This is a genomic window from Xenorhabdus beddingii (genome assembly GCF_002127545.1).
Classification (GTDB): Bacteria; Pseudomonadota; Gammaproteobacteria; order Enterobacterales; family Enterobacteriaceae; genus Xenorhabdus; species Xenorhabdus beddingii.
In genome coordinates this window covers 1-115,343 of sequence record NZ_MUBK01000010.1, presented here as the reverse complement: position 1 = coordinate 115,343, position 115,343 = coordinate 1, and the positions used below count along the sequence as shown (strand labels likewise).

At 46.6% G+C, this 115,343-nt stretch carries 100 protein-coding genes, 1 tRNA gene and 1 pseudogene (1 of these 102 running past the window's edge); 55 read left to right on the top strand and 47 right to left on the bottom strand.

The genetic code is table 11. The annotated features are described in order from the left end of the window. Window positions 1–1,123: the 5' portion of a phosphoethanolamine transferase gene (locus Xbed_RS07965; protein WP_244182438.1), read on the bottom strand. Its footprint begins 383 nt before the window's first position; the window shows 1,123 of its 1,506 coding nt (coding positions 1–1,123); it begins with the start codon at window positions 1,121–1,123; its stop codon lies beyond the left edge, outside the window. Window positions 1,124–1,512: 389 nt separating this feature from the next. Here Xbed_RS07965 and Xbed_RS20145 point away from each other — a divergent pair. From Xbed_RS20145 to Xbed_RS07950, 3 genes and pseudogenes are all read left to right on the top strand, one after another. Then, window positions 1,513–1,664, top strand: a pseudogene (locus tag Xbed_RS20145) (Arm DNA-binding domain-containing protein); the annotation flags it as partial. 535 nt (window positions 1,665–2,199) lie between these two features. Beyond that, complete coding sequence (locus Xbed_RS07955) at window positions 2,200–2,400, top strand: hypothetical protein (RefSeq protein ID WP_086112387.1); 201 nt, start codon at window positions 2,200–2,202, stop codon at window positions 2,398–2,400. Between the two features lie 138 nt (window positions 2,401–2,538). Next, window positions 2,539–3,045, top strand: coding sequence for a DUF2867 domain-containing protein (locus Xbed_RS07950; protein ID WP_086112386.1), 507 nt, complete (start codon window positions 2,539–2,541; stop codon window positions 3,043–3,045). An 87-nt stretch (window positions 3,046–3,132) separates the two neighbouring features. Here Xbed_RS07950 and Xbed_RS07945 read toward each other — a convergent pair whose 3' ends face one another. Then, entirely contained in the window at window positions 3,133–4,317 is a 1,185-nt protein-coding gene (locus Xbed_RS07945) for a benzoate/H(+) symporter BenE family transporter (protein ID WP_086112385.1), read from the bottom strand. Window positions 4,318–4,416: 99 nt separating this feature from the next. Here Xbed_RS07945 and Xbed_RS07940 point away from each other — a divergent pair, with 99 nt between their 5' ends. The 12 genes from Xbed_RS07940 (at window position 4,417) to Xbed_RS07885 (ending at window position 21,767) form a co-directional block, all read left to right on the top strand. Next, complete coding sequence (locus tag Xbed_RS07940) at window positions 4,417–4,980, top strand: helix-turn-helix domain-containing protein (RefSeq protein WP_086112384.1); 564 nt, start codon at window positions 4,417–4,419, stop codon at window positions 4,978–4,980. 21 nt (window positions 4,981–5,001) lie between these two features. Continuing rightward, entirely contained in the window at window positions 5,002–6,450 is a 1,449-nt protein-coding gene (locus tag Xbed_RS07935) for a VWA domain-containing protein (RefSeq protein ID WP_086112383.1), read from the top strand. A 236-nt stretch (window positions 6,451–6,686) separates the two neighbouring features. Beyond that, on the top strand, window positions 6,687–8,195 hold the full coding sequence (locus Xbed_RS07930; RefSeq protein WP_244182437.1) for an SrfA family protein: 1,509 nt from the start codon (window positions 6,687–6,689) through the stop codon (window positions 8,193–8,195). 4 nt (window positions 8,196–8,199) lie between these two features. Further along, a complete protein-coding gene (locus Xbed_RS07925; RefSeq protein WP_086112382.1) occupies window positions 8,200–11,223 on the top strand; it encodes a virulence factor SrfB in 3,024 nt (1,007 codons plus the stop codon). Further along, entirely contained in the window at window positions 11,223–13,928 is a 2,706-nt protein-coding gene (locus tag Xbed_RS07920; protein ID WP_086112381.1) for a putative virulence factor, read from the top strand. The genes Xbed_RS07925 and Xbed_RS07920 overlap by 1 nt, the downstream gene beginning before the upstream one ends. 6 nt (window positions 13,929–13,934) lie before the next feature. Continuing rightward, entirely contained in the window at window positions 13,935–14,978 is a 1,044-nt protein-coding gene (locus Xbed_RS07915; protein WP_086112380.1) for a hypothetical protein, read from the top strand. Window positions 14,979–15,017: 39 nt separating this feature from the next. Further along, entirely contained in the window at window positions 15,018–17,051 is a 2,034-nt protein-coding gene (locus Xbed_RS07910; protein WP_139837469.1) for a vWA domain-containing protein, read from the top strand. Continuing rightward, window positions 17,048–17,746 (top strand): ABC transporter ATP-binding protein, encoded by a 699-nt coding sequence (locus tag Xbed_RS07905; RefSeq protein ID WP_244182435.1) that lies wholly within the window; start codon window positions 17,048–17,050, stop codon window positions 17,744–17,746. Before Xbed_RS07910 ends, Xbed_RS07905 begins: the two co-directional genes overlap by 4 nt. Next, entirely contained in the window at window positions 17,727–18,968 is a 1,242-nt protein-coding gene (locus Xbed_RS07900; protein WP_244182434.1) for an ABC transporter permease, read from the top strand. The genes Xbed_RS07905 and Xbed_RS07900 overlap by 20 nt, the downstream gene beginning before the upstream one ends. Then, window positions 18,958–20,508 (top strand): SUMF1/EgtB/PvdO family nonheme iron enzyme, encoded by a 1,551-nt coding sequence (locus tag Xbed_RS07895; protein ID WP_244182433.1) that lies wholly within the window; start codon window positions 18,958–18,960, stop codon window positions 20,506–20,508. The genes Xbed_RS07900 and Xbed_RS07895 overlap by 11 nt, the downstream gene beginning before the upstream one ends. Before the next feature lie 44 nt (window positions 20,509–20,552). Next, on the top strand, window positions 20,553–21,257 hold the full coding sequence (locus Xbed_RS07890) for a hypothetical protein (protein WP_086112378.1): 705 nt from the start codon (window positions 20,553–20,555) through the stop codon (window positions 21,255–21,257). Between the two features lie 12 nt (window positions 21,258–21,269). Beyond that, a complete protein-coding gene (locus tag Xbed_RS07885) occupies window positions 21,270–21,767 on the top strand; it encodes a hypothetical protein (RefSeq protein WP_244182432.1) in 498 nt (165 codons plus the stop codon). 140 nt (window positions 21,768–21,907) lie between these two features. Here the strand turns inward: Xbed_RS07885 and Xbed_RS07880 are convergent, their stop codons facing one another. After that, the gene (locus Xbed_RS07880) at window positions 21,908–22,945 is read right to left on the bottom strand and encodes a lectin MOA-related protein (RefSeq protein WP_086112377.1); all 1,038 of its coding nucleotides are present in this window, start codon (window positions 22,943–22,945) and stop codon (window positions 21,908–21,910) included. A 499-nt stretch (window positions 22,946–23,444) separates the two neighbouring features. After that, window positions 23,445–24,095 carry a GIN domain-containing protein gene (locus tag Xbed_RS07875; protein WP_086112376.1) on the bottom strand — a complete coding sequence of 217 codons (651 nt, stop codon included), beginning with the start codon at window positions 24,093–24,095 and terminating at the stop codon, window positions 23,445–23,447. A gap of 348 nt (window positions 24,096–24,443) precedes the next feature. On the opposite strand from Xbed_RS07875, the gene Xbed_RS07870 reads away from it, so the two are divergent. Further along, the gene (locus Xbed_RS07870) at window positions 24,444–24,857 is read left to right on the top strand and encodes a DoxX family protein (protein ID WP_086112398.1); all 414 of its coding nucleotides are present in this window, start codon (window positions 24,444–24,446) and stop codon (window positions 24,855–24,857) included. A gap of 58 nt (window positions 24,858–24,915) precedes the next feature. Here Xbed_RS07870 and Xbed_RS07865 read toward each other — a convergent pair whose 3' ends face one another. The 5 genes from Xbed_RS07865 to Xbed_RS07845 form a co-directional block, all read right to left on the bottom strand. Next, the gene (locus Xbed_RS07865; protein ID WP_086112375.1) at window positions 24,916–25,296 is read right to left on the bottom strand and encodes a RidA family protein; all 381 of its coding nucleotides are present in this window, start codon (window positions 25,294–25,296) and stop codon (window positions 24,916–24,918) included. A 50-nt stretch (window positions 25,297–25,346) separates the two neighbouring features. Continuing rightward, a complete protein-coding gene (locus tag Xbed_RS07860; RefSeq protein WP_086112374.1) occupies window positions 25,347–25,637 on the bottom strand; it encodes a putative quinol monooxygenase in 291 nt (96 codons plus the stop codon). A 301-nt stretch (window positions 25,638–25,938) separates the two neighbouring features. Then, the gene (locus tag Xbed_RS07855; protein WP_139837468.1) at window positions 25,939–26,340 is read right to left on the bottom strand and encodes a DUF1240 domain-containing protein; all 402 of its coding nucleotides are present in this window, start codon (window positions 26,338–26,340) and stop codon (window positions 25,939–25,941) included. After that, entirely contained in the window at window positions 26,333–27,223 is an 891-nt protein-coding gene (locus Xbed_RS07850; protein WP_086112372.1) for a hypothetical protein, read from the bottom strand. The genes Xbed_RS07855 and Xbed_RS07850 overlap by 8 nt, the downstream gene beginning before the upstream one ends. 29 nt (window positions 27,224–27,252) lie before the next feature. Continuing rightward, on the bottom strand, window positions 27,253–27,453 hold the full coding sequence (locus Xbed_RS07845) for a hypothetical protein (protein ID WP_244182431.1): 201 nt from the start codon (window positions 27,451–27,453) through the stop codon (window positions 27,253–27,255). 589 nt (window positions 27,454–28,042) lie between these two features. Between Xbed_RS07845 and Xbed_RS07840 the strand changes: the two genes are divergently transcribed. Further along, window positions 28,043–28,522, top strand: a complete 480-nt coding sequence (locus tag Xbed_RS07840; RefSeq protein ID WP_086112371.1) for an Hcp family type VI secretion system effector — start codon at window positions 28,043–28,045, stop codon at window positions 28,520–28,522. Between the two features lie 115 nt (window positions 28,523–28,637). On the opposite strand, the gene Xbed_RS07835 is transcribed toward Xbed_RS07840, so the two are convergent. The 3 genes from Xbed_RS07835 to gloB form a co-directional block, all read right to left on the bottom strand. Continuing rightward, a complete protein-coding gene (locus Xbed_RS07835) occupies window positions 28,638–29,177 on the bottom strand; it encodes a MepB family protein (protein ID WP_086112370.1) in 540 nt (179 codons plus the stop codon). Window positions 29,178–29,305: 128 nt separating this feature from the next. After that, window positions 29,306–30,637: a murein transglycosylase D gene (mltD, locus tag Xbed_RS07830; RefSeq protein ID WP_086112369.1), complete on the bottom strand. Its 1,332-nt coding sequence runs from the start codon at window positions 30,635–30,637 to the stop codon at window positions 29,306–29,308. A gap of 72 nt (window positions 30,638–30,709) precedes the next feature. Further along, on the bottom strand, window positions 30,710–31,465 hold the full coding sequence (gene gloB, locus Xbed_RS07825; RefSeq protein ID WP_086112368.1) for a hydroxyacylglutathione hydrolase: 756 nt from the start codon (window positions 31,463–31,465) through the stop codon (window positions 30,710–30,712). Window positions 31,466–31,516: 51 nt separating this feature from the next. Between gloB and Xbed_RS07820 the strand changes: the two genes are divergently transcribed. Further along, complete coding sequence (locus tag Xbed_RS07820) at window positions 31,517–32,233, top strand: class I SAM-dependent methyltransferase (RefSeq protein ID WP_086112367.1); 717 nt, start codon at window positions 31,517–31,519, stop codon at window positions 32,231–32,233. Between the two features lie 56 nt (window positions 32,234–32,289). On the opposite strand, the gene rnhA is transcribed toward Xbed_RS07820, so the two are convergent. Then, window positions 32,290–32,757 carry a ribonuclease HI gene (rnhA, locus tag Xbed_RS07815; RefSeq protein ID WP_086112366.1) on the bottom strand — a complete coding sequence of 156 codons (468 nt, stop codon included), beginning with the start codon at window positions 32,755–32,757 and terminating at the stop codon, window positions 32,290–32,292. A gap of 63 nt (window positions 32,758–32,820) precedes the next feature. On the opposite strand from rnhA, the gene dnaQ reads away from it, so the two are divergent. Beyond that, the gene (dnaQ, locus tag Xbed_RS07810; RefSeq protein ID WP_086112365.1) at window positions 32,821–33,570 is read left to right on the top strand and encodes a DNA polymerase III subunit epsilon; all 750 of its coding nucleotides are present in this window, start codon (window positions 32,821–32,823) and stop codon (window positions 33,568–33,570) included. 138 nt (window positions 33,571–33,708) lie between these two features. Further along, a tRNA-Asp gene (locus Xbed_RS07805) sits at window positions 33,709–33,785 on the top strand. A 55-nt stretch (window positions 33,786–33,840) separates the two neighbouring features. Here the strand turns inward: Xbed_RS07805 and Xbed_RS07800 are convergent. Further along, on the bottom strand, window positions 33,841–34,386 hold the full coding sequence (locus tag Xbed_RS07800; RefSeq protein ID WP_086112364.1) for a GNAT family N-acetyltransferase: 546 nt from the start codon (window positions 34,384–34,386) through the stop codon (window positions 33,841–33,843). 370 nt (window positions 34,387–34,756) lie between these two features. Between Xbed_RS07800 and tkt the strand changes: the two genes are divergently transcribed. From tkt to fbaA, 4 genes are all read left to right on the top strand, one after another. After that, window positions 34,757–36,751, top strand: coding sequence for a transketolase (tkt, locus tag Xbed_RS07795; protein WP_086112363.1), 1,995 nt, complete (start codon window positions 34,757–34,759; stop codon window positions 36,749–36,751). Window positions 36,752–37,084: 333 nt separating this feature from the next. Next, window positions 37,085–38,104, top strand: a complete 1,020-nt coding sequence (gene epd / locus Xbed_RS07790; RefSeq protein WP_086112362.1) for an erythrose-4-phosphate dehydrogenase — start codon at window positions 37,085–37,087, stop codon at window positions 38,102–38,104. Between the two features lie 73 nt (window positions 38,105–38,177). Next, window positions 38,178–39,344, top strand: a complete 1,167-nt coding sequence (gene pgk / locus Xbed_RS07785; protein ID WP_086112361.1) for a phosphoglycerate kinase — start codon at window positions 38,178–38,180, stop codon at window positions 39,342–39,344. A gap of 57 nt (window positions 39,345–39,401) precedes the next feature. Further along, entirely contained in the window at window positions 39,402–40,478 is a 1,077-nt protein-coding gene (gene fbaA / locus Xbed_RS07780) for a class II fructose-bisphosphate aldolase (protein ID WP_086112360.1), read from the top strand. A gap of 89 nt (window positions 40,479–40,567) precedes the next feature. Here the strand turns inward: fbaA and dtpB are convergent, their stop codons facing one another. From dtpB to Xbed_RS07700, 16 genes are all read right to left on the bottom strand, one after another. After that, window positions 40,568–42,034 carry a dipeptide/tripeptide permease DtpB gene (gene dtpB / locus Xbed_RS07775; protein ID WP_086112359.1) on the bottom strand — a complete coding sequence of 489 codons (1,467 nt, stop codon included), beginning with the start codon at window positions 42,032–42,034 and terminating at the stop codon, window positions 40,568–40,570. 545 nt (window positions 42,035–42,579) lie between these two features. Next, a complete protein-coding gene (gene hpaC / locus Xbed_RS07770) occupies window positions 42,580–43,098 on the bottom strand; it encodes a 4-hydroxyphenylacetate 3-monooxygenase, reductase component (RefSeq protein ID WP_086112358.1) in 519 nt (172 codons plus the stop codon). Window positions 43,099–43,119: 21 nt separating this feature from the next. Continuing rightward, complete coding sequence (gene hpaB, locus Xbed_RS07765; RefSeq protein ID WP_086112357.1) at window positions 43,120–44,682, bottom strand: 4-hydroxyphenylacetate 3-monooxygenase, oxygenase component; 1,563 nt, start codon at window positions 44,680–44,682, stop codon at window positions 43,120–43,122. Window positions 44,683–44,922: 240 nt separating this feature from the next. Then, window positions 44,923–45,540, bottom strand: coding sequence for a hypothetical protein (locus tag Xbed_RS07760; protein WP_086112356.1), 618 nt, complete (start codon window positions 45,538–45,540; stop codon window positions 44,923–44,925). A gap of 65 nt (window positions 45,541–45,605) precedes the next feature. Continuing rightward, window positions 45,606–46,166 (bottom strand): hypothetical protein, encoded by a 561-nt coding sequence (locus tag Xbed_RS07755; protein WP_139837467.1) that lies wholly within the window; start codon window positions 46,164–46,166, stop codon window positions 45,606–45,608. A gap of 73 nt (window positions 46,167–46,239) precedes the next feature. Next, on the bottom strand, window positions 46,240–46,806 hold the full coding sequence (locus Xbed_RS07750; protein WP_086112354.1) for a hypothetical protein: 567 nt from the start codon (window positions 46,804–46,806) through the stop codon (window positions 46,240–46,242). 61 nt (window positions 46,807–46,867) lie between these two features. After that, window positions 46,868–47,788, bottom strand: a complete 921-nt coding sequence (gene hpaA / locus Xbed_RS07745) for a 4-hydroxyphenylacetate catabolism regulatory protein HpaA (RefSeq protein ID WP_086112353.1) — start codon at window positions 47,786–47,788, stop codon at window positions 46,868–46,870. Between the two features lie 56 nt (window positions 47,789–47,844). Next, window positions 47,845–49,212 (bottom strand): 4-hydroxyphenylacetate permease, encoded by a 1,368-nt coding sequence (hpaX, locus tag Xbed_RS07740; protein WP_086112352.1) that lies wholly within the window; start codon window positions 49,210–49,212, stop codon window positions 47,845–47,847. 175 nt (window positions 49,213–49,387) lie between these two features. Next, window positions 49,388–50,194, bottom strand: a complete 807-nt coding sequence (gene hpaI, locus Xbed_RS07735) for a 4-hydroxy-2-oxoheptanedioate aldolase (RefSeq protein ID WP_086112351.1) — start codon at window positions 50,192–50,194, stop codon at window positions 49,388–49,390. A gap of 19 nt (window positions 50,195–50,213) precedes the next feature. After that, window positions 50,214–51,017, bottom strand: coding sequence for a 2-oxo-hept-4-ene-1,7-dioate hydratase (gene hpaH, locus Xbed_RS07730; protein ID WP_086112350.1), 804 nt, complete (start codon window positions 51,015–51,017; stop codon window positions 50,214–50,216). Between the two features lie 19 nt (window positions 51,018–51,036). After that, on the bottom strand, window positions 51,037–52,494 hold the full coding sequence (locus tag Xbed_RS07725; RefSeq protein ID WP_086112349.1) for an NAD-dependent succinate-semialdehyde dehydrogenase: 1,458 nt from the start codon (window positions 52,492–52,494) through the stop codon (window positions 51,037–51,039). Window positions 52,495–52,568: 74 nt separating this feature from the next. Next, a complete protein-coding gene (locus tag Xbed_RS07720; protein WP_086112348.1) occupies window positions 52,569–52,961 on the bottom strand; it encodes a 5-carboxymethyl-2-hydroxymuconate Delta-isomerase in 393 nt (130 codons plus the stop codon). A gap of 62 nt (window positions 52,962–53,023) precedes the next feature. Further along, window positions 53,024–53,890 (bottom strand): 3,4-dihydroxyphenylacetate 2,3-dioxygenase, encoded by an 867-nt coding sequence (hpaD, locus tag Xbed_RS07715; RefSeq protein ID WP_086112347.1) that lies wholly within the window; start codon window positions 53,888–53,890, stop codon window positions 53,024–53,026. Between the two features lie 71 nt (window positions 53,891–53,961). Beyond that, on the bottom strand, window positions 53,962–55,428 hold the full coding sequence (gene hpaE / locus Xbed_RS07710) for a 5-carboxymethyl-2-hydroxymuconate semialdehyde dehydrogenase (RefSeq protein WP_086112346.1): 1,467 nt from the start codon (window positions 55,426–55,428) through the stop codon (window positions 53,962–53,964). Then, window positions 55,425–56,189: a fumarylacetoacetate hydrolase family protein gene (locus Xbed_RS07705; RefSeq protein ID WP_086112345.1), complete on the bottom strand. Its 765-nt coding sequence runs from the start codon at window positions 56,187–56,189 to the stop codon at window positions 55,425–55,427. Before Xbed_RS07705 ends, hpaE begins: the two co-directional genes overlap by 4 nt. After that, entirely contained in the window at window positions 56,186–56,818 is a 633-nt protein-coding gene (locus tag Xbed_RS07700; protein WP_086112344.1) for a fumarylacetoacetate hydrolase family protein, read from the bottom strand. Before Xbed_RS07700 ends, Xbed_RS07705 begins: the two co-directional genes overlap by 4 nt. Window positions 56,819–57,202: 384 nt before the next feature. Here Xbed_RS07700 and hpaR point away from each other — a divergent pair, with 384 nt between their 5' ends. Together hpaR and Xbed_RS07690 are read left to right on the top strand one after the other, a co-directional pair. Further along, on the top strand, window positions 57,203–57,652 hold the full coding sequence (gene hpaR / locus Xbed_RS07695) for a homoprotocatechuate degradation operon regulator HpaR (protein ID WP_086112343.1): 450 nt from the start codon (window positions 57,203–57,205) through the stop codon (window positions 57,650–57,652). Between the two features lie 422 nt (window positions 57,653–58,074). After that, the gene (locus Xbed_RS07690; RefSeq protein WP_086112342.1) at window positions 58,075–58,851 is read left to right on the top strand and encodes an SDR family oxidoreductase; all 777 of its coding nucleotides are present in this window, start codon (window positions 58,075–58,077) and stop codon (window positions 58,849–58,851) included. A gap of 103 nt (window positions 58,852–58,954) precedes the next feature. On the opposite strand, the gene Xbed_RS07685 is transcribed toward Xbed_RS07690, so the two are convergent. The 7 genes from Xbed_RS07685 to Xbed_RS07655 form a co-directional block, all read right to left on the bottom strand. Beyond that, on the bottom strand, window positions 58,955–60,505 hold the full coding sequence (locus tag Xbed_RS07685; RefSeq protein WP_086112341.1) for a tryptophan halogenase family protein: 1,551 nt from the start codon (window positions 60,503–60,505) through the stop codon (window positions 58,955–58,957). Between the two features lie 658 nt (window positions 60,506–61,163). Then, window positions 61,164–72,689 carry a non-ribosomal peptide synthetase gene (locus tag Xbed_RS07680; protein ID WP_167371882.1) on the bottom strand — a complete coding sequence of 3,842 codons (11,526 nt, stop codon included), beginning with the start codon at window positions 72,687–72,689 and terminating at the stop codon, window positions 61,164–61,166. A gap of 490 nt (window positions 72,690–73,179) precedes the next feature. Further along, a complete protein-coding gene (locus Xbed_RS07675; RefSeq protein ID WP_086112339.1) occupies window positions 73,180–74,460 on the bottom strand; it encodes a cytosine permease in 1,281 nt (426 codons plus the stop codon). Between the two features lie 26 nt (window positions 74,461–74,486). Beyond that, entirely contained in the window at window positions 74,487–75,176 is a 690-nt protein-coding gene (locus tag Xbed_RS07670) for a helix-turn-helix transcriptional regulator (protein ID WP_086112338.1), read from the bottom strand. Window positions 75,177–75,191: 15 nt separating this feature from the next. Beyond that, entirely contained in the window at window positions 75,192–75,611 is a 420-nt protein-coding gene (locus Xbed_RS07665) for a GNAT family N-acetyltransferase (protein ID WP_086112337.1), read from the bottom strand. A 998-nt stretch (window positions 75,612–76,609) separates the two neighbouring features. After that, window positions 76,610–77,476 carry an AraC family transcriptional regulator gene (locus Xbed_RS07660; protein WP_086112336.1) on the bottom strand — a complete coding sequence of 289 codons (867 nt, stop codon included), beginning with the start codon at window positions 77,474–77,476 and terminating at the stop codon, window positions 76,610–76,612. 106 nt (window positions 77,477–77,582) lie between these two features. Next, window positions 77,583–78,119, bottom strand: coding sequence for a TetR/AcrR family transcriptional regulator (locus tag Xbed_RS07655; RefSeq protein WP_086112335.1), 537 nt, complete (start codon window positions 78,117–78,119; stop codon window positions 77,583–77,585). 168 nt (window positions 78,120–78,287) lie between these two features. Here Xbed_RS07655 and Xbed_RS07650 point away from each other — a divergent pair, with 168 nt between their 5' ends. Continuing rightward, window positions 78,288–78,812 (top strand): HPP family protein, encoded by a 525-nt coding sequence (locus Xbed_RS07650; RefSeq protein ID WP_086112334.1) that lies wholly within the window; start codon window positions 78,288–78,290, stop codon window positions 78,810–78,812. A gap of 72 nt (window positions 78,813–78,884) precedes the next feature. Here Xbed_RS07650 and Xbed_RS07645 read toward each other — a convergent pair whose 3' ends face one another. The 5 genes from Xbed_RS07645 to cobA all read right to left on the bottom strand — a co-directional run bounded on the left by Xbed_RS07645 (window position 78,885) and on the right by cobA (window position 83,770). Continuing rightward, on the bottom strand, window positions 78,885–79,952 hold the full coding sequence (locus Xbed_RS07645; RefSeq protein ID WP_086112333.1) for a PfkB family carbohydrate kinase: 1,068 nt from the start codon (window positions 79,950–79,952) through the stop codon (window positions 78,885–78,887). 389 nt (window positions 79,953–80,341) lie between these two features. Next, window positions 80,342–80,743 carry a VOC family protein gene (locus tag Xbed_RS07640; protein ID WP_086112332.1) on the bottom strand — a complete coding sequence of 134 codons (402 nt, stop codon included), beginning with the start codon at window positions 80,741–80,743 and terminating at the stop codon, window positions 80,342–80,344. Window positions 80,744–81,067: 324 nt separating this feature from the next. Continuing rightward, on the bottom strand, window positions 81,068–81,928 hold the full coding sequence (locus Xbed_RS07635) for a GHMP family kinase ATP-binding protein (RefSeq protein ID WP_086112331.1): 861 nt from the start codon (window positions 81,926–81,928) through the stop codon (window positions 81,068–81,070). Continuing rightward, window positions 81,921–82,994, bottom strand: a complete 1,074-nt coding sequence (gene cobD / locus Xbed_RS07630; RefSeq protein WP_086112330.1) for a threonine-phosphate decarboxylase CobD — start codon at window positions 82,992–82,994, stop codon at window positions 81,921–81,923. Before cobD ends, Xbed_RS07635 begins: the two co-directional genes overlap by 8 nt. Continuing rightward, entirely contained in the window at window positions 82,991–83,770 is a 780-nt protein-coding gene (gene cobA / locus Xbed_RS07625) for a uroporphyrinogen-III C-methyltransferase (RefSeq protein WP_086112329.1), read from the bottom strand. The genes cobD and cobA overlap by 4 nt, the downstream gene beginning before the upstream one ends. A 592-nt stretch (window positions 83,771–84,362) precedes the next feature. On the opposite strand from cobA, the gene Xbed_RS07620 reads away from it, so the two are divergent. From Xbed_RS07620 to cobT, 20 genes are read left to right on the top strand one after another with little or no spacing between them, the layout of a single operon-like run. Next, entirely contained in the window at window positions 84,363–85,769 is a 1,407-nt protein-coding gene (locus Xbed_RS07620; RefSeq protein ID WP_086112328.1) for a cobyrinic acid a,c-diamide synthase CobB, read from the top strand. After that, on the top strand, window positions 85,766–86,725 hold the full coding sequence (gene cbiB / locus Xbed_RS07615) for an adenosylcobinamide-phosphate synthase CbiB (RefSeq protein ID WP_086112327.1): 960 nt from the start codon (window positions 85,766–85,768) through the stop codon (window positions 86,723–86,725). Before Xbed_RS07620 ends, cbiB begins: the two co-directional genes overlap by 4 nt. Window positions 86,726–86,737: 12 nt before the next feature. Next, complete coding sequence (locus tag Xbed_RS07610; protein WP_086112326.1) at window positions 86,738–87,424, top strand: cobalt-precorrin-8 methylmutase; 687 nt, start codon at window positions 86,738–86,740, stop codon at window positions 87,422–87,424. After that, complete coding sequence (gene cbiD / locus Xbed_RS07605) at window positions 87,417–88,595, top strand: cobalt-precorrin-5B (C(1))-methyltransferase CbiD (protein WP_086112325.1); 1,179 nt, start codon at window positions 87,417–87,419, stop codon at window positions 88,593–88,595. The genes Xbed_RS07610 and cbiD overlap by 8 nt, the downstream gene beginning before the upstream one ends. Then, window positions 88,592–89,221 carry a cobalt-precorrin-7 (C(5))-methyltransferase gene (locus tag Xbed_RS07600; protein ID WP_086112324.1) on the top strand — a complete coding sequence of 210 codons (630 nt, stop codon included), beginning with the start codon at window positions 88,592–88,594 and terminating at the stop codon, window positions 89,219–89,221. Before cbiD ends, Xbed_RS07600 begins: the two co-directional genes overlap by 4 nt. Further along, on the top strand, window positions 89,211–89,825 hold the full coding sequence (locus Xbed_RS07595) for a decarboxylating cobalt-precorrin-6B (C(15))-methyltransferase (RefSeq protein ID WP_086112323.1): 615 nt from the start codon (window positions 89,211–89,213) through the stop codon (window positions 89,823–89,825). Before Xbed_RS07600 ends, Xbed_RS07595 begins: the two co-directional genes overlap by 11 nt. Continuing rightward, a complete protein-coding gene (locus Xbed_RS07590) occupies window positions 89,818–90,606 on the top strand; it encodes a cobalt-precorrin-4 methyltransferase (protein ID WP_086112322.1) in 789 nt (262 codons plus the stop codon). The genes Xbed_RS07595 and Xbed_RS07590 overlap by 8 nt, the downstream gene beginning before the upstream one ends. After that, window positions 90,587–91,762 carry a cobalt-precorrin 5A hydrolase gene (gene cbiG / locus Xbed_RS07585; RefSeq protein WP_086112321.1) on the top strand — a complete coding sequence of 392 codons (1,176 nt, stop codon included), beginning with the start codon at window positions 90,587–90,589 and terminating at the stop codon, window positions 91,760–91,762. Before Xbed_RS07590 ends, cbiG begins: the two co-directional genes overlap by 20 nt. Beyond that, a complete protein-coding gene (locus Xbed_RS07580) occupies window positions 91,756–92,481 on the top strand; it encodes a precorrin-3B C(17)-methyltransferase (RefSeq protein ID WP_086112320.1) in 726 nt (241 codons plus the stop codon). Before cbiG ends, Xbed_RS07580 begins: the two co-directional genes overlap by 7 nt. Continuing rightward, on the top strand, window positions 92,478–93,287 hold the full coding sequence (locus Xbed_RS07575) for a cobalt-precorrin-6A reductase (RefSeq protein ID WP_086112319.1): 810 nt from the start codon (window positions 92,478–92,480) through the stop codon (window positions 93,285–93,287). Before Xbed_RS07580 ends, Xbed_RS07575 begins: the two co-directional genes overlap by 4 nt. Window positions 93,288–93,305: 18 nt before the next feature. Beyond that, window positions 93,306–94,097: a sirohydrochlorin cobaltochelatase gene (gene cbiK, locus Xbed_RS07570; protein ID WP_086112318.1), complete on the top strand. Its 792-nt coding sequence runs from the start codon at window positions 93,306–93,308 to the stop codon at window positions 94,095–94,097. After that, a complete protein-coding gene (locus Xbed_RS07565; RefSeq protein ID WP_086112317.1) occupies window positions 94,094–94,882 on the top strand; it encodes a cobalt-factor II C(20)-methyltransferase in 789 nt (262 codons plus the stop codon). The genes cbiK and Xbed_RS07565 overlap by 4 nt, the downstream gene beginning before the upstream one ends. Before the next feature lie 3 nt (window positions 94,883–94,885). Then, window positions 94,886–95,629: an energy-coupling factor ABC transporter permease gene (locus Xbed_RS07560; protein ID WP_086112316.1), complete on the top strand. Its 744-nt coding sequence runs from the start codon at window positions 94,886–94,888 to the stop codon at window positions 95,627–95,629. A 12-nt stretch (window positions 95,630–95,641) separates the two neighbouring features. Next, on the top strand, window positions 95,642–95,914 hold the full coding sequence (locus Xbed_RS07555; protein ID WP_086112315.1) for an energy-coupling factor ABC transporter substrate-binding protein: 273 nt from the start codon (window positions 95,642–95,644) through the stop codon (window positions 95,912–95,914). A 44-nt stretch (window positions 95,915–95,958) separates the two neighbouring features. Further along, window positions 95,959–96,636, top strand: a complete 678-nt coding sequence (locus Xbed_RS07550; protein WP_086112314.1) for an energy-coupling factor ABC transporter transmembrane protein — start codon at window positions 95,959–95,961, stop codon at window positions 96,634–96,636. 43 nt (window positions 96,637–96,679) lie between these two features. After that, window positions 96,680–97,537 carry an ATP-binding cassette domain-containing protein gene (locus Xbed_RS07545; protein ID WP_086112313.1) on the top strand — a complete coding sequence of 286 codons (858 nt, stop codon included), beginning with the start codon at window positions 96,680–96,682 and terminating at the stop codon, window positions 97,535–97,537. Beyond that, window positions 97,500–99,074, top strand: a complete 1,575-nt coding sequence (locus Xbed_RS07540; protein WP_086112312.1) for a cobyric acid synthase — start codon at window positions 97,500–97,502, stop codon at window positions 99,072–99,074. Before Xbed_RS07545 ends, Xbed_RS07540 begins: the two co-directional genes overlap by 38 nt. Beyond that, window positions 99,071–99,616: a bifunctional adenosylcobinamide kinase/adenosylcobinamide-phosphate guanylyltransferase gene (gene cobU, locus Xbed_RS07535; RefSeq protein WP_086112311.1), complete on the top strand. Its 546-nt coding sequence runs from the start codon at window positions 99,071–99,073 to the stop codon at window positions 99,614–99,616. The genes Xbed_RS07540 and cobU overlap by 4 nt, the downstream gene beginning before the upstream one ends. Further along, complete coding sequence (cobS, locus tag Xbed_RS07530; RefSeq protein ID WP_086112310.1) at window positions 99,613–100,371, top strand: adenosylcobinamide-GDP ribazoletransferase; 759 nt, start codon at window positions 99,613–99,615, stop codon at window positions 100,369–100,371. The genes cobU and cobS overlap by 4 nt, the downstream gene beginning before the upstream one ends. A 42-nt stretch (window positions 100,372–100,413) precedes the next feature. Further along, entirely contained in the window at window positions 100,414–101,499 is a 1,086-nt protein-coding gene (gene cobT / locus Xbed_RS07525; protein WP_086112309.1) for a nicotinate-nucleotide--dimethylbenzimidazole phosphoribosyltransferase, read from the top strand. 764 nt (window positions 101,500–102,263) lie between these two features. Here cobT and Xbed_RS07520 read toward each other — a convergent pair. After that, window positions 102,264–103,460 carry an MFS transporter gene (locus Xbed_RS07520; protein ID WP_086112308.1) on the bottom strand — a complete coding sequence of 399 codons (1,197 nt, stop codon included), beginning with the start codon at window positions 103,458–103,460 and terminating at the stop codon, window positions 102,264–102,266. A 132-nt stretch (window positions 103,461–103,592) separates the two neighbouring features. On the opposite strand from Xbed_RS07520, the gene Xbed_RS07515 reads away from it, so the two are divergent. Beyond that, window positions 103,593–104,180 carry a TetR/AcrR family transcriptional regulator gene (locus tag Xbed_RS07515; RefSeq protein WP_086112307.1) on the top strand — a complete coding sequence of 196 codons (588 nt, stop codon included), beginning with the start codon at window positions 103,593–103,595 and terminating at the stop codon, window positions 104,178–104,180. 213 nt (window positions 104,181–104,393) lie between these two features. Here the strand turns inward: Xbed_RS07515 and Xbed_RS07510 are convergent, their stop codons facing one another. Together Xbed_RS07510 and Xbed_RS07505 are read right to left on the bottom strand one after the other, a co-directional pair. Then, the gene (locus tag Xbed_RS07510) at window positions 104,394–104,867 is read right to left on the bottom strand and encodes a hypothetical protein (RefSeq protein ID WP_244182430.1); all 474 of its coding nucleotides are present in this window, start codon (window positions 104,865–104,867) and stop codon (window positions 104,394–104,396) included. A 111-nt stretch (window positions 104,868–104,978) separates the two neighbouring features. Further along, complete coding sequence (locus Xbed_RS07505) at window positions 104,979–105,533, bottom strand: isochorismatase family protein (protein ID WP_086112306.1); 555 nt, start codon at window positions 105,531–105,533, stop codon at window positions 104,979–104,981. Between the two features lie 777 nt (window positions 105,534–106,310). Between Xbed_RS07505 and Xbed_RS07500 the strand changes: the two genes are divergently transcribed. The 5 genes from Xbed_RS07500 to Xbed_RS07480 all read left to right on the top strand — a co-directional run bounded on the left by Xbed_RS07500 (window position 106,311) and on the right by Xbed_RS07480 (window position 111,933). Further along, window positions 106,311–107,741, top strand: coding sequence for a gamma-aminobutyraldehyde dehydrogenase (locus Xbed_RS07500; protein WP_086112305.1), 1,431 nt, complete (start codon window positions 106,311–106,313; stop codon window positions 107,739–107,741). Window positions 107,742–107,756: 15 nt separating this feature from the next. Then, the gene (locus Xbed_RS07495) at window positions 107,757–108,530 is read left to right on the top strand and encodes a nuclear transport factor 2 family protein (protein ID WP_086112304.1); all 774 of its coding nucleotides are present in this window, start codon (window positions 107,757–107,759) and stop codon (window positions 108,528–108,530) included. A gap of 107 nt (window positions 108,531–108,637) precedes the next feature. Further along, on the top strand, window positions 108,638–109,924 hold the full coding sequence (locus tag Xbed_RS07490) for a 4-aminobutyrate--2-oxoglutarate transaminase (RefSeq protein ID WP_086112303.1): 1,287 nt from the start codon (window positions 108,638–108,640) through the stop codon (window positions 109,922–109,924). A 42-nt stretch (window positions 109,925–109,966) separates the two neighbouring features. Next, window positions 109,967–110,365, top strand: coding sequence for a DUF805 domain-containing protein (locus Xbed_RS07485; RefSeq protein WP_086112302.1), 399 nt, complete (start codon window positions 109,967–109,969; stop codon window positions 110,363–110,365). 26 nt (window positions 110,366–110,391) lie between these two features. Then, a complete protein-coding gene (locus tag Xbed_RS07480; protein WP_086112301.1) occupies window positions 110,392–111,933 on the top strand; it encodes an NAD(P)/FAD-dependent oxidoreductase in 1,542 nt (513 codons plus the stop codon). 402 nt (window positions 111,934–112,335) lie between these two features. Here Xbed_RS07480 and Xbed_RS07470 read toward each other — a convergent pair whose 3' ends face one another. Then, window positions 112,336–112,950, bottom strand: a complete 615-nt coding sequence (locus Xbed_RS07470; protein WP_086112299.1) for an MFS transporter — start codon at window positions 112,948–112,950, stop codon at window positions 112,336–112,338. After that, on the bottom strand, window positions 112,943–113,122 hold the full coding sequence (locus tag Xbed_RS07465; RefSeq protein WP_086112298.1) for a hypothetical protein: 180 nt from the start codon (window positions 113,120–113,122) through the stop codon (window positions 112,943–112,945). Before Xbed_RS07465 ends, Xbed_RS07470 begins: the two co-directional genes overlap by 8 nt. Window positions 113,123–113,207: 85 nt before the next feature. Here Xbed_RS07465 and Xbed_RS07460 point away from each other — a divergent pair, with 85 nt between their 5' ends. Together Xbed_RS07460 and Xbed_RS07455 are read left to right on the top strand one after the other, a co-directional pair. After that, the gene (locus tag Xbed_RS07460) at window positions 113,208–113,795 is read left to right on the top strand and encodes a TetR/AcrR family transcriptional regulator (RefSeq protein ID WP_086112297.1); all 588 of its coding nucleotides are present in this window, start codon (window positions 113,208–113,210) and stop codon (window positions 113,793–113,795) included. Window positions 113,796–114,232: 437 nt separating this feature from the next. Then, window positions 114,233–115,288: a type VI secretion system baseplate subunit TssF gene (locus Xbed_RS07455; RefSeq protein WP_086112296.1), complete on the top strand. Its 1,056-nt coding sequence runs from the start codon at window positions 114,233–114,235 to the stop codon at window positions 115,286–115,288. Window positions 115,289–115,343 lie beyond the last annotated feature (55 nt).

Here is a 115,343-nt window from a genome sequence, read left to right as displayed (position 1 = left end):
CATTAGGTAGTGCCATCTTATCGGAATTGTCGTAATTCTTATAAGGCATATGACTGCCATGTAAGTGAATTACAATAAATTTATTTTCTTCATTATCTAAAAGAACTTCATTCAAGAAATGACTTAAGTTGTCATCTTTAAAGTTTGTGAGTTTTATTACATCAGATTTTTTTGCAATAAACCCATATTTAGATGAGTGGAGCCCATCTAGATCTTGTGAGCCTAACCAATACGTCTTATAGCCATTTGATTTAGCCATTTCTATTATTGATTTGTTTTTAAATAAATTTAATTCGCTTTCTGGGGTATGAAAAGCAAGGGACATAGAAACAGAGTTTCTTGTTATTGGCGCACTAGAATGTGCGTTATTTATTATACATCCTCCGTTAGAAGAAAATATACGATTCATGTTTGGTGTTGTATTTAATTCGTATCCATATGCACTATAATGAGTTGATAGTGATGATTCACCCATTATTAAAATAATAGTATTGATATTTGGTTTTTTATTTCCTATTATTGATTCGTTAAATTCACTTATTTCGCTGATGTTTGCATATTTATCATTTGAATAACTAGAAACATACAAATAAGCAAAATCCCCAATAATAGCGGGATATCTATCCCTTATAAATAAACCGATTGTTTTACTATCTTCTTTGATGTCTGATAATAGTTGTTTGTCGACAGCGGAAGCACTAAGATAAAATGTGACAAGGAAAATAAATACGGGCAAAACTTTTAGAGTTATGTGAAATTTGATATTTTTTGTTTTTCTCCTTATTAGATAAAATAAAGCTAATGTTACCACTAATGATGGCAATAACATTATGAAAAATAAATGACCTGCCATAGACAGAGATTCTTTTTCATTCGTCTCAATAAATGAGTCAAGAACTGACACTGATACTCTTTCTCCAAAAACAAAAGAATAATTTATCTGGATAACAAGAAAGAAAAGTAGTGTAGTACCAGTACTAATCAGAATTTTATTCTTTTCCTTAATTAACAGAAAAATAGACAAGAGTAGCGCAAAGGTTGACAAGTGAGGTATGCTAGAATCTTTTTGAAAGATAAAGAGATTCAGTGGATAAGATAAACCCAATGCTCCAACAATAGTCAAAATGTACTTGTATGATATTTTATTTATTAAATTCATAAGTTATAGTATTCAAGAGTGATATGAAAATCGCATTATTATACATATGTTAATGTATTAAACAAAGAAAAGGCTTTTACTTCTTTGATTAGAAAGTGAAAACGGAGAACCGCCATTTAGTCTTCTGGTTTACACTTTTGACCGCTATATTACATATTTCTATAATCCCTCTTCGGTTTTGGGCAGTAGATCCCCGATACCCATCATTATAGCCAGTAAACAGAAAAGAGCGTAGTGCCTCCCAACACCCCATCCCCGTAATCAGCAAACTGCTGCATCACAGTGACAGCAGCTTACTTTCTCACTGCTCTATGATTTCACGTTTTTCTTTTGAGTGGTTGTAGCGATGTGCTGGTGGATTATATCTATTGGTTAACCCTAATGGCTCTCGCTATTGGCGGTTAAAATATCGGCTCGCAAGTAAAAGAAAATTACTCGCATTGGGGGAGTATATCCTGATATCTCCCTCGCAGAAGCAAGTGCCAAGAGAAATGAAGCACGGCGGACACCATTGGGTGACATGACGACAACCGTTTTAATGTCTCCCTTGAAATTGATTATTGCGGTATGAAATGTATCATCACGCTTGATGATGGCTCTGTTCTTAATGGTGAATTTAACCAACAAAATAAAGTCATGTTCTCATCAATAACAGGGCATAACTGTATGAAACTTAAATTTTAAACTTTTGGAAAAGAAAATTTTTCACAAAGTTTAACAGAAGTTTTATTAAGTCAGATTATGGGGTGAGATCATAGAAGCCTCAGCAAGAGATAATCCCCAATTCACAACAGCAAACAAGAAGCCCCATCTGTATTGTTGTTCTGGTGTTAGTGGGTAGCGCGGCAGGAGCAATTGTTGGTTTGGTGGTCGCTGATACTTTAGATGAAGAAATAGAGGAATTTACCTGTTGGGCAATCAATAAACCGAGGTAGTGATTGTACCGAACGAGACTCAAAAAATTAAAAAAGCTGACAGTAGTCTGAGTATAAAGTAGACTAAAACTTCAATAAGATTAATTAACAAAAGGAGTTTTGGTTATGGGAATGGTAATACTGCCTGTGGGGGTTTTATTATTAGTGTCGGTATTAGCTTGTCTGATTGCCTTTATTGCTACCTGTTGGATTTATTTGCAAAAAGGGCAGGCGGTCAATAGTTTTTTTATTATTGTTTCAGGGGGAGGATTAGCCTTGTCATCTTACGGGCTTTATAAACTGCTTTCTATAATAGGTATGATATAAAAATTTGAACACTAGACAAAGCACTATCCTCGTTGTACTTCATTTTTCCACTGGCTCTCTGCTTGGTTGGGTAAAGAGCTACGGCTGGATTAATACTGGGTGGGCTTATTTTTATACAAAATAATATTATGGTGAAATATGTACTATCGTGATGAATCAGGTTTGTTATTATTAGATGAAAAAGATAAGTTGGATTATTATAGTCAGCAAAAAACTGTTGTTGAAAATAAAAGAACCGCGCTTGATGTTTATAATGAAATGACAAAAGAAATACCATTGTGGTTACGTATCTCTTTTACGATAAGAGATAAAATTTCGAGTCTGGCGGGTGTAAAAGGAATTCATGGTTTCTCTGGCAAAAATTTAAAAGAAACACTCCATGATGGAGATTATGTTGATTTTTTTGAGATTGTACATATCAGTGATGATGAAATGTGTCTATTATCGAAAGATATACATTTGACCGTTTTATTATCTCTGAATATTTCCTCTAATGAGGATCATGGCATCGGTTATATAGTGACTGTGACGGCATCTGTTATCACGCATAATTTTTTTGGGAAAATGTATATGATACCCGTATCTCTTGCCCACGGAAGTATTGTGAAAAGTATGCTATCTAAATTGGGTCATAATATTAAATAGTCGGTGAGCTTTCACTCACCTTATTTTTCTGGTCACACTATTAATGTGTGACTTTATCACTGTACGTTTTTACTATAAGTTTTTTAACTATAATTTTTTAAACTGCACTTTTTTAAATATACAGTGAGTCATGACCCCACCGAGCAGTCCCCAAAATGCTGAACTGACTCCCAGTAAATTTGCTCCCGATGCCGTGATCAGGAAGCAAATAATCGCGGCGTCTCTTGTATATTCATCTTTGATCGCTTGATTTAGGCTATTTGTAAAAGTACCAAGGAGTGCTAATCCGGCCAGAATTTTTATTAATGGCACTGGAAATGCGCTAAACAAATAGAAAATTGCCCCACCAAAAATACCTGCCAGCAAGTAGAAAAAACCAGCAGTGACTGCGGCGATATACCGCTTATTCGGGTCTGGATGGACATCGCTTCCCATGCAAATGGCCGCCGTAATTGCGGCAATGCAAATACTGAACCCACCGAAAGGTGCCAGAATCATGGTCATCAATGATGTCCAAATCAGTAATTTGGATGTGCGGGGAGGGTAGCCCGCCGCTTGTAGGGTCGCGATCCCCGGTGCATTTTGTGACGCCATCGTGACGATAAAAAATGGAATACCCACACCAATGAGGGTGCTGGCGCTAAATTGTGGCATGATAAATTCAGGCATGGAAAACATGATGTTTCCACTTGTCAAATTTAAATCGCCACTGAAAATACTCATCATCAGCCCGGCTGCAAGCGTTGAAATGATGGCATATAACGGAAAATAGCGGCGGGCAATTAAGTAAACCAGCAGCATGGCACCACAAAGCCAAAAGTTGACTTGGAGCATTTGAAACGCATCCAAACCGAAGCGGAGTAATATTCCGGCAAGCATCGCCGCCGCCAAGGTATGAGGGATGTAATTCATCAATCTGGCAAATAGTCCGGTGATACCACATATCAACATGAGTGCCGAAGCGAAGATAAACATGCCGATAGCTTCGTTAACGGAAGTCCCCGGAAAACTGGTCGCCAATAATGCCATTCCCGGTGTTGACCAGGCGGTTAAAATGGGGGTGCGATAATAGCGTGATAACGCAATTGTCGTGACTCCCATTCCCACACCCAGCATACTTAACCAGGCACCTATTTGTGAGGGTTCGACACCGATTGCCGTCGCTGCCTGAAGAATTATCGCAACTGAACTGGCGTAACCCACTAATACCGCAACAAACCCTGTGGCAAGTGTTGCTGGTGAGAAATCCCTAAAAAATGATAGCTTAGGCATATGACATGACCTGTCGGATGTTATAACGGACGATGGTGAGAATATCATCGTCCGTTATAACGTTCAATTATGTATTCATTTTCTTTTGAGAAAGCACGAATGAGTGATATCACATCGAAACTTGCTGAAAAATTTAAATTATTAAGAGCTTCTAGAGGCTTAAGCCTCAGTCAGGCGGCTAAATTGACAGGGGTCAGTAAGGCGATGCTTGGGCAAATTGAACGCGGTCAATCAAGCCCGACGATTTCGACACTGTGGAAAATCGCGACCGGCTTTAACATCGCTTTTTCAACCTTTCTGGAGGGAGCCGATCCCCAACCTCAGCCGGTCTTACATCGATTTAATGAATTACCGGTCTTTGAACAAAACAATTCGGGTATGCGTGTCACGCCACTCATCCCCTTTGATGATGAGCTTTTCATCGATTTATTGAAAATAGAGCTGGTGCCGGGAGCCTCAAGTGAATCTTCTCCGCATGAATCTGGGGTGATAGAGCATGTTATTGTTATCAGTGGGGAGTTAGATCTGCGTCTTGATGATACTTGGCACAAAATTTCAGCAGGTGAATCCATGCGTTTCCATGCCAATTGCCATCATGCTTATGCTAACTCAGGCGATGATATAACGGTGATCCACAATCTCATTCATTACCCTCGTAACTAGCAATACAAACCGGTAACAAACATGATAAGAATAACGCGCAGCTTAGAAAATAAAGGTGAGCTGTACGAATATGCACTACACCATAATGAGTTGCTACAAGCTGTATTGGCTCAATACTTACCCATAAATTTTTCTTCATTATTTGCCAGACCCGTCAAAAGCAGTGATGGTGCTGTTGAATGGTATAGTGATTTACAAGGTCAGCCGCGACCTTTTGCCCAGCTATCAGGCACTGAACGCGAGAAGATTCGTGCGCAGATCACCCGTCAACTTGCGGCTATTACCCGCCTGCATGGGCAATTGAGTGAGAAAGAGGCCGTCAATACAGACGTTCTTGCACTATTGGCAAAAATCAGCCATTTTCCTGCGGAAGAACAGATTTGGAGTATAGATAATCAACCGGTTATCCTCTGGGGACAGGCTATTCCACCCGCATCACAACCGCTCGCACAACAATTGATCGCACAACAATCGCTCGCAAAACAATCGCTCGCAGCGGGTAACACAAATTCCCCTGATCCTGCCTTACCCGCACAGAGGCGAAAATTTCGCTGGATGTGGTGGCTGTTGTTATTACTGCTTGCGCTGTTATTGCTATGGTTATTGCGAGGTTGTTTGTCACCGACATTTTCTCCGGTCAAGCCGGTCAATCTTCCCGAAGAGATACGGCAACCTGTTGCGGAAACGGCGGTCGTTGAGCCGGTTGATGAAGCCATCGGAAACGCAGTTTTGGAAGAATCTGTTGTAGAGCCAGAGGTGGAGCCGGAGAAGGTAGCGCCAAAGATGCCGCCGAACGTGGCAGTAAAATCGCCTCCCGTCGATGTGAAAAAGCTGTGTCCTGCCCAGCGCAGTCAAAATCAGGCGCCGGAGGTTGTGCTGGTTTTTGATGCTTCAGAATCCATGTTCCTCGGTATCGATGTTACACCACGAGAATTGCAGCGTTGGTTGCAAGGGCTATCGTTCGAAAATGTGGAGAGAGAGCCAAGGCGCATCACGGTGGCAAAACAATCTGCCAAGAAAATCATCGATAAATTGCCTTCTGATATGTCCATTAGTCTTGTGGCGGCATCTGATTGTCAGCGTGTTTTGACTTCCTCCTCATTTACATTCGGGCAGCGACGGGCGTTAAAACGGACGATTGATCGCATTGAACCCGAAGGAAAAACACCGCTGGCACTGGCATTGGAAAAAGCGGGGGCTTTGGTGGATGGGGTGGATCGTGACGCAATGATTTTGTTAATTTCCGATGGAGATGAAACTTGTGGCGGCGACCCTTGTGCCGTGGCTAATGCGCTTAAAAGAAAGAAACCTCGTTTACAGGTTAATGTTGTGGACATCATGAATACGGGAGCGGGAAATTGCATCGCAGAACAGACGGGGGGAAAAGTATTTGCCGCTAATAATGCCAGCCAGTTTACTCAAGTAATAAATCAGGCGATACAGGAATATATCCCTGAGAATTGTAATTAGTAAAAATAAAACATAATAAATTTAATATTGTTTTATATTAACCCCTGTTTTTAGTCGATGTGGTAGTGTAATAAGATCACAGGGGTTTTACTGCTTATTCCGTAGTAGTTACAATAACCTCTCAGGGATCATGATCCGTTTTATCCGTAGCGTGGATTATTCCGTCACATTATGTTTGGGAAGGACCTGTTTTTCTTTCTTCTCCCTGTTAAGTGAAATATACCCAATGGATTTCAATGTGTCGCAGTCAACACAGCGGCAACGTGAAAGACGAAGGGTATAAATACATCAGTGTTGTATTTTCTGATAGCAAGGAACGGTCTATCGTGAAAGAAACTTTTTTACGTGGCGATAAACTCGAAAGTTATCTGCCCATGGGAGAGAATGGCCAGGCTGTTCATCTTTCCGCTCTACAGTTACGAGAAACTTTACGCCTGCGCCAGCTTTCTGAGGTTGCCAATTCATTGGCTATTCCGCAGGTCAATGAGCAGGGCGATCATATCGACTGGTATGCGGGATTTCCCGGTAATGTCGTTCCTTGGTCGGCGGCAACGGATGATGAACGTCAAGCCGCATTGCGGCAACTGGAGGCAAACCAGGCGGCCATTGAACAACTCAGCACACAAATGGTTAACCAAAAGGCCCATGAAATGCGCCTGTTTGGGGCTTTGCTGAGTAAAACCGTTCAGTTTCCTGATCAAGATCATCTCTATTTGGTTGATGGTAAGCCGGTCGTCACCTTTTGGGGATTCGTGAATGCAAAGCAGCAGGCACGCCCGAATCCGCTTGATTGTTTACGTTCATCGCGCCCTGTTGCACCCTCTGTTGTTTCCGATAGGGTTTCAGATCGGGTTTCAGATACGGCTTTAAACGCGCCATCAAAGCCAGTGGTTGAACCCGCCGTTTCAGCCGAACCCAAATCTTCTCCAGCACCTGAGCCAGGGCCACAACGCCGGCGGCTACCCGGCTGGCTATGGCTGTTATTGCCTCTGTTATTGATTTTGCTTGCATTGTTGTTATTGCGTGGCTGTGTACCTGAAATCCCGATTTGGGGAATAACATCCTCCACTGACTCTACGCCTTTACATCGGAATGAAGTGACTTTGAAAGAGGAAGAGGGAACTTCATCACGATTAGCCAGTGATAAACCCGTCAGTGATAATCGGGTCAATGATAAACATTCTCTGCATCCGGTGAATGGCGTGGTTGCACTTAATGGAGCCATAAATCGTGATGGCGTGATAAATCGTGACAACCCGCAACCGTTGAATGCACCTATTGAGCTGGAAACACAGGAACCTCCGACTCCCATGCCTTCCCAGCCCGAGATTAATCTACCTCCGGTATCGGTTGACCCCTCTTCTTCTGCGGATCTGAGCATCCCTGCCACGGCCCTGCAACAGAACCGGGTTGATTTTCTCAATGGTCGCTGGCACGCCGGTGCCGGAATTCAGGATAGTCGTACCGGCAAGCCACTGAGCCTGACTTATCAGATCCATGACGGCAAAGGAGAGATTGAAATGCGGCGTGGTGATGGCATTCGCTGTCAGGCACCGATCAGGGCCGTCATGAATTCTGAGAAGCTACAACTGGATAGCCGTGGCGAGGCAAAATGCACCGATGGTTCCACTTACACCATGCCTGATGTGATTTGCCAACCCGGTAAACAGGGGGTAGCGGAGTGTAAAGGGCGTTATGACGAAAAAACGTTATTTCCTATGTCGATAAAGCGAGAGGCAAATTAACCGCATGCTGGCAACTATTACTGACTTCAAAGAAAAAGTCACCCTGATCCGTGACAGTGGCATTCAGTTTCTGGATTTTGCTTTCGCGTTACCCAAGCACAAAGTGTACGGTGAGTTTCTATTGGCCGGAGAAGATAATCCGGTGATCCGCCTGATCTATAACGAGCGGGACAACAATTTTCTGGTGCCTTCTGCGCCGGGGAATCCGGCCTTTGCAGCAGAATCAGATTACTCATTGTCACTGGTGAAGTCCCTCGAACTTTATCACGATATTTGGCTGCCCCTGCCCTTTTTCCGTTTTAATTCCCCCCGGAGTTTTGCATCAGGGCCGAACAACTGGTCGCGTGTGAAGTTTCATGCACTGGATACGCCGGATGAGCAGGGAAATACCTGGCGAGTGACACTGGCTTTTGATACCAAAGTCTTGCCTGACAGACAGAACACCCAATATTTGGCACCCGATGATGACGATGTGCGCTCTGGCGTAGGTTTTGCGCTGGCAGAGAACCACCACGAAATGGGGGATTTTCTGTTGTTGAAATGGGTGGATGACTGGTTGCGGGAAACCTACACCGAACGCGCCACCGGATTATGGCGCCATTACCCGGAAGATATTGACCTGAGTCTGAGCCAAAAAGAGTATCAGGCACATTATCTCAATTTGGTTAATGCCCTGAACGTCTTATTGAACGTGCCTGAAATCCAGCTTAATGATGTCAGGTTGAAGGATAACCCGATTATTGGCGTTGATCTGGTATTGGACGTGGGCAACTCGCGCAGTTGCGGGATTTTGATTGAAGAACATAACGACGATAACCAAGGCTTATCCCATCATTATCAGTTACAGCTCCGCGATCTGAGTGAACCCCAGTATGTTTACACCGAGCCTTTTGACAGTCGGTTGGAGTTTGCTCAGGCTGAATTTGGCCGGCAGGATTTTTCTGCAAAAAGCGGGCGCAGTGATGCCTTCACCTGGCCAACCATCGGCCGCTTGGGAGAAGAAGCCTTGCGCATGGCGTCACAACGTTTGGGAACCGAAGGGTCAACCGGGCTTTCCAGCCCGAAACGCTATTTGTGGGATGAAGCCCCTTATTCCCCCGGCTGGCGCTTCAGCCGTGCCTTTGTGAAATCGGATCGTGAGCCACAGGCGACAGCGGCACCGATGGCCTACATGATCAACGATAAAGGGGAAGCGCTGTATTCTCTCAAGCCTTCTGAGCGTATGCCGGTCTTCACGCCGAATTATAGCCGCAGCGCCTTAATGACCATGATGTTGTCAGAAGTTCTGGCTCAGGCGCTCATGCAGATTAATAGTCCGGCGCAACGCTTGAAGATGACACATGCCAGCACCCCTCGTCAGTTGAAAAATATCATTCTTACTGTGCCGCCCGCGATGCCAAAACCTGAACGTGTGATTTTTCAGCAGTCAATGATGCAAGCCATCAGGCTGGTGTGGAAAGCCTTGGGCTGGGAAGACCGGGATCAAGGTATTGATGAAAGTGGCCGGGAAGATAAAAACCTTGATCGCAAACGGGCGTTGCCGGAAGTGCATGTTAAATGGGATGAAGCCACTTGTGGTCAGTTGGTTTACCTCTATAACGAAACACAGAATTATTTTGGCGGTCGCAGCGAAGAATTCTTTGCTGCCACGGTGCGCCCTGATAACAAGCTGGCAACGGGCGATGAACGCACATTGAAAATCGCGTCTATCGATATTGGCGGCGGCACCACGGATCTGGTGATTACCCGTTATACCTTGGATGAAGGGAGTGGCAGTAATGTGCGTATTGTACCGACACAGCTATTCCGCGAAGGCTTTAAAGTTGCCGGTGATGATATTTTGTTGGATGTGATCCAGCTTTATTTACAGCCGGCATTCAAGGCGGCGTTACTGAATATTGGTTATCAAGATTCAGATGCAGAAGCGGTCATGTCACGGTTATTTGGCAGTGAAGCGCTGGAAGCCGGTAAACAAGTCCTGCGCCAGCAACTGACGCTACAAATATTTGCGCCGGCGGCACTTGCTATCTTGCACCACTATGAAAACTTCACGCCAGAAGCGGGTGAGCAGGTCATCAGTGCGACGTTCAGTGATCTGCTTCCCCATCCACCGACGGATAAAGTGCGTGAATATGTGGATGATGAAATCAGGCGCAGTTTGCCAACAGGAATGGAAAACACATTCTCTATTCTCAATGTGCCGCTGAACATTAGCTTAATGAAGCTGCATAAGGAGTTTATTGATGCGCGCAATAATCGCATTAATATTTGCCAAAGTCTGCGCTCCTTGAGTGAAGTGCTTTGGCATTATCACTGCGATATGCTGCTGTTAACCGGGCGTCCTTCCCGCTTGCCGGGAATTCAGGCATTGCTTCGCCAGTTACAGCCAGTACCGCCCGCCCGTATTCTGCCGCTGCATGGTTATGAAACGGGAGGTTGGTATCCATTCAATAAGAAAGGATTGATTGAAGATCCGAAATCTACCGCAGCGGTCGGTGCGATGCTGTGCCTGCTGGCGGAAAAATCACGTTTGAGTAATTTCTACTTCCGTACCGCCAATTTCAGGCCCTATTCGACGATCCGTTATTTCGGCATGCTCGACAGTAATAATCTGCTGAAAGACAGTAACGTCTTTTATCGGGATATCGATCTGGATAAATCAGGGTTCCAACTGGATGGTGAACACTATTTCGAAGCGCGTGGGGAAATGCGTCTTGGTTTCCGCCAGCTTGATAATGAGCGCTGGCCGGCAACGCCATTGTATACCCTGAAAATTCCGGGAAGCCGGCTGGCGGCAGCGTTAGCGGGTGATGCGGTCTTGCGCCTGAAATTGGAAGTGGAAGAAGGGCGGGGACGCGAAGCAGAATCGAAGGGCAGTCCGGAAAAATTCCGCATTAGCGAGATGGAGATTGTCGAATCTGAGCAAAACCCGCGTCCTAATGACGTTAGCTTCAAACTGAATACCCTGGTTGGCAGCGGTCTGGGTGAAACACACTATTGGCTCGACAGTGGGAGCATCAAAATCTAATGAATAATCATACTCCCGAACAATTAAAACAAGCATGGCTTGGTGTGGCAGAAGGTGCGGGTCAGGCGATTGAGTGGATTGACGATGCGCGGGGTAACGCACCTCGCCTGAATACGGAAGCCGACCGATTAAAGCTGAAACTGCGCCGTAGCCGGAATACCGCCCAACGGTTGGCGATCGCGGCTACCCGCCCCATGACCATCGGTTTCTTTGGTTTATCTCAAGCCGGAAAATCCTACCTTATTTCTTCGCTGGCTGCGGGTGAAAATGGGCGTTTGGAAACCCAAATGGGCCATCATAAACTCGATTTTATCGAGCACATTAACCCGCCCGGCGGGGGAAAAGAAGCCACCGGGCTTGTGACGCGTTTTAGTCGTCATGCCCGTCAATCCCATCCCGATTGGCCGATTGAATTACAACTGTTCAATGAAGTGGAAATAGCCAAAATTATTGCCAATGCGTTTATTCACGATTTCAATCAGGAGAAAATCGATTGGAATTATGATGAAAAACGCATCAATACTTTGCTGACCACGCTGAATGGCCGCCGTCAGTCACACAAAGTGGCGGGGGTGACGGAAGATGATGTTGTGGCCTTATGGGATTATTTGGTTCGCCATGCGGAAAAAAGCCAAAGCAAAATGGCCCGGCAATACTGGCCAACGGCGGTAGAACTGGCACCTTGGTTATCGATTGATGATCGTGCCCAGTTATTCAGCGAACTGTGGGGGAATATCCGCGAATTCAGCGACGTCTATCGACGCTTGGCTGATACATTACAGCGTTTGGGCGGAGCCAGTGTCGTGAGGGCGCCTCTCAGTGTTCTGGTCACGGAGCAGAATGGTCGTCTGGTGCAGGCCAACAGCATCATGAACGTGGATATGCTGGAGCGCCTGAACAAGCATAACGACTTGCAGGTTGAGGTTTGTCCTGAACTGGTCAACGGGTTGTCAGCCCCGGTCTCCCTTTCTTTGGCGGAACTGACGGCATTGACCGTTGAGCTGCATGTTCCGTTACTCGCTTCTACGCTGGCTTCTGCGCAAACTTCTACGCGAGAAAGTTTGTTGGAAGAGGTCGATTTGCTGGATTTCCCCGGCTATCGGGGGCGTCTTGGCGTGGAATCATTGGATTATTTCCAGAATGCGGCCGAAAGTGAAGACAATAACCCTCTGGCACAGTTAATCCTGCGGGGCAAAGTCGCCTATTTGTTTGAACGTTACACGCTCAATCAAGAGATGAACGTGCTGGTGGTTTGCACCCCTTCGAACGAACAATCCAACGTGAAAGATGTGGGTGGTGTGCTGGATGAATGGATCCGTTATACCCAGGGTGCCGATGCCACCAGTCGGGCCCGTCGCCCATCAGGATTGGTCTGGGCGATCACCAAGTTGGATTTGCGTATCACACAGGAGTTGAACAAATCAGAGGACATGCTGCGCGAAGTCTGGGGACAGGGAGGCATGATCAAAATCACCATGACGGAGCGTTTCGGGCATTTCCCGTGGATGCAGGAATGGCAACCGGGCCGGGCTTTCGATAATACCTTTCTGGTGCGTAAACCCCGTCAGGCCACACCGTTTATCATGATGCAGGCGGACAGTGAGTCAGAATTCAATCAACAAACCGCGCCTAAACTGGCCCTGATGAAAAAAACCTTTCTTGAAGATACGGGTATTCAGCGCCATATCGCCTCGCCCGAAGCGGCATGGGAGGCCATGCTGCAACTCAATGATGGGGGGATGCGTCGGTTGGCAGATTATTTGGGGATCGTCTCACAACGTGAAATTAAACTTGCCCGTATCGCCGAACAGTTAGATGAAACGCGACACGAACTGGTAGCGGGAAATCTGCACGCGTGGTATCAGCCAGAGGGTGCGGAAGAGGTCGCGAAAAAAGAGCGGATCGCGGCGGATATTCTTAAAGCCCTGCAAACCCGTGCCGGAATGCACGGTGAACTGTTGGTGAGTCTCATTCCCCAGCGCAAGGCACTGCAAGAACTGTATATGCAGGAAGCGGAAGCAGAGTTACCTGCGCAAGAGAATAAGGCCGATGAACCGGTCGATTTCTTTGGTATCGGCAGTGACTTTGATCTGTTCAGTGATACTCCGGATGAAGCCGTCTCTGCGCACAGCCACGAGCAAGAGTTTGCCCATCGCGCGATCAAGCTGTGGATCAATGAGCTGCGAACCGTCCCCGAACAGCCGGGAATGGCGAATTTTATCGAACTTCCCCGCCCCATTGTTGAAATGTTGGTCGATGAATTAATCACGGCTATCCAGCGAATGAACGTCGAAAAGGATGTGCTGAAAGTGCTGGAAAACACCGAACAGGCGGGTGTTCGACGGGAAAAAATGATGGAACGTCAGGTTTCCCGTGTCATGCATGTTATGAATGATTTCATCACTTGGCTGGGCTACCAGAACATACCGGATGAGACACGCCCTGAGAGCCGTTTTACCAAAGGGCAGCCTATTTTTGCCCGCCCGGATAAAAAAGATCCCGCCTTGTGGACAGCGGATGAACGGCTGTATCGCCTGACCAACGAAATGCTGAACTATAGCGCCCGGTTTTTCTTTGATTGGCTGGTCGGTCTGGGAGAAGTGATTAAAGAAAATGCCGGCCATTCTGCTGGGCGTGAAATTACAGCCGTCCAGAACGAACGGCTGGGCCGCATTATTCATCGTATTCAAATGTTGTCGGAGTAACGAGTTGTGATTAAACCAGAGCTGAAACCTTATGAGCCGGTAGAACCGGGGTATGCCGTGCTGCGTATTGAAGATTGGCAGGGGGCGACGGAAGGCATCAGTATCTCCATCCAGCGCAATCAGGATCGCTGCTTTTTAGATGAGCAAGGGCAATGGTTCAGCAATGAAGTATGGCTAATGCTCCCTGATTTACAGGCCGTGGAGGGAGCCGTCGAAGCGCGAATTGGTCCGGCATTGGTCGATGCTTTATTGGCGGAGCGTCAGGTGGCATATCGTGTCACCGCGAAAGACGACGATGATCAGCGCAATATGGGCGTGCTGAAAATTGCCGATGGGGTGCTGAGTTCCCTGGCAAAAGGAGATTATGCGCCGAGGGAAAAACAACGCGAACTGCGTGACACGATCCCTCCCACTCAGGTTCCTCCAACCCAGGTTCCTCCAGCCCAAGAACCCGTCGTGCAGCCGGAAGAGTTACCGACGGTTGAAACACCGCCGCTTTCCGCCCCGACATTGCCAGTGGATGAACCGGTTAACGAGCCGATTAATGCGCAAATGAGTGCTCCATCATCAGGGTCGGCAAAAAAATCCAACTCAGGGATGCTGATCACGGCGGCAGGGCTTTTGATTGTGGTCGTTACTGGTGTGCTTTGGTGGTATTGGCAACCCTTGGCCAAACCGGAGCCGGTGATCGTCAGTGCATCGGAAACTGCACCTTGCGCCCGTGAAAATATGGCTAAAAACAGCGGACTGGATTTTGTGAAAAGCTGTTTGCGCAGTCAGCCTTCCGGTCAACAGATATTGGCGGTCATTAATCAGGCCAAAGAAGCCAAACAGTGTGACATCGCCCAGCGTCTTTATGCTTATAAGGCACAGGCGGGTGATACACAAATCGCTTTACGCTATGCCCAAGAATACGATCCCAAAACAGCGACCCGGCAAGGATGTTTTGTTGCGGATGCGCAAACGGCCACTTATTGGTACGAAATCCTGCTCAATCAGGACCCACAAAACAAAGAGGCTAAAGCCCGTTTAGCAGAACTGAAAAAATAGGGTCTGAAAAAATAGGGTCTGAAAAATAGGAATCGCATGATGAAATATCTGAACGGGTTGAAGGCGGGTTTTCCCGCCTTGGTGTTGATGGTATCGGCTGAGGCGGCAGCACAAAAACCGTTGTTGCAGGAAGGGAAACAAACGCTCTATCAGCGCGTACTGACTTATCCGGGCTGTGAATTATCGCCCAACGTGGGTGAACAAGGTCAGGAACAACCTGCCTTTAGTCGTTTTTATGTGTATCAGCGCCAGAAGCAAGGCAACGAAGAATGGTTGCAGGTAGGCCCGGATAGCTACGGACATCCCCGTGGCTGGATGAAATCCAACTGTACGGTAGATTGGAAAATGCAACTGACGCTGGCCTTTACCAACCCTTCCGGGCGCAACCCGATGCTGTTTTTCCGTGACAAAACGGATGTGGAACGCCTCTTGAACAGTCCCAAGCCTGCGACACAATTGCAGCCATTATTGCATGAACTGAAAGCAGGGAAATCGGTTCCTTCGGTGCTGGCGCGTGAACCGGATTACATGATCGATCAGCATAAGCATTTTTATCTGCTGCCGGTATTGGATTCCGATGATATTTTTACCGACACAGGTTATCAGGTTCGGGTACTCAATGTTGCCTCCGTCAGTGAAGCCGGCAAAGGGGGTAAATCGGGACAAAATAAAGGAACGGGTTCTTCTCCCGATAAAGAACATCAAGAAAATAAAGGACATCAAGGAAATAAAGAAAAAAACATGATGAGAGGCTTCTCTGCATCGGTGGTCTTCGTGATTGATTCCACCATTTCAATGGGGCCTTATATTGATCGCACCAAACAAGCCATTGAGAAAGTCTACCAGCAGATTGAAAAAGAAAACCTACTCGGTCAGGTAAAATTTGGTCTGGTGGCTTATCGTTCAAACGTGACGGCGGTTCCCGGTTTGGAATATGACAGCAAAATGTATGTCGATCCCAATACGGTGAAAGATGGAAAAGATTTTCTGGCAAAAGTCCGTGACCTCAAGCCGGCCAAAGTTTCCAGCAGCAAAGTGAATGAAGATGCGTATGCGGGCGTCATGACCGCACTGGATAAAGTGGATTGGACAAAATTTGGTGCCCGTTATGTGATCCTCGTGACGGATGCGGGGGCGCTAGCAGGGGATGACAAATTATCTACCACCCGGTTGGACGCCACACAGGTCCGTTTGGAAGCAACCTATCGCGGTGTGGCACTCTATACACTCCATCTGAAAACACCGGCCGGGCGTAAAAATCACGCTTTTGCTGAGGATCAGTATCGTGAATTAACCCTCAACCCTTTCCTGCACAAGCCACTGTATTACCCGATTAATTCGGGGGATGTGAACAGCTTCGGGACGATGGTTGACAGCCTTGCCAACGCCATCACCGGACAGATTAAAGCGGCATGGAGTGGCAAAGAAACGGTAGGCAGTGCGCTGGGTGCGGACGAATCTTATTCTTCCCATACGGGGAAACAAGCTCCGTTACCGCAGGAGACTTTATTGCGTGATGCTGCCTTATTGGGTCACGCCATGCAGTTGGCCTATCTTGGTGACAAACAGGGAACTCAGGCGCCGCCGGTGTTTAAATCTTGGATCAGTGACCGTGATCTGGTTCAGCAAAACATCCCTGCGACCGAAGTCAAAGTCTTGCTGACCAAGAGCGAATTAAGCAATCTGAGTGAAGTCATGAAGAAGATCGTGAATGCAGCCAATGAAGGGTTAATTTCGCCGGATGATATGTTTGCCAGCCTGCGTTCGCTGGCCGCGACGATGGGCAATGATCCGAAACAGGCAAAGAACAAACAAGCCACCAAACTGGGTGAAATGGGGCTGCTGGGTGAATATATCGACGGATTGCCTTATTTGAGTGAAGTGTTGAGTCTGGATGAAGAGACGTGGAAAAGTTGGGATGGGTTGGAGCAGGAACGCTTTATCCGTCGTTTGAATACCAAACTCCATTATTACCAGCGTTATAACGAAGATGTGGATCGCTGGATTTCACTGGCACCGGATAGCGACCCGCGTGATAACGTCTATCCCGTTCCACTGGAAAACCTGCCATGATGTTGCACATTGAGTCGATGCAGATACAGCGCGGGCAGGCGGAGCAGGGGTTTACTGTCAGCCTGCCGTCGCTGTCGCTTGCAGCGGGGGAAGTAGCGGCCTTAACGGGGCCGAGTGGTTGCGGTAAAAGTACCTTGCTGGAGATGATCGGGGGAATATTACAACCGGATCATCTGTCACGCTATCAATTGGGGACGCCGCCCTGTGATATTGCCACGCCAATTCTGGCAGGAGAAGAACGCCGGCTTGCGGAAATACGGGCGAAAGATCTTGGCTTTGTTTTGCAGCATGGCGGATTGCTCCCTTGGCTCTCCGTGGAACAAAATATTCAATTGCCTCGCAAGATAGCCGGATTGGTGACCCAATCCGATTGGCTGGATACGGCCATTTCGCGCCTGAACATTGAGGGGCTGATGAAGAAAATGCCTTCTCAGCTTTCGATTGGAGAGCGGCAGCGGGTTGCTTTCGCCCGCGCCATTGCCCATCAACCGCAACTGTTATTGGCGGACGAACCCACCGCAGCCCTGGACCCTCACAATGCCGAGAGGCTTTTTAGCCTGATCGTTGAGATGGTCAGCTCACTCAGTTTAGTGGCTGTTATTGTGAGTCACGATTGGCAGCGGGTCACAGATTTTGGTCTTAAACGTTATGCGGCAAAAGTGGATGGAAAAAACAGTGTCTTCACCATCGGTTAAGGGGATCACGGCAAGGCCGCCCCGCTGGCTTTTGCCTCGAATGGCGTTGGCGGATTTGGTTCACGATCGCAAGGTTGCATTCTGCATCATCTTTTCGTTGATTGCCGTTATCACCCCGCTGTTACTGCTGTTTGGCCTGAAAAATGGCATCGTTAACCAGCTTCGCCATACGTTGCTGGAGGATCCACGCACACGCGAAGTCCGTATGCTGGGTAACGGTAACTATGACCGTACTTGGCTGATGCAGCTTGCGGCGCGATCGGATGTCAGTTTTGTCATGCCATTGACGCGCTCCTTGAATACTCAGGCCGATTTGGTCAAGGATCGCCAGCATTTTGTCAGTAACGCTGAAGTTATTCCCACCGCCCAACATGATCCCTTATTGATGAATGCCCGGATACCGCAGAATGCGCAGCAGGTCGTACTGAGTGCCAGTGCGGCGGAACGTTTACAGGTAAAAACAGGGGATAGCGTGCGCTTAGTGATTGCCCGTAAACGGGAGGGGGTGAGTGAACGGACACAGCATACATTCACTGTCATTGATGTGATGGAGGGAGCAAAGTTTTCCCGCCCCGCCGCTTTCGTCACCTTGCCGCTTTTAGTCGCCATGGAAGATTACCGTGATGGTTATCAGGTCGCGTTATTAAATGTCCATGATGGAATGCCTGCCCGTGAACGCAGCACTTTTGCCAAAGCTCGGTTATATGCCAGCAGCATGGATGCGGTAGACGAATTAGCCGACTGGTTACAGCAGCAGAATATTGAAACGGTGACCCAGCAAGCACAGATTGAATCTGTGCGCGCCATTGATCAGGTACTTGGCCTGATTTTTAGTGTTATCGCCTGGATATCGGCTTCAGGTTGTATCGCCTCGCTGGTGGGGGCATTTATGGCAAATATCGATCGCAAAAGAAAAGATATGGCCGTGCTGCGATTGTTGGGTTTTCGTCGTCAGGCGGTCGTGCTGTTTATCTTGATTCAGGCTCTGCTTTTAACTGGCAGCGCCTGGGGCGTGGGTTTACTGCTCTATTTTTGCGCCAGCCAGTTATTTAACCGTGCGCTGGGCGCTTCATTACCTGAAACGGCATTTGTATGCCATTTGGAACCCTGGCATTTATTGATGGCATTATTGGCCGTTTTAGCCGTCGCATTGGGAGTGGCAGCGGTGGGCGCATTACGTGCGTTGAAAATTGAACCTGCGGAGAGTTTACGTGAGATTTAATCATTGTGTGAGTCTGGCATTGTCAGCACTCTTGTTTGGAATGCTTTCACTTTCTGCACATGCGAATTGGGAAGAGAAATACTATAACCCCAAGCCATTGGCGGATGATGTGATATTGCCCATGCCTTGTGGCGGTGCCATGGCCTTTCGCAAAGTCTCCATTCCCCTTAGCCGGCCATTGCAGGATTACAGCATGACATTGGGTGGAGAAGGCAACGATGAATGGGGATATCTGGAACAAGCACGGGCTGAACATATTGCGGGAAGTTTTGCTGAGGGTCAATCTGGCAAGGGGCGTTATTTCCTGATGGCAAAATACGAGCTGACAGAGATGCAATATCAAGCGCTGACGGGTAACTGCCCGACACCCAATATGAAATTGCGTTTACCCAAAGTCAACATGGGTTGGATGGATGCCATGAATCTGGCGAACCAATATAACCTTTGGTTATTGAAAAATCAGCCTAAGGCGTTGCCGGTTGAAGATGGTAAACCCGGCTTCTTGCGCCTGCCGACGGAAACTGAATGGGAATTTGCAACCCGTGGTGGGTTGGCCGTTTCTCCGGCAGAATTTCGCGATCAACGCTTCCCAATGCCAGAAGGATTGACCAGTTATGCCTGGTTCGCCGGTGCTCAATCCGCCAATGGCAAACTTCAACTTACCGGACTGCTTAAGCCCAACCCGCTGGGGCTGCACGATATGCTGGGTAACGCATCAGAAATGATGTTTGAACCTTTTCGCCTAAATAAATTGGATCGTCAACATGGTCAAGCCGGGGGTTATATCGTTAGGGGAGGACATTTCCTGACGCCACAAAGCGATATACGCAGCGCTTTGCGTGGAGAGGAACCTTATTATGTTGGGCAGAGTGATAATAAGAATAAAACCATTGGCTTTCGTTTGGTACTGGTTTCCCCGACATTGACCTCACGGGAGCGCATCAAAGAAATAGCTAAAGAGTGGCAAGCACTAGGCACAGATAACGCTCAGAACAAAGAGAAAAACCCGGCTGATTCCCTCGATAACTTGAGCCACATTTCAGCTCAGGTTCAGGATGCAGCAGTGAAAAAACAGTTGGAAAAGTTGCGGGCTGATCTACGGGCCAATGCACAACTGCGTGATGAACAACGTGATCAGGCCATACGTACTTCCCTGCAACTGGGGGCATTCTTGTGCACCAAATTAAAGGATGATGGGGATTTTTATGATCGGCTGATCGGTTTATATGAAAAAACCTGTCAGGCAGGCAGTGAACTGGATGCGAATTGCGCCCGCCGTCAGACACAGTTGGCGCAGCATAAAAAGACCCTTGATTTTATTGTTAATTATTACGCCGATACCTTGGTGGACATGGGCATAACTTACAATTCAGAGCTTATTGCACCACAAATTCGTGTTGTTCAGCAGCAGATGTCGGCGCGGGGAAAAACGAATTTGAACCGTTATCTCATTACTTACCGGAATAACCTTCAGGGTTATTGGAAGAATGGAAAAGTGGCACGAGACAGTTGGTTGGATGCGTGTAAGAAAAACAACTAATAACAACAAATAACCAATTAAATGACTAAAAAGGATATTCAAAAATGGTACTGAAATCGATTCGTTCTATGGTTTCTTTCTGCATGATTTTTTTGCTGGTTGCCTGCCAAACCCCGCAAGGCCCCTCAGCACAAACGGGGAAGGTGGATTCTCGTTTAACTCAGGATCAGGATGTTGAATTTTTTAATAAATCGGGATGGCAAGCCTGTATAGCCGGTGCTGCGACAGGCGCTCTGGCTTGTGCGCTTGCCAGTGAGCATAAAGCAATATGTATCGCTGCTGCGGCTGTTCTGGGGTGCGGTGTGGGTGTGGGGGCCAATGCTTATCTGGACAGCCAACGTAAAAAGTATGGAACCCGGGAGCAGCTACTGGTTGCCTCAATTAACGACGTTAAAGCAGAAAACCAGCGTATTCAGAATGTGACGGCCACCGCTAAACAGGTTATCGCAGAGGATAAACGGACGCTGGCTAAGATTAAGAAAGATATCGCGATGAAAACGGCGAAAAGAGGCCAGATGCAAAAAGAATTGCAAGGTCTTGATGCCAACATCGCTTATTTACGCTCTACCCTCAAGGAAATGAAGGAACATGAGCAGCAATGGGGTGAAGTTTCTTCTCTGATGGCAAAAGACCGCGTTCGTACCAAAGATCTGGATAAACAAATTGTTCAGATGCGCAGAAACATTGGTTCGTTACAACAAGAGCTAGACAGCCTTTATGAACAACGTACCGCAATTAAAGTAAGCTGATAAGGAGTTTTTATGTGTGGATTAATGATGCGTGGCTTAATCATGTTAGCTGCGGGCATGGTACTCACTGGCTGTGTGACGAATGCAAAAGAGTGTGATCCAACACTGGGTGATATGAGTCTCATTGCAAAATTTAACTGCAATTACTCAGGCACCTGGGATCAGCGTGTGGTGGAAAAAGAGAAAGAATTGCAACACGAACAGGCATTGAACAAAGAGTTCAAAGCCGTTTATGCTGCGATTGAACGTGAGAAAAAAGCGGGTAAAGCGAATTTGGAAAGTAAAAGACGTTCTCAGACCGCATTGCATAAGTCGTTAAATCATTTGCTGAATCAATTGAAAACGAAATCAGTGGGTAAAGCGAACATGGAAAAACAGATTGCTGAATTGGAGGATCGCCTGCGTAATGTGTCAAATCAGCCATCTCAGTCTGAGATGCAAAAACAATTGGAATTACAGCAGTTGCAGAGCCAATTGAATAAACTTCAAAATAGCTTGTTGGTACAGTAACTCAGAATTTCCATGAGTTCGACTGAATATCCAGCCCATTTTTTGCTGATGGTTTAAAGCGCAATGAATGGGCTGGGTGTCGGAGTGATACATCACCACTTGAGTAAAATAACAGTGGCGTGAAATGCCGGGTTACTATCTTATATTAAGATAAAAGTTGGACGGTGATCCCAATCTTCGCCATTTATGATTTTTCCAGTTTGTGGTTCTATAAGTTTAACCTTTAATTCATCGTTGATATAGATATTAACAGAGTGACCTTGATCCTCTTTATTTGTTCCAACGATTATGCCAAGAGCATATCCGAAACGCTCATTACTGATATAGGCTTCTTTACTGGCCTGTGCTTTGTATATATAACAAAAATCATCACAATCAAAAGATTCTTGTCTATATTTGAAATTTTTCAGCTCTGATTGTTTATATATATATTGCGCTGTTCTGTCTGAAATAACGCAATATTTTCTATCCATTATTCTTAATTTATGATATTTGAATGTAATATTTGGCCAGGTCTTCTGGCATAACATTTTTATCAGTTCGCTCTGAATATAATGAATATGTTGGCTAAATAAGCTATATTTTTTATCAGATAAGTATAACCAACTCCATTCACGCTCGTTCTCCACGAGATCGCTGCAAAGATAGATGTCTTTTCCTTTATAATTCCAAATATATTTATATTTATTTACGCCGTCTTCGGTTTTGACATATTCTGCCCTGATTAATATCAGAAATTCTTCTGGCTGAGAATTAGGCGTATCCCAAATTGCCCAATTCAACTCATTTGTCATATCGTTTGAATACAGAAAAAATTTATGGTCATAGTATTTCCCTACCAGACGTTTTGGTACTGTCGGCGCAGGCGTATTCCAATGAATTATCATGATAAAGTCATGATAATTCGTTTCCTCTTGTCCAAAATAGGCGTGTGAATCTCCGACACGTTGAGTAGAATCAATACATAGTATGCGCTTATTTTCATCCCTAATGAGATAGGTAACATATCGATTTATCTTTTTGTTAAATGCGGCCTCATCCGGTGTAATAAGAGCAGCCTCATTGTCTTCTGGAAACAGGTTTTCATTATCATCATTAATATTTTCTGATTCTGAAAGTGTAGATTTATCTGAATCGGATAAGGAGTGAGAGGGGATTATTTTGTCTTCTTTTTCCATAACGTAGTTACCTTATTTTATATTGAATATATCTCTGTGTGGTTACTCTTGGGGATTAAAGCATGAATAATCTATAACTATGGGTAGGAGCCGGAATATTAAGTCTCTCAGAGGCAACCTCTCAATTAGCTAAACGAGAGTTGTTAATGGCGAAGGATGGGTTTTCTGTCGCAAGTCAGAAGGCGATATTTCAGTACTAAAAATGTGGAATGCTTTTTAGGAAAATTATTTTTCTGTAAATCATAAATTAAACTTATTACACGCTATTTTCCCCTTGGCTTTACTTTCCTAAAATCATGATGATGGGTTATCAATAAAATCATTTTTGTTTCTGCTTTATCTATTTTAATGGAAAATTAAAAATAACAAAAACAAAGAAATGTACGGAATTACGCATGGAATTCAACTTGTCACTCAACCTATTTTTTAGTGATTGATATTAATTAGAACACAATAAATAGATTGAGTTATTTTTATAAAAATATTACCAAAAATGATTTCAAGAGCAGACGTCGGTAGAAATTCCGCTGGCGAAATTATCTATGGTTTTAACGACGGCGTTCTTATCAACGAAGATCTTGGTTCCCGCCGTTAGGCTACTCGTAATATTGGTAATATGGCAGAGAAAAGCTGATGCCCCCATACTTAAATTCACGTTGGCGGAATCGGCGCTGAATTTCTGAGACGTTTTATTAAACACCGCTCCCATTTCCAGCGTAAGGTTCAGATGTTTGGTTTTGCCTGCAACATCAATTTTACTGCCCATTTGCCCTGAAATTTCCAGATTTTCACCATCTACGGCACAAGCATCCACTTTCGTTTTGACGCCTGATTTAGTGAATAAATTATTCAGTGGCTTATCAGTGTATAGGGTAATATCAATGGCTGAGGAGATAAGATTATTGTTTTTGTTGGCTTCGTTAATCAGACGCAGTGTATTGCCATCGTGATTAACATCAAGTTCATCAATGGATGATTGCATACCTTTAACTTTTAATGAAGAGGTGGCAGCACATTTGATCGTTAGATTAACGCCTTTTTGCACATTAACGGCAGTGAAGCTCTGAACTTCAATGGTTTTTTCTGCTGCCATTGCTGGATGGAATGTGGCTCCTGAAATTAATGCCACCAAAATTGCTATTTTTCTCATAAAATACCTTTGTTAAGAGTAGGGTTAATGTGCTTAAGGCTTCTAAAATGAAAAAAATACCAGAAAACGTTATTGAATTTCCCTCAGTATGAATTTCATATCTTAAGATAAAATTATTTCGAGTCTATAATCAATTAAGCAAGATGTGACTTCTCAACATATTTCTAAAATAACTGCACCCGATACCGCTATTTAATATATTTATCTTTCATCATGTCTATTGACCTCAAGTTAGCTTTAGGTTTTATAGTGCAAAGTTGCTGTGTCTGTTAACTGACAAAATATCGTTCTGTCGTTTTATTGCATAAAAAAGACAGGGTTTTTGCTTAAGGATCAGGAATATTGATGATGAAACGTTTTATTGAAAACGCACTTGAGAGTAATGGGTTGTGGATTATTGCCCGATTGTTTCTTCTGGTCATTTTTATCGCTTCCGGGCTTGCTAAACTGATTGATTTTGAAGGCAGTCTGGCAGAAATGCGGGCTGCGGGATTGCATCCAGACTGGTTGTTTAATATCGCGTCAGCCGTTGTTTTGATTTCTGGTTCTTTATTGATCTTGTTTGATCGCCTTGTCTGGCTGGGTGCCGGAATGTTAGCTGTTTTCCTCTTTTTGACCATTGTCATTGTCCATACCTTTTGGCATTTCTCAGGTGAGTACGCCAAAATCTCACTCTATTTCGCGCTTGAGCATACCACGGTTATTGGGGGGCTGATTATTACCGCAATTGCCAGCCATTTGAGAAAGAAACGTCAAGCATAAAAATAGCAAACAATACCGTTTGGGTTCAGGCCATACCTGACTGGCTGGGTCATGCAACCTATTCATCATGCAGGGCAATAATGGATTCAATTTCTATGTGTAAGTCCGGATGAATAAGATTTGAGACTTCAACCAGAGAACAGGCGGGTAAATGGCCTTCATAAAATTCAAACAGTAATGGACGAATAGCCGGAAGCTGGCTGATATCCTTAATGAAAATGGTGAATTTTACCAGATCAGACTGATGCCGTTTTTCCTGATTAAGTATTGACGTAATCTGTTGGAGAATGGCAACAGCTTGTGATTCAACATTAAGATGTTGTGCTGCTGTGCCAAAAGCGGTTAAACCTGAAATATATAACAGACCATGATGTTTGGTGGCATGTACATAAGGGCCTTTGACTTGAGGTAAGTTGTCATAATTCATTCGAATAACCAAAATAAACTCCTTATCGAGAGCCTATTTGGATAGGCTCTTTTCTGATGGGATCAAATAGTATCTGTTTTAAAATCCTGTACGATCTCGGTTAAATTTAAAGAGAAATAATACTGAGTGTGTTCATATTCAAAATGCTTCTTGTATGAATCATGGTCAATAAATTTTTCCCACATGATAAATGAGTGTGGATTTTCGCTGGATTGCTGGATGAAAAATATTTCACAGCCTGGTTCTAAAAGGGTCTTTTGTTGTAGGGTTTTTAGTTCGTTGACGACGATAGTGAGATCTGCATTTGCGTTGGCTCTAATTTCTGCTGTGACAAAATATCCATTTTTATACATGGGTTGTGGCCTTAATATTTTTAGTTATCGAAAAGTATTATAAATACGCTATATTCAATTGCGAGAGTTAATGTAACGCAAAATGGAATGTTTAATAAAGTGATGATTTTTATTGTTGATTGTTTTATCATGAAAACAGTTGGCGATTTTTTATGAAATAAAAATCACAGGGCAACCATTATCGATATTTCCTATATCTACCTCGCTCGATAATGAATGATTTTTAGACTATGCAATATGCAAAATTTATTTTGAATTACAGTTCTATTGCATGAAATTATGCCAATATTGGAACATTTTCCTAACGACATAATTTTATATCTTTAACATATTTATTGGGTGCACTCCATGATGATTTATAACAGACAGAATAACCTAATTTCTTAAACTTATGGTCAAAATACCAAGATATAGGTACACTCAAAATTAAGAAAAAAATACAAAATGACAGTAAAATTTTAATTGCTAAGTCATTCAGTTTTGGCTGTTTTGCAATAACACTATAATAGATAGCATTAATACAAAAATAAAAAAGAAAAGGAGAAGAAAAGAAAAAAGCAAATGATTTCCAAGAAAGTATAATTTCATCTCCCATCTTAATGATTGATATAAAATCCTCAATAACAAAAAAAACAGCAATAGCCACAATAAAAAACATGAATGATGCACTTATTATAACTACAATCCTATTTTTATTATCCACGCCAAGATCTCCCTAATTCGCTGAGAACTTTATCAGGGTGAGATGCATAATTTACTCTTCTTTTTTTTGCATATTCTATTGCACTCTCTCGCATATATTCTATAAGATTTTTTCTTATTTCAAATTTATTATCAAGGCGATATAATATAATCGCAACTCCAACCCCCAAAAAAAATATACCACAAGATACCGCAAGGACATAAGCACCACCTGCCAAATAAGCACCAGCAATAGCCTTTGCTCCAAACCCAGCCAAAACTGAAACGGCAGTTTTGGCTACATCCATGGTAATATTTCCAAAAAAATCATAAAGATCATATTCATTTTTAAACCATAATTCAACAAATCTATAAGCAGCACCAACAATAATACAGTATCTTGCTCCAGTAATTATACCATTTTTTATTCCTTGTGAACCTATGCCCATATCTATCATTTTAAAGTTATTCACACCATATTTTGCAGCCGTTAAATAGTTTCTAACGCCAGTTCGGCCTGTTAACTTTATGCTTCTATTTCCATATTTATCGACATATTCTTTAGCCTTAACACCAAAATAACTACTGAGTTCATCTATTATTTTCTTCAAACCATAACCATCAATAATATTACCAGTGAACGACGAGGCAATATCTGTACATGCAAAAGTAGCATCTTTCCATGATGCATTTGGTTTAGGTACGCATAGATTCTTCACAGCATCAAGAGCCTCTTCTAATGTCAATACAACAAAAAGTTCTAAATTTTTTTCCAATTGATCCGTCATTTGTTCAATCGCTTGGGAAGTATTTAGCCAAGGCTTTAATATACCATCTGCCTCATCTATTTGCACAACACCACCTAAATGAAAATTCAATAATTCATTTTTTCTTTTAATATCCATTCAAAACCTCATTCAATAAAATCATAATCTCAATGTTTTAATTTTTCTTTCTCAAATTTTAATGATAAAACTCTGCCATCCGAAACACGCATATTTACTCCATCTGTCTGAGTCGATGATAATAATTGAAAACAGAACATCATCATCACTGCCAGCTTATCTTCTGATCTCGCCGGGTTATCAATCAATAGATCACTTATTTGCTGCATCAATGCTTCTCTCTCATCCATACGGCACCCCCATTTTTCATTAAGAATTAGAATATAACATCTTTATATAAAAAATCACCACATCAATCACATAATAATAACCCATTGAATATAGCTTAAAATCAAGGGCTAATCATCACATAAGTAACAATGGTAACTGTAAAGCCGATATTCTGTATCTTTATTTGGCGGCTTTATTTCGACGAAGATACCCACCTATTTGTGAGTGTTTGCTCTTTTTAGACCGTTTTTGAAAATGAAAAAATTTCTGATAAAAATAATTCATAGTTTCAAATAAACGGAAGTTCCCCTATTGCTACGGTTAAATGATTCCATCAAAAATTGTGATATTTATCACGATGATTAATTCGTTAATTAGGTTCGGGATAACGGATTATAACAATAACTAATTGGTAATCATTGTTATTATAACCAAGGAGGATGTTTTCTTTTTTAAGGATAAAAATGACAATCTAACAAAAGGGAGATCAAAAAGATTTTTTTGCCTTGACGCGTCCATCACAATTATTTTTAATGTGTTAGGTTATACCCCTCAGGCTTAGTGCTTAAGTCCACATCATTTAAATAATAAACTAGGATGGTAATCTTTATGTCATATATGATTTATTTATCGTTAAAGGGTAAGAAGCAAGGTTTAATATCAGCGGGGTGTTCAACGCCCGATTCCATAGGAAACCGCTATCAACATGGGCACGAAGATCAGATACAGGTACTCAGCCTGAATCACACCATCATGCGTCAACAAAATGTCAGCCATCAACCAATACAATTCATCAAACCTATCGATAAGTCCTCCCCTTTATTAGCAATGGCGATAGATTCAAATGAATCGCTGAATGGCGTCTTTATTTTTCACAGAACCAGCCAAGCGGGTCAGTTAGAACTATTTTATGAAGTCAAAATTACAGAAGCAACAATTTCTGAGATTTCTTGTACTTATCCACACTCTATAAATGATTTTGATGCCATGCCCTATGAAAGAATTGTACTCAACTACAAATCCATTTCATGGAACCATGTAACAGCGGGAACATCAGCCTATAGCATATGGGAAGATAGAGTTTATTAAACAAAAAAATTAAGCATATATTACATATATGCTTAATCGCATAATTTTTTTGTTTTTTACATATTTATTTGGCGCCAATCTCACCCTTCTAATATTTATACAACACCGCCCATTCTTAATGATTATGATTTAAGAGCATATGCTTAAATTTCTCAATGGCAGTTTCCTGCTTATCGAAATTGATAAAATATAAGGATTGCCATTTTTGTGTCTGGATGGCCTGCTTTGAGGTAGGGGATACCCAGGTCGGATAGACCCGAATGGCCCTTTTGCCTTCTTGAGTTTGCGTTGAAAAAACGCCTTTTTTTATCAGGATATGTGAATCAAACAGAAAAATGCCTTTCTGATTTTCTGAAACCGTCGCGATTAAGCAGAAATCAATATTATCGCTGTATTCAAAAGGCATGATTGCTGAATCTGGAGTCGGTCTTTTCCAAAGGGTAACAAATTGCCCTTGTTTATTGGGTGTTGTTTTAGCTTGACGAAAGACGATTGATTTACTGTCCAGTTGAAACCGCATAGCACAATAATCACGGCTTTCTGTTTCGTGATGGGGAGTGGAGTCAAACTGGAATGCTGAAGGAAGTAGAAGATATTCTTTAATTTCGCGGAAAATATTGGGTAAATTTTCTGTATTTGGTTTTAATGATGACAATTTATACTCCTTTCCTGATACGAAAACGTGTCAGGATATGAGATCACGGTGGCAACCTTGTGAAAGGCGGCCTCGATAACGCCCTGTCCTAAAGGACAGAGCGCCCTATATTGAGCGGAAAAACGCATCTAATTCAGATAAAGTGTCAGCGCGATTCCCGGTCTCATTTCTTTGATTTTGATGTTTTTATTCCAATTCATCAGATCATTAAGATCCACACCGTGGCGTTTGGCGATGCTGAAAAATGAATCACCCTTGCGTACATGATAAGTCACAGGGCCGCTGTTATCGATTTTCAATACCTGCCCAATCTTGAGTTGATGAGCCGTTTTCAGGCTATTCAGTCTCTGCAATCCTCTATGGGTTGTATTGAAGCGTTTGGCAATCGCTGACAGTGTATCCCCGGCACGAACCGTATATTGGCCTTGTTGCTGTAGCTTATGAGTGTTGTGGGCCACAGCCAGCCGAATATTTTTCAAAATGCTTTCATCAGTCAGTGACGTCTTGAACTGATTGACGTTCCTTTGCGGTAGCATGATGTAATGCGGCCCGTGAGGGGAAGTCATGCCCTGCTTATAACCCGGATTATATGCCCTGATTGATGACAATGATAAGCCGGATAATTCAGCCGCCTGCGACAGCAGGATTTGTTGTCCTACCTCAACTTTAGCCAGTGCTTGCTGGTTGTTGGGCTTTGGCAGTTTAAAAGCAAATTTTTCGTTATGGCGAATAATGTTACTTAGGGCCAATATCTTGGGAACGTAGTGCATGGTCTCCCGTGGCAGTGACAATGACCAAAAATCAGTGGGTTTCCCTTTTTCCTGATTGTCCCTGATTGCCCGTATCACCCGGCCTTCGCCACTGTTGTAGGCGGCGAGGGTCAATAACCAGTCTCCATTGAACCGCTTGTTCAAATACTCAAGCATATCAAGTGCGACAGTGGTTGATGCGGCGACATCGCGACGGGCATCGTACCATTTATCCTGAGTCAGGCCATAATGATGACCAGTACTTGGGATAATCTGCCATAAACCCGCCGCCTTGGCATACGAGGTAGCATGGGGATTAAAAGCACTCTCCACTATGGGCAGCAAAACCAGTTCCATTGGCATATGTCGTTTATCAAGCTGCTCAACTATCCAATAGATGTACGGCTCTGCCCGTAACGTCACATTTTGGAGATGGCTCTTGTGTTTCAGGTAGTACTTTTGTTGTTCGCTCACCCTGCTGCTATCAGGGATGTCTATCTTCAACTCATCACGGATATGGCCCCACAAATCTTGTTGGGCTGTCGGACTCACCGTCCAGTTTGCAGAATCCTCTGGCTCTGCAATACCGTTTGTTTTCTGATTCGTCGAAGACATCTTCTGTGTATGCTGCTGGGAAGGAGCCTTTTGTTGCAGGCTCGATTGACAACCAGCAAGCAAAACAGAGGCGAATAAGATCGCTTTTGTCTTCATGTGCTCTTTTGATGTTTGCCTAAAAGGTGAGCGATGATACTGACCTATCGCGCAGAAGACAACCCAACAAAATTAAAATTGATCTTTATAAGCCCTTAACTGCTGAAAAACAGAAGAAAGTGGCATTGAATTAGGTTTGATACCGATATTTTTTTGTAAATCAATATGGTGACAATTTAAGAAGACATTGATTTTTTTCTCTGTTTGTAACGTTGTCGGTACGGTTGCCTGATTGTTTTCACGTAGTTTAAGGATCTTATGATAATAATGCTGAATAGTTTGATCTTCGGGCAATACTGTTTTGGCAAATGTCATATTTGCCGCAGTATATTCGTGTGCACAACAAATCAATGTGTTATCGGGTAATGATGCGATTTTCTCAAGGGAAGAAAACATCTGTTCGGCTGTACCTTCAAACAATCGACCACAACCGCCAGAAAACAGGGTATCTCCACAAAATAGATACGGAGCCTGATAGAACGCAATATGGCCAAGTGTATGGCCCGGCAGTTCCATGATACGGAACGAAAACCGGCCAATATTAATGAGGTCATTATTGTGAACGATATGGGTTGCCCCTTTATTTTGTGTTTCTTCAGGGCCATATACGGGTAATGTGGGATGTTTTATGAGCAAGTCAGGGACACCGCCAACATGATCATAGTGATGGTGTGTCAGTAGTATTGCCGCAGGAGTCAGTTGATTCGCTGCTAGAATATCAATGACCGGCTGTGATTCGGCAGGGTCGATAATGACACAATGTTTGTCTTCATCACAAAGTAACCAGATGTAGTTATCTGAAAGGGCCGGGATCCTGATAAGCTCCATTGTATGCCTCATTTTCGTAGTAGGTTTATCATAGATTGAAAGGAAGATGACATGCGTTCAGCACGTTCGATCAAAAAAATAACGCCCCCTGATTCTTGGGTTGAGTTACCGTGGGGAGAATATTACCGCGTTGCTTTGGAACGTCAATTGGAACCGTGGTGGTCGAAAATTTTCGGCTTTCATTTATTGAAAATTGGCAATTTAAGTGCAGAGATTGACAGCCGTTCCTGTTTGGTCAGCCATCAAGTCAACGTCGGGTCACAAGGGAAAAACATGGATGTGATCACTGATCCCCATTATCTTCCTTTTGCAACTAAATCTGTTGATGCCTGCTTGCTGGCACATATGCTGACTTATAGTGTTGATCCCCATTGGTTGTTGCGGGAAGTGGACCGGATCATGATTGATGACGGTTGGTTGATTATCAGTGGTTTTAATCCGATCAGTGTATTAGGGGTAAGAAAAGTGATCGCACCGATATGCTGTCGGCGACCTTGCAGGGCACAAATGTTTTCCCTGTTTCGTCAGTTGGACTGGCTGCGTCTTTTGAACTATGAAATTGTTCACCATGCTAATTTCCATGTTTTGCCCTGGCAAAGCGGGAAGCGTTTTGATCACTCGGCTGCATTGATGTTTGGTTGTTTGAATGTCATTATTGCCCGCAAGCGGACAATACCGCTTTCATTAAACCCGATGCGGGCAACGTTATTAAAACCGAAGTTTAGCAATGCGTTAGGGGCGGCGAAAAATTTTCACCAACGCGATTAATTAACCCGTCACTTTTTACTTTCGATCTGGTTATTTTCGGTCTAGATACTTTTGGTCTAGATACTTTCGGTATAGCCATTATCGGCTTGAGTGGGGCTGTTAGCTGCAGTGCGGGCAAGTTCATCGCATAGCTCATTTTCCCGATGTCCGGCATGGCCTTTGACCCAGCGCCAGTCAACATCATGGTGAGAGATGGCTTTATCGAGCCGCTGCCAGAGATCGACATTAACGACAGGCGATTTGTCTGCTTTTTTCCAACCGCGTTTTTTCCAGTTGTGGATCCACTGGGTAATGCCTTGGCGTACATATTGGCTGTCAGTGGTCAGGATCACGGTGCAGGATTGTTTGAGGGCTTCAAGTCCGGCAATGGCGGCCATTAACTCCATGCGGTTGTTGGTGGTGTGAAAATAGCCTCCGCTCAGTGTCTTTTCAGTCTGCTGGTAACGGAGTATAACGCCATATCCTCCGGGACCCGGATTGCCGAGGCAAGAACCATCGGTGAAAATTTCTACCTGTTTGTTCATCTTTGGTAGACTCTTCCTATATCATCTTTAATCAAAACTCTAAGTCTGACACAAAAAAACACTATGAGCACTGCAATTACCCGTCAAATCGTTCTCGATACCGAAACAACCGGTATGAACAAGTTAGGTGTTCACTATGAAGGACACAACATCATTGAAATTGGTGCAGTGGAAGTGATCAACCGTCGTCTGACGGGGCGTCATTTTCATCTTTACATTAAACCGGAACGTCTGGTTGATCCGGAAGCGTTTGAAGTTCACGGCATCAGTGATGAATTTTTGCAGGATAAACCGAAATTTGCCGATATCGCCGATGAATTCATTGAGTTTATTCGTGGAGCTGAATTGATTATCCATAACGCGACGTTCGATATCGGATTTATGGATTATGAGTTCGGTAAACTGAATCGTGGTATTCCTCCAACCGCTGATTTTTGTACGATCACCGACAGTTTGATGTTGGCAAGGAAACTTTTCCCCGGCAAGCGCAATAACCTCGATGCGTTGTGTGACCGTTATCATATTGATAACTCGAAACGGACTCTTCACGGGGCCTTGCTCGATGCCGAAATTCTGTCTGACGTCTATCTGGCGATGACCGGTGGTCAGACATCATTGGCTTTTTCAATGGAAGGGGAAGTTGCAGGCAGTCATCAAGTTGCAGAAATTCAACACATTACTCGCCCTCAAGCGGGTCTGAGAGTTGTCTATGCTTCTGATGAGGAGTTAATCCAGCATGAATCCCGTTTAGATCTCGTGGAGAAAAAAGGGGGAAGCTGTATGTGGCGTTCAAAACCTGAACAGTTACATTGACAAAAACAGGATCAAGATAGGATAAATGAACCCTTAAGGCGAAATACTGCGCAACCAAATCTTTTTGTTATAAAAAGCGATTGACGGATTGTGCTGAGACTCGTATTATCCGTCCCGTTCTCAACCAGAACACCATGCGGTGCGGTAGTTCAGTTGGTTAGAATACCGGCCTGTCACGCCGGGGGTCGCGGGTTCGAGTCCCGTCCGCACCGCCAGAATCTATAAGCCCTGAGTCTTTGACTTGGGGCTTTTTCTTATTCACAGAAAATCTCAAATCAACTTATAAAAATAGGTTGTCCCGGAAAATTCTCCATTGGAATCGATGGTAAAATTGGGGATCTGCCCGGCTTCAATAAAACCACACTTGCGATAAAGTGTGGAAGCGGGATCATGGGTACGCGTGTCCAATACCAGCAAACTACGCTGATGCTGTTTTGCCAAACGTTCTAGTTCATCCATCAGTATTCGGCCAATCCCGCGCTGGCGACGGGTAGTCTGTACCATCAGTTTTTCCACATCCGCACGGTGCAGTCCGTTCTTTTTCTTGCAGAAGGAAAGTTGTACTGAACCTGCAATATGTTCACCGACCAGCGCAATTAACAGTAGCCGATGACCGGAAATGAGATCGGCTTCGACATCTTGCCAATATTGCGCCGCTTCGTTCTTTTCCAGCGGCGCAATAAAGCCGATGGAAGCATCACTTGCGACGCAATTTTGCAGTAACTGAATCAGCTCATCTCGTTTTGGGGTGATGGAGTTTAATTGCATGAGGGCTGGAGTTGAGATTGAATCAAATGTAGGGTTAGATTTTGTCATGTATTTCCCGTGCCATAAATCAGTAAATGTTTTTGGTTAACAGTCATTATCACTTTGATATCAGTCTGTTGGCTTGGCAGAAAAACTCGCTCTTTTGGTCTTGATTAACTTGTTGAGTATCGTGTCTAATACATCACTTTCTTATTGCGCAAATCACGGCATGAAATGATTTCTTATTGCGCAAAAATCACCTTCAGTTGTACGCACTGACCTGAGAATACGTTGAAACAACGGGGTAAATCAAAGAATTGTTGCCAAAAGGAAATTAAGATAGTTTCCCTTATCTGGCATTAATGATTGCGGTTTGTATGCCGCGCTGCGAAAATTAGTTCTTAGTTCACTAACGCTTTTATCCGACTTGGAGTAAAGAATGACCACTCGTAAAACCCTTGCTAATGCTATCCGCTTCTTGAGCATGGATGCTGTGCAGAAAGCAAAATCAGGGCATCCTGGCGCACCAATGGGAATGGCTGACATTGCCGAAGTGCTGTGGCGCGACTATCTGAACCATAATCCTTCTAATCCTGACTGGGCTGATCGTGACCGTTTCGTGTTATCCAACGGCCATGGTTCCATGCTGATTTACAGCTTGCTGCACCTGACGGGTTATGATGTTTCTATCGATGATTTGAAAAATTTCCGTCAATTGCATTCTAAAACGCCGGGTCATCCAGAATATGGCTATACTTCAGGCGTTGAAACCACGACTGGCCCGCTGGGACAGGGGATCGCCAATGCCGTGGGGTTTGCGATTGCTGAACGTACTCTGGCAGCGCAGTTTAACCGCCCTGGTCATGATATCGTCGATCACTACACTTATGTGTTCATGGGTGACGGCTGCATGATGGAAGGGATCTCCCATGAAGTGTGCTCTTTGGCCGGTACGCTGAAACTGGGCAAGTTGATCGCTTTCTATGATGACAACGGTATCTCCATTGATGGTGAAGTGGAAGGCTGGTTCACCGATGATACGGCAACGCGCTTTGAAGCCTATGGCTGGCATGTTATCCGTGGCGTAGACGGTCATGATGCTGACGCTATTACCGCCGCCATTGAAGCCGCACGCAAAGAGACGGGTAAACCCTCCCTGTTGATGTGTAAGACCATTATCGGCTTCGGTTCACCAAACAAAGCAGGCAAAGAAGAGTGCCACGGTGCACCACTGGGTGATGCGGAAATCGAAGCAACCCGCAAAGCGCTGGGTTGGGAACATCCTGCGTTTGAAGTTCCTCAGGATGTTTATGCTGACTGGAATGCCCGGGCAGCCGGTAAAGCCAAGGAAGTTGCATGGGAAGAGAAGTTCTCTGCATACGCGCAAGCACACCCTGAACTGGCCGCAGAATTCACCCGCCGTACCCGTGGCGAATTGCCCGCGAACTGGGAAGCAGAATCCAAGGCATTCATTGAAAACCTGCAACAAAACCCAGCGTCCATTGCCAGTCGTAAAGCCTCACAAAATGCACTGGAAGCATTTGGTAAAGTTCTGCCGGAATTCATGGGAGGGTCCGCTGACCTGGCTCCCAGTAACCTGACTATGTGGTCTGGTTCCAAGCCACTGAATGAAGTGCAGGACGGTAACTACATTCACTACGGTGTACGTGAATTCGGTATGTCTGCCATCATGAACGGTATCGCACTGCATGGCGGTTTTGTGCCTTATGGCGCGACATTCCTGATGTTCGTAGAATATGCCCGTAATGCAGTACGCATGGCGGCACTGATGAAAATCCGCAGCATCTTCGTTTATACCCACGATTCCATCGGTCTGGGTGAAGACGGCCCGACTCATCAGCCCGTTGAGCAAATCGCCAGCCTGCGCGTAACACCTAATATGAGCACATGGCGTCCCTGTGATCAGGTTGAATCTGCAATTGCGTGGAAATATGCGATTGAACGCAAAGATGGCCCAACGTCCCTGATCTTCTCGCGTCAGAACCTGGCACAGCAAGCGCGTACTGCTGAACAACTGGCGAATATCGAGAAAGGGGCTTACATCCTGAAAGATTGTGCAGGGCAACCTGAATTGATCCTGATTGCAACAGGCTCTGAAGTTGAATTGGCGGTGAAAGCGGCTGAACAACTGAGTGCAGAAGGCCGTCAGGTTCGTGTTGTTTCCATGCCATCCACTGATGCTTTCGATAAGCAAGATGCAGCATACCGTGAAGCGGTACTGCCAGCGGCGGTTTCTGCCCGTGTTGCCGTTGAAGCGGGTATCGCTGATTACTGGTTCAAATATGTTGGTATCAACGGCGCTATCGTCGGTATGCACACTTTCGGTGAATCTGCACCTGCTGATGCCTTGTTCAAAGAGTTTGGTTTCACGGTTGAAAACGTGGTTTCCAAAGCAACAGCCCTGCTGAAATAATCCTGCTACCAAGGGATTTCGGGTTGCCGCCAACAAAGCGGTAACCCGAAAAACGAAGGGTAAAAGCGCATTCGGATCAATTTTGGCGCGAATGCGCTCTTTTTTTATTCAATTTTTCCTCAATGATGTGATGAATGACGCTTGCCATTAGGCTTTTTTTCTCGTAACCTTTTTTTTAAATAGCTGAACCGTTTCAGTTTGGCGCATAAATCAGAATGTAAAATGTCTTGTCTGTCACAATCTGGTCAATTTTGTGATGAATTATCCGTACAAGCAGCAGTTGCTCAGTTATCCTATGCGGTTGCATGACTACAGAGAATCTCAGGGAGTAACATGACTATCAAAGTAGCGATTAACGGGTTTGGAAGAATAGGACGCAGTGTCTTGCGGGCTATTTACGAATCCGGGCGTCGGGCTGAAATTTCAGTGATCGCTATTAATGAATTGGCGGATGCAGAAGGTATTTCTCACTTATTGAAATATGATTCAAGTCATGGGCGTTTTGCATGGGATGTACGCCTGAATAATGATGTATTGCAAGTCGGGGATGATAGCATTAGGCTGTTTCACCAGCAGGATATTTCGGCTCTGCCGTGGAAAGCGCTGGATATTGATATCGTGCTTGACTGCACGGGCCAGTACGGTGAGCGGGAAGATGGGGAGTCGCATATTGCCAGCGGCGCCAAAAAAGTCCTGTTTGCTCATCCGGGCGGTAATAATCTGGATGCGACCGTGGTCTATGGTGTCAATCACCATGCATTGGTGGCGGGAGATTGCATTGTTTCCAACGCATCCTGTACCACAAACTGCATCATTCCCGTGATTAAAGTGTTGGATGATGCATTCAATATTGAATCTGGTACGGTGACCACCATCCATGCATCCATGAATGATCAGCCGGTGATTGATGCTTATCATCGTGATTTGCGCCGGACCCGGGCAGCCAGCCAATCCATCATTCCCGTTGATACAAAACTGGCCGCCGGGATCACACGTATTTTCCCCAAATTCAGAGACCGCTTTGAGGCGATTTCTGTACGTGTGCCCACCATCAACGTGACAGCAATTGACTTAAGTGTGACAGTCCGTGATGCAGTGAGTGTTGAAGATGTGAACCAGCTCCTGCAAAAATCAGCGGCCAGAGAGTTTCATGGTATAGTGGATTATACTGATTTGCCGTTGGTTTCAACGGATTTTAACCATGATCCCCACAGTGCCATTGTGGATGGCACACAAACGAGGGTGAGTGGAAAGCACCTGATCAAAACCCTCGTGTGGTGTGATAATGAGTGGGGCTTTGCCAACCGCATGATTGATACGACGCTGGCAATGGCTGCATCAGGTTTCAAATAATCATTTGTGTGTCACCAACAGCACACAGCGGAAGATTGAGTAATTTTATAAAGAATCAATGAGAGGATTCACCATGTCTGTAATTAAGATGACTGATTTAGATCTGGCGGGCAAACGCGTACTGATCCGTGCTGATCTGAATGTGCCTGTAAAAGATGGCAAAGTTACCTCTGATGCACGTATCCGTGCGTCCTTGCCGACGATTGAGGCTGCGTTGAATCAGGGAGCCAAAGTCATGGTTACTTCTCACCTGGGACGCCCGACTGAGGGAGAATACAACGAAGAGTTCTCACTGAAACCTGTCGTTGATTACCTGAAAGAAGCCCTTTCTTCTCCTGTTCGTCTGGAAAAAAATTATCTGGAGGGTGTTGAAGCGGCGGAAGGTGAATTAGTTGTTCTGGAAAACGTTCGCTTTAACAAAGGTGAGAAAAAAGACGACGAAACATTATCGAAGCAATATGCAGCCTTGTGTGATGTGTATGTCATGGATGCTTTTGGTACAGCGCACCGTGCTCAGGCATCAACGCATGGCGTTGCCAAGTTTGCCCCAATCGCTTGTGCCGGCCCACTGCTGTCTGGTGAACTGGAAGCACTGGGTAAAGCACTGCATAGCCCGGCTCGCCCCATGGTGGCGATTGTCGGCGGTTCTAAAGTTTCAACCAAACTGACTGTGCTTGATTCACTGTCCAAAATTGCTGATCAACTGATCGTCGGTGGCGGTATTGCCAATACTTTTGTTGCCGCAGAAGGGCATAATGTGGGTCGTTCCCTGTACGAAGATGATTTGATCCCAGAAGCGAAGAAACTGCTGGAAAGCTGTGATATTCCAGTCCCGACGGATGTTCGTGTTGCGACTGAATTCTCTGAAACCGCAGAAGCAACGCTGAAATCCACCAGCGAGATTAAAGACGAAGAGCAAATCCTTGATTTGGGTGATGCCTCCGCTGAACGTCTGGCTGAAATCCTGAAAGAGGCCAAAACCATTCTGTGGAATGGCCCGGTGGGTGTTTTTGAATTCCCTAATTTCCGTAAAGGAACTGAAATTATTGCCCGCGCGATTGCGGAGAGTGATGCTTTCTCTATCGCAGGTGGCGGTGATACCTTGGCGGCAATTGACCTGTTCGGCATTGCTGACAAGATCTCTTACATCTCTACTGGTGGCGGTGCTTTCCTTGAATTCGTTGAAGGCAAAAAGCTGCCAGCCGTTGTGATGCTGGAAGAACGTGCTAACAGTAACTAAGTTGTGCTAGCAGGCAGGGTTTGCTGCCTGCTCAATATCAATACAGGACCACGTAACATGTCTAAAATTTTTGATTTCGTAAAACCGGGTGTCATCACTGGTGATGATGTTCAAAAAGTCTTTGCCGTCGCTAAAGAAAACAATTTCGCATTACCAGCGGTTAACTGCGTCGGTACGGATTCCATCAACGCAGTGTTGGAAACGGCGGCAAAAGTACGTGCTCCGGTCATTATTCAGTTTTCCAACGGCGGGGCGTCCTTCGTTGCCGGTAAAGGGGTGAAAGCAGAAGGCCAACAGGCAGCGATTATCGGTGCTATTTCTGGCGCTCACCATGTTCACCAGATGGCAGAACATTATGGTGTACCGGTGATCCTGCATACCGACCACTGCGCACGTAAATTGCTGCCGTGGATCGACGGTCTGCTGGATGCGGGTGAAAAACACTACGCGCAAACGGGCAAGCCGCTGTTCTCTTCCCATATGATCGACCTGTCAGAAGAGTCTCTGGAAGAAAATATCGAGATTTGTGGGCAATATCTGGCCCGCATGGCGAAAATCGACATGACGCTGGAAATCGAACTGGGTTGTACCGGTGGTGAAGAAGATGGTGTGGATAACAGCCATCTGGACAGCTCTTCCCTGTACACTCAGCCAGAAGACGTGGCCTATGCGTATGAGAAACTGAACGCCATCAGCCCACGTTTCACCATCGCGGCATCGTTCGGTAACGTTCACGGGGTATACAAACCGGGCAACGTTAAACTGACGCCAAAAATCCTGCGCAATTCACAGGACTATGTTGCTGAAAAATTCAACCTGCCACACAACAGCCTGGATTTCGTTTTCCACGGGGGTTCCGGCTCTACCGCAGAAGAGATTCAGGAAGCGGTCAGCTACGGTGTAGTTAAAATGAATATCGATACCGATACCCAGTGGGCAACCTGGGAAGGTATTCTGAACTACTACAAAAAGAATGAAGGCTACCTGCAAGGCCAGTTGGGTAACCCAGAAGGTGCGGACAAGCCTAACAAGAAATTCTACGACCCACGTGTTTGGCTGCGCGCCGCTCAGACTTCCATGATTGTTCGTCTGGAACAGGCGTTCAAAGAACTGAATGCGGTTGATGTGCTGTAATTGGTTCTAACTCAGGATTGTCATTGATATTTATGAACTGCACCTGATTCAGCGGTGCAGTTCAAATGAGGTTATCCGAATAAGACTGACTACGCCTTCACTTCCTCTTTCATAATACGGTTCAGCCACGGCACCATAAAGGCCATAATGACGGCAACAACCAACGTGGCGACCCCGATTTTACCAAACACCCCGGTATAAATGGGCAGGGTTTGCAGAGGATCGGTCATGCCGACTGGCGTCGCCGTGAATGCCGCCACATGGCTCGCCAACATTGAGGCTACAGCTTGTGACAGGAACCACATCCCCAGAATAAAGCCCGTCAGATAGCTAGGAACAAATGCCGCCACCATCGCCAGACCTAAGGCGCTGATCATCAATTCTCCCACGCTCTGGAACAGATACACCAGCACGATAAACCACGGGGAAGTAATCCCTTGAGCATCGGCAAAAAAGCCTGAAGCTGCGGCGGTCAGGAAGCCCAGAGAACACAGGAACATGCCGAAAGTGAATTTCGCCGGCATGGAAAAATCTTTGCCTTTGGCGCCCAGTTTGGTGTAAACCACCGCCAATATTGGGCTGATGACAATGATCCAGAATGGGTTCAGGGCCTGGAAACTGATGGGATTGACATTAAAACCCAGAAGCTGGTGATGGACGTTATTGATGGCGAAGAAGTTGAGGGACATTGGCATTTGGCCATACAAGATGAAGAACACAACCGCCTGAAGCATCAGAATAAAAGCCACAAACATTTTATTGCGGCCCGCTTTATTCTGCTTGAACGCCTGCCAGAAGAAAATCAGCACGACGACGGTTGTGATCACGAACAAAGCGATATTGGCAATCTTGATATTATGCAATAACCATGAACAGGCACCAATCATCGCAACACTACCCACCAGAACGGCCAGTAGCTTGAGGGGGTTGAGTGGCAGATGATCCGGCCTTGAACCGATATTGTGGACGATGCGGCGGCAGGTGAAATAGACCAGCAGGGCGATGATCAGGCCGATACCGCAGATATTGTAAGTGACGGTATAGCCATATTTATCAGCAATCACAGGGGCGAGGGAAAGAGAGACCAGGGAACCGAGGTTGATGGACATATAAAATAGCGTAAATGCACCATCCAGACGGGGGTCTTGTGGCCGATAACACTTGGCTAACAGGCTGGCGGGGTTGGCCTTGAAAAGACCGTTACCGACAGCAACCGTACCCAATGCATAAAAAATGAGTTCAGGTTTCATGATAGACATGCCAATCATGAAATAGCCGATTGCCATGACAATGGCACCCAGAACGAGGGTTCGCTTAGTCCCCAGTATGTGGTCACCCACATAACCACCGACAGAAATCAGGCCATAGACTAATGCGGTGAAGGCACCGAAAGTGATAAAAGATTGCTCTTCGGAAAAGCCGAGATGTTGAACGAAATAAACGGCCAAAATACCTTGAACGCCGTAGTAGCCAAATCGTTCCCATAGTTCAACAAAAAAGATCATGAAAAAAGGTTTGGGTTGATCCCATAAACCGACCGGGGCGGTTTTATTCATAGCGAATGCCTCTGTTAGCTATCATTCTGATGGGCAATACATCCATATTATTATACTGTTGTGAACATGCTTGTAACATAATGTATCGCGCGGGTTGTGATTTTGTTTATTTATTCAGGGTGATCGTGAAGCGAGGGAGGTTAATATACTGATATGATATCTTCTCAATGGTTGATCACACTAACGTAAAAAAAGTAATACCAGATTTGGCAGAATATTCACTAAATTAATATCAAAAATGATTAATAGGCGGGTTGGATGTTCGTAAATAAATCGATTTGATTGCCATTTGAGCTAACTTGATGGCTGTTTTTAAAAATGGACAGAAGGGGAGTGGATAAGGGAATATCGATATGTAATTTCATTATATCTATCTATATATTAAATTTTAATTATGTATTTGGTGGCTTGTTTCTAATATTTAAATTAGGGGGAATTTTTAAGTTGATGCTTGGTTGATTATATTCAGGGAGAAATTTATTGATGATGAAGGCACTTTGAGAAAGCACCTTCATATTAAGGGAAGCTGAATTGAATATGACTTTTTAAGCAGGTGTAGTCAGGCTGTTATCCATGACAGAATGGAAACCGCGCTTAAAGTAAATTAATCCATGACCTTGTTCGCGGACAATAATTTGTTTTATTTCCACCAGATAAACATAATGCGTTCCCACTTCCTGTACCTGCTCAATACGCCCTTCTAAATTGGCAAGCGTCCCTTGTAGCTGGGGCTGTCCCAACATGCCGATATCCCAAATATCCCAATTGAAACGCTCTTCCATGCTGACACTGGTCATGCCAGCAAAATGGCGTGCCATCAATTCTTGTTCATGGTTCAGAATATTGACGCACAGACGACTATTTTGCTGAAATACGGGATTCATGGCACTATTGCGATTCATGCATACCATCAGCGTCGGAGGCGTATCTGTCACAGAGCATACCGCCGTTGCAGTCATACCGCAGCGCCCTGCCGGGCCATCCGTAGTGATGATATTCACTGCAGCGGAAAGGCTTGCCATCGCATCTCTGAAACGCAGGCGATGTTCATTTTCTACAGACATAATAGACCTCCTGCCACTGGCTTACTTCAGTAGCTTATCTAACAGGTTAATATCACAGTTATTGTGTAAATGGGGCCTTGTCCAGCCATTCAGATCATAGTCAGAGAGACAGCGATCCACCAATTCCGTCATTTTCTTCATATTGCCGGAGCCATAGGCATGGCGCAGACATTGCAGGCGAATTTCGTCCTGACTGCCGGCATAATTGATTTCGTATAATTCATGACGGCCACCGAATTCACTGCCAATGGCATCCCACATTAATTTCAAGATTTTGATTCGTTCTACATGGTCAATGCCATTAGAGCCACGAACATACTTCTCAAGATACTTATTGATCTCAGGATTATTCATATCACGCACGCTGGATGGCAAATAAATCAACCCACTGGTGACATTACTTTCAATAATATTCTTGATTTTCGTGTAAGCCATCGGTGCCATTACACGATAAGTTTGAATCGCTTGGGTATCCGGCAGATAAGCGCCATTTTCCCACGGCTTGGCTTCTGCCCACATCGCATCTGTCAGTGACCAGAACAGATTGCGCCACGCGACAACTTCACCCAGGTCGGCCTGAACACCCCGAAAATCCACCACTCCGGTACATTCAAGGCTCTTTTGCAGCAGCCCGGTGATGAAATCCAACTTAACCGCCAGACGTACACAAGCCTGCATGGGGAACAATCGGGCAAAACCGCTTTGCACCGCCCAGTTACGGGCGCGATCAAAATCGCGATAAATTAACACGTTTTCCCACGGAATTAATACCTTATCCATCACCAGAATGGCGTCATTTTCATCAAACCGACTGGAAAGGGGGTAATCAAACGGGGTTCCGGTAGCACCCGCCACCAATTCATAAGAGGCGCGCGAGATTAATTTCAAGCCATCGGCATCCATTGGCGCAACAAACATCAGGGCAAAATCGGGATTATCCCCCATCACCTGCGCAGAGCCAAAGCCGATGAAATTATAGTGGGTCAGGGCTGAATTCGTTGCGACCACTTTGGCGCCACTGACAATAATTCCGGCATCGGTCTCTTTTTCTATCTGGATAAAAACATCTTTGACCTGATCTGCGGGCAGATGGCGATCAATCGGTGGATTAACAATCGCATGATTGAAATAGATGCAGCTTTCCTGAATGCGTTTATACCAGATGCGGGCATTGTCAGCGAATTGGCCGTAATACTCAGGGTAAGCCCCCAATGAACAACAGAATGCGGCCTTATAATCGGGCGAACGTCCCATCCAGCCATAGTTTTGGCGCGACCATTCCGCAATGGCATCGCGTTGCTGACGGATATCCTCTGAACTGGTGGCGAACCGGAAAAATTTCTGCGTATAGCCCCCACTGCCGGTATCGGTCTCCCAACAGAGCCTATCATGCGTTTCCGGGGCATGGAGGACATCGTACAGTTGGCTAATGGAGGCAGCCGCATTGCGGAAAGCCGGATGTGTTGTCACATCTTTGACTCGTTCACCGTAGATATAAATTTCACGGCTGTCTTGCAGTGAACTCAGATACTCTTTGCCAGTGAATGGGCGTTTAGGGTCGGCACGCAAATCATCTAGTTTCATAGCTACCTCATTATCCGAATAATCCCCCTATTTTGATTTGTTACCCATATGGGGATTAGGTGTTAATCTTATGTTTCTTTCATTGTCTGATTGAAGCGATTAAACGACCTTTCTTGAAGAGATTTTCGGAAGGTTTGCGGGTACTTTTCGTTGAGTGAGATGGAATTGTTATGGGAATGTGATCGACTTAGTGTTTTACAGAAAAGAAAACCCTGCCATCATGGCTAAATCAGGAAAAAATTATTCATAGCGGTACATTAATCTCAACGTGCCCTCAAAAAGAATACTGAGATTACGGCCATTGGAGAAAAATACCTTGTCATCCCAAGGATCACAAATGACGGCTTCCTGATTCCAACTTTCTGATTGCTGTGGCTCACCTTGATTCCTGCCAATCACAATAAAAGCATGATCGCTGATCCCCATATTGTTAATAATGACAAAACGTTCAAGTGGGCGGGCACCTCGCAACAATAAATAACTGAATGCAATGAGTGACTTCTCATTACAGTTACCGACACCGGCTTCTATGGCGTAATTATTGGAAATCAACCTCTGCCTGATAATATGTTCCTGCGGCTCTTTCGCGGCATAATATCTTGCAGGGTAAGCAATTCCCGGCTCTTGATTGATGATATTCGGGTCTTTTTTGAGGGTATTGGCAGCCCGACGCTGATAATAATCGTTTAATGTTTCTTTTCCTTTTTCACGTAGGGTTTGGAGACGTTGATGATAAGCAATTCTGCTTGAAGGCAGAGAAGATAATTGTTCTGGTCGGTTTGGCGAGATGATCCCAAGCGTAATATTAACATGTTGAACCGCTCTTTTTGCCAGATACAGATTTAATGCTTTGCCCATGATTGACCTCACATTGTTATTGTCTTGGCGTGTTATTGTCTTGGAGGATGAGTCATATAATGATTTTATTCATATCGATAGCGAAGTTTTAATGTGCCCTTAAACGCGGCTTTATCGTGATAAAGACGGGCGGGATAGGCTTTCTTATCCCAAGGATCACAAATGACCGCTTCTTGATTCCAGGTTAATGGCTCAAGGCAGCGGCCGGTTGTTCTGCCAATGACCACAATGGCGTGGTAATCATCTCCTTTATCGTCAACATTGACTGAAAAAAACTCGACTGGCTTTACGCCAAGAAGTTTTAAATGAGCAAATGCGATGGCGGCTTTTTCTCCGCAATTCCCAACATGAAATTCGGTTGCATAAGCGCTGCGAATGGGAATATATCTTCTATAGCATTCTTCATTAAAATTAGGAGCATCGTTTCTTATGCGACTTTTCTTTAAATTTATTTTTGTTTCAATAAAGATCAATTCTCTCAGATAGCCAATGCTTTCTGCTGCAACTTCTCCATATTGATGTAATTCTGGTATGTGAGGAATTTGGTTTAGAGAGACAACCCCAACCGTGTTATTAACATAATTAATGGCTTTTTTGGCTAAAAAAAGATGGCGCAATGTTAGCATCGACATAATGATATTCCTGTTTTGTTGAAATATGACGGGTATAGTATTATGAAAGATGAGTCATATAATGATTTTATCCATATCGATAGCGAAGTTGTAATGTGCCCTTAAACGCGGCTTTATCGGGATAAAGATGGGCGGGATAGGCTTTCTTATCCCAGGGATCACAAATGACCGCTTCCCGATTCCAGGTTAATGGCTCAAGGCAGCGGCCGGTTGTTCTGCCAATGACCACAATGGCGTGGTAATCATCTCCTTTATCGTCAACATTGACTGAAAAAAAATCGAGGGGTTTTATACCAATAAGTTTTAAATGAGCAAATGCGATGGCGGCTTTTTCTCCGCAATTGCCAATATGAAATTCGGTTGCATAAGCGCTGCTAATGGGAATATATCTTCTATAGCATTCTTCATTAATATTAGGAGCATCATTTCTTATGTGACTTTTCTCTAAATTTATTTCTGTTTCAATAGAGACCAATTCTCTCAGATAGTCGATGCCCTCTGCTGCGGTTTTTCTATGTTGATGTAATTCTGGTGTTTCAGGAATTTGGTTTGAAGAGACAACCCTAACCGTGTTATTAACATAATTAATGGCTTTTTTGGCAAAAAAAAGATGGCGTAATGTTAGCATTGACATAATGGTATTCCTGTTTTGTTGAAATATGACGGGTATAGGTTATTTTTATCCACGGAATTTCTTATCCATTAAATACTTTTTTATCCATTAAATACTTTTCCCGCCAGACACTGGGTGAACATCCCACCAGCCGGTTAAAAAATCGGGCAAAATAAGCCGGATCTTTAAAGCCAAGCTGATAGGCCACTTCAAATACCAGACTGTCACTGAATAACAATAACCGTTTTGCTTCCCGCAACAGCCGGTCAACGATGAGCTTTTTCGGTGGCCGGTTGGCAAACCGTCGGCACATATCTTTCAGGCGCGACTCCGTAATCCCCAATTTTTCTGCATAATCCGGCACGGCAAGATGTTGATGATAATGTTGATCGATCAACTGGTTAAAACGCTGGAACAGTTTCAATTCTCCCCTGACACCACCGGAATGATGATCATCAAGCGGAATGCTGCGCAGCAGAAAGGTAAACAGAGATTGAGCCAGAAATGCCAGTGATTGTTCATGCCCGGCAAATTGATTGGCAGATTCACCTCCGATCAATGCCCAATAATGGTTGAATGTCTCCCATTCATCGGGTTTATCTGCGACAGAAAGGCAGATGGCCGGGATATCAACCCGTTCCCGATGGGTTGGATAAAGCGAACTGAGCAGCGGGGTAATCAATTCCTGCCGGACGGTCAAAACATAACCGTCGGTATCCTCTTGGGTAAAAAAAGCATGGGGAACAGAAGGCGGCGTCAGAATAAACAGCGGCGCCTGTACAGAGTAGTGCTGTTCATCCAGTTGCAGCTCAATCCGTCCGGTCACCAGATAATGCAGTTGGAAAAAACCATCATGGCGATGTGCCTGCATATCTCGACCAAAAAACGCCGCCATGCGGCCAAAAGTCTGGTAGTGCACATCATTGGAACCCTGAGTCCCATCATAGTCTTTACTGATATCAATATTGGTGATAATCGATCGTGTGATGTTGGATGCGGTCATCGATTTTTCCCTCCCGTGCCTTGCTATTGGGGTGGCTAAAGTCTTTTATCGGTTGTTTACGGTGTTGACTGTAGCCGCTGTTTCATTGGAATAAACAAAACCATCAAGGCACCAATGACCAATAACCCGGCCACAAAATAGAGTCCCGTGTTGAAGCTGCCAGTTTGATCTTTCAGCCAGCCGATCAACAGTGGGCTGACGGCCGATCCCACATTGCCCGTGGCGTTGATCACGGCGATCCCCACTGCACGGGTATGCAGGCTGATTGATTGATCCGGGGTTGTCCAGAATACCGCCATGGCAGTGAATGAGCCGGTGGAAGCCATAATGATCCCCAGCAGTTGCACCAGGTTATGATCGGTCAGTGAAGTCAAAACCCAACCTGCGGCGGCAAACAGGTAGGGCAGGGCAGTGTGCATTTTGCGCTCTTGCAGACGGTCTGAGCGGCGGCTCCAGTAAATCATGCCCAAAACCGTGCAGAATTGTGGGATCGCGGTCAGAAAGCCAATCATGACGTGGCTACTGTTCTGGTTGAAACTCTGCATAATCTGTGGCGTCCAGATATTAATGGCGCTCAGGGTATTGGTCAGGCAGAAATAAGCGAAGGTATACATCAATACAACCGGGGTGAAAACTTCGCGCCATAAGCTCGTTTTTTGTCGAACAGGCTCATTGGATTGTGCCAGTGAAAGTTTATCGTTTTCCATCATGTCTTGCAGGCATTGCTTATCTTCATGGGTCAGCCACTTGGCTTTTTCCGGTGCATCATCCAGATAAAACCAGACCGCAAAACCGAGCAGGACAGAAGGGAAGCCTTCCAGCAAAAATAACCACTGCCAGCCACGCAGATCCCAGATGCCATCCATGTCCAGAATATAGCCGGAAATCAGCGAACCCAATGCCATAGTCACGGGCATGGCTATCATAAACAGGGCATTGGCCCGGGCGCGATAATAGGCCGGAAACCAATAAGTCAGGTAGACCAAAATACCCGGCAGGAAGCCCGCTTCGGCAATCCCCACCAACATGCGCAGGATGTACAGGCTCGTGGGGCCAGTGGCAAACATCGTCGCGGTAGAGGCAATTCCCCATAACACCATAATGGTGGCAATCCAGCGGCGGGCGCCCACAATGCTCAATATGATATTGCTGGGAATGCCGCAAATGACATAAGTGGCGTAAAACAGCGTGGCGGCCAGTCCAAACATGGTGGAGGTTAAGCCAAGATCTTTGCCCATCGTCAAACCGGCAAACCCAATATTGATGCGATCTATGAAAGAGAAAACAAACAGAATAAAGAGAAAAAGGATTAAGCGCCGGAATAACTTACTGATGACATTTTGTTGTTGATGAGTGAGTTTGTTGTGTTGATAGGCCGGATGATTGGTGTCTGATTGGGGTCTGGTGTCAGGTGAAGTGCTCATTGTCGTTTCCTTTTTTATTGTTGTTGAGGATGAGTTATTGGAAAAAGGTTATTGAGTAATGGTATTGGAAAATGGCTATCGGAAACGTTAACGGTAATGGCAGATGTCGCGATCAACATCTGCCGTGTATCTGTGGTATAGCGTATTGGGTTGTGGTGTTACCGGTAATGAGAACTTAATCATTGTTGGGCAATGGGGTGTTTTGCTCCTCCCGGATTTTGCCAAAACAGCCAGCCAGCGCGCTGGCTGCCCCTGTCAGCAGGCTGGTATCAACCCCCACGGCCACAAACAGGGCACCCAGATTGAGGTAATGTTTGGCCGCATCAACATCGGTCATCAAAATGCCGGCCGCTTTGCCAGAGTCTTTGATTTGACCCATCGCCTGTTCAATTGCGGCCTTGACTTCAGGGTGTTGCGGATTGCCAATATGCCCCATATCCGCACTGAGATCCGCCGGGCCAATGAATACCCCATCGACCCCTTCGACAGCCGCTATTTCCGGCAAATTTTGCAAGGCTTCCCGGGTTTCTACCTGTACAATGACACACATTTCGTCATTGGCGCGGGATAGATAGTCAGGAATGCGGTTCCAGCGGGAGGCGCGTGCCAGCGCACTGCCCACACCACGAATGCCAGCGGGGGGATAGCGGGTTGAACGAACCGCCAGACGCGCCTGTTCTGCGTTCTGAATCATGGGGATCAACAAGGTTTGGGCACCAATATCCAACAACTGTTTGATGATCACCGGATCATTCCAGGCTGGGCGGACGACAGGCTGGCTTGGATAAGGAGCCATGCCCTGTAATTGAGCCAGGGTGGTGGAAATATCGTTGGGGGCATGTTCGCCGTCAATCAATAGCCAATCAAATCCTGTTCCTGCCAGAATTTCCGCGCTGTAGCCACTGCATAGCCCAAGCCATAATCCGATTTGCGGCTGGCCTGATTTTAGGGCCTGTTTAAATCTATTCGTTAATGGGTCCATGACGGTTCCTCAGGCGATCTCAAACAAAGTAGCAACTAATGGTGCCTAAAACACCATAATCCACATGAAAGGTATCCCCCTTGCGGGCAGGGATCGGCCGGGTAAAAGAGCCAGATAAAATGATTTGCCCTGCTTCAAGTTGCACACCGTGTGTTGCCAGTTTATTGGCAAGCCACGCCACACCATTGGCCGGATGATTGAGGACGGCCGCTGCCACGCCGGACTCTTCAATCACGCCATTGCGATAGAGCAGGGCACTGACCCAACGCAGATCCAATTCCCCCGGCTTGATCGGGCGCCCCCCCATAATGACCCCCCCATTGGCGGCATTGTCAGAAATCGTATCGAACACCTTACGGGGGCGCTGGGTGGCAGGATCGATCTGATGGCAGCGGGCATCAATCAACTCCAGCGCGGGAATGACGTAATCTGTCGCGTTATAAACATCAAACAGCGTACAGTTTGGGCCACGCAGCGGTTTTGCCAGCACGAAAGCCAGTTCTACCTCAATGCGCGGCACAATAAAACGCTCGCAAGGGATATCACCGCCGTCCTGAAAAAACATATCATCCAGCAGGGCACCATAATCGGGTTCATCAATTTGTGAACTGGCCTGCATGGCTTTGGACGTCAGGCCAATCTTATGACCCTTGAGAATTCGACCCTCCGTGATTTTCAAACCGACCCATTCACGTTGAATGGCGTAAGCGTCCTCAATCGTGATGTCTGGATAATCCAGTGAGATTTGGCGGATCTGCTCACGGTTTTTTTCTGCCTGATGTAAACGGCGTGCAACCTGTGATATGACATTTTGCGGTAGCATAGGGTATGACTCCTTTAGCTTACAAACCTCCAAAACAGAGGTATTTCACTTCCAGATAATCTTCGATCCCGTAACGTGAACCCTCACGTCCCAGTCCCGATTGTTTGATCCCGCCAAAGGGGGCGGTTTCGTTGGAAATCAGTCCTTCATTGATACCGACCATGCCACTTTCCAGCGCTTCTGCCACGCGATAAATCCGGCCGATATCGCGGGAATAGAAATAAGCCGCCAAGCCAAATTCTGTATTGTTGGCAATGCGGATGGCTTCATCTTCATCATGGAATTTGAACAGGGGGGCCAATGGGCCGAATGTTTCTTCTTGGGCGACGTGCATGGATTCCGTGACATTTGTCAGCACGGTTGGCTCAAAGAACAGACCTCCCAATGTGTGGGGTTGGCCTCCCGCCAGAATACATGCCCCTTTGGAAACGGCATCGCTGATATGCGCCTGGACTTTTTCCACGGCAGCTTGATTAATCAGAGGCCCTTGTTGTGACGTATAGTCTACAGCCGGTCCGACTTGAAGCTGTTTCACGGCATGTGCCAAACGTTCTGCAAAAGCGTCGTAAATCCCGGCCTGTACCAGAATGCGGTTGGCACAAACACACGTTTGCCCACTGTTACGGAATTTCGCGGCCATTGCACCTGCGACAGCGGCATCAAGATCGGCATCATCGAACACAATAAAAGGGGCATTGCCGCCTAATTCGAGGGAGAGTTTTTTCACCGTATCGGCACTTTGTGCCATCAATAACTTACCAACACGTGTCGAGCCGGTGAACGAAAGTTTGCGCACGATAGGGCTGGATGTCAGTACTTCACCGATCGCTTTGGCATCCATCCCTGTGACGATATTCAGGACGCCGGCCGGAATACCCGCCGATTCCGCCAATACGGCCAATGCCAGCGCAGAGAGTGGTGTTTCAGCCGCAGGTTTCAGCACCACGGTACATCCTACCGCCAGCGCAGGCGCAACTTTACGGGTGATCATGGCATTGGGGAAATTCCACGGGGTAATGGCAGCAACAACGCCAATGGGTTGTTTAATCGTGGCAAGACGGCGACCGGGCATCGGGGAAGGGATGGTTTCACCATAAATGCGTTTGCCTTCTTCTGCAAACCATTCAATAAAACTGGCGCCGTAAGCAATTTCACCCATTGCCTCTGCGTAGGGTTTGCCCTGTTCCATGCTCAATATTTCAGCCAGCGCCTTTTGATTATGCATAATCAGATCAAACCATTGCCTGAGCTTTTGGCTGCGCTGTTTGGCCGTCAGTGCCCGCCATGCAGGCAGCGCCCGATTAGCGGCGTCAATGGCGCATTGTGTCTCTGTGGCGCCCATATCACTGACATTGGCAATGACTTCACCCGTGGCAGGATTCGTCACTGCAAAGGTCGCTTTATTTTCCGCATCACTCCATTGACCGTTGATATAAGCCTGTTGGCGCAGTAATGATGTATCCAGATGATTTGTCATGGTTTCCTCATGATTGAACAAAATAGACGACTGAACAAAATAGACGTGAGTGAACGTCATTCTGTCACTTATTGTCACGGCTCTTTGGCTTTAAACAGGTTATGAACATTATTGGATTTATAATTCAGCACAGGATCGAGTTCTTCCATGGTGAAAGAGAGACCAAGATAACGCTGTGCCATCAGGTCGGCAAAATGTATTTTGATTAAAGCAAACAACATCTCGCCGACTTTCTGTCGATCTTCAAGGCTGCGTCCGGCACCGATTTTCAGTGTCATGTGCACAAATGCGTAATCTTGTTGACCATCCGCCATTTGCCATGTATCCAACCAAATGGCCCGGCTGCGGATACCGCCCAGAGGGAAAATACCGGTCTCTGCCAGTGCGTGATTCACTTTGGCAAACAATTCCGGCAAATGGGCTTCTTTGCGGATATTTTCAGTACATTCAGCATAAAAATGTGGCACGGTTTGCTCCTGTCAGGCATCAGTTTTATCGCAGGGTTTTTCATTACCCTGTTTTTTAAGCGTTATTGATTGGCGATAGAATCCGGTAATGGGAAAACGGCATTCACTTGCCCGGTTCCTGAACTTGGGAACAATTCGGTCAGAAACTCCACTTTACCCTCATAATCCTCCCAACCCAGCAGCCCAAGCAGCATCACGGTATCGTGCATATTGCCTTCACCCCGGCAATAGTGCGCATATTCCGGCAGCATCTTGCAGAACTCCTTGAATTTGCCCTTTTTCCAAAGCTGCACGACGCGGTGATCCATTTGCTCATCAAATTCGCGGGTATAGCTGTTCATACCTTCTTCGGCGCGTTGATCTTCAATAAAACTGTGTGACAGTGAACCGCTTGCCAGCACGGCAACCGTGCCGTCGTATTTCTCAATTGCCCGCAAAATGGCGGCCCCCAGTTTGCGGCTATCTTCAAAAGCGTGGACAGTACAAAAGGCAGAAATGGAAATCACCTTGAAATGGCGGTCACTATTCATATAGCGCATCGGCACCAGCGTGCCATATTCCAGTTTCAGGCTTGGGATCTCGTGTGACTGGGCACGAACACCCATCTGACGTGCTTCCTCTGCAATCATCCGCCCCAGTTCGGGATTGCCGTCGTACTCGTAGGCCATGTCACGGATAAAATGCGGTAATTCATTGCTGGTATAAATGCCCGAAAAATGGTCAGAACAGTTAATGTGATAGGCACTGTTCACCAGCCAGTGGGTATCGAACACGATAATGGTATCTACGCCCATCTCGCGGCAACGGCGGCTGATCTCTTTATGTCCGTCAATCGCACCTTGCCGGCAGCCATAGTGTTTACCCGGCAATTCAGACAGGTACATAGACGGTACGTGTGTAATTTTTGCGGCTAACGCTAACTTTCCCATAGATCCTCACTTGATATTAGGATGGCGAACCGTGGTTAACGCTGAAAAAAAGTCATTACATTTCTGATGAATCAAACGCCCCAGCGGGGAATAGGATGATCCCCCATAGAGATACAGACGTTCTTCACTTCGGCAAACACGTCAAAACTGTATTTTCCACCTTCACGCCCCACACCGGAGGCTTTTATCCCACCAAATGGCTGGCGCAGGTCACGAATATTCTGCGAATTGACGAACACCATACCGGCCTCAATGCCGCGTGCCAGACGTAAAACTTTACTCACATCCTGCGTCCAGATATAGGAGGCCAGACCATACTCCACCTCATTGGCCATGCGCAGCCCGTCCTCTTCGCTCTTGAACGGCAGCAGGCAGGCCACCGGTCCGAAAATCTCTTCCTGCGCCACGCGCATCCGGTTATCGACATCCGCCAATACGGTGGGACGCAGGAAATGACCATTTTGCAGATGGGCCGGTAAATCTGCGGGTTTATCGGGGCCGCCCGCTAACAATGTCGCGCCTTCTTCGACGCCCAACCGGATATAGCCGGACACTTTTTCCCAGTGCTGCCGGCTGATCAAACTGCCAATCTGAGTATGGGGATCCTGGGGATCTCCGACACGAAGCCGATTGGCTCGTTCGGCAAAGCGCTTGACGAATTCAGGGTAGATGCTTTCTTGGATGAAAATACGGGAACCTGCCGTGCAGCGTTCACCATTGATGGAGAAAATGGTGAATAAGGCGGCGTCCAGCGCGCGTTCAATATCGGCATCTTCAAAGATCAGAACCGGAGATTTTCCACCCAGTTCCATCGAATACTTTTTCAGCCCGGCATTTTGCATGATTAAGCGACCGGTTGCTGTTCCACCGGTGAAAGAAATGGCGCGCACATCGTGATGTTTCACCAGCGCATCGCCCGCCGTGTTGCCGTAGCCCTGTACCACATTGAGCACACCCGCCGGAATACCGGCTTCCAATGCCAGTTCCCCCAAGCGATTGGCGGTCAGTGGGGAAAGTTCGGACATCTTCAAAACCGCTGTATTTCCCAGAGCCAGACAAGGGGCAACTTTCCATGTTGCCGTCATGAACGGTACATTCCACGGGGAGATCAACGCACAAACCCCGACGGGTTGAATTAAGGTATAATTGAGCAGCTTGTCATCAACGGGATAGGTATTTCCGTTCATCTGCTGGCAGATTTCCGCGAAGAAATTGAAATTCTGGGAAGCCCGTGGGATCAACACATTTTGCGTCTGGTGGATCGGCAGACCGGTATCCTGAGTTTCGATAGCAGAAATGCCGGCAACATGCTGGTCAATAAGCTCACCCAAACGGCGCATCAGCCTGGCCCGTTCTTTCATTGGGGTTTCTGCCCATTTCGGGAAAGCGTCTTTGGCGGCCGCCACCGCCTGATCTATCTCCGCTTGTCCGCCTGATGCCACTTCAGCCAGAACTTCACCGGTCGCGGGATTGGTGGTTTCGAAATAGGTTTTGCTGCCGACGTTCTTGCCGTTGATCCAGTGATTAACCGTGGTCATAACAAACTCTCCTCATATTCTTGCTGGCTGATAATGTGATTCACTAAACGCCCCACGCTTTCCACTTCCACGATGACTTCATCTCCGGGAACAACATTGGACAACCCTTTTGGCGTTCCTGTGGCAATCATGTCGCCCGGTTGCAATGTCATAAAATCACTGAGATAGGCGATCAGGAAAGGAATATCGAAGATCAAATCGGCGGTTGTGCCCTGTTGACGCAACTCACCATTTACCCATGTTCTCAACGTGAGATGGTGGGGGTCGGCGACCGCACTTTTATCCACGATCCACGGGCCAATCGGCGTCAGTGTATCGCGGCTTTTTACCCGCAGATTGGGGCGATAGTAATTTTCCAGATAGTCCCGGATGGCGTAATCATTACAAACGGTATAACCCGCAACGTAGTCCAGCGCATTTTCTCTGGAAACCTGATGCGCGGGTTTGCCAATCACCACAACGAGTTCTGCTTCATAATGCATGTAGTCCACATTATCGGGGCGGACAGAAACCTGACGGTGCCCCGTTAAGCTATTGGCTGCCTTGATAAATATCAGGGGTTCTTCCGGCGGCTTAAACGCCAGCTCTGTGGCGTGATCGGCATAATTCAGCCCCAACGCGAACAGGGTTCCGTTGGCGGGAGGAAGCCACAAAACCTGTTCACCGCTGACGGTACTGCCATCAGGCAGCAAAATATTCTCCTGTTCATCAACGGTGACATTCTGCACCTGACCCTGATAATGAATTTTGGCGTGTCTCATACCTGACCTCCTGCGAGTACAACCGTATTTTCCAGGTTAGGGAAGCCGTCAGCCTTGATCGTGACCTGATCGTCAGGATGGAGAGTAACACGTTGGCGGGGAGTTCCCAGCAGGATGATATCGCCTTCTTTCAAGGTCGCGAATTCACTTAAGGCCACCAGCAATTCCGGGGCTGAACGGACAAGATCTTGGGTTGACCAACGATCCGCTTCGAGCCCATTGATCTCAGTGACGATATCAAGCGATCCCACCGATCTTACCTTGGTCATTTGACCCAGCGGACAAAAACCATCCCGACATTTTGCTTTAATGGCAGGACGATAAAATGAGGTTTCCGGCAGACTGACTTCATTTGCCAGTGCGTATCCGGCAATGTATTGCTCTGCATCCTGAACAGACACTTTACGGGCGGTTTTGCCAATCAGCAGTGCCAGAGTTGCGCCGCTTTGTACCGTTTCTCCGATCGGATGAGGAATGATATCCCCTGAGCCAATCACGGTGTTGCGGGGTTTGATAAACCAAATTGGCGTTTTTGGTGGTGTTTTATAAGGTATTTCGTGAAACGCCCCATCCCAGAAATCGATCTGGCTACGGTGGTTTAGGGCGACGGCAAAGACTGTGCCTTTCATTGACAACTCCTTGAAGCCTAAGCGATGTATAGAGAGGGTGTTGTTAATATATTAATAAACTATGTAGCGGCAATCTTCAATATGTTAATCCAATTGTTAATTTTAATTGTGATCTATGTAACAGGCTATTGTCTTCGACAATTCTTACCACATAAGATCAACCTGTTATATTTTTCGTCGAGGTCATTTGGGATTAGATTTAACTTTATGTTAACTTTTCTTGGCGAGATAATTTTATTTATTTGTTAATATTGAAGTCTTTTCCCTTTGTAGATAATTATGAGCGTGTTAGTCTTTTTGATGTTTATGTTGTCTATAATAAGTAGCGTGCGCGTTAAATTTATAGAAAATGGCTAGCGATTAACTAAAGAGTCACCTTTACTTATGCATGAATCCCTGACAATTGCATTACTTCAAGCGAGAGAAACCTCCATGGGTTTTTTTCGGCCTATTTTGAAGAGTTATAATTTAACAGAACAACAATGGCGTATTATTCGCGTACTTGCGAGTAGCCGTTCTATTGATTTTCATGACCTGGCTTGCTTCACTTGCATCCTACGTCCGAGTCTTACCGGTATTTTGACGCGCATGGAACGTGATGGGCTGATCTTCCGCCTGAAGCCCATGAATGATCAGCGTAAGCTGTATGTTTCCCTGACCCCGGCGGGCCAGGAGCTTTATGAGCAGGCAAAAGGGCAGGTTGAAGAGGGCTATAAAGCGATTGAGGATGCCTTCTCTTCAGAAAAGCTAACACAACTTTTAGGGTTATTGGACGAATTTATTGCCATTGGAAAACACGCTCAAGAAGATTTAAGTGAAGAGCGCGAATTGTAGGTTTAAGGTTTTATTAATGTATTAATTGGTTAATTTATCAATCGAAGCATAAAGACCACCGTAATAAATTGGCTAAGGATATTGATGCAGTATATTGCGGTGGTTTTCCTATTTATTGAGGTTATTGAAGGAGAAAAAGTAAGGGAAAACCCTTAAAATGAGTGTTGGTTTTTAGTAGGGAAATTGAAGTGTTTCCCCATGATTGCCAGTGATTTGATGCTATTACGCCTGCTTATTTCCGTGTATCACTATTATTGCCGTGTATCACTATTATGAAAACTTATTTATAGCAAATATAGTTATATTTGTTATTCTGGTTTTTTTATTGATGGTTAATTTAAATATCGAAAAAATAGTTTCAGAAGAAAAGTTTCGTATTTGAAGCATCCCGCTTTATTACTGATATAAGGAAAACCGACATCATGTTCAATGAAGTTAACGGATCGAGTGTTTTGCAGGGTAAGCGCGTTGTTGTGACTGGCGGAGGGCGCGACTTTGGGCAAGCCGTTTCTGTTTGGTTGGCACGGGAAGGTGCGCATGTTGATCTCTGTGCCCGCCAATTATCCAGCGCTGAAGCGACATGCCAGATTATTCGTGGTGAAGGTGGCATAGCCAGGGGCTATCAATGTGATATGAGTGATGCTCAGTCTGTCAGCGATTTTGCCACTCAGTTGCTGCAAGACAACCAGCCTATTGATATTCTGATCTTGAGTGCTGCGCAATGGCTGGAAGGGCATTTGGGAGAGGGTGACAGCGAAGCTGATATCGTTGGCACCGTGAATTCGGGTATCACGGGTTCCATCCTGCTGACCAGAGCATTATTGCCAAGCCTGCGTCAGTCACAAGGTGCGGATATTGTTGCAATGGTATCGGTTTGTGGCATTCCTCAATTTACCGAATCTGTCGCCCATCCGGCATTCTTTGCCGCCAAACATGCCATGAGTGGTTTTAGCCAGAATTTAGCCCATCACTTAAGCAAAGAAAATATTCGCGTGACCGGGCTTTATCCCCCTGACTTTGAACTTAATGGCTTTGATGAAAAGCTGGCTAATCCCAAAACCAATTCCAAATCAATGGGAAAACAGATGCTCAATGGCCGTTCAGTATGGGAAACCTTACGGTTTGTTATCACCCAGCCCCGCAGTTGCCACATTAAAGCCATTTACTTCCAAGGCCCGACGTTTCAGGATGTTGAATAATCAGCGATCAATAAACAGGCTGAATTGTTGTTTATCTATGCTCCCAAGGATGACTGAGAGGCGCCTGCCTCTCTCCAGAGGCCAGCTTTTATCTGATATCAGTTTATTTTTTTGAATTATGCAGGTGCCGTAAATATTCATGGCATGTTGGTAAGCTATTTATCATATTTTCTGCTTTAGTATAATGTTGCAATAATATTTCATCTGCTTCATCCGGCGGAATTAATGACAATGCGGGTCTGCTCATTATAGTCTCTGAGCACAAACCCAGGATCATCGTATTCCACGAATATTCTTCAAAACCGTGGTAGAAAGGGTAGATAGTTTCTTTGTCCAGTAAATGATTTTTGGATAACATTATTTTTTTCACGAGTGCTTTGGGTAATTTAACCTTTTTCCATTCTTTCCAATATACAGTATCATTACGTTGAGCTAATGAGAAATGAAGCAAAAGGAACTCTTTGATTCCGTCAACAGCATGATTAACTCTGGTATTATATTCTTCAATAAGTCGTTCATTATTGTTACTTCCCGGAAAAAACCTAACAAGCTGTTCAATCCCATGTTGAATGAAAAAAATTCCCGTTGATTCCAACGGTTCAAAAAATGCGCTTGATAGGCCAATTGCGACACAGTTTTTCACCCAAGAGCGATGACTACGGCCAATTCTCATGGGAATGTGATTGGCAACACAATCTGAATTTTCATAGGGAATGGATTTTCTCAACTCAGCTTCAGCTTCTTCAGGGCTTTGATATTTATCACAGTATACGTACCCATAACCATTCCTCTTATATAAAGGAACGGTCCAACGCCAACCATTGGACATCGTTCGCGCGGTTGTATAGGGGTCAATATCACTAATATCCTCTCTCGGTACCCGCAAGGCCACTGCCCGGTTATTTTTTAGCACATCTGAAAAACTTATAAATGGCTCATTCAATGTTTGGTTAATTAATAATCCCTTGAATCCAGTACAATCAATATAAAGATCAGCGTTAAGTTTTCCGTGTTCCTTTATTTCCAGAAATCCTATACTTCCATCATATTTATCAATTTCGATATGAGCCACATCACCTTCTATATGGTCAACACCTCGATTTATTGCGTAGCGTTGAAGGAAACTTGCAACGTTATCCGCATCAAAATGATAAGCATAGGGAAATTGATCCCGCTGTTCTGCCAATGTTGATTGACCAAGACCCCCATCAGAAGATTGCACGAAAAGGGAGCCATCCAACCTTCTGGGAGACCGCTTTGCCTCACACAGATGAGGGGTCAAAAAAGTGGCATAGTCAAAATTTTGATCTTTAATGTCTTTTCTTAACCACCATTCAGAAATAGGAAAACCTTTAACCACTTTCCAACGTTCAAAGGGATGGTAAAAATGCTGATCTTTCCCATCCCAATTCTCGAATCTAATACCTAATTTATAACTTCCTGCGCATTCCGTTAACCATTCGGTTTCATCTAATCCAAGATAATCAAAGTAATGGCGGATGGTACTGAATGTAGCTTCGCCTACCCCTATTTTTTTTATCTTCTTTGATTCTACGACGGTGATTTTAACATTTTGAGCAAAGGCTTTTGCCAAATAAGCCGCCGTCATCCAACCTGCCATACCGCCACCGACGATTAATACTGACTTTACCATGTGACCTCTATTTATAATAGATACGCAGATAAAAGAATATTAATGAAAAACAAACCCTTTAACTTTTATTTTTCACAATTAATTTTTTGAATATAAATGAAATTCCAAAATTGTAGGACACTGACTGACTCCCCACACTGAGGAGAATAAGGGGTTTCCGGAATTTCAGTGTGTCACTATTATGAAAACTTATTTGTATTAACGCTATGTTTTATAAGATTATGATTACACTAATATATTAATGAGGTGTCCACTTGACTGTGGGAGTACGCATTGATTATGTTTAATATCAATAAAATGTATGAATTTCACTATTTAAAATATACGTAAATTTATATAGTTAGAAATCCCTTTAATAAGGTCTTTTTTACATAAATTAAAGTAAGAATGATAATATCAGCCTTGTCACAAGCTGTAAACTTCATTTGGTGGACTTTATGATTGTTGTGGCAACGTATTATAAATTATTGTAATTTTTATTTATGATTGACATTGAAACCAAAGATACCCTGCATTCACGCTCAATGAAAGTCCCGATCACTTCATCGTGTATTTTTTCCGATTGGGAATAGGAGCCTAAGGCGCAATTAATCGGTGTTATATCCCAAAAAATTGCGCCTTTTTCCTACAACAAATTCATTCAATCCAACAAACGGATCTAATCTGCCATTTCTAACACTCCCTCAATAATCTGTGGCTGCTGCTCGATAATATCGTGGTGATCACAAAGCAGGGGGATGACGGACAGATGTTGGCAGACTTGCCCTATATGGTTGTCACTGGCAGACATTGCCTCTGCCGCCGATGTCATTCCCTGCTGAGTGAACTGGGTATGGAGTTTCGGCTGCCGGGTGGCTTTGAACAGGGTGACCTGACTGTGTTGCAAATGTTGGGAAAGCTCACTTTGGCAAATGGTGTCGTCCGCCGGGCCAGCCTCCAGTGCCCGTGCTGCGGCATCGCCTTCCAGCCCCAACTCCTGCAACAACATTTGCCGCCAGCTCGGGTGCATGGAACTTAAGCTGACCCGATAGAAACTGTCGAGTAAATAGAGATGGATGTCTGTGATCCCCCTTGCTTCCAGTTGAGCGGCGATCTCCAGCGCAATCAATCCACCCATTGACCAGCCCAAAATATGGACTGGCCCTTGTGTCAACGGCTGATAGCGCTCCATCTGTTCCAGATAGAAGCGGGCAATATCATGCAATGAAGTGATTAACGGCCGATGGTACAGATTGTAATTATCAACTCCCAGACAATGCATTTGACCTTCCAGCGTGTTGGCAAGATCCAAATATACTTCGCATCCTGCCATTGCGGGATGGATCATCCACAAGGTTTCTTGGGTTGATTTTTTGTTCAGCGGCTGTACCAATCGATATTCAAGGCTGCCCAGAATGCCCCGGATGTTACGTTGTTTAAACAGTTCCATCACCGGGATTGATTGTCCCAGCAAAGCGGACATCTGTTGGCAGACCGGGATTGCCAGAATGGACGTGCCGCCACATTCAAAAAAGTCATCGTTGACGCCAACGTGCTCCAGACCCAGTTTTTGCTGCCAGAGCTGACAGAGTTGTTGCTCCTGTTCCGTTTGCGGCGCTTGATAGTGATGCTGTTTTGGCGCGAAGTGATGGAGTGCCGACAGTTGTTTGCGGTCGATTTTGCCACTGGAATTCAGCGGTAGTTCAGGCAGTTGCACTAACACAGACGGCACCATATACGGTGGTAGTGTTTGGGCGAGCTGCTGGCGTAAATCAGTTTCATCAACAGACTCATCACTGACATAATACGCGGCCAGACTATCCGATGATCCCCTGATTTTGACCAATGCACACTGGCGGATACCTGCCACGGCCATCAGCGTATTTTCAATTTCCCCCAGCTCAACCCGGTAGCCATTAATTTTAACCTGACTATCTGCCCGGCCTAAGAATTCAATATTGCCATCCGGCAGCCAGCGACCCAAGTCGCCCGTGCGATACATGCGCTCACCACTGATCGGGTGCTGGATGAAGCGTTCTTCCGTGCGGATCGGGTCTTGATAGTAACCTATCGCCAAGCCGATGCCACTGATATACATTTCCCCGATGGCTTGAGCGGGCACAGGCTCCAGATCACTATCCAAGATCAGGAAAACCTGATTGGCTAACGCTTTACCATAAGGAATGCTCTGGCTATAGCTGGCGCCGGGGGGGACTTCGAATAAAATCGACCAGACTGAGGCTTCGGTGACACCACCGCCGGTGAAGATACGGCAGCCCGGCAGCCAGTCACGGCAACGCGGTATATGGTTAACGGGAACCCAATCACCGGATAACAGTACTCTGTCCATTGCAACGATAGGCAGTTTTGGCCGGCTTTCCACTTCCTGCAAGAGTAGCTCGAACAACGCGGGGGCGGCATTCCAGAGAGTGACGTGGTGTTCATGGATCAGGCTCAACAAGACATCAGGTTGATATCGCTGTGCTTCGTCAGGAATAACCAGCTTTCCTCCCGCCCCCAAAATACCGAAGATGTCATAAACCGACAGATCAAAGCACAGGGCATTGAGTGCCAGCAAAGTATCTCCCCGCCCGATGTTCAACTTACGGTTGATGTCCATCAAGGTGTTATTCGCGGTGTCATGGCGGATAGCCACGCCTTTCGGTGTTCCGGTAGAGCCGGACGTGAAAATCACATACGCCAGACTGTCACAGCGGATAGGAACAGGGAGTGGCATCGGTTCCGGCGCCGGCAAGTGCAGGGCGCTTCCGTCAGGAGCAAGTTGGAGGGTGCCATAGGCTTTTGTTGCCCACGGTTTGGTACTGATGACCCATTGTGCCCCGGTTTGCTCCATAATTTTCAGGCAACGCGATTGAGGCCAGGAGATATCCATCGGCACATAAGCCCGCCCCGCCAGTAAAATCGCCAGAACCGCGATGATTTGCGCCCGCCCTTTGCTGATCTGAACCGCAATCAGTTCTGACTGATTGCAAGGGTGTTGATGGATTTGTGCCGCCAATCGCTGGGCAGACTGGAGCAGTTGTGCGTAGCTGCATTGGCCGATGGCATCAATTAATGCGATATCATTGGGGTACTGTTTAGCCCAATCGAGGATCCCCTGATACAGCGGATGGCGGTAGAGAGCCGGATCTTGCCTTTCCATGGGCGGTTTCAGTAATGCCATTCTCTCTTCCGGTGAATAGAGGCTGATGTTTTTCACCCCTTGCTCAGGATGCGCCACCATCTGCATCAATATATTTTGTAACTGTTTGATCATTCCATTCATCGTGTCTGGTGCAAACAGCGCAGTGGCATAGTTGAGACTACCAGACAGGGCTTCATGACCGTCTTCAAAATAGAAACCGAGATCAAATTTGGCAACATCATACTCATCCACCAGACTCTGTAGGGTGAAGGGGGCATCAATCTCATGCGCTTTTTGTTCCAGCGAGAAAGAGACCTGAAACAGCGGATGGCGTGATAGATCACGTTTCAAGTTCAGGAACTCAACCAGTTTCTCAAACGGCATATCCTGATGTTGCTGGCTGGTCATGGTATTGGCGGAGACCTGACGGATTTGTTCAGTCACACTCCAGTCGGGCGCTATCTGATTGCGCAGCACCAACATATTGACAAACATGCCAATCAGCGGTTCCAACTGTGGATGTGAACGATTGGCGATGGGGCTGCCGACGATAATGTCGTGCTGACCGCAATACCTGACCAGCAAGAAATTCACCCCGGTCAACAAGACGGCATGTAAGGTGACACCCAATTGGCGTGCCAGTTGCCGCAGGGAGTGACTCAATGCTGGCGCGAGAGAAAAGGTTATGGTGTGACCCTGGTGGTCAAAAATATCGGGGCGGGGATAGTCACAGGGAAGTGCCAATTGGGCGCTGTTCTGCAACTGTTGTAGCCAAAACTGTTTTAGGGGTTCCAGTTTATCGCCCGACAACAATTGCTGTTGCCAGACGGCATAATCTGTATATTGAATAGGCAGCGGAGGTAATGCCGGTGGACGTTGGTTCAATTCTGCGGCATAAAACTCGGCTAATTCCTTCAACAAGACATTCAGCGACCAACCATCAAAACTGATGTGATGAATGTTGATCAGGCAGAAATGGGAAACTTGCCCATCGGCTTCAATGCGTTGCAATAGTTTAGCCCTGATGGGGTATTCATGGCGCAAATCAAAGATGCGGAAAATCTCCTGATGCAAGAAATCGCACCACGCATCGGCCTGTACTTCAACGCGGGGAACCTGCAACATTTCATCATGGGCTTGCAGGAAAAACGCGCCCTTATCACTGTCCTCAAGATCCTCGTTTTGCCCAAAAGTACAGCGCAATACCTGATGGCGGCAGACGACGGCCTGCAGGCTGCGGACAAAACTGTCCATTTGGGTATCCGCCCGCAGACTGAATAATAGCGGGATATGATAGATATTATTTTCCTGCATCAGCGTTTCAATGAACCAGAGCCGCATTTGTGAAAAGGACAGCACGCTGCGTTGCAAATCGGCTTTGGGGATTGCGTCAAGTTGTTCTGTGTGGCTGGACAAGAAAGTGCACAGCGATCTGACGGTAGGATGCTGATTCAGTGCAGCCAGGGGGATCTGGCGTTGCAATGCCTGACTGAGACGGTTACTCAACTGAATCGCCATGATGGAATTGCCGCCCAGTTGGAAAAAGTTATCGTCGATACCGATACGTTCAGAGGGCAACAATTCTGCCCAGATATCGCAGCATTGCTGTTGCAGAGGGGTTTCTGCGGGGGAATATCCCTGCTGTAAATCCGTAAAGGCAGGGGCCGGAAACTTACGACGATCCAGCTTGCCATTGATGGTCATCGGGATCAGGGGCAGCGGAATCAAGGCACTGGGCTGCATATAGTTAGGCAACATTTGAGTGAGTGATTGCCGGATTTCGGCGGGTTCCACCCCACGGGTTGACGTATAGTAACAAACGATTCGGGGCGATTCCTTGCCATGAATGATGGCGACCGCCTGATCAACACCGGCTACCGTGGCGAGTACACTCTCAATTTCGCCAAGTTCGATCCGATGTCCGCGAATTTTCACCTGACTGTCATTGCGGCCAAGGTACTCCAATGAACCGTCATCCAGCCAGCGCACAATATCGCCGGTGCGATATAAGCGCGGATGATCAGGGTGCTGCTGGTATGGATTAGCAATAAATTTTTCCTGACTCAATACGGGTTGGTTCAGATAACCCCGGGACAAGCCGATGCCTGACAGGAATAACTCACCCGGCACGCCGACAGGCAGGGGTTGCAGGTGGGTATCCAGCACATAGGCGCCATTCTGGGCCAATGGCCTGCCGATATTGGTGGCACCATTATAACGATAGGGGTTAACGGTGGCACACACACTGTCTTCGGTTGGGCCGTAACAGTTGAACACGTTGCGTCCCTGTGCGGCATAGTGATCCAATACATCCTGAGATACCGCTTCACCGCCGATCGCCAGCCATTGCAGACTATCCGGCAGGGTTGGCTTAAGTTTGAGCAATGCCGGAGGCAACATGGCATAACTCATTTGCCGCTTCTGCAACAATGTTTGCAGTTCCTGCAAATCATAACGTTGTGCGTCAGAGGCTACGACTAGAGTGTGACCACCGACAAATGCCGGGAAGCTCTCCATCAAATGGGCATCAAAGACAAGGGAAGAAAATTGCAGGAAGCGAAGGCCGGGTTGCGCCGCTCCCAAACCCATTCTGGAGAGCAGGCTGCGCGCCATGCTTGCCGTGCCCCGGTGTTCTATCAGGGTTCCCTTTGGCTTGCCTGTCGTGCCGGAGGTGTAAATCACATAGGCCAGTTGATCGGGCTCCACTTGTGGCAGAAGCGACCCGATATCGTCAATAGGTGCCGCTTCCGCCAGCTCGCTCAGGTAAAGCCGTTGCAGATTGGGGCGCTCAAACAGGGATGCCAGATCCGGTTCAGTCAGTACCAGACTCATCTTGCTGTCTTGCAGGATGTAATCCAGCCTTTCTGTGGGGGATTTGGTATCCATCGGGACATAAGCCGCACCCGATTTTAGAATGGTCAGCAGTGCGACAATCATATCGATGCTGCGCTTGCAGCACAGGCCAATCAGTTCACCCGGCTCCAGTTCACGCTGGAAACGATGGCGGTACAGGACACGGAGCTGAACCGCATAACGTGATGAAATATCATCCAGCTCTTGATAGCTCAGCGTCCGGTGATCATCCATTAATGCGGGAAGTTGCGGGGTCAGCCGCGCTTGTTTTGCCAGCAAGCCGTGCAGCGTACAGGGTTCCCATGTTTCAGATCCTGACGCGGCAAAAGCCCACTCTTCTAAGAGTTGTCTGCGCCGCTCATCACTCAGCGCTGACAACCGTTGGTGTGGGTAATGGAGATGGGAAGGCAGGCGAGCCAACAATAGACTTAACATCTCCAGAATGGCATTGCCCCGCTCGGCATCAAGGCAACTGGGTTTGTAAGCCAGAGAAAGCCTCAGACCTTGTTCTACATCACCTTCGGCAATCAGGTTCAGCGGATAGTCGGTATCCCCCTTAGCGGCTCTTAAGCTGGCCTGCATGGTGCCCAGTTCGGTTGTCGGGTAGTTTTCATAGACAAACAGGGTTTGGAACAGTTTTTCCCCCCTGAATGGCAATTCCGCCAGAGGTTGATAGCTGTAAGTCTCCAAATCAATCATGCGTTGATGAAGAGTGCGAAGCTGTTGCAGGCAGGTCAGTTGCGGCTCCCAATCCATGGAAAGGGGTAAAGTATTGATAAACAGACCGACACTGTTTTCTATCCCTGAAACCGGATGATTGCGGCCAGACAAGGTGATACCGACAATCGTTTGAGTTTGTTGGCTAAACAGGTGCAGTAACTTGTGCCAGGCGAATTGCAACATGATATTGAGTGTCAGTCCGTGATTGCGGGCGGTTTCCTGCAATGACAAAGCAACCGCATCAGGTAATGTGTGATGCACGGCTGCCTGAACTTCTGATGCTCCCTTGTCCGGGGCATTCAATAACAGAGAAATATCGGTGCTCTCCCAATGCTCGATACCGAGTTGCTGCCAGTGGTTGCGGCACTCTTCTGCATGGCTGGCGTAATAACGCTGAGTCGCCAGATAAGCGGTATCGTTGTCGATATCCGGCGATTGGCCTGCCTGTCGTTGTTGATCATGCAATTGTTGATCATGTAATTGTTGATAAACGCGGTGAACGTACTCCAGCAAGATCTGATTACTCCAACCATCGATAATAATATGGTGACTGGTACAAATCAGGCTGTATCGATCCGCTGCCAGCCTGACCAGACAAACCCGCATCAATTCAGGTTGACGCAGGTCGAAAGGCTGATTGTTTTGCTGGTGGCTGAGTTCAGCCAGTGCTTGTTCCTGATCGGAATGGGTACTGAGGTCATGGTATTGCCATGACAGTTCAGCATGTTGGAACACAATTTGCTGAGGCGTTCCCTGCCAGTCAAAGCCCGTGCGCAATATAGGATATTTTTGTTGTGCGCAGAGCCAAGCCTTGCGGTAATGACGCGGTTCGATGGGCTGTGCGTAATCCAAGATAAATTGAAAATGGTAGATTGAATTATGCGGATGGCTTAGGTGATGGTGAATAAACCCTTGTTGCAGGCTATTGGCCGGATAGACCCAAATCGGTTCTAATCCTGCTGGCAGTCTTGCCAGTAAAGCCGCATCAACCCCGCAATCCCTGTCTGGCAGGACGGTATCGGTAAGAATTGTCCCGGTAAGAATTGTTCCGGTAAGAGTGGTATCGCTAGACGAGGCAATATGATCGATGACTGATACCAAGGCATTCTGGAAATGTTGGTTTAACTGAGCCATCTGTGTTTGGCTCAACAAACCGTCCCAGCGATAGTGCAGATTTTGGCCGATAAACCAGATGTTAAGGGTCAGTAAACCGCGATCCAGATTACCGGGGTGGACTGTCTGACCCGCTTGTTCGGCCGTGATTTGCCAGTCACTCCCCTGTTCCGGTGACTCATGCGCCTGCAACTGCCCCAGATAATTGAACACAACCGCCGGATAAGGCAAGGAAAGCGTGCTGCGTAGGGCGCCGTATGCCATCCCTGCATCCGGTACATTGGCCAGCGTTGCGTGGACTTGCTGCAAAGAAATGGTTTTTTCACCATGGGCAGAAAAATGCAGGGGATACAGGGCAGTAAACCAGCCCAAAGTCCGGCCAACATCTAACTGAATGGCTGGAAGTTGGCGGCCATGTCCTTCCAATAGCAACGTGTGATTTGAGCGTCCGCTGAAATGCTCCAGTGTATGCAACAGGGCAGTCAACAAGACTTCATTGGGCTTGAAGGTCGCCGCCCCACGGGTCACATTCAGCAGGTGGATACTGGCCGGTGACGCCAGCGTTTGCCACAGGAATTGGCGGGTGTGGTGGGTCTCCAGCAACGGACGGTAGTCATATTGTGCAACACACTGTTGTTGCCAGAATTCACGTTGAGACTCAAAGTGAGGCATGTGTTCTGCCAGGGCAGCCTGCCATTGCCGATAGCTGGCAGTTTTCGGACCGAGCACGTCTCCATGATAAGCATCTCTATGATAAAGCTGTTTTAAATCATCCAGCAAAATGCGCCATGATACGGCATCAACAATCAGGTGATGCAGGGCACAATAAATACGCGCTGAACCATCGGGATAGCCATCAATATAGGCAAAACGCCACAGCGGGCCATTGACGATATCGAAATCACTTTGCCAGGCATCCAGACAATGATTGAACTCGCTTTCGCTCAATTGATCATAATGACAAATTTCCAGCGCAGTGGCTGCCCGCTGCGTGAGATCCCAATAGTGTTGGTGTCTGGCAGCAGAAAAACCGGCTCGCAGCATATCGTGCCGTTCTGTTAATGCCTGAATCGCAGTCTCTAATTTTTGCGGCATCAAAGGCGGAACCCGGATCAGGAAAGCCTGATTCCAGTGGCTGGCGTGAGAAAATGCCTGTTCGAAAAACCAATGCTGAATAGGATGCAGGGGAAAATCACCCTGCAATATGCCCTGTTCGGCAGGCAGCATTTGGGTTTCGCTTGTCCCTGACAACGGTTTTTTCTCTACTAACTGTTCTGCCAGTTTGGAGATAGAGCGATATTGATGTAATAGCTTGGTGCTGCATGGCAACTGTTGGCGACGCATTTCTGAAATCAGGCGGATAACGGAAATAGAATCGCCCCCTAAATGGAAAAAGTCATCATCAATACCAATTTCATCCCGCCCCAGAATGCGTTGCCAGATAGTTTGCAGCTTGTGTTCCAGTTCAGTGGAGGCCGCACGATAAAAGTGGTGGCTCTGCTTGTAATCGGGTTCGGGTAACGCGGTGGCATCCAGCTTGCCATTGATCGTCATGGGCAAGGTTTCCAACTGCACGAATGTTGAGGGCATCATGTAATCCGGCAGGGAAAGTGGTAATGTGCGGCGAAGATGATCTTCGTTCAGGGTGATATCCGACACATAGTAGACCACAATATGCGAGCGATCCTGACCCCGTACCTGCGCCGTACATTGACTCACCCCTGATGCCGCGATAAACGCCTGTTCGATTTCAGCCAATTCGACCCGGTGACCGCGGATTTTGACCTGAAAATCCCTGCGCCCCAGATATTCCAGTTCACCATTCGGCAGCCAGCGGGCCTGATCACCGGTGCGGTAGAGCCGCTGATCATCGGCGTGCTGCGCAAAAGGATTGGTGATGAATGCCTGTGCGGTCAATTCGGGTTGCCCCAGATATTCTCTGGCTAACACCGGCCCGGAAAGATACAGTTCGCCGCACATTCCCATCGGCACCAACTGCAATTGATCATCTAACACATAGGCATGAATACCGGGAAACGGCTGACCAATATTGCGATCGCTATCTCCATTTCCCTGATAACGGTGCATGGTGGCGCATACGCTGGCTTCAGTCGGGCCATAAGCGTTGAACAATCGCCGCCCCTGCAGGGTGTAATGATCCAAAATGGCTTGCGGGGTAGATTCGCCGCCAACCAGAATGGTTTGCAACTTTGCAGGCAATGCCGGCTTTGTTTTCAGTAGGGTCGGCGGAAGAATGGTGCCCTCAACCTGATATTGTTCGATTAATTTTATTAATAGGTCGAGATCATGGCGCTCTTCTTCCGAAGCAATCACCAACGTATGACCAAAACACAAGCTGATGAACGTTTCGAAGACATGGGCATCAAACGCCAGAGAAGCGAACTGCAACCAGCGTTGAGGGCAACGAGTATCTTGAATGAGAACAGAATGGAGGCCACCCAGCATGGTCAATACGCCGCGATGTTCTAACAACGTTCCCTTCGGACGCCCGGTTGTGCCAGAAGTATAAATAGCATAGGCCAATGAACGTGGCCCTGCGGCTGATTCGGGGGAACAGTCTGGTTGGTCACGATAATCCTCTTTGGGGTTATCTAATGCCAGCAGAGTCAGATCCTGGCCGTGTTCGCGCAATCTTGCCTGATGTGCCTGTTGCGTAATCGCCAACCGGGATTGGCTGTCGGTCAGAATATAGGCCAATCGTTGGGACGGGATTTGCGGGTCAAGAGGCAGATAAGCCGCGCCGGCTTTCATGATCGCCAGCATAGCAACCACCATGTCGACCCCACGGTTCAGGCAAATAGGCAACAAGGTATCAGGAGACAGCGATTGCCCGGTGGCCTGCTGATAGCGCTTTTGTATCAGGTGAGCCAGTTGATTGCTGCGTTGTTCCAATTCCGCATAACTCAATTGGCGCTGATTGTCGATGAGGGCAAGGCGTTGCGGATGTCGTTTGGCCTGTTGCTGGAAACGTTCATAGAGCGTGGTCGCCGGGATCTCTCCCGCTTTTCCCTGCTGCCCGAACTCCAGTAACATCCTGCTTTGGGCGGGAGACAGGAAAGGAAATTGTCGCAGCGGCTTGTCAGGCTCCGTCAAGGCATTCACCAGTAATTGCTGGAACTGTTCTCCCAATACTGCGATTTGTGTTGGGTGAAAACGGTCAAGCAAATAACGAATGCGAAAAGACCATTGGTCATCTTGTTGTTGATATTCCAGTACTAATTCTGAATTGGCTAAGTCATTATTGAACCGGTGATTGTAACTGACTTCACAACCCTCTAATTGCAGACAGATATCTTTGAGATGGGCTTGAGATAGCGCCACATTCAACTGACAAACCGGGGTAGCGCGGAGAACCTGAAAGATCGGCCAGGATGAGAAACGCAGGCCGGGCGCTGCTTTCAATGATGAAGTATAACTTAGCGTGTGCTGATAGAGCGAAGCAAAACTGGCAGAGTCATCCAACTGGAGGGGGAAAATAGCGGTATTAATTTGCGCTCCCACTGAAAGGGATTCACTGCCTGTCAAAGCCAGGGGATAACTGATATGCGCTTTCTTATCAGGAGAGTATTGCGCAATCAATGCAGCCCATAATGTTTTGAATATAAGGAAAGGGGTCGTGTGCCGCAGGGAGTGTTTGAGGCGTTGCCACTCCTTTAATGACAGGCTAAAACGGTATTCTCCGGTCAGTTCCTGTTCATCTTTTATTTGTGCAGGTGATGTTTGTGAAGGTAATGTTTGTGCAGGTAATGCCGGTGCAAACAAATAGGGCAATGAGTTGCTGGCATTCATGCCATCCAAGCAGGTTTTCCAAAATTGTTCAGGGTGATGCTCTTCCAATATGGCGACTTTTCGACGAGATTGTGCGAATTTTTCCGCAATTTGTTCCAATGTCAGCGGGGAATGACGTAGGGGCTGTTGATTATAAAGGTCGGATATGGCGTGATAGAACTCTTCAGTACTCTCGCCATCCACCGCGATATGATGCAATACAATCACTAGCTGAAATTGTTTTTCTGCCTGCGGGAACAGCCCAAACCGGATCAGCGGCCCTTGCTTTAAATCAAATGGCGACAGGGCAAATTGCCGTAGTTTTTCTTCGTTATCGAAAATGATCAGTGGATTTTCTAAATCAGGGCAGGGTTTCCAATATAATTCACCATTTTCTTCATCAAGCCGGGACTTTAGTAAAGGGTATTGATTTATTAATTCCCGTAAAGACCTGCCCAATCTATCTTTATCCAAATCGCCATGAATAGTTTGGTCAATAACCATATTGTACTTAAACGAATCAGGATCGAGAGTCCATTCATTCCAGAACAGATGAGTAAATGGAGAAGCTAAAATGTTGTCCATACGAATACTTCCTTCGGATTTAGGGTTAAATAAAAATGTGTTCATCTGAGCAAACAACAGGTGAACCTTTTTGAATCAGTCCTGGCGAATAGTGTGATTTATGGTTGTTATCGGTATTTTAATTTGGGTAAGTATTCTGCTATTTGTGGGGGCTAATCCTTGATATAGAGGTATTGTCCTGCGTTACGGAGTTAATGCTGGAAAAAATAAAAAAAGTTTCAAATAACTATATTAATTGATAGTTATTATTGTTATGTGAAACGGTTTATCCTGAAAATATACTTTCATAACAAAATTAAATAAATATTATTTTAAATAATACACCAATCATAAAATATTTAAATATATAGATAATTTTATAATATATATTTAATATAAAAGGTGTTTGAAATTATTTTATATGGGAAATATAACGCTAAGATATCGACAATGATGTCGTTAAATGGAGAGTCGCTCCCCAGATGGGGAGCTATATCAGGGATGTCTGATGTTAAAAACGATGACAGAGGATTTTGGATAACCCATAGGCCATGCTTGCCAGCAATAATGAATTAATGGCAGGCACTCCCCAATCGATTACCAGGCCAACAATACTGCCGATAACACTGGCGATAATGGCGGCCCAGCCTATAGCCGGCGTTTCATTGGGGAGAATGCCCTGCTCCCGGCTGTTATCCAATATTTTGCGGTGAGAACGCAATATATAGTAATCAACCAGCATGATCCCAAGAATAGGGGGGAAGACAACGCCCAGCACCGTCAGGAAATCCACAAATCGTTCCAAAATACCCAGAATTGAAAGGAGCGTTCCCAGCATTCCAATGAGGATAGTGGTTGGTGGATAGCGGAGTTTTTTTCCTGTGATGCCTTCTACCGCGTTAATAATGCCCAATGAGGAAGAATACAGGTTCAAGTCATTGACCCTTAATGTTGAGAAGACAACAACCAGAAGACCCGCTCCTCCAGCGGCCTGCGACATAATAGTCACGACATCTGCGGTATTCAGGGCTTTCGCGATCAGGATCGCCAGACCGTTAATGACAAATTCACCCGCGATGATCGTCAACAGGGTGATCGCAAAAACATGCTTGCCTGATTTGGTATAGCGGGTGAGATCAGGGGTCATCAAGCTGGCGACAATCGCACCGCCAACGACAATCGTGATACCTGCACTGATGGACAACGTTTCACCAGAGTGAGGTAATTTAATGATCTCATACAGATGTTGACCTGCTCCGCCGGATAGCACGGTAGTGGAGATATAAGCGATCAGCAAAATAAATAGGGGAACGGCAATTCTGGCAGTAAACCGCAGCGCCTTAAAACCAAAAGCGACCAACGTGGTTAATAATGTGCCGGATAACGCCGCCGCCCCGCTAAACCCAAGTTTGTCGCCAGAGGCAAAGTTAAGCGAATGGGCAAAAATGGCATTTTGGATACCAAACCAGCCTAATAAACTGACGGCAACAACGAAGCCAATGAATACCGATCCTAGGCGCCCAAAGCCACACCATCGAGCCAATAGGCTACCAGATAAACCTTCCTGCATCCCCGCAAGGCCAAGCCCGAACGTCACAATGCCAAAGATCAGACTGCCGATAAAAATAGCGATAAAAGCATCGACCAGCGCCATAGCGTTGCCGAGCACCGCCCCAAGCATAAATTGATCCAATGCCGTCAACATACCCATATGAACGACAGCCACGCTGAACAGTGATAAACGCTGTGTTTGTGGCACTCGATTCAATGGATAGTCTTCAATTTTAACCATGATAACTTGTTGTTCCTTAATGAAGTTCAGATAAAAAGAATGCCTTTTTCAATTAGGCGCTCGGGGATGTAGTTGTCTAATTGTAAATATTTACAGAATTCTTCAAATTGTTGGAGAGAATGGACATTAGCCTTTTGGTACATGTTATATATTCTGTTTTCTATGGTTTTGTGGCTTACATTGTAAATTTTGGCCATTTCCTTATTTGAAAATCGGTGTAGCATAAAAAAAATGATATCCATCTCTGCCTTGGTGAACAGTTTGGTATCAATTTCTGTTGTCAAGATACTGGGTTTCTGCTGGTTGATATATTGTAAAGGTGACAATGTATTTAGGTGCTTGGCGTTCCAAACTATCCAAATACATTCTTTGTCATTGTTGTAGACTGGAAATTTTTCACTAATGAATGGTGTTAAACAATCTCGACCATACCAATAATGAGTCTCTATTACAGAGACTCTGTCCTGTGATTCTTCAGTCCTTTTATCATGTTCAGTTAGGTCTTCAGCTAACTCAGCCCAATCGGCTGGAAATTCGTTATCAAACTTTCCTTCTATATCAAAATTTATGGGAGTATTAGTATAGAGGTATGCAGCCTTGTTCATGTAGATATGTCGGGAAGTTAAGTCTTTGATTCCCCAAGGCTCACTCAGATGTTCTATCATGGCGATAAGTCCTTTTAAATAAGAATTATTATCGTTGTAGGGTGAATTCATTCTTATCTCATATGATTAAATATATTGAATCTTCTTGGAGAGATAGAAACGAGTATACTGATGAGAATACCCCCCAAGCTCTCCATAGGCTTTGTAACCTAACTTTTCATAAAAACCTCGAGCTTGAAAATTAAAAGTATCTACATAAGCCATATGGCAATGTCGCTTTAGTGCTTCTTCTTCTGCTTGTAACATAAGCTGTTTTCCGAAACCTTTTTTACGATGTTCTGCACTTACCCAGAGATATTGTATTTCAAGTCCTCCCCACCAGGTTTTGGCAACAAGTCCGGCAATGATTTGATTGCTTTCATCAGTGATTGTGAGAAATAGAGGTCGGATATCTACATCACTGTATTTTTGGTTATGTGCCCAGAGATTTTGAATGACATATGTTTCATCCTGTGGGTTTGGAGTATCAGTAATATGCATTTTCATTTTTAAAGGTACCTTTTCATTCTAATAATTTTCTATATAATTATTTTTTCATGAAATTATAAATGCCTTTGATCTAGCCGCTACCACTTTTTTAATGTTGTTTCAAGGGTGTTTTTCACCCATTTCATTTTCTATAAAAAATGCTTATATTTACTTAGAGAGACAGAAGAATGCGAAATTCACCGTTCCGTAATAATATCTGTCATTCTAATTTAGTACAAAAATGTAGCACTAGACTAAGGCATCACCAGGGAAATTTATTTATTCTTATGTTGCTATATAAAAATAACCGCAAGAGTTCTTGTGGTTATTTTTTATTCGAAAATGGTTGTTTGATATACAGAATTTATATAAACATTATTTAAAATAATTATTTTTGAAATTTTCATATCATTAATTGATTTTTTGTGAAAACTGTAGTTAGTATGCCCTCTATGTTTAGTGGAAGATGTAGTCATAAATAACAATTCAACATACTCTTTGTTAAAGGAACAATGAATTTGGTTGCTAACTTATAAAATCACTTTGTAAATAAAATGTGAAAAAATCTGTCGATTCACATTCTTTACATAATATCGCCAGATATCTTTGTGATTTTTAACAGAAAAAAAATAAATTGTCATCTAATAAATATTCTTTTCCAATAAAAATTGGATATGGAAGGGGCGTTTTTCTGAATAATCTATTTTTTCTAGATTAATTTTAGAATAAATTTCAACCAAAATGGTTGCGTTAGGTTTTTATTTTCATTAGTTTATTATTTTTATTCAATATATATAATAACAATAGGTTATTTCTTTATGTTAAATTAAGCTTAAATGTTATTTATTTTTACTTGCTTTATGGATTGCTTTGACAGGGTATCTTGTGACATAAAAGATGCTAATAAAAAATGTAATATATAACTAAAATATGACTTATTTGATCTATTCCCAGTAGACTTCAAATTGCGGTACAACCAACACAACCGCAACTTGAAAAAGGAAATATTTGGCCTTTTACACCAGAGGCAAATAGATATCTGTCACCGCCTCGGTTTCAGGGACGGTAGGGAATAACTTCACCCGTTCAAAAAATAGTGGGAAATCTCGAATCTCTTGGTTGTTTTCTGAGAGCCAAATTTTATACAAGTAATTGACTAAACTGGATATTTCTTCATCTGAACCCGTGTGCCTTAGATAGGCGCATTTTCCTGATGGAATGGTTTTTTTGGTCATGCAGGGGTGGTTAACCTCAAACGTTGAGGAGACTTCCACACATAAATCAAATTTATATTCATCTGCTTCAACCTTGGTGGGGTCGGCATAAACGAGGTTGAACGTTTTATACCGTTCGGTGGATAATTTATTGCTTATTCTCCACGCCTTGAATGCTCTGATTGTATTACCCATATTTGAGGGTGAGCCTTTGTGCTCCATAACTGCTACGAAAGTTTCTGGAAAATTAACGATTCCTACTTCAATGTGAGGTTGTTTCTCATACATAACTTGCGTCCTAATATTATTGATGATTTGGTGTTGGTGATACCAGATAGACCAATCAGGATTTTTCCTGAACTCAGTAGGACTTTGACCAACAGAGCCTTTGAATGCTCTTGAAAAGGCTTCAGAACTCTCATATCCACATGTAAGGGCAATATCCATAACGGAAATATCGCTATAGGCCAGATCATAAACTGCTTTTTTCAATCGAAGTTGCCTGATATATGCAGCAACGCCAATACCGTAATTTGCTGAAAACAATCTGTGAAAGTGATATTTAGAACAAGCTGCAATTCGGCTCAGATTTTCTCCACTCATGGGCGTGTCGATATTGTCATTAATGTAATGAAGCAGTGCATTCAATCGCTGTTTAATCGTCGTCATAATATCCGCCTTATCGGGTACAGGAGCATGTTATATAATCTCCTGTAATAGGACATGATGAGAATTGCTGACTTTCTTTAAGTTACTTGATGAATGAGCATATTATTCAGAGTAATGCTTTCGCCCCCATTCGGTAAGTTTGTTCATAGCGTCTAATATCGCCAAACTCTGCCCGGATGATTATCCCTTCAATAAACGCTATCAGGGTTTCCGCTTTATTTTCAGCATCTTTTTGGTGAGTCGGTAAAATGGAGAGTAAGAGCGATTTTAGCCACGTTTTGTGCTGTTGAGCCTGTTTGACAATCATTTCATCATGGCCTTTAAATTCTGCTAAGGCATGCATAAATAAGCATCCTTTAAAATCAGGGGACTGGAACCATGTGAAATGCCAATCAAGGATTGTATTTAGCTTATTTTCAGTTCCTTTTGTGGCAGAGACTGCACGATTGAGCGCTTCTTCAAATCTTGTATGTCGCCTGATTAATAGACTTTCAATCAGCTTGTTTTTGGAACCGAAGTAACGGTACATAGAGGTTTTTGACACATTAGCCTTATCCCTAATCAAATCAACGCCAACCGCGTTGTAGCCGAATTGATTAAATAATGATTCTGCAATGTCCAGGATGTGTTCTTTTTTATTCATCACCATTCCCCTCAGTTATTCCAATCAGCTTTAATGAGTAACCTTACTTAATCAAAGGTTGTTTTGTTGTGTACAGATCTGTACCATCTGGTGGGTGAACAGACCTGTACACATAAAGTATCATATTTACTGAGTCATAGTGCATGCTAATCATCTGGAGAATGAAGTATGAGTAAATTAAAAGGTGGGGGAGCGTTACCGCCAAAGCCGGATTTTATTCAATTAACCAAAGGGTTATTGGGTGGTTTTCTTGGGATCTTGGTACTGAGTTATTTAAGCCAAACGACAGAATATCCGTGGCTAATGGCACCTTTTGGGGCGACCTGCGTTATTCTTTTCGCGGCACCGGCTTCTCCATTTTCCCAACCGAGAAATGTTATTGGTGGACATTTACTGACCGCAGCAATCGGGCTTATCACATTATACGCACTGGGAAACTCTTTGGTTGTGATGTCTCTGGCGGTGGGAATAGCCATTATGCTGATGCAACTATTTCGAGCTGTACATCCACCTGCAGGAGCCAATCCATTGGTTGTATTTCTGGCTGGGCAGGACGCGGTTGGTTTTGATTTTCTTTTTACTCCCGTGTTAACTGGCAGTCTGGCGCTTATTGTAATTGCCTCTTGGATTAATAATGTAGGAACAGAAAATCGTTGGCCAGTATATTGGCATGGGGTTAGCAGAAAAAAATGATGAAATGAGTAAATTGTGTTTCTATTTAGCCTGATGGTGAGGTTTATATATTCCATTTGGCTAAATGTTTTTTTAAAAATAAGTACGATTTTTGGGGAAGATTTCAATATGTTCTGAGGATAACGTCAGCACTGAACATTGTTGTGCAAAACGAATGCTTTCTTTTAGTTCCATGCCTTCCAACCAACAATGTACAAGGCCCGCCATCATAGCATCACCCGCGCCATTGGCATTGATAACATTGGTGTGGATTGCACTTGAACACCCCGATGTATTATCCCGCTCACTGTAATAGACACCTTCTGCATCCATGCTTAAAATTAAGCGCTGAACGCCATGTTGATGGAACCAATGCGCCGCATCAGCCGCATCTTTTAGCGTTTCAATTTTTATTCCACTCAAAATTTCTGCTTCACTACGATTGGGTTTTAAGGTATGGATGCGTGATAGAAAATGGCGGATTTTGGATGCCTTGGATCTTGATACAGTATCAACAAAAATGGGAACATTGTTGGCATGATTAAATAACCACGCCAAGGTTTCTTCGGTTAAATTACAATCAATGATTAATACACTGGCATTTTGGATTAAAGATTGAGCTTGAGATAATAATGTAGGCGTTAATTTCTCCAGAATACTCATATCATTAACGGCAACGATACATTTTCCATTTTCGTCTATAATAGAATTGCAGACTGAGGTCTTTTCTCCATCTAGTCTATATAAATAATTAACATTAACGCCTGTTGATTTTGTATGTTCAAATAATGCCTTTCCATTTGTATCGTTGCCAACAACAGAAATTAAATAGCTTTCATTTTTTAATAAGGCGACGTTTTGGGCAATGTTCCGCCCAACGCCACCGGGTGTCGAAATAATTTTCCCTGGGTTGGAATCTTCATAAATTAATTTGGCAGAGGTATAGCTGGTTAAGTCTATATTGGCAGCACCAATGGTTACAGTATAAACATGGTTAGATAAAATATATCCTTTGCCTTTAATATAACCTTTTTTACTTAGGTTCATAATATGTCCTGCAACACATGAGCGACTGATACCAAGAATATCAGCAAGTTCTTGTTGCTGAATGAAAGGATCTCGCTTTAGTAATTGCAATATCTGGTTTTCCCTTTTTGACATATCATACCCTTGGTTATTTTTTTACACAGATGTTTTATTTCATGTCTGGCAGACAGTAAAGATTATTTTCATATTTCTTTTCCGTTATGAGAATATGATCGTAAGTTTGATAAAATAAACACGTTACATAAAAATGTGATGTTTATCTCAAATATTGTGCTAAAAAATGAATGAAAATCAGATGAATAAATAGATTGAGTGAGCAAACACTATCTTATTCTGCCAAAATATTTTTAAAAACAATGTGTTGTGTTATTTTAGAGAAATTACAAACATATGTTTGTTTTTATGGTTTATTAATTGATTCTTAATGGATTTCAAGATGCAGCCAACAAAGCTGCAACTTGAAAAACAATGGGGAGGCGGGGCTAGGTAAGCTGCCGGAGTCCCTAAGCGACCGTATTCTGATATAAATCCCAGCGGTTCCCATAAATATCTTCAAAAACGACGACCATGCCATACTCTTCCTGACGGGGTTCTTCGCAGAAATGGACGCCATTTTCTTTCATTTTGTGATAATCACGCCAAAAGTCGTCAGTTTGCAGGAACAGGAATACCCGTCCACCACATTGGTTACCGATAAATGCTTCTTGCCTTTCGTTAGATGCCCTTGCCAGCAATAAATGACAATCACTTTCTAAGTTTGGTGTGACAACCACCCATCTCTTACCGGGCTGCGGGGTATCTTCCACCAATGTAAATCCCAGTTTATGGGTGTAATAGTCGATAGCTTTATCATAGTCATCGACAACGATGGCAAGGTAACCCATACATCTCTTTTGTGTTCTCATGATCTTCCCACTCTATTTTTTGACTTATTTTTTTGACGTAAAAAATTACAGCATCCGCGTGCCTAAGTTCACTCCTCTTTCTGGCTGAATCAGGACGGTGCCTTGATCGCCACAAACCGCAGCCAAAACTAACACTTCGGATTTAAACCCCGCGACACGTCTTGAGGGGGAAAGTGATTATTTGTCCAACGCGGATATCGAGTGACATAAAAGCGTCAAGGGTGGCGGGTTCTAAATTCATATTTTCCATAGGGTTAACTTATTGTTTAAATTATGTTGTTTAGCATAAGGAAAATATCAGGGGATAGCCAGAGTAAACTGATTTCAGCGAACGCCTCCTGCAATCAGTTTGACGTGGTGAATGTTCGGATAGTGTGCAGAAATCTTTTTTTGGTGCAGCCACCAGCACAGGTAATCTGCATCGTGGTGATGTGAATTGAATAATAAACCAACAACACTGCCGCTGTGGGCAACGTTCAGGCCATAAATGCCGGTCTGTTCGACCAAATCCTGTAGCAGATTAAAGCAGGGTTTCGGCAGTATTGATTGATCGGCAAGGGCGCTTAATGTACAGGCTTCTCCAAGGCGGTAAGGGTTATGTTGCTGGTTTGCTGTGCGGAATTGCTGCCATGCCTGCCGAAGTAATGGCGCGTTATCCAGCAACTGTCGGCGATGATCCTGTTGATGGTATTCTTGCGTTAAAAGCGTTTGTGAACTTTCCAGCAGCAAAATATCAATATCAGGCTGCCAGTCGAAGGCAATCTGCGTCTGGGCGGTGAGGTGATCAAACAAGGTTAACCGTTCAAAGATTGTACTGTCAGTGGGTTCCAGTCTGACACAGAGCTGCGCGAGTTCCGTGCTGTTCAGTGGCTGACCCAATAATCGGGCGGTGGCTTGTGCCGTAGCCGCAATATCCGCTGTGCTGCTGGCCATGCCTTTGGCAATCGGGATAGTCGATTGATATTCAATGCGCAGGTCAGCCGTCAGTTGTGGGGTTCCGTGCCAGTAATCCAGCAGTAAATTCACCATCTGCCGCATCCGTGGCCGTTCATGTGCCATGGGAATGCCTTCGCTGACAGAAACATAGCTGAACCAATTGATTGGACAGGAAATTAACTTTTCACCGCCCAATAACCACCCTTGGAGCAGTTCCCCACAGGAAGCGGGGCAACAGGCTTCAGCCATAGGCAAAAACCTGTCGCATGGCGGCGATCAGACGCTGATTTTCCCATTCACTGCGCACGGCTACGCGATAGTAGCGTTTATCCAGTCCCACATAATTTTGGCAATGGCGGATTAAAATCCGATGCTTAAGCAAGGCATGCCATAAATTAACGTCAGGATGATGACAGCGGAAGAACAAAAAATTCGCGGATGGTGGCCAGACGGTCAGTTCAGGCAAGGCGCTGAGATGTTCCCATAGGTCAGGTTGTTGTGTTTTCAGCCACTGATGTGTGGCCGTAATATAGGCGTGATCATCAAGCAAAACTTCACCTACCCGCGCCGCAAGGGCGTTGATTGACCACGGCTCACGCTGTTTTTTCATCTCCGCGATCCCCGTGATGTCCCCACTGACTAAATAACCCAGCCGCAATCCCGGAATGGCGAAGAACTTTGTCAGTGAACGCAATAGATAAAGATGTTTCGTGACGGCACACTGGGGGATCAATCCTCGGTTATCAGGCAAGAAATCAATAAAGGCTTCATCGACAATCAAGGCGATCCCATGTTTTTCACAATAGGCTACCAGCGATTGCATAAACTGGCGGTCAGGCATTAAGCCGGTGGGATTATTGGGGGTCGCCATAAAAACACAATCGGGCTGAATATGGGACAGCGCATCTAACAGGCGTAAATCCGGTTGAAATCCCGCCTCTTCCGTTAAGGGATAATCAACGATCTCAGCCCCTATTTGCTGCAAGGCGCGCCGATATTCTGCGAAGCCAGGGACGGGAAGCAGGGCGCGTTTGGGTTGCAGATAACGGACAACGGCGTAGATAAGTTCTGTTGCGCCATTACCCGCCATCACGGAAGTGCAATCACATTGATGAGCCTTGGCGATTGCCTGATGCAAATGGCGATATTCCACATCAGGGTATTTTTCGATGCAGGCAAGGTTGTCTGTAATCAGCGCCTTAACCCGTTCCGGTGCGCCGAGCGGATTGATATTGGCACTGAAATCAATTAATTCATGGGCTGAAAGGCCAAATTGTCGGGCAACTTCAGTCACATTGCCGCCATGTTCACTCATGGCCTTGCCCCATCAAGTGGATATTCTGTCAGCGAAGTCGGGGTAAAGGAGAGTGTGTGACTCAAATTAACCACCTCACCGATCACAATCAGCGCGGGGGCATGCAGGTTCTCTTCTGTTACTTTTGCTGCCAACGTTTCTAGTGTACCTATGGCCCTGCCTTGCTGGGGATGGGTGGCATACATGATCACCGCAGCGGGCGTTGCGGGGGATTTGCCGTGCCAGATTAATTGTTGGCAAATCTCCGCCAGACGGGTCATTCCCATCAGAATAATCAATGTCCCTTCCAGTTGTGCAAGCACCTGCCAGTTTTGTTGCTCGTTGCCTTGGGCAGAATGACCGGTCACAACATGGAAACCCGATGCGTAATCCCGGTGAGTGACGGGAATGCCGGCATAGGCCAGCCCACCAATTGAGGAACTGATACCCGGAACAATTTCAAATGGGATGCCATGCTGTGCCAATACTCCGGCCTCTTCCCCTCCGCGCCCGAAGACATAGGGGTCGCCGCCTTTCAGGCGAACAACCTGCTTTCCTGCCTGAGCATGTTTCACCAGAATCCGGTTAATCTCATCCTGTGAGATGGGGTGGTGATCCTGCTCTTTGCCGACGTTAATGATTTCACAATGTTCTGGTGCCAGCGCAATCAGTTCAGGGTTGACGAGACGATCATGAACAATGACGTCAGCAGATTGAATACCATGCAGCCCTTTGACGGTAATTAAACCAACATCACCGGGTCCAGCACCGACTAACCACACGTTGCCTTTATTCATTGGATTACCTCTGTGGATTTAAAATATAAATAATGAAAGCGCCGAAAAATATATTTTAATGTTTCTGTCATTATTGCTTTAATGTGGAGAAAGTGAATTTGATTTATATCAATATTCTCACTTTTAAAGATGAATTGTTTTTTATGGCGAATTTTTTATTTATCGACTAAAAATGTTTTTTCACATGAGGGTTATTTGATTTTATTAAGGATTTATTTATTTTTTATCAATTAAATTCAATGCGTTATGGTGTTTTTTGTTGGTTTTTTATTTGTGGTGTTGTATTAATTTTTATTTCTTTGAAATAAAAATTATCTTTGAAATAAATAATCATGAACAAGATCACAAAAGTAATAAAGGGTGTTTTTATAAATGAAAAAAATGTGTATTTTGAAAATAAATTAATTTTTAGATGATGGTTTTTAATTACATCGACCATGGGTTTAAATTAAATGGCGTTGATATCTATTCTGTTGATGGAATATTGATTGTAATAAGTTAACTGGCTTTTTCTTGATAAATATCAATGAATGAAAATATTGGCTTCAGGTTTTTAATACTGATACCGACATTAATGCTTCGGGGCAACCACATGCAACAAAAATATGCTTTTGTCATTGCAGGTACAGGCAGCGGATGTGGCAAGACAACCGTTGCACTGGGCATCATGCGGGCCTTGATGAACCGGCAGCTTCGGGTGCAGCCCTGCAAAATCGGGCCGGATTATCTGGATGGCGGCTGGCATCGTGCCGTAACAGGCGTGGCTTCGCGTAATCTGGATGCGTTTATGCTCCCCGTTCCCGTTCTGAATGGCCTGTTTAATCAGGCGATGGCCGATAAAGAGGTGGCGGTGATTGAAGGGGTCATGGGGCTATACGATGGTTATGGCACCAATCCTGACTATTGCAGTAGCGCGGCAATGGCGAAGCAGTTGGGTTGCCCGGTGATTTTATTGGTGGATGGCAAGGCTGTTTCTACTTCCATCGCGGCCACGGTGATGGGGTTTCAGCAATTTGATCCGGCGGTCAATATCGTCGGGGTGCTGATCAATCGCGTCAATCAGGAGAGTCATTTTCAATTGTTGCAACAGGCGATTGAACATTACTGCGGTATTCCTGTTCTGGGGAGAATCCCGGTCATGCCGGACATCGCACTGCCTTCCCGTCATCTCGGGCTGATTGCGGCACAAGGGCAAGATAACCCACCCGCTGAATGCTGGTCGCGTCTGGCCCGGCAGATTGAAGCCTCGGTAGATTTAGAACGGCTGCTGGCGTTAACCCAATTATCCGCTCTGCCGGCCGGAGATATCGATTCCCTCGTTGATCCCACGATGGGGCAAGGCTTGACGCTGGCATTGGCAGAAGATGAAGCCTTTCATTTCTATTACCCCGATAACCTGTGGTTACTGGAAAAAGCCGGTGTCACCCTGACACGCTTTAGCCCCCTGCATGATCACCAATTGCCTGAGTGCCAGATGATTTATCTGGGCGGGGGATATCCTGAAATTTATGCACAGGCATTGTCTGCCAATCATGCGATGCGTACCGCATTACGCCAGGCACACCAGAAAGGCACTCCCATTTATGCGGAATGCGGTGGCCTGATGTATCTCGGCGAAGCCCTGACCGATGTGGAAGGTGTGCGGCATAACATGGTGGGATTGATTGCAGGTGAAAGCCGGATGAGGGATCGCCTGCAACGCTTTGGCTACTGTGAAGCGATGGCAATGTGCGATACGCCTTTGGTGGCACAAGGGGAAATACTGCGCGGGCATGAGTTTCATTACTCAGATTTTATAACCACCCAGCGCCCGGTTTTTCAGTGCATTAAGCCGCGTGAGGGATCAGTACCGAAAGGAGCCGTACCGAAAGAAAAACAACAAAGCTGGTTGGGGGGCTATCAGAGTGGCAATACGTTGGCGGGATATCTGCATATCCATTTTGCCCAACGCCCCGGCCTGCTTCATCGCTGGCTGACGATGGCCCGGAGGCGGTTATGACGGTTTTGCTGTGGTTTGCTGCCTTTCTTCTGGATAGGACGCTGGGCGATCCCCCTCACTGGCCGCATCCGGTGCGCTGGATGGGGCAGCTTATCCATCAGGTTGAGTCGTTTATTCGTCGAATGAGTAAAACGGACACTGGCTTGACGTGGGGCGGTGTCCTGTTATGGCTGGTCGTCGTGGGGAGCGTTTGGCTGGTCAGTTATTGGGCGTTGCAGTGGGCTTATGGCATGACGTTTTGGCTGGGGTGTCTGGTTGAAATCTGGTTGATTTATACCGTGCTGGCGGGGCGTGGCCTGAGTGATGCGGCGGAGGCGGTTTATCAGGCATTACGCCGGGGAGATTTGGACGCCAGTCGTGAACAGCTTGCCCAAATTGTCGGGCGGGAAACCGCTCAACTGCAAGCTCCCCAAATCAGCCGTGCGGCCATTGAAACCGTGGCGGAAAACAGCGTGGATGGCGTGATTGCCCCGTTGTTCTTTTTGCTGCTTGGCGGTGCACCGCTGGCGCTGGCCTATAAAGCGATTAATACCCTGGATTCCATGGTGGGTTATAAAACGCCCCGCTATCGGGCACTGGGGATGTTTTCGGCACGTATGGATGATGTGGCGAATTGGCTGCCTGCCCGTTTGGGCTGGCTTTTGCTGGCATTGGCTGCGAAATGGCAGGGGTTGGATTTTCAGCGGGCATTGCGTATCGGCTGGCGTGATCGTTATCAACACCGCAGCCCGAACAGTGGCTGGCCGGAAGCCACCGTTGCGGGAGCCTTGGGTATCCGTCTTGGCGGGCCGAATGTTTATTTTAGCCAGCAGGTAGAAAAACCGTGGATCGGTGATGGCGGGCGCGAAGCCGTCCCTGACGATATCCCGCAGTCCGTGCAGATGATGCGGGTGGCCTCCGTGATGGCACTCCTGCTGTTTGCGCTGCTGCATAGCCTGTTCAGTGTGACGGTATAAGGAGGAAATGGCATGAGCAATTATCTTCAACAGCCCCAACAGATTGAACAAAATAGCTTCGAAATCATCACGCGTCTTATCGGTGAATTGCGCCCCGATTATCGCTTTGTCGATGCCGATCAAGAAGCGGTGATTAAACGGGTGATCCACACTAGCGCCGATTTTGATTGGCTCGATATCCTCCATTTTTCGCCGGATGTTTTGCGCCGCATTCGTGACGGTATTTTACGCGGCTGTACCTTATATACCGATACCACGATGGCACTGTCGGGCATCAATAAAACGCGTCTGGCTCAGTATGGCAGTGAATGCCGCTGTTATGTCAGTGACCCCCGGACGGTGCAGATAGCACAATCACGGCAAATCACACGTTCAATGGCGGCCGTGGATCTTGCCATGCAAGAGTCAGGAGAAAATAAACAAAGGGAGAAGATTTTTGTCTTTGGCAATGCCCCGACCGCGCTATTTCGCTTGATGGAACATCAATCAACGGAACATCAATCAACGGAACCTCAATCTTCACTGATTGCGGTGGTCGGTGTGCCGGTCGGTTTTGTGGGTGCGGAGGAATCCAAGCATGCCCTTATCAACAGCGGCTTAAGCTGCATCGCCGCGAAAGGGCGCAAAGGGGGAAGTAATATTGCCGCTGCCATTATCAATGCCATCCTGTATCGGATGCCGGAGGTGAAGCATGGATGAAGCGCGTGATAGTCAAACAGAAAAACCGGGAATCGATAACCTCGGAATGGTCTGGCATCGGGGAAAACAGTATCGCAAGGGCTACACCACGGGATCTTGTGCTACGGCCGCCGCTCGCGTGGCTGCGTTGATGGTCCTGCGTCAGCAGATTATTCATCAGGTTTCGATTGTGACGCCCTCCGGTGTCACCTTGGCCTTAAATGTCGAACAACCCTTGATCGAAGGTCAGCAGGCGATGGCGGCGATCCGCAAGGATGGTGGCGATGATGTGGATGCCACTCACGGCATGTTGATTTTTGCCCGCGTCGCCCTGAATGACAGCGGCGCGATCACACTGGATGGCGGCGAAGGGATTGGCAGGGTAACGCGGGTAGGGATTGGCTTGCCCATTGGCTGGGCTGCCATCAATAAAACGCCCCGGCATACCATTGAGGAAGCGGTACGGGAGGTGATTGGTCCGCATCGGGGGGCAGAGATTGTGATCTTCGCTCCAGAGGGGGAAGAACGGGCGAAGAAAACGTATAACGACCGATTGGGCATTAAAGGTGGGATCTCGATTATCGGCACCACCGGCATTGTCACGCCGATGTCGGAGGAGAGCTGGAAGCGTTCGCTGGCGCTTGAGCTGGAGGCGAAACGTGCCAGTGGGCTGAATCGCATTATTTTTGTACCGGGGAATCACGGCGAACGCTTTGTCAGCCGGCAATTGGGCATTGAGGCGGACTATGTCGTCACGATGAGCAATTTTGTCGGCTATATGCTGCAAGAAGCCGTGCGTTTGGAGTTTCGTCAGGTGGTGCTGGTGGGGCATGTTGGCAAGCTGGTGAAAATTGCTGCCGGTATTTTCCACACCCACAGCCATATCGCCGATGGCCGCATGGAGACCCTGATCGCGAATCTGGCTTTGATGGGAGCACCTTTAGCCCTGATTCAGGCGGTGGATCACTGTGATACCACCGAAGCCGCCATTGAGTTGATTGCTGAACAGGGCTGGCAGGCGGTATACCCACACCTTGCCCGGAAAATCTGCTGGCGTATCGAACAAATGCTGCGTTTCGCCAGCAACAAACCACAGTGTGATGCCATTCTGTTCTCTTTTGATAACCAAGTGCTGGGTTGCAACCGGCCGGTCAGCGAGATAGTCGCGGATTTTATGGAGGGCGACCGATGATCACCGTCGTTGGCATGGGTCCCGGAGCCGCCGCCCATCAAACACGGGCTGCGTTGGCGGCGATCCGGCAGGCGGAGGTGCTGGTCGGAGGCCAGCGCCATCTGGCCGCATTTCCTGATTTCCGTGGTGAAACCCGCTGCCTGAATGCCGATATGGACGGATTGATGCGGTGGCTCGAACAGAACCCGCATCGACAGATTGTAGTTCTGGCTTCGGGTGATCCCCTCTTTTACGGCATTGGCAAACGGATCAGCGAGCATTTTGTTGGGTTACCTGCAAAGGGACAAAACGTCCGCATTATTTCTGGCATCAGTTCGGTTCAATATTTGTGCGCCCGTATCTTGCTGGACATGAATGACATTTATCTCACCAGTAGCCACGGGCGGAAACCCGATTTTGACTGGCTGCTGCAACACGAAAAAATCGCGATGGTGACGGATAACGTGATTGGCCCTTACCAGATCGCACAAGAAATCAGGCTTCGCGGGCAGCAACGTCGCATGGTGATAGGTGAAAATTTATCACAAGAAAATGAGCAGATTGTTTGTTTAAGCGCGGAGCAGGTCGTTCAACGTGGCGACATGGATTATGGCTTAAATGTGGTGGTGATCCTGAATGAAAGATGAACTGTTTTTGCGCGGTCATCGCATCCCCATGACCAAAGAAACCATCAGGGCATTGGTATTAGAGCGGCTGGCGCTGGAAAAAGCCGGCCGGTTTATCGATGTCGGTGCAGGGACAGGCAGTGTCAGTATTGAAGCGGCATTGCGTTATCCCACGTTAGATATCCTCGCCATTGAACGCAAGGAAGAGGCACTGGCGTTGATTGCTGAGAATATCCGGCACTTTGGCTGTCACACGATCCGCGTCCGGTCGGGTGATGCTCCGCTGCCATTGGCAGAGACCGCCGATGCCATTTTTATTGGCGGAACCGGCGGGCATCTGACGGCAATGGTCGATTGGGCGTTGGCACACCTGAACCAGGGCGGGCGTTTGGTGATGACCTTTATCCTGCTGGAAAACTTCATGCAGGCATGGTTGCACCTGCAAGCCTGTCAGGTGGTAGCGCTGGATGGCCGTGAAATTCAGGTGGGAGAACTGACCGCCTTGGGGCAGGGGCACTACTTTAAGCCCAATAACCCAACCTATCTGATCGCCTGCCAGAAAAATTCCACCCAAGCGGTTCATTGGCAACAGGTTCATTGGCAACAGGAGCAGGAACATGTCTGAACAAATTGATAAAACCGGTTTTAATCCGGAAAAAGTCTGGTTTGTCGGTGCCGGACCTGGGGATAAGCGATTGATTACCCTGAAAGGCTATCAATTGTTGCAACAGGCTCAGGTCGTGATTTATGCCGGTTCGCTGATTAACCGGGAACTGCTGGAGTATTGTCGTGAGGGCGCGGAATGTCATGACAGTGCGGGGCTGACATTAGCGGAAATCATCGCATTGATGGCGGATGGCGTGAAAGCGGGCAAGTTGGTGGTTCGTCTGCAAACGGGGGACTTATCGCTGTTTGGCTCGATCCGGGAACAGGCCGAAGAGCTGGCCAAGCAGGGCATTGGTTTTGTCTCTGTGCCGGGAGTGAGTTCATTTTTGGGGGCGGCGGCACAATTGGGCGTGGAATATACCGTCCCCGAAATCGCCCAAAGTTTGATTATCACCCGCATAGCCGGCCGAACGCCGATGCCACCACGGGAAACGCTGGAAGCCTTTGCTGCTCACCAAACTTCAATGGCGATTTTCCTTTCAGTACAGGATATCGAGGGCGTGGTGGCCCAGTTGACTCAAGGAGGCTATGCGAAAGAAACCCCCGTTGCCGTGGTTTATAAAGCAACGTGGCCGGATTGCCAGATTGTGCGCGGGACACTGCTGACCCTCGTTGAACAGGTACACCGTGCCGGCATTCGTAAAACGGCGTTGGTCTTGGTCGGGGCTTTTCTTGGGGAAGAGTACCGTTATTCAAAATTGTATGACGCGGGGTTTGACCATGAATACCGTCGCGCTTAATCAATCTATTCCAAAACAAGCGATTCCTAAACAATCTGTTTCTGGACAAGCTATTCCTGAAAAAGCGGTTTCTCAAAAAGCCATTGCCCTGTTTTGCCTGACCGCCGGCGGTATGGCGCTGGCTCGTCGTCTGCAAACCCATTTGGCAATGGATTGTTTCACTGCGCCTGAATGGGTGGAAACCGGCTTTATGGCTTTTGACGGCACTTTTGCCAATACGGTGCGCCAGTCATTTATTCAATATGGAGCATTGATCATGATTGGTGCAACGGGGATCGCCATTCGGGTTATCGCGCCGCTTCTCAAGGACAAAATGACGGATCCGGCGGTGGTGGTGCTGGATGAAAAAGGGCAATTCGCCATCAGTTTATTGTCGGGGCATATGGGAGGCGCCAATGATCTGGCCCGCCAGATCGCGGATATCCTTGAGGGTCAGGCGGTGATCACCACCGCGACGGATGTTAACCACATCGCCGCGCTGGATATTCTGACCCAACAACTTGACGGGACAATGGAAAATTTCCGAGCCAGCGTCAAAACCATCAATCAAATGCTGGTCAATGGCAAACGCGTGGGGATTTGGTGGCATCCCGTCCTGAACGGCGAACAGGCCCACTATGATACGCAGGGATTTATTCCGGTGACCGATTTAAATCGGCTGCCCGAACTGGATGCCTTGGTCTACGTCAGTTATGCCAGTACCAAACTGGCACTGGCGATCCCAACGTTCAAACTGGTTCCTCGCCGCATTGTGGCGGGAATAGGCTGCCGACGAGGTGTGGAAGCACATCGGGTGGCGCAATTGCTGGAATGCCATCTGACAGAACAGGATCTTGACCCGCTGGCATTAAAAGCCATCGGCAGTGTGGAATTAAAACAGGCAGAACCCGCCTTAATCCAATTGGCCGAAGCCCGCCAAATTCCGTTTCACATCTTCTCAGTGGATCAGCTCGCCCAATGTGAACAGCATCAACGTGAACAACATCAATGTGAGCAACAACCGGCATTCCTGACCTCTGAATTTGTCCGAAAAACCGTGGGCATCGGCTGTGTTTCCCAACCCGTGGCCTGGCTGATGAGCCAGGGGCATCTGGTTGGCCATACCCTGCGTGAGCAGGGGGTTACCATCACATTAGGAGTACTGCATCCATGTTAACCGTGATTGGCATTGGTCCGGGCAGTGAAGCCATGATGACGCAGGAAGCCATTGCCGCATTGAAAGCCGCCGACATCGTCGTGGGTTACAAAACCTATACCCATTTGGTGAAACCGCTGGTGGGCGATAAAGAGATCATCAAAACCGGAATGTGCAAAGAGATTGAACGCTGCCAGACGGCGATTGAACTGGCAGAACAGGGCAAAAATGTGGTGATGGTTTGTAGCGGGGATGCGGGGATTTATGGCATGGCGGGATTGATTCTGGAATTGGTCAGCCAGCAAAAGCGCAATGTGGATGTTCGGCTGGTTGCGGGAGTGACGGCGAGTACGGCCTGTGCCGCCTTGCTGGGTGCGCCGTTGATGCATGATTTTTGTCATATCAGCCTGAGCGATCTGCTCACCCCGTGGGAGGTGATAGAAAAACGGGTGCGGGCTGCGGCAGAAGCGGATTTTGTCGTCTGTTTCTACAACCCCCGCAGCCGGGGACGGGAAGCGCATCTGGCGCGGGCATTCAACTTAATGGCACCGTGGAAATCGGCTGCAACCCCCGTCGGTGTGGTAAAAGCCGCAGGACGCAAGCATGAGGAAAAATGGCTGACGACGTTGGGGGAAATGGATTTTTCCCGCGTTGACATGCGCAGTCTGGTGATCGTGGGCAATCAATCCACCTATATCCGTGACGGCCGGATGATTACCCCCCGAGGGTACAAAGTATGAAACGACCACGGCTCCTCATTTTCGGCGGCACCCGTGATGCCCGCCAGATTTGCGTGATGATGGATATTGCCGGCATCGACTATGGCCTGTCAGTGGCGACCCCCACCGGTGCCCAGCAAGCGGCGGGCATTCGCGGTGAAATTGTCATAGGCCGGATGGAAGCCGAAGACATGATCGAATATCTACGACAGCAGGGAACGGACATGGTGATCGATGCTTCCCATCCTTATGCCGAACGATTGAGTCAGAACATTGTCCGTGCCTGCCAAAAACTGACTATTCCTCTCGTTCGTTATCTCCGTCCCAGCGAAATTGACGCCGTTGAACATCCCCTCATCCATAAAGTGGTCACCATCGGGCAGGCATGTGAAGTCGCCGTCAATTTGGGCACCCGCATTTTGCTGACTACCGGCAGTAAGCAATTGGCCGATTATGTGAGCCACCTGAAAGGAAAAACCGTACTGGCCCGTGTCTTGCCGACAGCGGACGTTTTGGCGGCGTGTGAATCTTGTGGGTTGTCCGTTGATCAGATTTTTGCCCTGAAAGGCCCATTCAGTGCCGATTTTAATCGGGCATTTTACCAATTTTGCCGGGCGGAAGTCGTGATAACCAAAGAATCCGGCGAACAGGGCGGTTTTAAAGCAAAAGTGGAACCGTGCCTTTCCCTTGGCTTGCCCTGCATCGTGATTTGCCGCCCACATCTCCGGTTTTCAGGAGCAGGCATTCAACAGGCTTATGGACTGGAACAGATGGCCCCGTTTTTGGCGGTTTTTTCAGCCAAAACAGCTAACCAACCAGAGAGATAACCAATAAGGAAAGGCAAAATGAAAAAAGCATTATTGGTGATAAGTTTTGGAACCAGTTATCCGGAAACGCTAAAAAACAACATTGAGTCCTGTGAGCAGCAATTGGCGTCCGTTTTTCCGGATCGGGCATTATTCCGGGCATTTACCTCTGGCATGATCATTCGCAAATGGCGTCAGCGCGATGATATTACTATTGATTCTCCCCATGATGCGCTGACCAGACTGTACCACGCGGGTTATAACGATGTTGCGGTTCAATGCCTGCATATCATCAGGGGGGATGAATATGAAAAGGTGCTGCATGAAGTTGAGGCATTTCGCCCGCGTTTTAAACGGTTGGTGCTGGGTGCCCCGTTACTCAGCCATTTTAATGACTACCTGCAATTGATGCAGGCACTGCGCCCCCAGCTTCCCCGGCTGGCAGAAGGTGAATGTGTCGTTTTTATGGGACACGGTACAACCCACCCTGCTTTTTCCGCCTACGCCTGTCTGGATCACCTGATGAACCACCACCATTTTCCGGCACGGGTAGGGGCGGTTGAAAGCTATCCCGGACTCCCTCTGATCATCAAGGGATTAAAACAACAACAGATCCGCAAAGTGTATCTGATGCCATTGATGCTGGTGGCAGGCGATCATGCCATCAATGATATGGCTTCAAATGAAGAAGATTCCTGGAAATCACAGTTGGAGAATGCGGGGATCGTCGCGATCCCTGAGTTACGGGGATTGGGGGAAAACCCCATGATTCGGCAGATGTTTGTCGATCATCTTGCTGACGCGCTGAATGAGGAGGGGAAAACCGCATGAACGGAAAAGCGAAAGCCGGAAAACTGTATGTCATGGGCGTTGGGCCGGGTGCCGGTGACCTGATTACGGTACGGGCGGCGCGTATTCTTGCCGGGCTGGATGTGGTCTATGCCCCAACGGGAAAAAGAGGCGCCCAAAGCCTCGCTCACACCATCATTGCAGAATATCTTTCACCAACAACCGAAGTGTGTACTTACCATTTTTTAATGCAAGGCAGCAGGGCAGCAAAAGAAGCGGTATGGGATGAAGTGGCACAAACCTTGCGCGAGGAGGTCATCAACGGCCGGAAAGTCGGTTTTATCACGTTGGGCGATCCGATGCTGTTCAGCACTTGGGTCTTTCTGTTGCAACGTATGCTTTTGAAGCAAACGCTTTTACAACAAACGCCATCAAGACAGATGACGCCTCCATCGTGGTTGGAAATTGTACCGGGGATCACCTCATTCTCTGCCATTTCCGCCGTCAGTGCGATGCCATTGGCGATGGAAAATCAAACATTGGCGGTGATTTCCTGTACCGCCTCTGAAACTGTCTTAGAGCAGGCATTGCTGCATTATGACTGTATTGTCCTGATGAAAGTCTATTCACGTTTTTCCCTGATCCGCGATTTACTGTATCGCCACAACCTATTGAGACATGCCGTGATGATGGCAGATGCCACGTTGCCGACAGAGCAATGTTGGCGCGATCTTGCCACGTTGCCCCTGCACGAAAAAAACGCGGGGCAGGAACTCTCGTATTTTTCAACGATTTTGATTAATAAAAACTGGCAATTATCGAGGTGAGTTATGCAACAGCAACTAACGAAATTCTCGTTATCCGGTGCGGCCATCGCACTGTTTTTGGCATTGTCTTTGACATTTGCACCACAAGAAGCCTTCGCTATGCATGTGATGGAGGGGTTTCTGCCTCCGTTGTGGGCAGTGGCATGGTGGCTGGCTTTTTTGCCTTGTCTGGCGGCGGGATTAGTCAGGTTACGCCAAATTGTGCAGGATGACAGTCATCAGAAAGTCCTGCTGGCATTGTGCGGGGCATTTATTTTTGTTCTCTCTGCATTGAAAATTCCCTCTGTCACCGGAAGCTGTTCTCATCCGACCGGCGTTGCCTTGGCCGTGATTTTATTTGGCCCCTCCGTGGTCGCGGTACTGGGTGCCATTGTCCTGCTGTTTCAGGCCCTGCTGCTGGCACACGGCGGTGTCACTACGCTGGGGGCCAATGGCATGTCGATGGCGGTGATTGGCCCATGGGTGGGTTATCTGGTATGGCGTTTCTCCTGCAAGATGGGAGTGCGCAAAGATGTCGGTGTCTTTTTCTGTGCCTTTGTCGCCGATATCGTTACTTATGCCGTGACTTCCATTCAATTGGGCGTGGCTTTCCCTGATCCACAACTGGGCATGGGTGCCGCGATTCTCAAATTCATGGGGATTTTCTGTATGACCCAGCTACCTATCGCGGTGGCCGAAGGATTACTGACGGTGCTGATTTACGACCAGCTCGTTAAAAGACAATTAATTCAGGCTCGCAGTGCTTAAGGAGTGTTGAAGATGAAAAAGACATTGCTATTACTGTCTCTTGTGGCCGCTTTGTGCATCATGCCATTCTTTATTGATCACGGTGGCGAATTCGGTGGGGCGGATGGTCAGGCCGCCGCCCAAATCATGGAAATTGCCCCGAATTACACGCCGTGGTTTGAATCTTTATATCAACCCGCCAGTGGTGAAATAGAAAGTTTGTTGTTCACTTTACAGGGAAGTCTGGGCACAGCCGTGATCTTCTACATTCTGGGTTACTATTGTCGTAACCGGAAAGTGTCGTAATGGGAAAGATGTCGTAATCGGAAAGCGCCGTAATCGGAAAAATTATGATCGGAATCGATAAACTCAGCTATCAGAGCCGTTGGCGTGACAAAGATCCCAGGGCGAAATTCGCCCTGTATCTCTTGTTCATGGCTGCGGCCATGGGGTTTTCCCCAATATGGCAAGCCATGCTGGTCGTGGGACTTGCCATGTTGACCCGTTATCTGCTGCGGATTAGCTTATTGCGTTATCTGAAATGGCTGCTGATCCCGGTGGGATTTTTGGGCGTTGGCCTGATTGCCATCGTGTTGTCCGCAAGCCCGCAGGAGGAGAGCCTCCTGTGGGGATTCCGGGTCGGGCAATATTGGCTTGGCATCGATCCACAAGGGGTAAAGATGGCGAACCAAACTCTCTGGCGCAGTCTGGCGGCACTGTCGGCAACTTTCTGGTTCATGATGAACATGCCTTTTGAACAGATGATCAAATTACTCAAATTTTGTCGGGTGCCCCATTTATTGATCGAACAAATCCTGCTGACATGGCGTTTTATTTTTATCTTTTTGCAAGAAGCGATGGCTATCTATCATGCACAGTCATTGCGGTTTGGTTATTCCTCCTTGAGAGCCAGTTACCGATCGCTGGCGATGCTGATCAGTATGCTGTTTTCGCGGGTCATGAGTCGTTATCAGCAAATGAGTATCGCGTTAGAACTCAAGTTATATCAGGGTGATTTTCATCTGTGAGATGATAAAAGCAGGGATAGGAACAACAGAGGAGGCGGGCGGTATGCTAGCAACACGGGCACTGTCTTTCAGTTATCAGGATCAACCCATCTTGAAAGATTTGACCCTTGATTTCAGCCGTTATCAGGTTACCGGAATTATCGGGGCAAATGGTTGTGGCAAATCGACTTTACTGATGACGCTTTCTGGCATTTTGCGTCCACAGCAAGGGGCGGTCTGGTGGGATCATGCCCGGCTGGATTACAGCAAAAAAGGCTTGATGGCTTTGCGCCAGCGGGTTGTCACGGTATTTCAAGATCCCGACCAGCAAATTTTCTATACCGATATCGAAAGCGATCTTGCTTTCAGTTTACGTAACCTGGGTGTCGATGAAGCCGAAATTCAGCGCAGGATTGAATACGCATTGACGCTGGTGGATGCTCATCCTTTCCGCAATAAACCCATTCAATATTTGAGTTTTGGTCAGAAAAAACGGGTGGCAATTGCGGGAGCATTGGTCATGGATTTTGATTATTTGCTGCTGGATGAACCCACCGCCGGGCTTGATCCCGCAGGTCGCAGACAAATGTTGGACATCATTGGCATGATTGCCGCCAAAGGAAAGCGGATCGTTATTTCCAGTCATGACATCGATTTGATCTACCAGATCTGCGGGGGGGTGTATGTACTGGCAGATGGGCAAATGATCAGTTCCGGTAAACCCGAGGTTGTACTGCGGCAAAAAACACAACTCGAACAGGCTGGCCTGACACAGCCGTGGCTGGTAAAAGTCCACTGCGAAGCCGGGTTACCCCTGTGTAAGACTGAGCAGGAACTTTTTACTGTTTTACGCAGGAATTTTTACGGGATAGGGGAAAATAACAATGACATTATCGTTGATGATTCAGGGAACGGCGTCTGATGTAGGAAAAAGCGTTCTGGTGGCGGGTTTTTGCCGGATATTTTCGCAGGATGGCTATCGTTGCACGCCTTTCAAGTCACAGAATATGGCGCTGAATTCTGGCATTACCGCCGATGGCAAAGAGATGGGGCGAGCGCAAATATTTCAGGCAGAAGCGGCGGGTATGGTGCCGGATGTTCGCATGAATCCCGTCTTGTTGAAACCCACCAGCGATCGTAAAGCGCAGGTGGTTTTTATGGGTAAAGTGATGTGCAGCATGAATGCGGTGGAATATCACCAATATAAACCCCAGTTGCTTCAGCAAATCTTGATGGCCTATAACAGCCTTGCCGCAGAAACGGACATCATGGTGTTGGAGGGGGCGGGCAGCCCGGCAGAAATCAATCTGCGTGACCGCGATATCGTCAATATGGGCATGGCGGAATTAGTGGATACGCCGGTGATCCTGGTGGCGGATATCGATCGGGGCGGGGTATTTGCCTCTATTTACGGGACATTGGCGTTGCTTGCCCCCGCAGAAAAGGCACGGGTCAAGGGCGTGATCATCAATAAATTCCGGGGTGATCTGGCATTATTGCAACCCGGCATTGACCAGATCGAAGCGTTGACACAAGTGCCGATTTTGGGGGTTTTGCCGTGGCTGGATCTTGATCTGGAAGATGAAGACAGCGTTGCCTTGCAGGTGGGCAAATATGAACAGGCGGAGAAAAAAGCAGGAAATTGTCTTGATATCGCAGTGATTCAATATCCCCATATCGCCAACTTCACCGATTTCAATGCACTGGCGGCGCAACCGGATGTCCATCTGCGTTATGTTTCTGAGCCTTCTGAACTTCAGGGCGCGGATCTGATTATCCTTCCCGGCAGTAAAAATACCTTGGGCGATTTAGCCTGGTTAAAAATTCAGGGACTGGATCAGGCGATTACCCATCTCCGTCAGAAACACGTCCCGATTATCGGGATCTGTGGTGGCTACCAAATGTTAGGAAAACAGATTGTGGATGAAGTGGAATCCGGCCTGACGCAAATGGTAGGGTTAGGGTTATTGGATAGCGAGACACACTTTGCCGGCGAAAAACAGACCGCACAGGTTAAGGGAATTGTGATGCCTGCATTGTCGGGAATGCTGGGTTTATGTTGCGATCAGCCGATTGCGGGTTATGAAATTCATATGGGTGTCACTCAACTTGGTCCGCAGGCAACGCCTTTCGCCAAAATGTATCTGCACAATGGCGAGGAAAAAACCGGGTTTGATGGCGCGGTTAGCCAAGATGGTTTGGTGATGGGAAGTTATCTGCATGGTCTGTTTGACCAAAATGCGTTCACTCGGCCGCTATTGAATCAGCTTCGGATAAGTAAGGGCTACGCTCCATTGGAGAATACGACTTTCAATTACGCCCGGCATAAGGAAAAACAGTTCAACACATTGGCGGCCAGTCTGCGTGACCATCTGGATATCGGGAAAATCTACCAGTTGATGCGTGAACATGAATGGCTGAGAAAAAGACGTGTAGTATGCAGTGGAGTCACGCCATGATTTTGGTGACAGGCGGTGCGCGCAGTGGCAAGAGCTGCCATGCTGAACGCCTGATTGCACAACAGTGCGGGCAAGTTTTGTATATCGCCACGGCTCAGGTTACCGACGAAGAGATGGCGGCGCGCATTGAGCGGCATAAACAGGCGCGTCCGGCACACTGGCGGACTTGGGAAGGTCATCAGGACTTAGGTGCCGTTATCCGCCAATACCGCCAACCGCAAGAGGGCGTTATGCTGGAATGTATCACCACATGGGTGGCTAATTTATTATTTGACTTATCGGGTGGGATGCCACCTGATGAACTGGATTTCACCTCATTGGAGCGGCTTATCCATCACCAGCTCGATGATTTGATTGACGCCGGCCTGATGTGTCCTATGCCGGTCTATTTGGTGACCAACGAATTGGGAATGGGCATCACACCTGAAAACCGACTGGCCCGCCATTTTGTCGATATCGCCGGACGTGCCAACCAAAAGCTGGCACGGGCGGCTCAAGAAGTCTGGCTGTTGGTTTCGGGTATTGGGGTAAAGATTAAATGAAACTGAACCTTTTTTGGGCCACGTTACAGTTTATGACGCGATTTCCCATCCCCAAAAAATGGGGAGAGGGGGTCGATTTCCAACAATATTGGCGTGGTGTGCCCTATTTTCCCGTGATTGGATTGACTGTCGGTGGTTTGGCCGGCTTGATCCCGCTCTCTATCATCCAGTCGGGTGGGGGAATATATATCGGTGCGATAGGTTATGTACTGGCATTGGTTCTGTTGACGGGAGGATTACATTTAGATGGCGTGGCGGATACCTGTGACGGCATTTTTTCTGCCCGCCAACGAGAAAAAATGCTGGAGATTATGCGTGACAGCCGGCTTGGGACTTATGGCGGCCTCGGGTTAATTTTTTGTATCTTGCTTAAAACCTTGGCGGTCGCTGAAATCTCTTACTATCCCTCTTCTTACTTGCTGGCTGTATTGACGTGTGCACCGATTGTCGGGCGTACCGCTGTGGTGCTTTTGATGTATGCGCAACGTTATGCCCGTGAAGGTGAGGGAATGGGAAGTTGTTACATTGGCCGGCTTTCATCTTACTCTGCGGTGCTGACCCTGTTGGGAGGGGGGGTCATGGTGATGATTTTGGGGGATTGGCAAGGCTTATCTGCCATGATGATAACATTGCTCGCGGTTTATGGACTGGCTCTGTATTTCAATTATCGACTTGGCGGACAAACCGGCGATACGCTGGGAGCTTCCATTGAAGCAGGCGAAGTGATTTTTTTGTTGGCGTTAATTTGGCAATGAATTGTTAATTTGGTAATGAATTGTTAATTGGATAATAAACCAATGACCCTCCAATCCTTGATGAGTGCAATTCGCCCCCTGAATCGGGCGAATATGGAAAGAGCGGCGCAGCACATTGACAGTTTGCTCAAACCACAGGGAAGTCTGGGACGGCTGGAAACGCTGGCGATACAACTATCGGGTATGTCAGGTATTCGTGATCTGCGGGATCTAAAAAAAGAGATCATTGTGATGTGTGCTGATCACGGTGTCTATGATGAAGGCGTGGCTGTTTCACCTAAAAATGTCACGGCGATACAGGCAAGTAATATGTTGAAAGGCATAACCGGTGTTTGTGTGCTGGCGAAAAACAGCGGAACACAGGTTTTGCCCGTGGATATTGGCATTGATTGTGAGCCGATTGAACATTTGTTGTCCCTGAAAGTTGCGCGAGGCAGCGGCAATATTGCCCTGGGAGCCGCAATGGATTATCAGCAGGCTGAAATGCTATTGCTGGCAAGTGCACAACTGGTACAGCAGCGTATTGCCGCGGGAATGACAGTATTTGGCGTGGGGGAGCTGGGGATTGCCAATACGACTTCGGCGGCCGCAGTTGTCAGTGTTCTGACCGAAAGCGATCCCTGTGATGTGGTGGGGTTTGGGGCAAATTTTCCTCTTGAGCGATTGATGCACAAACAAGCCATTGTCCGGCAGGCGATTGCCGTCAATCAGCCGGATGGCAAAAACGCCCTTGATGTATTGGCAAAAGTAGGGGGCTTCGATCTTGTGGGTATGACGGGCGTCATTCTGGGGGCAGCGGCTTCTGGTGTGCCTGTTGTGCTTGATGGTTTCTTATCTTATGCATCCGCATTGGCGGCGTGTCAAATTTCACCCATTGCACGGGATTATTGCATCCCTTCCCATATGTCGGCAGAAAAAGGTTCGGCGCTGGCATTACAGCATTTGAATTTACAACCTTACCTGCATTTAGATTTACGCCTTGGTGAAGGTAGCGGGGCGGCGATTGCCATGTCCTTAATTGATGCTGCTTGTGCGATGTATTGCCACATGGGGCATTTGGCAAGTAGCGGGATCAGTTTACCGATGTTAAAAAGGCCGCGCATAGCGCGACCTTTAAAGATAAATTAACCCAGAAAACTATACCATCATATTATTTTCTAGAATAAGACCTGTCTCCAACGCAATATAACCCATGGGAGAAGTTTCTCTGTAAATGGCGGGTCGCCTATATTAGCTTTCATCATGACATTAAGATTATCATCAACTGAAGCAAGTATATCATCTTCAGGTAATACGCGGATATATCTACTATTCGTCATTGATTGATGAAGTGCGACAGGATTATCTATATCTTTATTAAGTTTACCATAATCTCTTCAGATTTAACTTCTACGATAATATCGATGTTTCTCATTATAGTACCCTCATTAGTTAATGTAATTAGCATAACACTGGGCCAGCACTTCATTTTATAAGCTGCTTACGGACTATATAACAACAAGAAAATATAAAAACCAAACCACAAAAAAGAGTATTGTGATAAAATAAAATTATAATAATGAATTTATTTTAAATTGTATTTAAAGCGTATTTGTTACCAATCATATTCATTTTAATTGTTTTTATGTGTGTGTTTATTACGCTGATATAATTGATGTGATAATACAGTGTGAGTATTTATTTTGTTAATCTAATTCATGTTGAAAGAGGAGCCTATGGCTTACATTTCGATTTATTAGAGAATAAGCTCTAGATTAGAGGTTCAATATTATTAGCGAAAACGTACTTTAGTTTGATTATTCATTGGTTGACTTTGTTACCCTGTTGTTCGTTAATCATCAGGTTGTCCTGGAGTAGCAACAACCTTCTGGCAGTGGGGAATTCATGTTGCATCAAGATTTAAAATGATGTGAGCGTAAGTGCAAAAAACCGAACAAGGTCACTAAAGCTATCCCTACTCCAGCAATCAAGGAAACCATGAATCCACCACGAGAACCGTATATATCAACAAATTGTCCGGCCGCCGCCGCTCCCAACGCGGCTCCTGTATTGAGACCCGAAAGTAACCAAGTTAGTCCTTCGGTTAATTTTCTTTCTGGCACCATTCTCTCAACTAATGCCATCGCTATGATCATTGTTGGTGCAAAGAATAAACCCGCTATAAAGACAGCGAGTGCTAAACCGGAAATGCTGTTAGCCATTAAAAAAGGAAGAGCAGTCAAAGCAGTAGCCAATCCTCCTATAAGGAAAAGTCGGTACAATGGTGTTTTCAGCTTAATAGCCCCAAATATCAATCCAGCAAGGCAAGAACCTATAGCGTAAACAGACAATACTATACTGGCGGCTGCCGGACGTCCCAATTGTTCAGCAAAAGCAACACTCACTATATCTACAGTACCCACAATCATTCCCATGCAGGCAAGTAATAATGCCAGAATCCATACGCCAGAAATGCTAATAACTGAACCTGTTGTTTCCAAAGTAACTTTCTGAGTCTCTACAGGAGGTTCTGTACTCCGAAACATAACAAATAAACACACCCCTAGCGCTAACAGCAGCGTTGCCGCCAGTGGTCCAGCTTGGGGAAAAACGGCTACGCTTAAACCAACGGATATAGGTGGACCAGCAATAAACGATATTTCATCAAATACTGTTTCGAGGGAGTACGCCGTCTGTAGCTGAGATTGTCCACGATAGATAGCCGTCCATCGGGCACGAACCATCGCTGACATACTAGGCATAAAACCAGCCAGAACAGCACATAAAAAAAATGTCCAAATTGGCGTATTCCAATATGTACAAGCTAAAAGAGCTAATACGCCTAAAACACTGATCGAGGTTGCAATAGGTAACACCCGATATTGTCCATAAAGATCGACTAAACGAGAAACCTGTGGGGCTACCAAAGCATAGGTCAATACAAAGGTTGCTGATACTGCCCCAGCTAATCCGTAGCGACCATTGAGCTGTGATAACATGACGATGATACCGATTCCAGTCATTGGAAGTGGCATGCGAGCCATAAAACCTGCCAAGGAAAATCCTATTGCACCAGAGGGTTTGAATAATTCACTATAAGGATTGCTCATATTGCTTCCCATTGTGATAATTGGTTGAGTAAAATTTTGTCGATCAATACACATACGGTATGTATGTTAGATAACGTATCAACATACGCTATGTATGTCAAAGAGTCACAAGAATATATTAATGGAGGATAAATGACCCGGCGTACCCGTATAGAAATGATAGAAGAGACTCGTACTAAGCTATTGACAACCGCTCGTTATGCCTTTGGCTCCCTAGGTTACTCTAATACTTCAATGGATGATTTCACGGCTAAGGTCGGACTGACTCGTGGTGCCCTATATCATCATTTCGGTGATAAAAAAGGTTTATTAATGGCTGTTGTTGAGCAAATTGATTCAGAAATGGATCAGCAGCTCCAGTCTATATCAGATAATGCAACTGACTCATGGACTGGATTTCGCGACAGATGCCGAGCTTATTTGGCAATGTCACTCAATTTGGAATTTCAACAAATAGTGTTAAAGGATTCGAGAATTTTTCTAGGTGACCGATTTAGAGAATCTCAAACTCACTGTATTTCATCAATGAGAATACTTTTGCAAAGCATGGTTCTTGAAAAGAAAATAAAAGATGTTGATACAGAAGTTTTAGCTTGTTTAATAAATGGAAGCTTAATTGAAGCGGCTCTATGGATTGCTGATGACGCTGACCCGGAAGTTAAACTTTCAAAAGCGCTTTCTGCTTTTGACTTATTGCTTGAAGGTTTAAAATGTGATTGATTTTTTTTTATTAAAAATAACGCAATTCCCCTTGAATAGACATGCTTGAAAAACCGATTTTGCTAAATCAAGGCCGAGCATTTTGCTATTCATGATGGACGCTCCGATTAAACGAATATTGCTATTTCATTTTGGTGCCATTAACGCCATGCCGCCATGCGGGGCGTCCATCAGATCAAGTCTGGACTAGTACATATTAATCAGAATTAAGCGTTACCCATCCTTACCTTTGTGTCCATCATGTCCACCGTTTTTGCCACCTTTGCCACCTTCTCCTCCTTTACCACCTTTGCCAGCGTCCCCGCCATTACCTCCGGAGCCGCCATTACCGCCATTGGCATCACCATTGCCACCATTGCCGCCATCGCCACCCGCACCACCATTACCACCCGCACCACCATTACCACCCGCACCACCACCGCCAGATGCACCGTTACCGCCATCACCGCCGTTACCGCTATCACCGCCGGAGGCTCCTTTACCACCGTTACCACCCGATTGTCCGGGCGATTTTCCATCCCCGCCCCTACCTCCATTTTCACAATGACTATTAGGTATCCCGTCTTTGCCATTTTGACCGGGCTTCCCATCTAATTGTTTACAATCAATCACTTTCTTCGAGATATGGTTGTTTTCAGATTGAGTATGTGATGCCACACAAGGAAGACTTAATATAGATGTAGCCATGATTATTATGCGTAGTTTCATTGTATTTCTCTCCAGAATATAAAATGCATTTACAAAGAGTAAAATAACCCAACTTATGCAACTGAATAATAAGTTGATTTATGATAATGGTTAGCTGATCACATCAGAACAATTAACCAAAGTTGCATATCGGTCGCTCAAGGCAGCCATTGCAGCTTTATGTACGGAATCCGCTTTAACCCGTGAACCATCAATGTATTTCAGATCACGGCTAGCGCAAGCATCAGCACAGACAAAGTTTTCGTATCCTAACTCTAATGCTTTGATGGTTGTAGCCGTGACGCACATATGGCTCATAAAACCCGCCAATACGAGCTGCTTACGGCCAGTCAGTGACAGCAGATCATTTAACTCTGTATTATAAAATGAGCTAGGTAAAGATTTGGAAACAACTTCCTCCTCGCTATTGGCTTCGACATCCTTAATCAAATCCGCTTTATCGGTGGTAGGATCAAATATAACAGAACCGGGCTTGGCATGATGTACAACATGAAAGACAGGAACATTATTTTTTCTGGCATACGCTAATAGGTTAGCTGCGTTGGTGATGGCTATTTGGCCCTGTTTACCTAATTGCAAAGCGCCATCAGAATATTCTTTTTGAAAAGAGGCTTTTGGAACAAAAGCGTAATAAGGGATTGTCAACTAAAGAAATATTGCGTTGTTTAAAGCGCTATATTATACGGGAGTTTTATCCATTAATTTTGGCTGACTTAAAATCTATTCCGTGGCACTGCTTGACATAGGAGCATCACTCAATCAGGCAGGTCACCTGCAAGAGAATAATCTGAATTTACAGGTGAGTAGATATCGTAAAATTTCTTCGTACTTAATGACTTGAATCCAAACAACTTCGTGTCGCACCACAAATTTATGTACAGATTCCTCCTTTATGGTTTTTTATAAATATAAAAGATTTGTATCCCAATCTTGCAGACACCATAAACAATGTAAAAGGAATTACACAGAAAATGACAAATAAAAAATCAATAACCCAATTCTTTAATCTCCTTGCATTCACATAATACGCACAATCCAATAAATTACATGAAAATATATCATTTTATTTAATTAAAAATCATGCTGGAAATTTAAGAAAAAAATATACATGTGCATCTGCACTTTCTCACTTTTTATAATAGGGCTACGGTAAAGTTATCCAGATAATAAAATTATTTGAAATAGTTCAGGAAAGATAAATTTTCAGGGCGTTGGTTTGACTTATTTTTTAGTGGTGATGTGAAATCCTCGATCTTACTCACAGATTTACATATTTTTTCTTGATGGAAATGATGAAAGTTACATGTATCTATATAAATTTACTTAATTTTTACATTTTTTCTACAAATTTGACGAAAGCGTAACCATTAAATAGATTAAACCATAAGTTATATTTTATCTTCAATCCACCGGGAGGTAACAATGTCGATACCAACGCTCAGGCATTTTATTAATAGTCAGTATATTGAATCTAAAGGCTCCGAATATTTTGATTTGGTAAGTCCGGTCACGGGTCAATCTTATGCGCGTTCTCCTAATGCGACAGCAGCGGATGTTGATGATGCTTATGCGTCGGCTAAAGCGGCGTTTAAAATATGGGGACGCAGCACACCTTCGGAACGCCAGCAGGCGTTGCTAGCGCTGGCTGATACGGTAGAAAAAAATGCTGAACGCCTGATTGAGTCGCAAAGTCGCAATACCGGGCAGCTTAAGCACTTGATTGCCTCCGAGGAAGTTGCGACGTCGGTGGATCATATCCGCTTTTTCGCTGGTGCGGCTCGTTTTTTGGAAGGCAGGGCTACTGCTGAATATCTTTCTGGTATGACGACCAGTATCCGGCGTGAACCGCTGGGTGTGGTTGGGCAGGTTACCCCATGGAACTATCCGTTGATGATGGCGGTGTGGAAGATAGCCCCTGCTCTGGCTGCAGGTAATACCGTGGTGCTTAAACCGAGCGATACCACGCCGGAAAGTACTTTGTTGCTGGCTGAATTGTCCGCTCCGCTCTTCCCTACCGGCACTTTCAACGTGGTGTTGGGTAATGCCAGCGCAGGTGAACGGGTCGTTTCACACAAAACGCCGGCTATGGTTTCCATCACCGGTTCTGTACGTGCGGGTTTGCAGGTTGCCTCTTCGGCGGCGGCTAATCTCACCAGAGCACATCTGGAGTTGGGAGGCAAAGCGCCGGTGGTTGTTTTTGCCGATGCGGATATAGATAAAGCAGTGGAAACCATTGCCACCGCAGGGTTCTTCAACGCGGGTCAGGATTGCACGGCCGCTTCACGTGTGCTGGTACATGAATCTGTTTACGATATCTTCATGACTAAACTGGTGGCAGCCGTGAAAGCCATCCGTTTTGGTGATCCGGAAGATAAAGAGGCGCTGTATGGGCCGTTGAATAATATTCGTCAGTTGGAGCAGGTCAAAGGGTTTATTGCGCGTTTGCCCGCTCATGCCCGTATCGAAACAGGAGGCCATCAGGCCGATCGTCCGGGATATTACTTTGAACCGACGGTGATTACCGGTCTGGGACAACACGATGAAATGATTCAGACCGAGATTTTTGGCCCTGTTATTACGGTGCAGAAGTTCCTGACAGAACAAGAGGCTATCGAGAAAGCGAACGATGTGAAGTATGGGCTGGCTTCCAGTGTCTGGACCCGCGACCATGGCCGTGCGTTGCGCCTGTCCCGTGAGCTTGATTTTGGAACGGTCTGGATTAACACCCATATTCCTCTTACGGCAGAGGCACCGCATGGCGGCTTTAAAGACTCTGGATACGGTAAAGATCTGTCGGCTTATGGTTTCGATGAATATACCCGTATTAAACATGTGATGAGTTCCAACGACTGATACAGGACCCCCATAATGAATCAAAATAGATCTTCGCGCGACTGGGTGTTGCACGCGCACCACGGGCTGTTTACTCATCGTGATGTGGGGACGCTTGAGCGTTATTTTGCGCCGAATTTTATCGAGCATTCGCCGTTGGTCAAAGAGGGCCTTGCCGGACTGCGTGAGCTGGTCCTGACTCATCCTGAACTGCACCATGAAACTTATCGCGTACTACAGGACGGTGACTTGGTTGCTATCCACGGCCGTTTTACCGGGTTAGACGATCAGCCATTGGTGGGGTTCGATCTGTACCGGGTTGCCGATGGCTTAATTGTGGAACATTGGGACGGCTTAGTGCCGGAGTCTGCGCCCAACGCCAGTGGCCGAACTCAGTTAGATGGCCCGACTGAAACGGACCCAGGCCATGACAGGGAGAAGAACCGCGAACGGGTGGTTAACTTTTTCACGCGCGCCCTGATCGAAGAACACTATGATGAGTTTGGAAATTACACCAATGGTGAGAAGTTTCGCCAGCACAGCCCCGATATTCCTGATGGTACGGCGGCGGTCATTGCGTTTCTCAAGCAATTGAAGGAGGAAGGGCAAGGTCTGCATTATGCCAAAATCCACCGAACAGTTGCCGACGGGCAGTTTGTTCTGACCCATTCGGAGGGAAGCATTGCCGGAGCACGTCACAGCTACTTTGAGCTATGGCGTGTCGAGAACGGCAAAGTGGTTGAACTTTGGGATGCTATCTCCCCAGTGCCGGAGGATACGCAAGCGTTGCATCCTCACGGTATTTTTTAGTGTTGTTGATGCAGACATGCTGAAATTTTGTGTTATTTCAATCAGGAACACACAAGGTTTTTATCTGCTGAAGCCGACTTATTCCGATTTCTCAGGAGTTTTTACTTATGACTGGATCTATGTTAGCTAAAAGGCGCAGCGCGGCTATTGCCAAAGGCGTTGGCGTGACCACGCAAGTCTATGCTGAACGCGCGAAAAATGCGGAAATCTGGGATGTTGAGGGGCAACGCTATATTGACTTTGCTGCGGGTATCGCTGTGGTGAATACCGGTCACTGCCACCCGCGCGTCATTGCCGCAGCCAGAGATCAATTGGAACAGTTTACCCATACTTGTCATCAGGTCGTGCCTTATGAAAATTATGTCGCGCTGGCCGAACGACTGAACCGCTTGGTGCCGGGTAATTTTGTGAAGAAAACCGTTTTTGTGACCACAGGGGCTGAGGCAGTAGAAAATGCCGTCAAGATTGCGCGAGCAGCAACCGGGCGCAGTGGCGTGGTCGCTTTCAGCGGCGCTTTTCATGGGCGTACTTTCCTCGGTATGTCATTAACCGGCAAAGTGGCGCCATACAAAATGGGATTCGGCCCGCTGGTTGGCGACGTTTATCGAGTCCCGTTTCCGGTAGAGCTGCACGGTATCAGCGTGAAACAGACGCTGGACGCACTGGGGAATCTCTTCAAAACCGATATTGATCCCACGCGCATCGCGGCCATCATCATAGAACCTGTACAGGGAGAGGGTGGGTTCTACCCCGCGCCTCCTGAACTGCTCAAATCCCTACGCGAAATTGCCGATCGCTTCGGCATTGTCCTCATTGCTGATGAGATCCAGACAGGTTTCGCCCGGACGGGCAAACTGTTTGCCATGGAACATCATGAGGTTGCCGCTGATCTGACCACGATGGCAAAAGGTCTGGCAGGGGGATTGCCGCTGGCGGCGGTAACAGGACGGGCAGAGCTAATGGACGCTGTGGTGCCGGGTGGTTTGGGGGGAACTTATGGCGGTAATCCGGTGGCGATTGCGGCGGGTCATGCGGTGCTGGATGTGATCGAAGAAGAGAAGCTGGCAGCGCGTGCGACGCAGTTGGGCGAGCGGTTAAAACACTGCTTGCATGAATTGCGGCCGCGTGTTCCACAGATCGCCGACGTGCGCGGGCTTGGGCTGATGATTGCCGTGGAGTTTAACCGTGAGGAGAGTCAGGAACCCGACGCCGGCTTTACCAACGCGGTGCGTCAGAAAGCACTGGAACGTGGCCTGATTCTGTTGACGTGCGGTGTACATGGCAATGTGATCCGTTTCCTGCCACCACTGACTATACAAGATGATGTTTTTGACGAGGCGCTTAACATTCTGGGATCTGTGCTGCTCGATCTGAATGGTAAAGAGAGGACGTGATGATTTAGTTAAGTTGTCACTGGTTCACAGGAGAGGACAATAATGTACTGGTATTTAAATGTGTTGAAGAATTATACCTGTTTCAGGGGACGAGCCCGGCGTAAGGAGTTCTGGTATTTCGTTCTGTTTCAGATCCTGGCAGTTCTTATCATTTCTTTCTTGGAAAGGTTGTTTGCGGTGGCCAATCCCGAAGTTTATATGGGGTGGTTCAGCGCCATCTATCTTCTGCTCACATTTTTACCCGCGCTGGCGGTAACTGCCCGCCGCCTGCACGATATTAACTATAGTGGCTGGTGGTTACTGTTACATCTTATCCCGTTTGTCGGCAATGTTATCCTACTGGCTCTCGCGGCTCTGAAAGGGCAGGTTGGCAATAATAAATACAGTTCAGAGAACCGGATTCACTCACAGGAAAATATCTCAGGTCAGGCTAATGGGTGATTTCAGGTCATTAAAGGGGTTCTGAAATGACAATGAATAGAAGAGACTTTATCTCTACTGTCGCGACGCTCACAGGAGTGGGAGTGCTTTCCTCCATCCTTCCCACAACATCGCTGCTCGCCCAGACTTTAACTGAGGGTAATGTGCTGTCCGTCAATATTGACCGCTTCCGGCCGACGCTGTTGCAGGATGCACAATACAGAACCAGCCGGTTGGGGTTGGACCCGCGTATCTGGAACTGGCATAGAGACGTTACTGCCAAGGCTATGCCAGCCAACTATTATGAGGCCGCCCTGGCGGATTGGCCGGCTTTTGGCGGTTTTTCCAGAGACCAGAGCTGTGAAGTTGTCGTCATTGGCGGCGGGTTGCTGGGGGCTTCCACGGCGCTGCATCTTGCCGAAGCCGGTGTGGATGTGATTTTGGTCGAAAAGGATAATATCGGTTCAGGAGCTTCTGGCCGTAATGGGGGGCAGATGACCCCCGGTATTGCCCGCTGGGGAGCTGAAACCATACTGGAGAGATTCTCACCCGATGAGGCCAAACGTTTATGGCGTTTTACATCCGTTGAAGCGATGGATCTTGTGGATGAGCTTCGGGAGCATTACGGTTTTGAATGCGACCGCAAATACGGTCATATTACTGCGGCGATCCACCCGGGTCACATGGGGCCATTGGTGGCTGATGCCGATGCCCGATGCCAGTTGGGAGATACGGCGGTGAAAGTGATTGGGCCACACGAATTGCAGGAAGAATATGTGCGTTCGAGTCTCTATCATGGTGCCAATATCGACAGCATGGGTGGACAGGTTCAGCCTCTGGCGTTACTGCGAGGCTTGGTTTATGGTTTTGCCAGACTGGGTGGACGAGTCTATGACAGTACGAAAGTGAAGAGCATCAGGCAGGATGTCAACCACACGGTGATAGAAACTGAGCGGGGAGTTATCAGGGCAAGTAAAGCTGTGGTACTGGGAGTGCATGGCTCTACCGATGAGTTTATCTCCGGCCCCTCTACTACCGTGCCTTTTTTCACTTATGTAGCGGTCACTCCACCGTTGCCCATGGATATCAAAGCGTTGATCCCGTCAGATCTGCCCGTTTACGATACCCAGCTACAAATAGACTATTATCGCGCGGTGCGTGATAACCGCCTGCTGTTCGGCGGGCAGGGCACAGGGAACTCTTGGTCACCGCGTGATGTGAACAATTATTTACTGGGTCGTATCAAAACCGTGTTCCCATCTCTGGAAAATCCCGAACTGGAATACTCTTGGGGTGGGATCAGCGATCTGACACTGAATGGCGCCACCGATGCCCGCAAAAGTGGAGACAGTGTCCCGGTGTATATGGTGCATGGCTGGAGCGGTCATGGAGTGGCGCAGACTGTACGTATTGGCAAAGCCATCAGCGACGATCTCACCGGACGCAACCACGACTTTGCTATGTTGACCCGCATCGACCACTTGAATATTCCGCTGGGTTCCTATCTATCTCCGATGGCTATCCCATTGATTAAAGGTACTCTGGGAGTAAAAAGCCTATTTAATCCGGCAGATATGGTTTCGTTCTGAGTGGTTGGTTTCCATTAGCCGATCAACCACGGTTGGGTCACCCGCCGTGTGTTGGTTCCGCAGCAAGATTTACGGCAAGGTCATCAACGGATTGAATATACGAACAACGGTTTTTGTCCGGAGAAAAAACGTCATATCGGTTACCGCCCCTTTTACAACCCGCTTCGTAAGGCTGCTTTGACTGATTCTGTCAAGACATCGGTCAGGTTTGCCATCGCACCTTTGTTGAAAAATATCTGACACTATCCCCGAAAAAAACGTTCAGGGATGTTAGGCCTGATTTGTCGGTGCGATGGTTTTGAATTACGCATTGTCCGGCGTTGGTTGTAGAAGAGCGTTGCTACGGCCTGTGGCTGGGCGACTGAGTTTGCGTCGAGTAACCAAAACCGGGGATCGCGAGTTCTATGGCTTCTTCAAGGATGATATAAGCGATGCACTGCCTGCAATGCAGAAAGTGACCAAAAGAAGCATCAATGCTGTTCCAACTAACAATGTGACAAAATCAGGTACTCCTGTTGCAATAAGTGGGCCGATACTGGCACCAATGAACAGAATAAACCCATTTAAAGCCATGCCAGCGCCACGATTAGAGACGGCTATAGCGCCAAATTGAGTGATCATTGCCGGTACGGCAAGAGCGATCCCCGTGACAAAAATCAAGCTACTGGCAGCAATACCAATCAGGAATTGTGATAACACGGCTTCCAGTATCAGACCTAATGCCGCAGTGACGTAACCCATAATCGCGACAATCGGCATACTCAATCGGGCAGAAAGTGGCCCAACCAGCAGAGCCGCAAACATACCGGGTAGCCCGATTAAGCGCAGCAAAATGACTTGGTCTGGACCAACGTGTGCGAACAAAGGGATTGCTAAATAGAGCTGTGCCAGAACAAACAGGGCGATAACAGCGAGCAAAACAACAACATTACGGTTTGCGGTGTGAGTCTGATCAAATGATGCTGACTGGTTTCCTGTACCATTACGTTTTCCTATGTGATGAGCTTGGTTATGCATGAGTTGCTGTCTCCGATACTGGCCTTGTTGAACCGAAAATGATGGGAGGAATTTGACGTGTTATATACCGCTTCCAGAATTGTTCGGCGATATCTTCCGGTACGATCTGTCCTGCCTTACCAAAACGACAAGCCACTGCGGGATAACCACAAATTAGTATGGTGTACTTCATAATTTAATTTCCAACCATAACGTTGGATTTGATTATAGTATGCTTTTAATGACGACAACAACTGATAGATGAGAAAGTGTGCACGATGGCTTGGGATACCGAAGGAACAAAGCGTAAGATTTTGGAAGCAGCAGTAGTCGAGTTTGCCCGACTCGGGCCTGATGGTACGACGATCGAAAAGATTGCTAAGTCAGCCGGAGTCAATAAAGAACGTATTTATAATTACTTTGGTGATAAACGAGCACTGTTCTCGGCCGTGTTGCGTAGAGAACTCGCTAAAGTCGCGCAGGCAGTCCCCATCATGTCTTTCGCAGTTGAAGACATAGGGGAATATGCTGGTAGAGCTTATGACTACCACTGCGAGCACCCTGAACTTAGCCGTCTTATGCGTTGGGAAGGACTGATTTTCGACGGTGAAGTGCCGGATGAAAAGCAGCGACGTGAATATTATGGCGACAAAATTCAGGCTGTCGTTGATGGTCAACGTCAAGGTACGGTTACACGAACCCTAGAACCCGACCATCTGATATTTCTCGTGTTGGCATTGGCTGGCTGGTGGTCGGCTGTCCCTCAGGTGGCGCGTATGCTAACGGGTTCTGATAGTCAGCAAGAACGGGCCAGACGCAGAGCCTCTGTCGTTGAAGCTGCTCGTCGTTTGGCATCACCACCATAACGAGTGAAAACAATATGCTAGTGTAGATGATAGACACTAGCGAGCCTGTATTGCATTTACACAAAATGCAATACAGGCTCAATTGTTGTGCTTGAATAAATCCGGACACTTCGGTACGTAATCATTAGTGCATCGAGAACAGTCTGCACTAGGTGTTATACCCGTCATACTTCAAGTTGCCTCTTTGTTGGCTACACTCACCCCAGTCAAACCGTGGCTGTTCCCGTCATCCGCATTTTTCCCTGAATGCCCATACAAATTCTGCTCATTCCCCCACATTCCGCCAAAATCAGACAAAAATGGGATTTAATTGATTAATTAATTTTATTGATATTTATGTACAATAAACCGTCTCCACTGATTGAGTATATATTTTACATACATTTTATCTATAAATTGCCGATTAATTATCAATCCATACATTAGAAAAAAACATAATGCAAAACAAAAAAGAATCGCTGTACCTGCAAGAACTGGCCTACCTGCGGGAGCTGGCGCGGCGGGTGGCGAAAGCATCCCCGCATCTGGCGGATTTTCTGGACACGCCCCATGACCCGGATATTGAACGGATCTTTCAGGGCTTTGCCCTGCTGACCTCCAACCTGCGGGATAAAGTGGAGGATGAATTCCCCGAAATGACCCACGGTATCTTGTCCCGCATCTGGCCGCTGGCCCTGTCTCCCCTTCCGCCCACCACGGTGGTGCAGTTTTACCCCACCAGGGGGGAGCATCAGGGCGCCGTCGATATTCCGGCCAGTACGTCGGTTTCAGCCCACCTCGATGGCCAGTGGCTCACCTTTAAAACCTGCCGTCCCCTGCATATCGAACCGTTAGTCGTGCGGGATCGCACGGTGAAAAAAACCGGCACCCACAGTGAAATCATCCTGACCCTGTGCCAGACCGGGGAAGCCGGCCCCGTCTGGAAAAGCGGGCCATTGACGTTTTTCCTCGGTACCGACGCGGAAAAAGCGGCGCAGTTGAGCCTGTGGCTGGATGTGCACATCTGTGAGGTCAACCTGAGAACCCGGGGCGAACAGCGAAGACTCCGCTGTTTTCCCGACGGCTGGCAAAACCTGTTCACTACGCCGGTGCTGCCGGTGGAAAAAAACGCCTATGCCGGCCTGCAACCGCTGGTGGAATATTATGCGCTGCCCCACCTTTATAACTTTATGACCGTGAATATCCGCGACGGTTGCCTTGACGTGCCGTTAAATGCGGACGGCAGCTTTGAGCTGATTTTTCGTTTTAAGGGTGAACTGCCGATGGATGAGGTCAGTGACGCCTTTATGCTGGGCTGTGTACCGGCCATTCAGTTGGACGCCCTGACCAGTCCGCCCGTCCCGCTGGACGCCGACCATCACTGTTATCCCCTGCCGCTGGGGGGATCGGTGCGGCTGTTCCGGCTGCGTGATATCCAGACCGTGCAACAGCCCGGTGAGGCGCAGCAACGTAAGCATCCGGTCATCTCACCTTGCTTTACCAACCAACACTAAAAATGGGGGATTTTTAACTGAAAGGATTATCTGACCAGGGAAGGAGTTCATTCAA

Excerpts from the sequence above, each read along its gene's own strand:
- Xbed_RS07490 (WP_086112303.1), top strand. The coding sequence starts at position 108,638 with ATGACTGGATCTATGTTAGCTAAAAGGCGCAGCGCGGCTATTGCCAAA.
- Xbed_RS07620 (WP_086112328.1), top strand. The coding sequence starts at position 84,363 with ATGCAACAAAAATATGCTTTTGTCATTGCAGGTACAGGCAGCGGATGT.
- Xbed_RS07485 (WP_086112302.1), top strand. The coding sequence starts at position 109,967 with ATGTACTGGTATTTAAATGTGTTGAAGAATTATACCTGTTTCAGGGGA.
- Xbed_RS07500 (WP_086112305.1), top strand. The coding sequence starts at position 106,311 with ATGTCGATACCAACGCTCAGGCATTTTATTAATAGTCAGTATATTGAA.
- Xbed_RS07540 (WP_086112312.1), top strand. The coding sequence starts at position 97,500 with ATGACATTATCGTTGATGATTCAGGGAACGGCGTCTGATGTAGGAAAA.
- Xbed_RS07600 (WP_086112324.1), top strand. The coding sequence starts at position 88,592 with ATGATCACCGTCGTTGGCATGGGTCCCGGAGCCGCCGCCCATCAAACA.
- cbiK (WP_086112318.1), top strand. The coding sequence starts at position 93,306 with ATGAAAAAAGCATTATTGGTGATAAGTTTTGGAACCAGTTATCCGGAA.
- Xbed_RS07665 (WP_086112337.1), bottom strand. The coding sequence starts at position 75,611 with ATGAAAATGCATATTACTGATACTCCAAACCCACAGGATGAAACATAT.
- Xbed_RS07820 (WP_086112367.1), top strand. The coding sequence starts at position 31,517 with ATGCGTTCAGCACGTTCGATCAAAAAAATAACGCCCCCTGATTCTTGG.
- Xbed_RS07875 (WP_086112376.1), bottom strand. The coding sequence starts at position 24,095 with ATGAGAAAAATAGCAATTTTGGTGGCATTAATTTCAGGAGCCACATTC.
- cbiG (WP_086112321.1), top strand. The coding sequence starts at position 90,587 with ATGAATACCGTCGCGCTTAATCAATCTATTCCAAAACAAGCGATTCCT.
- Xbed_RS07850 (WP_086112372.1), bottom strand. The coding sequence starts at position 27,223 with ATGGATATTAAAAGAAAAAATGAATTATTGAATTTTCATTTAGGTGGT.
- Xbed_RS07840 (WP_086112371.1), top strand. The coding sequence starts at position 28,043 with ATGTCATATATGATTTATTTATCGTTAAAGGGTAAGAAGCAAGGTTTA.
- Xbed_RS07595 (WP_086112323.1), top strand. The coding sequence starts at position 89,211 with ATGAAAGATGAACTGTTTTTGCGCGGTCATCGCATCCCCATGACCAAA.
- hpaX (WP_086112352.1), bottom strand. The coding sequence starts at position 49,212 with ATGAGCACTTCACCTGACACCAGACCCCAATCAGACACCAATCATCCG.
- Xbed_RS07495 (WP_086112304.1), top strand. The coding sequence starts at position 107,757 with ATGAATCAAAATAGATCTTCGCGCGACTGGGTGTTGCACGCGCACCAC.
- hpaH (WP_086112350.1), bottom strand. The coding sequence starts at position 51,017 with ATGCTACCGCAAAATGTCATATCACAGGTTGCACGCCGTTTACATCAG.
- Xbed_RS07755 (WP_139837467.1), bottom strand. The coding sequence starts at position 46,166 with ATGCTAACATTGCGCCATCTTTTTTTAGCCAAAAAAGCCATTAATTAT.
- Xbed_RS07700 (WP_086112344.1), bottom strand. The coding sequence starts at position 56,818 with ATGAAAGGCACAGTCTTTGCCGTCGCCCTAAACCACCGTAGCCAGATC.
- Xbed_RS07650 (WP_086112334.1), top strand. The coding sequence starts at position 78,288 with ATGAGTAAATTAAAAGGTGGGGGAGCGTTACCGCCAAAGCCGGATTTT.
- Xbed_RS07520 (WP_086112308.1), bottom strand. The coding sequence starts at position 103,460 with ATGAGCAATCCTTATAGTGAATTATTCAAACCCTCTGGTGCAATAGGA.
- hpaB (WP_086112357.1), bottom strand. The coding sequence starts at position 44,682 with ATGAAACTAGATGATTTGCGTGCCGACCCTAAACGCCCATTCACTGGC.
- Xbed_RS07560 (WP_086112316.1), top strand. The coding sequence starts at position 94,886 with ATGCAACAGCAACTAACGAAATTCTCGTTATCCGGTGCGGCCATCGCA.
- pgk (WP_086112361.1), top strand. The coding sequence starts at position 38,178 with ATGTCTGTAATTAAGATGACTGATTTAGATCTGGCGGGCAAACGCGTA.
- fbaA (WP_086112360.1), top strand. The coding sequence starts at position 39,402 with ATGTCTAAAATTTTTGATTTCGTAAAACCGGGTGTCATCACTGGTGAT.
- gloB (WP_086112368.1), bottom strand. The coding sequence starts at position 31,465 with ATGGAGCTTATCAGGATCCCGGCCCTTTCAGATAACTACATCTGGTTA.
- Xbed_RS07580 (WP_086112320.1), top strand. The coding sequence starts at position 91,756 with ATGTTAACCGTGATTGGCATTGGTCCGGGCAGTGAAGCCATGATGACG.
- hpaE (WP_086112346.1), bottom strand. The coding sequence starts at position 55,428 with ATGACCACGGTTAATCACTGGATCAACGGCAAGAACGTCGGCAGCAAA.
- Xbed_RS07575 (WP_086112319.1), top strand. The coding sequence starts at position 92,478 with ATGAAACGACCACGGCTCCTCATTTTCGGCGGCACCCGTGATGCCCGC.
- Xbed_RS07750 (WP_086112354.1), bottom strand. The coding sequence starts at position 46,806 with ATGTCAATGCTAACATTACGCCATCTTTTTTTTGCCAAAAAAGCCATT.
- cobU (WP_086112311.1), top strand. The coding sequence starts at position 99,071 with ATGATTTTGGTGACAGGCGGTGCGCGCAGTGGCAAGAGCTGCCATGCT.
- mltD (WP_086112369.1), bottom strand. The coding sequence starts at position 30,637 with ATGAAGACAAAAGCGATCTTATTCGCCTCTGTTTTGCTTGCTGGTTGT.
- Xbed_RS07660 (WP_086112336.1), bottom strand. The coding sequence starts at position 77,476 with ATGACGACGATTAAACAGCGATTGAATGCACTGCTTCATTACATTAAT.
- Xbed_RS07565 (WP_086112317.1), top strand. The coding sequence starts at position 94,094 with ATGAACGGAAAAGCGAAAGCCGGAAAACTGTATGTCATGGGCGTTGGG.
- cbiD (WP_086112325.1), top strand. The coding sequence starts at position 87,417 with ATGGATGAAGCGCGTGATAGTCAAACAGAAAAACCGGGAATCGATAAC.
- dtpB (WP_086112359.1), bottom strand. The coding sequence starts at position 42,034 with ATGAATAAAACCGCCCCGGTCGGTTTATGGGATCAACCCAAACCTTTT.
- Xbed_RS07590 (WP_086112322.1), top strand. The coding sequence starts at position 89,818 with ATGTCTGAACAAATTGATAAAACCGGTTTTAATCCGGAAAAAGTCTGG.
- Xbed_RS07920 (WP_086112381.1), top strand. The coding sequence starts at position 11,223 with ATGAATAATCATACTCCCGAACAATTAAAACAAGCATGGCTTGGTGTG.
- Xbed_RS07640 (WP_086112332.1), bottom strand. The coding sequence starts at position 80,743 with ATGAGAACACAAAAGAGATGTATGGGTTACCTTGCCATCGTTGTCGAT.
- Xbed_RS07880 (WP_086112377.1), bottom strand. The coding sequence starts at position 22,945 with ATGGAAAAAGAAGACAAAATAATCCCCTCTCACTCCTTATCCGATTCA.
- Xbed_RS07455 (WP_086112296.1), top strand. The coding sequence starts at position 114,233 with ATGCAAAACAAAAAAGAATCGCTGTACCTGCAAGAACTGGCCTACCTG.
- Xbed_RS07690 (WP_086112342.1), top strand. The coding sequence starts at position 58,075 with ATGTTCAATGAAGTTAACGGATCGAGTGTTTTGCAGGGTAAGCGCGTT.
- dnaQ (WP_086112365.1), top strand. The coding sequence starts at position 32,821 with ATGAGCACTGCAATTACCCGTCAAATCGTTCTCGATACCGAAACAACC.
- Xbed_RS07680 (WP_167371882.1), bottom strand. The coding sequence starts at position 72,689 with ATGGACAACATTTTAGCTTCTCCATTTACTCATCTGTTCTGGAATGAA.
- rnhA (WP_086112366.1), bottom strand. The coding sequence starts at position 32,757 with ATGAACAAACAGGTAGAAATTTTCACCGATGGTTCTTGCCTCGGCAAT.
- hpaA (WP_086112353.1), bottom strand. The coding sequence starts at position 47,788 with ATGACCGCATCCAACATCACACGATCGATTATCACCAATATTGATATC.
- Xbed_RS07555 (WP_086112315.1), top strand. The coding sequence starts at position 95,642 with ATGAAAAAGACATTGCTATTACTGTCTCTTGTGGCCGCTTTGTGCATC.
- Xbed_RS07935 (WP_086112383.1), top strand. The coding sequence starts at position 5,002 with ATGATAAGAATAACGCGCAGCTTAGAAAATAAAGGTGAGCTGTACGAA.
- Xbed_RS07465 (WP_086112298.1), bottom strand. The coding sequence starts at position 113,122 with ATGAAGTACACCATACTAATTTGTGGTTATCCCGCAGTGGCTTGTCGT.
- Xbed_RS07705 (WP_086112345.1), bottom strand. The coding sequence starts at position 56,189 with ATGAGACACGCCAAAATTCATTATCAGGGTCAGGTGCAGAATGTCACC.
- Xbed_RS07510 (WP_244182430.1), bottom strand. The coding sequence starts at position 104,867 with ATGGCTACATCTATATTAAGTCTTCCTTGTGTGGCATCACATACTCAA.
- Xbed_RS07870 (WP_086112398.1), top strand. The coding sequence starts at position 24,444 with ATGAAACGTTTTATTGAAAACGCACTTGAGAGTAATGGGTTGTGGATT.
- cobT (WP_086112309.1), top strand. The coding sequence starts at position 100,414 with ATGACCCTCCAATCCTTGATGAGTGCAATTCGCCCCCTGAATCGGGCG.
- Xbed_RS07470 (WP_086112299.1), bottom strand. The coding sequence starts at position 112,950 with ATGCATAACCAAGCTCATCACATAGGAAAACGTAATGGTACAGGAAAC.
- Xbed_RS07685 (WP_086112341.1), bottom strand. The coding sequence starts at position 60,505 with ATGGTAAAGTCAGTATTAATCGTCGGTGGCGGTATGGCAGGTTGGATG.
- Xbed_RS07930 (WP_244182437.1), top strand. The coding sequence starts at position 6,687 with ATGTGTCGCAGTCAACACAGCGGCAACGTGAAAGACGAAGGGTATAAA.
- Xbed_RS07675 (WP_086112339.1), bottom strand. The coding sequence starts at position 74,460 with ATGGTTAAAATTGAAGACTATCCATTGAATCGAGTGCCACAAACACAG.
- Xbed_RS07885 (WP_244182432.1), top strand. The coding sequence starts at position 21,270 with ATGTGTGGATTAATGATGCGTGGCTTAATCATGTTAGCTGCGGGCATG.
- Xbed_RS07905 (WP_244182435.1), top strand. The coding sequence starts at position 17,048 with ATGATGTTGCACATTGAGTCGATGCAGATACAGCGCGGGCAGGCGGAG.
- epd (WP_086112362.1), top strand. The coding sequence starts at position 37,085 with ATGACTATCAAAGTAGCGATTAACGGGTTTGGAAGAATAGGACGCAGT.
- Xbed_RS07955 (WP_086112387.1), top strand. The coding sequence starts at position 2,200 with ATGGGAATGGTAATACTGCCTGTGGGGGTTTTATTATTAGTGTCGGTA.
- Xbed_RS07635 (WP_086112331.1), bottom strand. The coding sequence starts at position 81,928 with ATGGCTGAAGCCTGTTGCCCCGCTTCCTGTGGGGAACTGCTCCAAGGG.
- Xbed_RS07940 (WP_086112384.1), top strand. The coding sequence starts at position 4,417 with ATGAGTGATATCACATCGAAACTTGCTGAAAAATTTAAATTATTAAGA.
- Xbed_RS07480 (WP_086112301.1), top strand. The coding sequence starts at position 110,392 with ATGACAATGAATAGAAGAGACTTTATCTCTACTGTCGCGACGCTCACA.
- hpaR (WP_086112343.1), top strand. The coding sequence starts at position 57,203 with ATGCATGAATCCCTGACAATTGCATTACTTCAAGCGAGAGAAACCTCC.
- cobS (WP_086112310.1), top strand. The coding sequence starts at position 99,613 with ATGAAACTGAACCTTTTTTGGGCCACGTTACAGTTTATGACGCGATTT.
- Xbed_RS07925 (WP_086112382.1), top strand. The coding sequence starts at position 8,200 with ATGCTGGCAACTATTACTGACTTCAAAGAAAAAGTCACCCTGATCCGT.
- cobD (WP_086112330.1), bottom strand. The coding sequence starts at position 82,994 with ATGAGTGAACATGGCGGCAATGTGACTGAAGTTGCCCGACAATTTGGC.
- Xbed_RS07610 (WP_086112326.1), top strand. The coding sequence starts at position 86,738 with ATGAGCAATTATCTTCAACAGCCCCAACAGATTGAACAAAATAGCTTC.
- Xbed_RS07545 (WP_086112313.1), top strand. The coding sequence starts at position 96,680 with ATGCTAGCAACACGGGCACTGTCTTTCAGTTATCAGGATCAACCCATC.
- hpaC (WP_086112358.1), bottom strand. The coding sequence starts at position 43,098 with ATGTCTGTAGAAAATGAACATCGCCTGCGTTTCAGAGATGCGATGGCA.
- Xbed_RS07670 (WP_086112338.1), bottom strand. The coding sequence starts at position 75,176 with ATGAATTCACCCTACAACGATAATAATTCTTATTTAAAAGGACTTATC.
- Xbed_RS07460 (WP_086112297.1), top strand. The coding sequence starts at position 113,208 with ATGGCTTGGGATACCGAAGGAACAAAGCGTAAGATTTTGGAAGCAGCA.
- Xbed_RS07890 (WP_086112378.1), top strand. The coding sequence starts at position 20,553 with ATGGTACTGAAATCGATTCGTTCTATGGTTTCTTTCTGCATGATTTTT.
- Xbed_RS07725 (WP_086112349.1), bottom strand. The coding sequence starts at position 52,494 with ATGACAAATCATCTGGATACATCATTACTGCGCCAACAGGCTTATATC.
- Xbed_RS07645 (WP_086112333.1), bottom strand. The coding sequence starts at position 79,952 with ATGTCAAAAAGGGAAAACCAGATATTGCAATTACTAAAGCGAGATCCT.
- Xbed_RS07860 (WP_086112374.1), bottom strand. The coding sequence starts at position 25,637 with ATGTATAAAAATGGATATTTTGTCACAGCAGAAATTAGAGCCAACGCA.
- Xbed_RS07845 (WP_244182431.1), bottom strand. The coding sequence starts at position 27,453 with ATGGATGAGAGAGAAGCATTGATGCAGCAAATAAGTGATCTATTGATT.
- hpaD (WP_086112347.1), bottom strand. The coding sequence starts at position 53,890 with ATGGGAAAGTTAGCGTTAGCCGCAAAAATTACACACGTACCGTCTATG.
- cbiB (WP_086112327.1), top strand. The coding sequence starts at position 85,766 with ATGACGGTTTTGCTGTGGTTTGCTGCCTTTCTTCTGGATAGGACGCTG.
- Xbed_RS07550 (WP_086112314.1), top strand. The coding sequence starts at position 95,959 with ATGATCGGAATCGATAAACTCAGCTATCAGAGCCGTTGGCGTGACAAA.
- Xbed_RS07655 (WP_086112335.1), bottom strand. The coding sequence starts at position 78,119 with ATGAATAAAAAAGAACACATCCTGGACATTGCAGAATCATTATTTAAT.
- hpaI (WP_086112351.1), bottom strand. The coding sequence starts at position 50,194 with ATGGACCCATTAACGAATAGATTTAAACAGGCCCTAAAATCAGGCCAG.
- tkt (WP_086112363.1), top strand. The coding sequence starts at position 34,757 with ATGACCACTCGTAAAACCCTTGCTAATGCTATCCGCTTCTTGAGCATG.
- Xbed_RS07910 (WP_139837469.1), top strand. The coding sequence starts at position 15,018 with ATGAAATATCTGAACGGGTTGAAGGCGGGTTTTCCCGCCTTGGTGTTG.
- Xbed_RS07760 (WP_086112356.1), bottom strand. The coding sequence starts at position 45,540 with ATGGGCAAAGCATTAAATCTGTATCTGGCAAAAAGAGCGGTTCAACAT.
- Xbed_RS07945 (WP_086112385.1), bottom strand. The coding sequence starts at position 4,317 with ATGCCTAAGCTATCATTTTTTAGGGATTTCTCACCAGCAACACTTGCC.
- Xbed_RS07950 (WP_086112386.1), top strand. The coding sequence starts at position 2,539 with ATGTACTATCGTGATGAATCAGGTTTGTTATTATTAGATGAAAAAGAT.
- Xbed_RS07515 (WP_086112307.1), top strand. The coding sequence starts at position 103,593 with ATGACCCGGCGTACCCGTATAGAAATGATAGAAGAGACTCGTACTAAG.
- cobA (WP_086112329.1), bottom strand. The coding sequence starts at position 83,770 with ATGAATAAAGGCAACGTGTGGTTAGTCGGTGCTGGACCCGGTGATGTT.
- Xbed_RS07800 (WP_086112364.1), bottom strand. The coding sequence starts at position 34,386 with ATGACAAAATCTAACCCTACATTTGATTCAATCTCAACTCCAGCCCTC.